Raw genomic sequence first — 110,085 nt, 5'->3', positions numbered from 1 at the left:
GGCGTGTGGAGCCCGCGCCTGCCGGAGCTTCCCGGCCTGCCCCCGAATCCCCAGGTGGCCGAGATCTACCTTGCCCTGGCCAAGGCCTTCCCCAAGGCCCAGATCGCCCAGTACACCACCCTTTTGGACGGCACCCAGATCTTCTTCTACGGGCTCATGAAAGGGGAAAGGACGCCCTCGGAGGCCACGGCCCAGGAGTGGGTGGAGGGAGCCATGAAGGCAATCCTGGCCCCAACCCAGGCGGAAAACTACACCTTCTACCTGGCCCCGGGGGGCCAGCACTGCATCCTGCCCCGGCCGGAGCTTTACTCCTTGAAGGTGGGGGAGGTTTCCTTCCTGGAGTGGCTTAGGAGCCTGGCGGAGGGGAAGGTGGCGCCCAGGGTACGCCCTTGAGGCCGAAGGCCGCAAACCACGCCTTAAGCTCTGGAACCTCTTCCAGCAGGATGGCGTGTCCCTTCTTCCGGTCCAGGGGGGCGGCCTCGAGGAAGGCCAGGAGGAGGCCGTCCCCCTTCCTTTCCAGGATTTCTTGGGACTTCAGGGTGAACTGGGCCTGGAACCATAGGGCGCTTTTCAAGTCCCCCCGCCTCCTTTCGTAGGCGGAGAGGCTTCGCCTTTCCGGTTCCAGGCGGCTCAGGTGGCGGCTAAAGGCCAGGAGGGCTTCCGCAAGGTCCGGCCTGGCCTTGGTGAGGCCCAGGAGGAAGAGGTGATTGGCGAAGAACTCGTCCAGCCACCTTGCCCCCGTCCTCAGGCGCCAGGCCACCTGCAGGGCGTGGGCGTACTCGTGGCCCAGATTTAGGTCCAAGAAGGCGGGGATTTCCATGGGAGGTGGCCCCAGGGGAAGCAGGACCTCCCGAAAACGGTGGAGGAGCCTTTCGGGATAGGTGAGGGGGGCAAAGAGGGAAAGCTTCCCTCCCTCGCTTCGCTGAAAGGGCAGGCCGTAGGGATAGGGCACGAGGGCCCGCCAGTCCCCCTCGGAAAGGAGGTAAAGGGTGACGGGGGGTACCGGGGCGTAGGCGGTGTAGGCTTCCCGCAGCTCCAGGAGGTAGCCTCGGAGGCCTTCGGCCCTCAGGACCCCTCCCTCGGAGGCGAAGGCGGGGATATGGGGGTGGGGCAGGGCCCTCATCCCGGCGCTTTCCACCTCCCCTGGGCGGCCTCCAAGAGTCCCTTCCCTTTCCCTGGCATACCTCTAGATGACCTCCCGGAAGCCGATGCGCTCCGCCTGGGCCCTAAGCTCCTCCTTAAGGGCCTGGTGCTGGGGTAGGGAAAGGTCGGGGTCGGTCTCCAGAATGCGTTTGGCCAGGGCCCGGGCCTGCTCGATGACCTCGGTGTCCTGGGAGAGGTCCCCCAGTTTCAGCTCCGGGTAGCCGGACTGCCGGGTACCCCTTAGCTCCCCAGGGCCCCTTAGCTTCAGGTCCATCTCGGCGATGTAGAAGCCGTCTCCCGATTCCTCCAGGACCTTAAGGCGCCTTAGGGTCTTCTGGCTGGTTTCCCCAGCGATGAGGATGGCGTAGCCTTCAAGCCCCCCTCGTCCCACCCGGCCCCTAAGCTGGTGGAGCTGGGCCAGGCCGAAGCGCTCGGCATTTTCCACGATGATCAGGCTGGCCTTGGGGATATCCACCCCCACCTCCACCACGGTGGTGGACACCAGGAGGTGGAACTCCCCCTTTCGGAAGGCTTCCATGATGCTATCCTTCTCCCGTGCGGGCATCCTGCCGTGGAGAAGGCCCATGCGCACCTCGGGGAGAAGGGCCTTAAGCTCCTCGTAGAGGGCGGTGGCCGCCTTTAGGTCCAGCTCCTCGGATTCCTCGATGGCCGGGGCCACCACGAAGACCTGATGCCCCTTTCTCACCTCCTCCCGGGCGAAGGCGTAGGCCTGGAGGCGGAGGCGGTGGGGCAGGACCTTGGTCTTAACCGGCTTCCTCCCCGGGGGCATCTCGTCCAGGAGGCTGACCTCGAGGTCCCCGTAGAGGGTTAGGGCCAAGGAGCGGGGGATGGGGGTGGCGGACATCACCAGGACATCGGGGGGAAGCTTGGCCAGCTTCAGGAGGGCCCGCCGTTGCAACACCCCGAAGCGGTGTTCCTCGTCCACCACCGCCAGGCCCAGGTCCTTAAACCCCACTCCCTCCTGGATGAGGGCGTGGGTGCCCACCGCCACCTGGGCCTCCCCGGAAAGAAGCCTCTCGATAGCCCCCTCCCGCTCCCTGGGGGTCATGGAGCCCAAGAGGAGCTCCACCCTAATCCCCAAGGGGAAAAGGTACTGGGTGAGGTTCTGGTAGTGCTGTTTGGCCAGGATCTCCGTGGGGGCCATGAGGGCCCCCTGGGCCCCGTTCATGGCGGCCAGGTAGAGGGCATAGGCGGCCACCACGGTTTTGCCCGAGCCCACGTCCCCCTGCAGGAGGCGGGCCATCTGCCTGGGGCTTTGCATGTCCTGGGCGATCTCCGCCATGACCCTTTCCTGGGCCCGGGTCAGGGGGAAGGGAAGGGATTTCTTGAAGGTTTCCGTCCAGGTTGCCTCCACCTTAAAGCTCCGCCCTAGGACCATGCCCCCGGCGTCCAGGAGGGCCTTTAGCTCCAAGAGGAGGTACTCGTCAAACTTTAAGCGGAGGAGGGCCTTTCGCAGGGCCTCCTCGTCCTCGGGGAAGTGGATCTGGCGAAGGGCCTCGGTATAGGGAAGAAGGCGGTGCTCCTCCCGGTAGGGCTCGAGGGGGTCGGGGAGGGGGAGGGCGGCCTCCAGGGCCCGGTGGACGGTGCGGCGCAAAAAGGCCTGTCCGATCCCCTCCTTGGCGGGGTAGATGGGTACGATCCGGCCCGTGGAGAGGGACTCGGTGCCCTCGTTCTCAAAGTGCTCCACGTAAAGTTGCACCCCGTTTCGCCGCTGCACCCTCCCCGTGACGATGAGGGTCTCCCCCTCCTGGATCTGGGAGAGGACCCAGGTCTGGTTGAACCAGACCAGGGTGATGCGGAAGCCCCAGGCGTCCTGGGCCCGCACCTGCACCAGCTGCATCCCCTTCTTGGGGGTTTTCACCAGCTCCTTGCTCAGCACCCTCACGGAAAGGGTGGCCTTCTGGCCGTCCTCCAGGAAGCGTACCCCGGGGAGGGTCCTGCGGTCCTCGTAGCGGCGGGGATAGTAGTGGAGGAGGTCCCGCACGGTGTGGAGGGAAAGCTCGGAAAGCTTCTTCCGGCTTTGCGGGGGCACCAGGAGGTGGGCGGGGTCCTGGGGGGCGAGGCGGCGGGACGGGGAGGGGATGGAGGCCGCCTGGGCCCTGGGGGGAGGGGCCGTCAGGCCGTCTTTGAGGAAGCGGATGGCCTCCAGGAGGATCTCCCTTCGTTCCGCCGGGGTCTTTCCCCCGTATCCCTGGAAAAGGCTCTGGAGCCTGGGGAAGGGTTTGGCCAGGTTCTGGATGAGGTTTTCCAGGCCCCCCACCACCACCTGGTCCCTGGCCCCATCCTTCAGCTCCCGCAGGATGGGCCTGAGGAGCCTTTCCCGAAGTTCCCCTTCCCTCACGCCCTCCATGATACCCTTAGGCCTGTGAGCCGCGTGGAGCGACTGCCGAATGGTCTCCTTCTGGCCCTCGAGGAGCGGGACTACCCCGGGGTGGCCTTCCAGCTTCTGGTGCCCGCCGGGGCGGTGAACGAGCCCGAGGGGCTACTGGGGGCCAGCGCCCTCATAGAGGGCTGGCTTTGGAAGGGGGCGGGGGAGCTGGATGCCCGGGGCCTGGCCCAGGCCCTGGACGCCTTGGGGGTCAGGCGGCAAAGCGGGGTGGGGCTGGAGTACACCCTCTTTTCCGCGGCCTTTTTGCCGGAGGTGCTGGAGGAGGTCTTCCGGCTCTATGCCCTTCTGCTCCTTAGGCCATGGCTTCCCCAGGAGGGCTTTGAGGCGGTGAGAAGCGTGGCCCTACAGGCCCTCCTCTCCCAGGAGGACCAGCCTGCCAGGAAGCTTTTCTCCGAGCTCCGGAAAAGGGTCTTCCTCTCCCCCCACGGCCGGGACCCCTTGGGGGAGGAGGAGGGCCTGAAGGGGGCCACCCCTGAGGCGGTGCGGGAGGACTATGGGCGCCGCTACACCCCTAAGGGGGCGATCCTGGCGGTGGCGGGAGGGGTTTCCTGGGAGAGGCTTTTAGGGGCGGTGGAGCCCCTTTTGGCCTGGGAGGGGGAGGAGGCCTTTTACCCACCCCCCCTTCTTTCGGAGCCCCATTCCTTTACCCACAAGCGCCCCACGGCCCAGGTGCAGATCGGCCTGGCCTACCCCGATGTGGGGCCGGAGGACCCCTGGTTTTACGCGGCCAGGCTGGCCTTGGAGGTGCTTTCGGGAGGCATGAGCAGCCGCCTCTTCACCGAGGTGCGGGAGAAAAGGGGCCTGGTCTACGTGGTGAGCGCCTTTCCCGCCGGGGTTAAGGGCCAGGGCCTCCTCATGGCCTACGGGGGAACCACCAAGGAGAGGGCCAGGGAAACCCTGAGGGTCATGTTGGCGGAGATGGAACGCCTGGCGGAGGGGGTCACGGAGGAGGAGCTTTCCCGGGCCAAGGTGGGCCTGAGGACCGCCTTGGTGATGGCGGATGAGCCCATCCGGAGCCGGGCGGCTTCCATGGTCCGGGACCTTTACATGCTGGGGCGGATCCGGCCCCTTTCCGAGATCGAAGGGGCCATAGAGGCCACGGGTCTTGACGCGGTGAACGCCTTCTTGCGGGCGCATCCTTACCGCAACCCCTGGGTGGGGCTTTTGGGCGAGGTGGACGATGTTTCGTGAGGCTGAGCTGAGGAATGGCCTGAGGGTCATCGCTGAGGTGCTTCCTGAGGCCCGCAGCGTGGCCTTGGGCTATTTCGTAAGGACCGGGGCCCGGGACGAGGCCCTCGAGGAGAGCGGGGTCAGCCATTTTCTGGAACACATGGTCTTCAAGGGCCCCGAGGGAATGGACGCCCTTTCGGTGAACCTGGCCTTTGACCGCATGGGGGCCCAGTACAACGCCTTCACCTCCGAGGAGGCCACGGTCTTCTACGGGGCCGTGTTGCCGGAGTTCGCCTTTCCCCTTCTGGAGCTCTTCTCCAGGCTCATGCGCCCCGCCTTGCGCCAGGAGGACTTTGACACCGAGAAGAAGGTGATCCTGGAGGAGATCGCCCGCTACCAGGACCGGCCCGGCTTCATGGCCTACGACTGGGCCCGGGCCCGGTTCTTCCAGGGCCACCCCTTGGGGAATAGCGTCTTGGGGACGGTGGAAAGCATCACGGCCCTCACCCGGGACCAGATGGCCCGGTACCACGGGAGGCGCTACCTTCCGGGAAACATGGTCCTGGCGGCCACGGGGAAGGTGGATTTTGAGGGCCTGGTGGCCGAGGCGGAGCGGCTTACAGAGGGTTGGCCTGTGGGGGAGGCGGGGAGGGCCTACCCGCCCTTAAGCCCCGCCCAGGGGGTGGAGGAGCACCCCTACGAGAAGGCCCGGGCCCTGTATCTGGTGGGCCTTTTCCCCGGGGTGGGCTACCAGGAGGAGGAACGCTTTGCCGCCCAGGTGCTGGCCCATCTCCTGGGGGAGGAGGGCTCGGGGCGGCTCCACTTCGCCCTGGTGGACACGGGCCTCGCCGAGGCGGCCTCCTTTGGCCACGAGGAGGCGGACCGGGCGGGCTTCTTTCACGCCTACGTGCAGGCGGACCCGGCCAACAAGGAGGCGGTGCTGGCCGTCCTCAGGGAGGAGCTTGGCCGGATCGTCCTCGAGGGGGTGCGGGAGGAGGAGGTGGAGAAGGCCAAGACGCCCCTGGCCACGGCCCTGGTCTTCGCCGGGGAAACCCCCATGGGGAGGCTTTTCCACCTGGGGATGGAGTACCTGTACACGGGCCGCTACCTTTCCCTTTCCGCCATCAAGGAGCGGGTGGGCAGGGTGGGGGCTGAGGAGGTAAACGCCCTTTTGGAGAGGGGTTTCTTGCGCCAAGGCCTTTACTACCTGGTGGGTCCTCATGGAACCTAGGGCCCTGGCCGCCGCCCTCCTCACCATCCTCTTCTGGGCCAGCGCCTTCGCGGGCATCCGCGCGGGGTTACAGGGCCTGGGTCCAGGCCACCTGGTCCTCCTGCGCTTTCTGGTGGCCAGCGCCCTCCTCCTCCTCTACGCCCGGCTTCAGGGCCTCCCTCCCCCCAGAAGGGAGGACCTTCCCCGGCTTTTCCTCCTGGGGTTTTTGGGCATCACCGTGTACCACACCGCCTTGGTCTACGGGGAGCTTACGGTGAGCGCCGGGGCGGCGAGCCTCCTCATCGCTACGGGGCCGGTGTTTACCGCACTGCTTTCCTACTTCCTCCTGGGGGAACGGCTTCGGCCCATGGGGCTTGGGGGATTTCTCCTGGCCTTCTTGGGCTCCTCCTTCATCGCCTTTGGCGAGGGGGGAGGGGTGTCCCTGAGCCCGGGGGCTTTCTTGATCCTGCTGTCCGCCCTTTCCACCTCCTTGTACTTCGTTTGGCAGAAACCCCTTTTTGCCCGCTACGGCAGCCGGGAGATGACGGTGTACACCCTGGTCTTGGGTACCCTGCCCCTTTTGGTGTTTCTACCGGGCATGGGGGAGGCCCTGGTCACCGCCCCACGCCCAGCCCTTTTCAGCGCCCTTTACCTGGGGATCTTCCCTGGGGCCCTGGCCTACCTCACCTGGACCTATGCCCTTTCCCGCACCCCGGCCTCCCGCCTGTCCAGCCTTTTGTACCTTTCCCCGGTGCTGGCCATCCTCATTGCCTACCTTTGGCTGGGCGAGGTGCCTTCCCCCTTGTCCCTTCTGGGGGGGGCCTTGGCCCTTCTGGGCGTCCTCTTGGTGAACCTTAGGGGCGTAAAATAGCCCCCGAGGTGCCGGTATGGAGGTAAAGCGGATCGGCGTGGTGGGCGCAGGGCAGATGGGAAGCGGCATCGCCCAGGTGGCGGCCCAGGCGGGTTTTGAGGTGGTGCTGGTGGACGTGGCCGAAGCGTTCCTGGAAAGGGGCCTAAAGGCCATCGGGCGTTCCCTAAGCAAGCTGGTGGAGAAGGGTCGCATTCCCCCACAGGACCTCGAGGCCACCTTGGGGCGGATCCGCACCACCGTGGTCCTGGGGGACCTGGCGGAGGCGGACCTCATCGTGGAGGCCATCGTGGAGGACGAAGGGGAAAAGCGCCGCCTCTTTGAGCGCCTGGGAAGCCTGGTGAAGCCCGAGGCCATCCTGGCCAGCAACACCTCCTCCATCCCCATCACCGCCTTGGCCCGCTATTCGGGGAGGCCCGAGCGCTTCATCGGCATGCACTTCTTCAACCCCGTGCCCCTCATGGGGCTAGTGGAGGTGATCCGGGGGGAGCTCACCGCGGAGGAAACCCGGGATGTGGTGGTGGAGGTGGCGAGGCGGATGGGCAAGACCCCCCTCGAGGTGCAGGACTACCCCGGCTTCGTTTCCAACCGCCTCCTCATGCCCATGATCAACGAGGCCATAGAGGCCCTTAGGGAAGGGGTGGCTACCAAGGAGGCCATCGACGGGGTCATGCGCCTGGGGATGAACCACCCCATGGGGCCGCTGGAGCTTGCCGACCTCATCGGCCTGGACACCTGTTTGGCCATCATGGAGGTGTTGCACCGGGGCTTTGGCGACGACAAGTACCGGCCCTCCCCCCTTCTTCGCCGCATGGTGCAGGCGGGGCTTCTGGGCCGCAAGACGGGCCGAGGGTTTTACACCTACGACGAGAAGGGGAACCGGGTGGGCTAGGCCGGCTCCCCAGGGCCTGGCGGGCCTAGGCTCCGGTAGGCCCTGGAAGGGTTTCCAAACCTGGGGTAAACTGGGCCCATGGAGCTTCCTCGCGCCTACGGCCTACTTCTGCACCCCACGAGCCTCCCTGGCCCTTACGGGATCGGGGTCCTGGGGGAGGAGGCCTTCGCCTTCCTTCGGTTCCTGGGGGAGTTCGGGGCCCGCTACTGGCAGGTTCTGCCCTTGGGGCCCACGGGATACGGGGACTCCCCCTACCAGGCCTTCAGCGCCTTTGCCGGGAACCCCTACCTCATAGACCTCCGCCCCTTGGCGGAGGTGGGGTACCTCCGCCTCGAGGACCCGGGTTTCCCCCAGGGTCGGGTGGACTACGGCTGGCTTTACGCCTGGAAGTGGCCGGCCCTCAGGGAGGCCTTCCGGGGTTTCCAGGAACGGGCTGGCCGGGAGGAAAAGGAGGCCTTCCAGGCCTTTTGGGACCGGGAAAGGGGCTGGTTGGACGACTACGCCCTTTTCATGGCCCTGAAGGCCCATCACCGGGGCCTTCCCTGGAACCAATGGCCCATGCCCCTGCGCCTGCGGGAGGAAAGGGCGTTACGGGAGGCGGCGTCGGCCCTTTCCCAGGAGGTGGCCTTCCACGCCTGGACCCAATGGCTTTTCTTCCGGCAGTGGCAGGCCCTTAGGGAGGAGGCGGAGGCCCTGGGCCTCTCCTTGATTGGGGACATGCCCATCTTCGTGGCCGAGGACTCCGCGGAGGTCTGGGCCCACCCTGAGTGGTTCCACCTGGATGGGGAAGGGAGGCCCACGGTGGTGGCGGGGGTGCCCCCGGATTACTTTTCGGAAACGGGCCAGCGTTGGGGGAACCCCCTGTACCGCTGGGAGGTGCTGGAAAGGGAAGGATTCTCCTTCTGGATAGAGCGCCTTAGGAAGGCCCTGGAGCTTTTCCACCTGGTGCGCATCGATCACTTTCGCGGCTTTGAAGCCTACTGGGAGATCCCCGCCTCCTGCCCCACGGCGGTGGAGGGGCGTTGGGTGAAGGCCTCGGGGGAAAAGCTCTTCCAGAGGATTGGGGAAACCTTTGGCCGCGTGCCCATCCTGGCGGAGGACCTGGGGGTGATCACCCCGGAGGTGGAGGCCCTAAGGGACCGGTTTGGCCTTCCGGGGATGAAGGTCTTGCAATTCGCCTTTGACGGGGGGATGGAAAACCCCTTTCTGCCCCACAACTACCCCCCCCACGGCCGGGTGGTGGTCTACACCGGCACCCACGACAACGACACCACCTTGGGTTGGTACCGCACCGCCACCCCCCACGAGAGGGCTTTCCTTGCCCGCTACCTGGCGGAATGGGGGATCGGTTTCCACGGGGAAGAGGAGATCCCCTGGGCCCTCATGCACCTGGGGATGAAGTCGGTGGCCAGGCTTGCCCTTTACCCGGTGCAGGATGTGTTGGCCCTGGGAAGCGAGGCCCGGATGAACTATCCCGGGCGCCCCTCGGGCAACTGGGTCTGGCGGCTTCGCCCGGGGGAGCTGAGGCCGGAGCACGGGGAGCGGCTTCTTTGGATGGCTAAGGCCACGGATAGGGTGTAAAGGCAGCCCACCCTGGCTGGGCCAGGGTGGGGGCCTCGTGGGCCTTTAGCCCAAGGCCTTCTTCACCAGCTCCACGATCTCGTCAATGGTGTCGGCCACGGGGATGCCGGCTTCGGCGAAGGCCTTCAGCTTGGACTCGGGGGTGCCCACGTTTCCCATGATGATGGCCCCGGCGTGGCCCATGCGCTTGCCCTTGGGGGCGCTACGGCCGCCGATAAAGCCCACCACGGGCTTCTTCATGTTCTCCTTGATCCAGGCCGCGGCCTCCTCCTCGTCGGACCCCCCGATCTCCCCGATGAGGACCACGGCCTCGGTCTCAGGATCCTCTTGGAAGAGGGGGAGGAGGTCCTTGAAGGTGGTGCCGATCACCGGGTCACCCCCTATCCCCACCGTGGTGGTGGTGCCCAGTCCTGCCTGGGAGAGGGCGGCGGCGGCCTCGTAGGTGAGGGTGCCGGAGCGGCTGATAAGCCCCACCCTGCCCCGCTTGAACACGTGGCCCGGCATGATGCCGATCTTGCTCTCCTCGGCGCTGATGATGCCCGGGCAGTTGCCCCCGATGAGGCGGCTTCCCAGGGCCTTGATCTCCGCCACCGCCTTCACCATGTCCAGGGTGGGGATGCCCTCGGTGATGAGGACGATGAGGGGGATGCCGGCGTAGGCCGCCTCGAGGGCCGCGTCCGCCGCGGCCGGCGCCGGCACGAAGATGATGGAGGCGTCAATAGGGTGCTGGGCCACGGCCTCTTTAACCGTGTCGTAAACGGGAAGGCCTAAGACCTCGGTTCCTCCCTTCCCCGGGGTGACCCCGGCCACCACCCGGGTGCCGTAGTCCAACATCTGTTGGGTGTGAAACTGTCCCTCCCGGCCGGTGATCCCCTGAACCAGGACGCGGGTTTCGCGGTTAATCAGGATCACGCCGCACCTCCCACCATGGCCACGATGGCCTTGGCCGCTTCCATGGACGTGGGGTACATGTAGATGGGCTTGCCCTCCAGAAGCCTCTTGGCCTCCTCCTCGGCGGTTCCCGCCACCCGCATGACCACGGGCTTGGTGAGAAGCCCCTCCTCCAGGGCCCGGATCACCCCCTTGGCCACCTCGTCCGCGCGGGTGATGCCACCGAAGATGTTGATGAACACCCCCTTCACGTCGGGGTCCTTGAGGACCACCTTGAGGGCGTTGTAGACCACCTCCGCCTTGGCCCCGCCCCCGATGTCCAGGAAGTTGGCGGGCCTGCCGCCCACCCGGTTCACCAGGTCCAGGGTGTACATGACCAGGCCGGCCCCGTTGCCGATGACGCCGATGTTCCCCTGAAGCTTCACGTAGGCGAAGCCGTAGTTGCTGGCCTCCACCTCCAGGGGGTGCTCGGCCTCGATCTCCCGTAGCTCCATCAGCTCGGGGTGCCGGAAGAGGGCATTGTCGTCCAGGACGATCTTGGCGTCGGCGGCTATGATCTGGCCGTCGGTGGTGACCACCAGGGGGTTGATCTCGGCGATGGAGGCGTCCACCCCCTCGTAGGCTTGGTAGAGGGCCACCAGCACCTGGGCCAGCCTGTTGAGGTTGCCCTCGAGGCCCGCCCGCTTCACCATCTCCCGGGCCTCAAAGGCCCGGAAGCCCTTATGGGGGTCAATCCAGAACTTGTGGATGGCCTCGGGGCGTTCCGCCGCCACCTCCTCGATGTCCACCCCCCCTTCCTTGGAGAGCATGAGGACCACCCGCTTTTGGGAGCGGTCCAGGATGAGGCCAGCGTAGTACTCCTTGGCGATGTCCACCGCCTCGGCCACCAGGACCTTCTTCACCGTGAGGCCCTTGATGTTCATCCCCAGGATGGCTTGGGCCTTTTCGTAGGCTTCCTGGGGGGTGTCCGCCAGCTTCACCCCCCCGGCCTTGCCTCTCCCGCCCACGTGCACCTGGGCCTTGATCACCACCCGCTTGCCCAGCTCCTCCGCGATCCTTTTGGCCTCGTCGGGGGTGTAGGCCACCTTGCCGGGGGGCACCGGTACCCCATAACGGGCCAGGATCTCCTTGGCTTGATACTCGTGCAGGTTCAAGCTTTCCACCTCCTTGGCCGGCCAAGGCCGTTAGGCATTATAAGCCCCTGGTCCCTCAGCCATTAGCTTTGGGCCTCCGCGGCAGGCTGGGCGAAGAAGAGGCGGCCCACCTGGGTCTGGATGGCCTGGGTGATGACCACCTCCACCTCCTGCCCCCGGTAGCGGATCCCCCCATCCACCACCACCATGGAGCCATCCTCCAGGTAGCCCACCCCCTGGTGGGGCTCCTTGCCCTCCTTGAGGATGAGGAGCCTAAGGGTATCCCCCACCTTGAGCTGGGGGCGGAGGGCCTGGGCCAGGGCCTGGACGGAAAGGGCCTTGACCCCGTAGATCCTGGCCATCTGCAGAAGGGCGAGGTCGTTGCTCACCAGGGCAGCACCCAGGTCCCGGGCCAGGAAGAGGAGCTTTTCGTCCACGCTTTCCCCCTTGGGGGTGTCCTCCAGCACCTCCAGGTGGGCTACCTCCTTAAGCCTTTCCAGGGTCTCCAGCCCCCGCCTCCCCTTGGCCCGCCTGAGGGGGTCGGGGCTGTCGGCGAAGTGCTGGAGTTCCTTCAGCACAAAGTGGGGTACGTAAAGCGGGCCTTCCAGGAAACCCGTGGCCGCCACCTCCGCTACCCTTCCGTCCACCAGGACGCTGGTGTCCAGCACCTTGCCCCCTTGGGGGCGGTGGGGGGTTTGGGGAAGGCGCAGATAGTCCTTGTAGCCCAAGGCCAGATAGGCGAAAAGCCCCACCAGGAAAAGGGCTAAGAAGAGGCTATGGTAAGGGGAAAACCCGGGGATTTGCGAAAGGAGGCTGGTGAGGAGAACGGTAAAGAGGAGGCCCAGGGTGGCCCCTAGGGTCAGGGCCACGGGCACCTCCGGGGGAAGCTCCCGCAACCGTTGCAGGCGTTTTTCCAGGAGGGCCTCGAGGCGGGGTGCCAAAAGAACCCCGGTGAGGAAGCCCGCCAGGGTCAGGTAAAGGCGGTTCAGGGAAAGGAGGCCCGCCGACCGGGGAAGAAGCCCCAGGTTCTCCAGGCCCACCGCCAGCTGGTAGCCCAAAAGGGCGAAGAGCAGATAAAAAAGAAGTGGGGAACTCATCCCAAATACCGCTCCACCGCTTCCTTGAGGGCCTTGGTGTTGCCCGGGTGCAGGATGCGGGAAAACCCCGCCCGTTCCCCTTCCCTAAGCCGCCTTTCCAGTCCCATCACGCTCCGCACCTCGCCCAGAAGGCCCACCTCCCCCACCATCGCCAGGTCCGGGGGCAGGGCCTTGCCCACCACCGCAGAATACACCGCCAGCGCCACGGCCAGGTCCAGACCGGGGTCCAGCACCCTTAACCCCCCGGCCAGGTTCACGTAGATGTCTAAGGCTCCAAGGGGCAGGCCAAGCCGCCTTTCCAGAACCGCCAGCGCCATGTCCACCCGCCTTGGGTCCAACCCCTGGACCACGCGCCTGGGGGCGGGGAAGGGGGTTTTGGCGGCCAGGGCCTGGACCTCGAGGGCCAAGGCCCTTTCCCCTGCCAGGGCCAGCGCCACGGCGCTTCCCGGAACCCCTAAAGGCCTTTCCAGGAGGAAGGCCTCGGAGGGGTTTGGCACCTCCTTAAGGCCCTCCTCCTCCATGCGGAAAACCCCCAGTTCCCCCACCGGACCGAAACGGTTCTTGGCGCTCCTTAGGACCCGGTAAACCCCAGCGGTTTCCAGGTAAAGGGTGGCGTCCACCGCATGCTCCATGCTCTTGGGCCCCGCCACCACCCCCTCCTTGGTCACGTGGCCCACCAAAACCGTGGTGATGCCTTCCTCCTTGGCCAGGCGTACGAAGGCATGGGTGGCCTCCCGCACCGCCACCAGGCTCCCCGGGCTTCCCCCGGCCTCAATGGTCTGGATGGAATCCACAAAGAGCACCTCGGGCGGCTCCCTCCCCAAAAGGGTTAGGAGGGGCTCCAGGCGGGTTTCCTTGAGGAGAAGCAGCTCCTTTACCCCCAGCCTTCTGGCCCTCAGCTTGATCTGGGCGGGGGATTCCTCCCCCGCCAGGTAGTACACCCGTTTCTCCAGGCGCTTGGCCAGTTCCAGGAGGAGGGTGCTCTTGCCCACCCCCGGTTCGCCCCCCAGGAGGACCACCTCCCCCGGCACGAACCCCCCGCCCAGCACCCGGTCCACCTCGGAAAGACCCGAGGAGAAGCGTTTCTCCTCGGCCTCCTTCACCTGGGACAAGGCCACCAGGGAGGGGGTTTCTGGGTCCGGCTTCCTCCCCCTTGGGGCCGGGGAAGGGGCCACCTCTTGAAAGCTTCCCCAGGCCCCGCAGGAGGGGCAACGGCCCAGGGGCTTGGGGGTTCGGTAGCCGCACTCCACGCAGGTATAGGAGGTCTTGGCCATGGGCTTAGGCCTCGAGGAACCCAAGAAAAAGCCGCCCCCTCGGAAGGAGGAGGCCGGGCCTAAGGGTTCCGGGGGGCATCTAGACCAAAAGCTCCTCGCCCTCCACCTCGTGGAAGGCCAGGTGCCCTTCCTCCACGTTCACGTAGAGGTGGCCGGTGGGCTTTTTGAGGAGGGCCAGGGAAAGGGGGTCCTCGATGCGCTCGCGGATGATGCTCCGAATGGCCCGGGCGCTTCCTGTCTTGGGGGCCTGTTCCACCACGAAGCGGGCCACCTCGGGGGCGAAGCGCACGGTGATGTCCCGGGACTGGAGCTCCTTCTGGATCTCCTCCAGCATCATCCGGGCCACCTGGACCAGCTCCTCCTCGGTGAGGGGGCGGAAGCGGATTACCTCGTCCAGCCGGTCCAGGAACTCGGGGGTGAAGAGGGCCTTGAGGGGGGACTCGGTGTCCACCTCCTTGCTGGTGAAGCCGATGGCCGGGCCCACGTTATAGCCGGTGTTGGAGGTCATGATGAGGATCACCCGGCGGAAGTCCACGGTGCGCCCCATCCCGTCCGTGAGGCGGCCCTCGTCCAGCACCTGCAGGAAGGTGTTGTACACGTCGGGGTGGGCCTTCTCGATCTCGTCCAGGAGCACCACGCTGAAGGGCTGGCGGCGCACCGCCTCCGTGAGCCGGCCCCCTTGCTCGTAGCCCACGTAGCCGGGAGGGGCCCCGATCAGCTTGGAGATGGAATGGGGCTCCTGGAACTCGGACATGTCAAAGCGGATGAGGGCCCGCTCCGAACCGAAGAGCACCTCCGCCAGGGCCTTGGCCAGCTGGGTCTTGCCCACGCCGCTTTGCCCCACGAAGAGGAAGCTGGCCGCCACCCGGGTCCGGCCCCCCAGGCCCACCCGGGCCCTCCTCAAGGCGCTGGCCAGGGCGCGGATGGCCTCCTCCTGGCCCACTACCCGCTTCCTTAGCTCCTCCTCGAGGCGCATGAGCTTCTCGTCGTCCTTGTCGTCCACGTAGATCCCGCCCCAGGAGTCCACCACCGCCTCGATGTCCTCCCGGGTTACCATGGGGGTCCCGTCCTCCTCCTCGGCCACGGGGAGGCCCAGGGAGGCGTTCAGGCGAACCCGGCTCGCCGCCTCGTCAATCAGGTCGATGGCCTTGTCGGGGAAGTTGCGGCCAGGGAGGGAACGGATCCCGATCCTCACCGCAAGGTCCAGGATCTCGTCGGGGATGATGACCCCGTGGTGGGCCTCGTAGCGGGGACGGAGGCCCTTCAGGATCTCCAGGGTTTCCTCCGGGGAAGGCTCCAGGACGATCACCGGCTGGAAGCGCCTTTCTAGGGCAGCGTCCTTTTCGATGTAGCGGTGGTACTCCCCGGTGGTGGTGGCCCCGATCACCTGGATCTCCCCCCGGGCCAGGGCGGGTTTCAGGATGTTGGCGGCGTCCAGGGTGCCCTCGGCCCCACCGGCCCCGATCAGGGTGTGGAGCTCGTCGATGAAGGCGATGACCTTGGCGTTTTTGAGCTCCTCGATGATCTGGCGGAGGCGCTCCTCAAACTCCCCCCGGTACTTGGTGCCCGCCACCACCCCCGCCAGGTCCAGGGCCACCACCCGGGCACCCTTGAGGATGGGGGGCACCCGGCCCTCCACGATGGCCTGGGCCAGCCCCTCCACGATGGCGGTCTTGCCCACCCCAGGATCCCCGATGAGGACGGGGTTATTCTTGGTGCGCCGGGCCAGGATCTGGATCACCCGGTTGATCTCCTCCTGCCGGCCGATCACGGGGTCCAGCTTGCCCTCCCGGGCTTCCTTGGTGAGGTCGCGGCCGTACTCATCCAGGAAGGGGGTGTTCACCGGCTTTTCCCGTTCCCGGCCCTCCGCCATGGAGAGGATGCGCCAGCGGATGGCGTCCACATCCTTGGCGAAGTGGGAGAGGATGCGGTAGGCGATCCCGTCACCCTCTCGGATGATGCCCAGGAGGATGTGCTCGGTGCCGATCACCGGGGCCCCCATGTTGCGGGCCTCGGCGCTGGCCAGCTCCATGACCCGCCTGGCCCTGGGCGTAATGGCAGGGGGTTCTCCGGTGCGGCTCCCCTCGCCGCGGCCCACCAGCTCCTCCACCATGCGGCGCATGGCCTCGAGGCTCGCCCCGTACTCCTGGAGGATGCGGGCCGCCGTACCCCCCTCGCGCATCAGGCCCAGGAGGAGGTGCTCTGGGCCGATCATGGAGTGGCCTAAGCGGCTCCCCTCCTCCCTTGCGTAGTGGAAAACCAGCCTGGCGCGATCGTCGTACCTGTTCATGCTCCCCTCAACCCACATTCTAGCCTAAAGGAGGCCGGTGCGGGGGTTTGCGCCCGGGATTACCTTGGCCCAGGGGGAGGCTCTTGATGGGAGCAAAAGGGCCCGGCATCCGGTAAGATGCCCTGTAACCGGGGGCTAGGCCCCCTTTCGGGAGGGACGATGCCGGCGACTAGCCTTGACGAACTGGTGGCGCTTTGCAAACGGAGGGGGTTCATCTTCCAGGGTTCCGAGATCTACGGGGGCCTCCAGGGGACCTACGACTACGGTCCTTTGGGGGTGGAGCTCAAGAACAACCTGAAGCAGGCCTGGTGGCGAAGGAATGTCTACGAGCGGGACGACATGGAGGGGTTGGATGCCAGCGTCCTCACCCACCGCTTGGTCCTGTACTATTCCGGGCACGAGGCCACCTTCGCGGATCCCATGGTGGATAACCGCATCAGCAAGAAGCGCTACCGCTTGGACCACCTCCTCAAGGAACAGCCCGAGGAGGTGCTGGGGAGGCTTTACCGGGCCATGGAGGTGGAGGAGGGTAACCTCCACGGCCTGGTCCAGGCCATGATGCAGGCCCCGGAGAGGGCCGGGGGGGCCATGACCGCCGCCGGGGTGTTGGACCCTGCCACCTCGGAGCCTGGGGACTGGACCCCACCCCGTTACTTCAACATGATGTTCAAGACCCACGTGGGCCCGGTGGAGGACGAGGCCTCCTTGGCCTACCTGCGCCCGGAGACCGCCCAGGGCATCTTCGTGAACTTCAAGAACGTCCTGGACAGCACGAGCCGGAAGCTTCCCTTCGGGATCGCCCAGATCGGCAAGGCCTTCCGCAACGAGATCACCCCCCGGAACTTCATCTTCCGGGTGCGGGAGTTTGAGCAGATGGAGATCGAGTACTTCGTCCGCCCGGGGGAGGACGAGTACTGGCACCGCTACTGGGTGGAGGAAAGGCTTCGGTGGTGGCAGGAGATGGGCCTAAGCCGGGAGAACCTGGTGCCCTACCAGCAGCCCCCCGAGGAGCTGGCCCACTACGCCAAGGCCACGGTGGACATCCTCTACCGCTTCCCCCATGGCCTCGAGGAGCTGGAGGGGATCGCCAACCGCACGGACTTTGACCTGGGAAGCCACACCAAGGACCAGGAGGAGCTTGGCATCACCGCCCGGGTGCTTAGGAACGAGCACTCCATTGCCCGCCTAGCCTACCGCGATCCCGACACCGGCAAGTGGTTTGTCCCCTACGTGATCGAGCCCTCTGCCGGGGTGGACCGGGGGGTCTTGGCCCTCTTGGCGGAGGCCTTCACCCGGGAGGAGCTTCCCCATGGGGAGGAGCGCATTGTCCTAAAGCTAAAGCCCCAGCTTGCCCCCATCAAGGCGGCGGTCATCCCCCTGGTTAAGAACCGCCCGGAGATCACCGAGTACGCCAAAGGCCTTAAGGCCAGGCTCCAGGCCCTGGGCTTGGGCCGGATCCTCTACGAGGACACCGGCAACATCGGCAAAGCCTACCGCCGCCACGACGAGGTGGGGACTCCCTTCGCCATCACCGTGGACTACGACACCATCGGGCAGAGCAAGGATGGGACCACCAGGTGGAAGGATACGGTCACCGTGCGGGACCGGGACACCATGGAGCAGATCCGGCTTCACGTGGACGAGCTGGAGGGGTTTTTGCGGGAAAAGCTCAGGTGGTAGGGGAGGCCACCGGTGGGCTCGAGCCCCGGAAAGAGGAGCGCCTGCCTTTCGGGCTTTTGGGGAGGGGAGGTCCTGGCCCCCGAGGGGCCGGTTTTCCCGCAAAGCGTTTGCTATCGTGGGAGGAGAGGGTACCTTTTGCCTGGGGCCCGCTACCCCTGGAGGGAGAGATGAACCGCGAGCCCTGGGGAGAGGGAGGTAAGGTGGGTTTGTGGGTAGGAGGTAAGGAGGAGAGAGGATGAGGGTAGCCGTGGTGGGGGCCACGGGGGCCGTGGGGCAGGAGATCCTGAAGGTCCTCGAGGCCCGGAACTTTCCCCTAACCGAGCTAAGGCTCTACGCTTCCCCCCGCTCCTTGGGCAAGGCCATGTCCTTCCGGGGGGAGGCCATCTCGGTGGAACCCCTTCCCGAGGGGCCATTGCCCGTGGACCTGGTGCTGGCCAGCGCCGGGGGGTCCCTCTCCAAGGCCCTGGCCCCTGTTTGGGCCCAAGGGGGGGCCTTGGTGATCGATAACTCCAGCGCCTGGCGCTACGAGCCCCAGGTGCCCCTGGTGGTGCCGGAGGTGAACCGGGAAAGGATCTTCCAGCACCAGGGCATCATCGCTAACCCTAACTGCACCACGGCCATCCTGGCCATGGCCCTTTGGCCCCTGCACCGGGCGTTTCGGGCCAAGCGGGTCATCGTGGCCACCTACCAGGCGGCCAGCGGGGCTGGGGCCAAGGGTATGGAGGAGCTCCTCCGGGAAACCCACCGCTCCTTGCATGGGGAAGCCCCTGTGGCCGAGGTCTTCGCCCACCCCCTGCCCTTCAACGTCATCCCCCACATCGACGCCTTCCAGGAAAACGGCTACACCCGCGAGGAGATGAAGGTGGTGTGGGAAACCCACAAGATCTTCGGGGACAACTCCATCCGCATTGGCGCCACCGCGGTGCGGGTCCCCACCTTAAGGGCCCATGCCGAGGCGGTGAGCGTGGAGTTTGAAAGGCCCGTCACCCCGGAGGCGGCCCGGGAGGTGCTGGCCCAGGCCCCCGGGGTGGAGGTGGTGGACGAGCCCCAGGCCAAGCGCTACCCCATGCCCCTCACGGCCAGCGGCAAGTGGGACGTGGAGGTGGGCAGGATCCGCAAGAGCCTGGCCTTTGACAACGGCCTGGACTTTTTCGTGGTGGGGGATCAGCTCCTAAAGGGAGCCGCCCTGAACGCCGTGCAGATCGCTGAGGAGTGGCTTAAGGGGCCTTAAGCCAAAGCCAAAACTCCCGGTTTCCCTCCTTCCCCGGCAAGGGGCTTTCCCTTTCCCCCAGAACCTGAAAGCCCAGCTCCCGGGCCTTCTCCCGCACCCGGGCCAGGGCCCTTTGCCGCTGGATCTCCTCCCGCACCACCCCCTTGTGCACCCCAGGGCCCAGCTCAAACTGGGGCTTGACCAGGACGAGGGCCTCGCCTCCCGGCCTAAGGAGTTCCCTCACCTTGGGCAAAAGCAGGGTGGAGGAGATGAAGGACACGTCCATGGCCACCAGGTCCACGGGTTCGGGAAGGACCAGGGTGCGGGCGTCTTGGCCTTCCAGGCTCACCACCCGGGAATCCTCCCTTAGGCGGGGGTGGAGCTGATCCCTGCCCACGTCCACCGCATAGACCCGCCGGGCCCCCCTTTCCAGGAGCACCTGTGTGAACCCCCCGGCGCTGGCCCCGATGTCCGCGGCCACCTTGTCCCTCACCTCGATGGGGAAGGCCTCGAGGGCCCCCAGGAGCTTGTAGGCCCCCCGGCCCACGTACCGCTCCGGGGAGAGGACCTCCACCTGGGCCCCTTGGGGCACCCTGTGGGCGGGCTTGGTCACCACCTGCCCGGCCACCTTCACCTGGCCGGATTGGATGAGCCGTTGGGCCTTCTCCCGGCTTTCCGCCAGGCCCTGTTCCACCAGGTAGCGGTCCAGCCTCACCAGGGGTATTATGCCGGGGGATGGAGCTCTCGGGGCCCTGGTACATCCTGGAGGGGGAGCCTGGGGAGCATTTGGTTCTGGAGGTGCTGGGCCAGAGGCTTTCCGGCATCTGGACCACCGAGGCCTTGGCCCAGGCCTTCCTGGCCCGCCATCCGGAGCTGGGGATGCGGGTGAGCGCCCTGGAGACCCGTTCCCTAAAGGAGGCCTTCCTCAGGGCCCTGGGGATGCTCCAGGTGGATGGGATCCTGGTGGATTACGAACCCGGGGCCCACCGGGCGCGGATGGCCCGGGTGGAGGCGCTTTTGGAGGAGGTTCGGCATGCGTAGGTGGCTGGTGGCGGCTTTGTTGGTTTCGGCTTTGGGTCTGGCCCAGCGGGCCGAGGTGAGCCTGGGAAGCCCCTTTGGGGTGCAGGGGGGGTTGCGTTTTCCCCTGTTGCCCCTCCTGCTGGACGGGCGGGTGTATGGGGGCATGGGCCTCGAGGCCCTGGGCGGTGGGGCGGACCTGCTTCTTAAGCTTCCCCTCACCGATCTCTACCTGGGCCTCGGGGGGTTTTACGGCACGGGGCCGGCCCTCACCCTGCCCCAGGATGCCCGGGGCCAGGGGGGTCTACGGGCGGTCTTGGGCACCTGGTTGAACCTGCCTTTGCCCCTTGTCGGGGTCTATGTGGAGGTGCACCCCACCCTTTACCTGGTTCCCAACGCGGGCTTCGGGGTGGGGGCAGCGGTGGGGGTGAGCCTGGGGCTTTAGCCCCCCTCCTGGGGCCGGTAGCCCTCCTTGAGGGGCACGATGCGGTTCATCACCAGCCGCCCTGGGCGGGAGTCCACCGGGTCCTGCCAGAAGTAACCCAGCCTTTCCAGTTGGTAGCGGGTCTCCGGTGGGTCCTGGGCCACGCTGGGTTCCATGAAGCCCTGCTTGACCTCGAGGGCCTTTGGATTCAGGTTCTTCAGGAAATCCCCGCCCTCCTCGGGGTCTTCGGTCAGGAAAAGCCTGCCGTAAAGCCTGAACTCCGCGGGCAGGGCGTGCCGGGCGGAAACCCAGTGGATGACCCCTTTGGGCTTGATGCCGTCTAGGGGGTTGGCTCCCAGGGTGCCGGGGACGACCCGGGCTTTGAGGAGCTTCACCTCCCCGTTTTCCTCCACCACGTCTTCCAGCTCCACCACGTAGGCGTGCCTTAGGCGCACCCTTTGCCCCGGGGCAAAGCGCTTCCAGCCCTTGGGGGGGTTGAGGCTGAAGTCCGAGCGCTCGATGAAGAGCTCCGGGGAGAAGGGCAGGGGCCTGGTGCCCTCCTTGCCGATATCCCTGGGCCAGTAAGGGGCTTCCAGCCACTCCTCCCCCTGGTAGTTGGTGAGGACCACCCTTAGGGGTTCCAAAACCCCCAAGACCCTGGGGGCGATGGGGTTCAGGTCATCCCGCACCACCTCCTCAAAGAGCTCCATCTCGATGCGGGCCTCGTGGCGGGAGATGCCCGTGCGCCGCACGAACTCCCTTATGGCCTCGGGGCGCACCCCCCGCCGCCTCAAGGCCCTTAGGGTGGGAAGCCTGGGGTCGTCCCAGCCCGTGACCAAGCCTCCCTCCACCATCCGGATGAGCTTTCGCTTGGAGAGCACCGTGTGGGTGAGGTCCAGGCGGGCGAACTCGTACTGGTAGGGCCTTGGGGACTCGGACAGGCCGCACTTCCCCTTCAGGTTCTCGATCACCCAGTCGTAGATGGCCCGGTTGTTCTCGAACTCCAGGGTGCAAAGGGAGTGGCTGACGCCTTCGATGAGGTCCTCGAGGGGATGGGCGTAATCGTAAAGGGGATAGATGACCCAGCGGTTCCCCGCATGGTAATGCGGGGCATGGACGACGCGGTAGAGCACGGGGTCCCGGAGCTTGAAGTTGGGGTGGGCGGGGTCGATCTTAGCCCTTAAGACCCGGCTCCCCGTGGGGAACTCCCCCCGGCGCATCCTCTCAAAGAGCTCCAGGTTTTCCTCCACGCTCCGGTTCCGGTAAGGGCTTGGCTTTCCCTGGGCCCTGAGCTCGCTCATCTCCTCTTCCGAGAGATCGTCCACGTAGGCCTTGCCCTCCTGGATGAGCTCCAGGGCGCACCGGTACATGATTTCGAAGTAATCGGAGGCGTATAGGACCCTATCTGGGGTGAAGCCCAGCCAGCGCACGTCCTCCTCTATGGCCCGGGCGTACTCCTCCTTTTCCGTTTCCGGATTTGTGTCATCGTAGCGCAGGTTGCACTCGCCTCCGTAGTCCAGGGCCAGGCCAAAGTTCAACACGATGCTTCGGGCATGGCCGATGTGCAGATAGCCGTTGGGTTCCGGGGGGAAGCGGGTAAGGAGCTTTTTGTACTTCCCTTCCCGCAGGTCCTTCTCCACGATCTCGGTGATGAAACAGGGGGGAACAAGGCCCATATAGGGGAGTATAGCCCTTGCCTGGCCCTCAGAGTCTGGTCCCAAGGTGGCCCTTTTCAAAACCTGGGTGGCCGCTTCTCAAAGAAGGCCCGGATGCCCTCCCTTAGGTCCCCGGTCTCCCGGATCCAGGCGTTGGCCAAGGCGGCCAGGCGGAAGCCATCCTCGAGGCCCATCCCCGGCAGGGCGAGGAGGAGCTCCTTGGTGAGGCGCAAGGAGGTGGGGGCATTCTTGGCCAGCTCCTCCGCCAGGCCTAAGGCCTCCTCCAGGGCTTTGCCGGGCTTGGCGATGCGGTTGGCCAAGCCCAGGGCCTTGGCCTCCTCCGCCCCCACCAGGCGGCCCGTGAGGAGGAGGTCCTTGGCCACCTTCTCCCCCACGGCCCGCACCAGGATCACGGAGACCAGGGCGGCCACAAAGCCGATCTTCACTTCGGTGTAGCCCAGCCTGGCCTCCTGGTCCATGACCAACAGGTCGCAGGCGGTGGCCAAACCCGCCCCGCCCGCCACCGCCGGGCCGTTCACCGCGGCCACCGTGGGCTTGGGGAAGGTGTAAAGGCGGTGGAAGAGGCGCATCAGGGAGAGGGAGTGGCGGTAGTTTTCCTCAGCGCCAAGCTCTGTCACCTTCTCCAGGAAGGCCAGGTCGGCCCCGGCGCTGAAGGCGCTTCCCCGGCCGGAAAGGACCAGGACCCGGGCCTCGGGGTCTTGCTCCGCCTCCTCGAGGGCCTGCAAAAGCCCTTCCACCATCTGGGGGGAAAGGGGGTTTCTGCGGTCGGGATCGTTGAGGAAGATCCGATAGATCCGGCCTCTCTCCACCTGGACCATGCCCCCATTGTAGGCGCCCGCCTTTTCCTGCTACACTCCCCTTAGCCCGCAAGCCATGCAGGGAGAGCCCGCGGGCTAGGAGGTGGTGTAGATAAAGGAGTACCTGGTTAACGAACGTATCCGCGCACGGCAGGTGCGGGTGATCGGAGCCGATGGGCAGCAGCTGGGCATCATGGACACCCGGGAGGCCTTGCGCCTGGCCCAGGAGCAGGACCTGGACCTGGTGCTGGTGGGCCCCACCGCCGACCCTCCCGTGGCCCGCATCATGGACTACTCCAAGTGGCGCTACGAGCAGCAGGTGGCGGAGAAGGAGGCCCGCAAAAAGGCCAAGCGCACCGAGGTGAAGTCCATCAAGTTCCGGGTCAAGATCGACGACCACGACTATCAGACCAAGCTGAACCATATCAAGCGCTTTCTGGCCGAAGGCCACAAGGTCAAGGTCACCATCATGTTCCGCGGACGGGAGATGAGCCATCCCGAGCTGGGCGAAAGGCTTCTGGAACGGGTGGCCGAGGACCTAAAGGGCCTGGCCGTGGTGGAGATGAAGCCCGAGCTCTTAGGCCGGGATATGAACATGCTCTTGGCCCCGGCCAAGGTCTCAGCCTAAAGCGGTCCCCTGTCTGGACCTTTTCACCCGCCTCTGGTATAGTGTGAGGGCTTTGGGGAGCTTGCAAGTCCCCGGTCCGGGGCGCTTCCCAGGGCTTGGAGGAAGGATATGCCGAAGATGAAGACCCATAAGGGCGCCAAGAAGCGGGTGAAGGTGACCGCTTCGGGCGAGGTGGTGGCCATGAAGACCGGAAAGCGGCACCTCAACTGGCACAAGTCTGGGAAGACCATCCGCCAGAAGGGGCGGAAGTTTGCCCTGGCCCAGGTGGAGGCGGAGCGGATCAAGCTCCTGCTGCCCTACGAGTAAGGAGGTAGAGGATGCCGCGCGCCAAAACCGGTGTCGTTCGCCGCAGGAAGCACAAGAAGATCCTCAAGCTGGCCAAGGGGTATTGGGGCCTCCGCTCCAAAAGCGTCCGCAAGGCCCGGGAAACCCTCTTCGCTGCAGGTAACTACGCCTATGCCCACCGCAAGCGCAAGAAGCGGGATTTCCGCAAGCTCTGGATCGTGCGCATCAACGCCGCCTGCCGCCAGCATGGCCTAAACTACTCCAGCTTTATCCACGGCCTGAAGAAGGCGGGGGTGGAGCTGGACCGCAAGGTGCTGGCCGATTTGGCGGTGCGGGAGCCCCAGGCCTTTGCTGAGCTGGTGGAGAAGGCCAAGGCCGCTCGCGCCTAAAGCATTCTTTCCCGTGACCCGCCGTCGGGATCCCGCTTTGATCTGGCGGCGGGTTTCCCCTTGCGAGGATGCCTCCTGAGCTGTACGTGATCCTGGTGGCTGCCCTGCCGGTGGTGGAGCTAAGGGGAGCCATTCCCTTGGGGGTGGCCCTGGGGCTTTCCCCGGAGGAGGCCTTCCTGCTGGCCCTCTTGGGCAACCTGCTGGTGGCCCCGGTGGCCCTCTTCCTCCTTCCCTGGGGGGTGGCCCTTTTGACCCGGGTTCCCCTCCTGGCCAGGCTCTGGGCGGCCCTCGAGGCCCGGGTGCGCCTGAGGGGAGAGGAGCAGGTGCAGCGCCTAGGGGCCTTGGGCCTTTTCCTCTTCGTGGCCGTGCCCTTCCCGGGCACTGGGGCCTGGAGCGGGGCGGTGCTTTCCGTGGTCTTGGGTCTGAAAAGGCGTTACGCCCTCCTGGCCATCTCCCTGGGGGTGCTGGCGGCTGGGCTCATCGTCCTCCTCCTTACGGGTGGGGCGGTGGCCGGGCTAAACTACCTGCGATGATCCTCGTCCTCCTACCCCTTTCCTATGCCCTGGGTGCCTTGCCCTTGGGGTACTGGCTGGCCAGGCGGCGGGGGGTGGACCTGCGCACGGCAAGCCCCTATACCCTGGGTTTGGAGACGGCCTTGAGGCGGCTGGGGCCGGGCCTTACCCTTTTGGCCTTCCTCCTGGACTTCGCCAAGGGGTATCTGCCCCTGGCGTTGGGGAGGGGCTTGGGGCTTGGGGTAGAGGAGCTTTTGGCCCTGGGGGTGGCGGTCTACCTGGGCCACCTGTATCCCCTTTTTTTCCAGGATCCCTGGCCCCTTCGGGCCAAGGGGGCAGGGGTTCTCTTGGGGGTGCTGGCGGGGCTACCCCTGGAGCCTGTCCTGGCCATGGTCCCGGTGGCCTTGGGCCTTGCCCTCTACGCCCTCACGGGCTATGCCTCCTTGGGGGCCCTGGGGCTTCCCCTAGGCCTCTTTGGCGCCCTCTTTCTCGGCGGGTTTACCCCCATGGCTAAGGCCCTTGGGGGCTTGCTTTTCCTCCTGGCCCTTTGGCGCTACAAGGAAAACCTGGGCCGTATCCTGGAAGGCACCGAGCCCAGGCTGGGTAACCCCCTGCCTCTGCCCTCGGATAGGCAGGTGGTTTGCGCCTTCCTCATCCATCCCCTCACGCTGGAGGATTTCTGGCAAAGCCCCCGCTTCCGCTGGGCGAGGCCCCTGGTGCGCCTGGGGCTTTTAAAGCAGGCCTGGATAGAGCGTTTGGCGGAGCTCTTCCGTCCCATGAAGGTGGGGGAGGTAAGGGGGGTGAGGACAGCGGATGGCAGGGAGGTCCTATGCCACCTCATCTCCGCCCCCCTCCTGCCCCACCAGATCAAGGCCAGGCCGGAGCTGGCGGTAAGGCGGGCCATCCAGGGGGCTCGGCTCGCCAAGGAGCTTGGGGCCACGGTGGTGGGCCTAGGGGCCTTTTGGAGCGTGGTGGGGGAAAAGGGCAAGAAGGTCCAGGAGGCGGTGCCCGATATTGAGGTGACCAACGGGGGAGCCTATACCGCAGGCACCGTCAAGGCGGCTATTCCCGGCATCCTGGCCCACTTCGCCCAAAGCGGAAAGGATCTGAGGGACACCACGGCGGCGGTGGTGGGGGCGAATGGGGTGGTGGCCTTCGGCATCGCCCGGCAGATCGCCCCCTTGGTGGGGCGGCTCATCCTGGTGGGCAGGGACCGGGAGCGCCTGGAAAGGTCGGCGGAAAGCCTTCGGAAGAACCTGGAGCGGAAGGGGCAAGCCCCCGAGATCCTGGTGGCCACCGAGGTGGCCGCCATCCGGGAGGCGGACCTGGTTTTCACCGCCACCAGCGATCCCAATCCGGTGATCCACCCTGAGCACGTGAAGCCGGGGGCCTGGATCTACGACGAGGGCGTGCCCCCCGACGTGCATCCCTCGGTTAAGGAGGTGCCCGGGGTGAGGGTCATCCCTGGGGGTGTGGTGCGGCTTCCCGGGAGGGCCAAGGCCACCTTAGACCTTCACTTCGGTGCCCCCGACCAGGTCCCCGCCTGCCTGGCGGAGACCATGATCCTGGCGGCGGAGGAGGCCTTTGACCGCAAGAGCCTGGGGGGCGAGGTGAAGGCGGAGAACATCCAGTTCTTCGTGGAGCGGGCGGAGGCCTTGGGGTTTAAGGTGGTGGAGTGATGTGGTTGCTCCTCTCCCCCACGGCCCTCGAGGCGCCCTTCCTCCGGGGTGAACCCTTCTCCTTCCTGGGAAGGAAGGGGCTTAGGGGTGAGGGCTTCGTTTACCTGGAAACCGGCATCGGCAAGGTGAACGCCGCCCTCACCCTGGCCGCCTGGACCAGCCAAAACCCCGTGGAGAAGGCCTTGCTGTTCGGCATTGCCGGGGCTTACCCGGGCTCGGGCCTCCTCCCTGGGGATGTGGTCCTGGTGGGGGAGGAGGTGGAGGCGGACCTGGGTACCCAAGAGGGCCTGGAACCCTTGGGCTTTCCCGCCTTGGAGGTGGAGGGAAAGGCCTACCACAACCGCTTCCCCCTGGATCCAGGCCTCACCCGGGCTTTGGCCCGGGCCTTGGGCCTCCGGGTGGTGGTGGGGCTCACCCGGGACCGGGTCTCGGAGACCCCAGGGGAGGCGGAGGCCCTGGCCTGGCGCTGGGGGGCCTGGGTGGAGAGCATGGAGGGGGCTGCCTTTGCCCGGGCATGCCTGGCCTTGGGGATCCCCGGGGCGGAGCTTAGGGCCGTCTCCAACCCCGCAGGGGTGCGGGACAAAGGAGCGTGGAGGGTACCCTTGGCGGTGAAGGCCTTGGAGGGGGCTTTGGCCCCTGTCCTTGCCGGAGCCTTCCTTAGGGGGTTTCCGGGATAATCCCCCTTTGGCCGCGGGATTTCCCTTGGCGAGGCCCGGCCTGGCCTTTTAGCAAGTAGGCTCCCCCCACCCCGCGGCCCGGGCCCACGCCGGGGGTGGCATGGGGAACCCCCCCTTGAGAGGCCTCTTTGGGGGTTAGGCTCCCCTTAACCCTTCTGGAAGAAGGCTTCCGCCTTGTCCCAGTTCAGCACGTTCCAGATGGCCTCGAGGTATTCGGCCCGGCGGTTTTGGTACTTGAGGTAGTAGGCGTGCTCCCACACGTCGATGCCCACGATGGGAGTAAAGCCTTCCATCACGGGGTTGTCCTGGTTGGCGGTGGAGAGCACGTGAAGCTTCCCGAAGGGGTCCTTCACCAGCCAGGCCCAGCCGGAGCCGAAGCGGGCCATGGCCGCTTGGGTGAGCTTTTCCTTCAGGGCAGCGAAGCTCCCAAGCTGCTCATCGATGGCCTTTTTGAGTTCCCCTACAGGCTCCTTGGCTCCTCCTGGGGTGAGGAGCTCCCAGAAAAGGCTGTGGTTCAAGTGCCCGCCCCCATTGTTGCGCACCGCGGTCTGGATGTCCGCGGGCAAGGCGGCCAGGTGGCGTAGGAGCACCTCCACCTCAACCCCCTGCAGGTAAGGGTACTTCTCCAAGGCGGCGTTCAGGTTGTTCACGTAGGCCCCATGGTGCTTCTGGTGGTGGATCTCCATGGTCTTGGCGTCGATGTGGGGCTCGAGGGCCTCGTACGGGTAACCCAGTTCCGGTAGCCTAAAGGGATACGGCATACCTCACCTCCCAAGCCTCACTATAACGGTGCCCACCCCTAAGGGGGGTGGGCGTTCTCACAAAGGCACCTCAGGCCTCGTGGGGTTTGGCCAGCCTCATGGGGACCACGATGCGGTCAAACTCCTCCTCCGTGAGGTACCCCAGCTCCAGGGCAGCCTGCTTCAGGGCCTTCTTTTCCCTGATGGCCTTCTTCACGATCTCCGCCGCCTTGTCGTAGCCGATGGCCTTGTTCAAGGCGGTGGCCAGCATGGGGTTTTTCTGCAGGTGTTCCTCTATCCGCTCCAGGTTGGGCTCGATTCCCTGGGCCAGGTGCTCGTTGAAGGACTCCATGGCGTCCGCCAGGAGCTTGGTGGACTCGAGGACGGCGTCCACCATCACCGGCTTGAAAACGTTGAGCTGGAAGTTGCCCTGGCTTCCGGCAAAGGCCACCGCGTGGTCATTGCCAAAGACCCGCACCACCACCATGGTGAGGGCCTCCACCTGGGTGGGGTTCACCTTGCCGGGCATGATGGAGGACCCAGGCTCGTTGGCGGGGATGAAGATCTCCCCGATGCCCCCATAGGGCCCGGAGGCCAGCCAGCGGATGTCGTTGCCGATTTTCATCAGGGCCCCGGCCAGGGTGCGCAAGGACCCCATCACCTGCACCAGCTCGTCGTGGGCGGCCAAGGCGGCAAAGCGGTTCTCCGCCACCTTGAAGGGAAGCCCGGTTTCCTCGGCCAGGTAATGGGCCACCCGTTCCCCGAACCGGGGGTGGGCGTTTAGGCCCGTGCCCACCGCCGTGCCCCCGATGGCCAGGTTATAGAGCCCTTTCTCCGCCTCCCTGACCATGGCCAGGGTGTTCCTTAGCTGGGCGGCCCAGCTTCCCACCTCCTGTCCCAGGGTGATGGGTACGGCGTCCATCAGGTGGGTGCGGCCCACCTTCACGATGGGGTCAAAGGCCTTGGCCTTTTCCTCAAAGGTGGCGATGAGGGCCTCCGCCGCCGGGTAAAGCCTGTCGTGGAGGGCTAGGGCCACGGCCACGTACATGGCGGTGGGGAAGGTGTCGTTGCTGCTCTGGCCCCGGTTCACGTGGTCGTTGGGGTGGACGTACTTGGAGCCCAGGGGTTTCCCCAAAAGCTCCGAGGCCCGGTTGGCGATGACCTCGTTCACGTTCATGTTGGTCTGGGTGCCGCTACCCGTCTGGAAGACCACCAGGGGGAAGTGGTCGTCCAGCTTTCCCGCCATCACCTCCTCCGCCGCCTGGATGATGGCCCGGGCGATCTCCTCGGGAAGCTCGCCCAGCTCCAGGTTGGCTCTGGCCGCGGCTTTCTTCAGCATGCCGTAGGCGCGGATCACCTCCAGGGGCATGCGGAAGCGCCAGGCGCCGATTTTGAAGTGCTCGAGGGAGCGCTGGGTCTGGGCGCCCCAGTAGCGGTCCGCCGGTACCTTGACCTCGCCCATGGTGTCCCGTTCCGTCCGGTACTCCATACCGCACCTCCAGCCCGATTTTACGCCTCCTCCTCGTAGGGCTCGCGGAGCTTGACCGGTTTCCCCCTAAGCCCGGCGCGGAGGTTAAGCCACTCCACCAGCACGGCAAAGCCCATGGCAAAGTACACGTACCCTTTGGGGATGTGTACCCCCGTGCCCTCGGCCACCAGGGTGAAGCCCACCAAAAGCAGGAAGGAAAGGGCCAGCATCTTCACCGTGGGGTGCTGGTTCACGAAGGCGTAGATCCCCTTGGAGGCCAACAGCATGATGGCCACGGAGAGGAGGATGGCTGCCACCATCACCGGCACGAAGCGGGTGAGGCCCACGGCGGTGATGACCGAGTCGATGGAGAACACGATGTCCAGAAGGAGGACCTGCCCGATCACCGAGGCGAAGGAGGGAGCCACCCTTTTCACCGCATGGCCGGGCTCCCCTTCCAGCTTCTCGTGGATTTCCTTCACCGATTTGTAGATGAGGAATAGCCCCCCGGCCATCAGGACCAGGTCCTTGCCCGTCACCTCGTGGCCCCAGAGGGCGAAGAGGGGTTTTTTCAAGGCCATGATCCAGGCGATGGTGAGCAGGAAGAGGATGCGGGTGACCGCAGCCAAGGAGATGCCCACCACGCGGGCCCGGTCCTGCTCTTCCCTGGGCAGCTTGGAGGCCAGGATGCTGATGAAGATGACGTTGTCCACGCCGAGTACCACTTCCAGCACGGTTAGGGTGATGAGGGCGATCCACACCTCGGGGTTGGTGAGCCACTCCATGGGAAGGAGTCTACAGGGCGGCGTAGACTGGGGGGCATGGTGGATGTGCTCGTGGTGGGGGCCGGGCCCGTGGGTCTAGCGGCGGCCCTCGAGGCTAAGCGCCGTGGCCTAAGCCACCTGATCCTGGAGAGGGGCACGGTGGCGGAAACCATTTACCGCTTTCCCCGGCAGATGGTCTTCTTCTCCGAGTCCAAGAACATTGAGATCGGGGGCCACCCCCTGGTGTCCCAGGGTCCCAAGCCCACCCGCCTCGAGGCCCTCCTCTACTACCAGAGGGTGGCGGAAAGGGAAGGGCTTAGGGTTCTCACCTACACGGAGGCGGTGGCCATAGAGGGCGGGGAGGGAGCCTTCCGGGTGCTGGCCAAGGACCGCTTTGGGCAAAAGGCCTTTCCCGCCCGGTATGTGGTGGTGGCCACGGGCTACTTCGGCAACCCCAACCGCCTGGGGGTGCCGGGGGAGGACCTGCCCCACGTCTTCCACCGCTACGAGGAAGCGGCCCCCTTCTTCGGCAGAAGGGTGGCGGTGGTGGGGGGGAGTAACTCCGCGGTGGAGGTGGCCTTGGACCTGTACCGGGGTGGGGCGGAGGTGGCCCTGGTGCACCGGGGGAAGTGGGTGCGCCCCAGCGTGAAGTACTGGCTCCTCCCCGATTTTGAGAACCGGGTGAAGGAGGGAAGCATAAGGGCGGTGATGGAAACCCGGGTCAAGGCCATCACCCCGGAGGGTCTGGTCCTGGAAGGGCCCCAAGGGGAGGAGTTCTTGCAGGCCGATTTCGTCCTGGTCCAGATCGGTTACCATGCGGAGGACCGCCTTCTCAGGGAGGCTTTGGTGAACTACGAGGGGGGTAAGCCCCGCCTTTCCCCGGGGTGGGAGACCTCCCGCAAGGGGCTCTTCGCCATCGGCTCCAGCGCCTTTGGCCCGGACACCCGCTCCGTCTTCATCGAAAACGGCCGGGAGCACGCCAGGGTGGCCATAGCCGCCATCGCCCGTCACCTGGGCTCTTGACACCCTTCACAAAGGGGGCTAGGATAGAGCCCAAGATGCGCTTTGGCCTCGTCCTATCCCTAGGCCTGGTCCTAATCGTAGGGCCAGCGGGGGGTAGGGTGTAGCGTTTTAGGGCGCATCCAAAACCCCCCGGAAAACGGGGGGTTTTGGTTTAGGAGGGGGCGATGAAGGGATCAGAAGCACTCTTGAAGGCGTTGGAGAAGGAAGGGGTGGAGGTCATCTTTGGCCACCCGGGTGGGGCCATCATGCCGGTCTACGATGCCCTTTACGACAGCCCTATCCGCCACATCCTGGTGCGGCACGAGCAAGGGGGCGTTCATGCCGCCACCGCCTACGCCCGGGCTTCGGGCCGGGTGGGGGTGGTCATGGCCACCAGCGGCCCTGGGGCCCTGAACCTGGTGACGGGCCTGGCGGATGCCTACATGGACTCCACCCCGGTGGTGGCCATCACTGGGAACGTGCCCCGGACCCTGATCGGCACCGACGCCTTCCAGGAGGCGGACGTCACCGGGGTCACCATGCCCATCACCAAGCACAACTACCTGGTGCAGGAGGTGAACGACATCCCCCGGGTGGTGCGGGAGGCCTTCCACATCGCCTCCACTGGGAGGCCAGGCCCGGTGCTCATCGACCTGCCCAAGGACGTGCAGCTTTCCGAGTTCACGGGTAGCTTCGACGTGGAGCTAGACCTTCCCGGCTATAAGCCCACCACCAAGGGCCATCCCAAGCAGATAGAGCGGGCCCTGGATGCCCTGGAGCAGGCGGAAAGGCCCATCCTCATGGTGGGAGGCGGAGCCCAACACGCCCACGGGGAGCTTCTGGCCTTTGCCGAGCGGACGGGAATCCCCGTGATCACCACCCTGATGGGCCTGGGGGCTTTCCCGGGGAACCACCCCCTTTGGCTGGGGATGCCGGGAATGCACGGCACCGTGGCCGCCAACCGGGCCATCCACCATGCGGACGTGATCCTGGCCATCGGCCTCCGCTTTGACGACCGGGTCACGGGGAAGGTTTCCCGCTTCGCCCCCCATGCCCACACCATCATCCACGTGGACATCGACCCCGCGGAGATCGGTAAGCTGGTGCGCACCCACATTCCCATCGTGGGGGATGCCCGGCTGGTCCTTAAGGAGATGCTGAAGGGGGCCAAGCCCCTTAGGCTTGCCTCCTGGTGGCGGGAGCTGGAGGAGTGGCGCACCCGCTACCCCTTGCGCTGGAAGCCCCGGCCCCACCTTCAGGCCCCGGAGGTGATCCGGGCCTTCGCCGAGGCCACGGGGGGGCATGCCATTGTGACCACGGGGGTGGGGCAGCACCAGATGTTCGCTGCCCAGTACTTCCCCGTGGCCCGGCCGCGAAGCTTCATCACCTCCGGGGGCCTGGGCGCGATGGGGGTGGGCCTTCCCTTCGCCATCGGGGCCAAGGTGGCCCGGCCGGAGGAGCTGGTCATCGACTTCGACGGGGACGGCTCCTTCCAGATGACCCTCCAGGAGCTGGCCACCTTGGTCAAGTACAGGCTGGACGTGAAGGTGGTGATCCTCAACAACGGCTACCTGGGCATGGTGCGCCAGTGGCAGGACCTCTTCCATGCCAAGCGCTACTCCGAGGTGTACCTGGCGGACTCCAACCCCGACTTCGCCCGCCTGGCGGAGGCCTATGGCCTCAAGGGGATCAGGGTGGAACGCAAGGAGGACCTGATGAAGGGGGTGGAGGCGGTGCTTTCCGCCGATGGCCCGGTGGTGGCGGAGTTTAAGGTCTACCACGAGGAGGGAGTCTTCCCCATGATCCCCGCGGGTGGGGCGGCGGAGGACATGATCCTCGAGCACCCCGCGGAAAGGGAGGAGGTGGAGGCGTGAGGCACGTGATCTCCGTCCTGGTGCAGGACCATCCCCGGGTCTTGAACCGCATCACGGGCCTCTTCGCCCGCCGGGGCTTCAACCTGGAGAGCCTGGCGGTGGGGACCACCCATGTGCCGGGGCTTTCCCGCATCAGCCTGGTGGTCTCTGGGGACGACCGCACCTTGGAGCAGGTGGAGAAGCAGCTGAACCGGCTGATCGAGGTCTTGAAGGTCACCGACCACTCCGAGCCCCACGTGGAGCGGGAGCTGGCCCTGGTGAAGGTCCACGTGGCCGGGGTGGAGGAGAGATTGGCGGTGAAGGACATCCAGGAGGCCTTCCGGGCCCGGGTGGTGGATGTGGCCCAGAAGAGCCTGATCCTGGAGCTCACCGGGGATTCCAAGAAGATAGACTCCTTCATCGAGGCCCTTAGGCCTTACGGGATCCTCGAGGTCATGCGCACCGGGGCGGTGGCCATGAGCCGAGGGGAGCGCACCCTTAAGGTCAGGGAAAAACGGGAGGCGGTATGAAGATCTACTACGAGCACGACGCAGACCTAGGCTTCATTCAAGGCAAGAAGGTGGCGGTACTGGGCTTTGGCTCCCAGGGGCACGCCCACGCCCTGAACCTTAAGGACTCGGGGGTGGACGTGCGGGTGGGGCTTAGGCCCGGGTCTAAAAGCGCCGCCAAGGCGGAGGCCATGGGCCTTAGGGTCCTCTCCGTGGCCGAGGCGGTGCGGGAGGCGGATGTGGTGATGGTTCTCCTGCCCGACGAGACCCAGGGCCGGGTTTACCGGGAGGAGATCGAGCCCAACCTGAGGGAGGGGGCGGCCTTGGCCTTCGCCCACGGCTTCAACATCCACTTTGGCCAGATCAAGCCCAGGCGGGACCTGGACGTCTGGATGGTGGCCCCCAAGGGCCCCGGCCACCTGGTGCGGAGCGAGTACACCAAAGGAAGCGGGGTGCCGGCTCTGGTGGCCGTGTACCAGGACGCCTCGGGCGCGGCCTTCCCCACCGCCTTGGCCTACGCCAAGGCCATCGGGGCGGCCCGGGCGGGCGTGATCCCCACCACCTTCAAGGACGAAACGGAAACCGACCTCTTTGGGGAGCAGGCGGTGCTCTGCGGGGGGCTTACCCGGCTCATCCAGGCGGGGTTTGAAACCCTGGTGGAGGCGGGCTACCCTCCGGAGATGGCCTACTTTGAGACCGTGCACGAGGTGAAGCTCATCGTGGACCTCATCTACGAGGCGGGTTTCGCCGGCATGCGCTACTCCATCTCCAACACCGCGGAGTACGGGGACTACACCCGGGGGGAGGTGGCGGTACCGGTGGAGGAAACCAAAAGGCGCATGCGGGAGATCCTCCGCCAGATCCAGGCCGGGGAGTTTGCCCGGGAGTGGATGCTGGAGAACCAGGTGGGCCAGCCGGTCTTGGAGGCGAACCGCAAGCGCTGGAAGGAGCACCCCATTGAGGAGGTGGGGGCAAGGCTCAGGGCCATGATGCCCTTCCTGCGGGCAAGGGTATTGGAAGAGGTAGGCTAGGTGGGTTCCAATGGCCCCCCACCTGGGGGGCCTGGTGCGTTTTTGGGGAGGGAGAAGATGGAAAGGCACATCCGCATCTTTGACACCACGCTTAGGGATGGGGAACAGAGCCCAGGGGTGGCCCTTTCCCTGGACCAGAAGCTGGAGATCGCCCACGCCTTGGCCCGGCTCAACGTGGACATCATTGAGGCGGGTTTCCCCGTATCCGGGCCTTTGGAGTTTGAGGCGGTAAGGCGGATCGCTGAGGAGGTAAGGGGCCCCATCATCGCCGCCTTGGCCCGCACCCACACCCTGGACATCGACCAGGCGGCCAAGGCCCTGGAGAAGGCGGAAAAGCCTCGGATCCACGTATTCACCTCGGCTTCCAAGATCCACCTCCAGTACATGCTGAAGAAGACGGAGGAGGAGGTCTTGGAGATGGCGGACAAGATGGTGCGTTACGCCAGGAGGTACGTGGACGACGTGGAGTTTTCCGCCCAGGACGTGATGCGGGCGGAGTGGGAGTTCGTAAAGCGCCTCTACGAGGTGGCCATTGAGGCTGGGGCCACCACCATCAACATTCCCGACACCACCGGCTACGGTACACCCAATGAGTACGGGGCCTTGATCCGCCGCATCCGGGACGAGGTGGTGCGGGGCCGGGACGTGATCATCTCCACCCACACCCACGACGACCTGGGCCTGGCCACCGCCAACGCCCTGGCGGGCATAGAGAACGGGGCGGGCCAGGTGGAGTGCACCATCAACGGCATTGGGGAGCGGGCGGGCAACACCGCCTTGGAGGAGGTGGTCATGGCCCTTTACGTGCGCCGGGACTGGTACAAGGCCAAGACCCAGATCAACACCCGGGAGATCTACCGGGTCTCCCGCCTGGTGGAGCGTTACACCGGCATGCCCGTGCCCCCCAACAAGGCCATCGTGGGGGACAACGCCTTTGCCCACGAGTCGGGGATCCACCAGGATGGCGTCCTGAAGCACCGCTCCACCTACGAGATCATGGACGCCGAGCTTATTGGGAGGCGCCCCGCGGTGATCGTGCTGGGTAAGCATTCCGGGCGGGCTGCCTTCAAGAAGGCCCTCGAGGACCTGGGCTACAAGGACCTTTCCGAGGATCAGCTCAAGGTGCTCTTCTCCCGCTTCAAGGAGATCGCCGAGAAGAAAGGCCCCCTGTCGGCCGAGGAGCTTCAGGCCCTGGTGGAGAGCGAACGGGAGCCGGCGTCCCAGTTCTTTACCCTGGAGCATGTCCAGTTCTTCTCCGGCTCCGGCCTCTTGCCCACGGCCACGGTGAAGGTGAAGACCCCGGATGGGGAAAGGGTGGCCACGCACACCGGGGATGGGCCCGGGGGCGCCGTGTACAAGGCCATTCAGGAGGCCATCGGCCTCAGGCCCGGGCTGGAGCTTTACCGGGTGGAGGCGGTTACCGGATCCACCGAGGCCTTGGGCCAGGTGACGGTGAGGCTTCGCCTGGGGGAGCTCCAGGCGGTGGGGGTGGGGGTTTCCCCGGACATCATCGAGGCCAGCGCCCTGGCCTTCCTGGATGCGGCCGGCAAGCTGGCCAGCGGCCGCGCCACCCGCCACCCGCCCTCCATCGAGGAGGTTCAGCGCGGGGTTTAGGGAAAGCCCACCCTGGATCGGCCAGGGTGGGACCCCCGCGGAGGGGGGAAGAAGCCATGGTGGAGATCCTAGACACCACCCTAAGGGACGGAACGCAAGGGGAAGGCATCAGCCTTTCCGTGGACGACAAGGTGGCCATTGCCAGACGCCTGGCGGCCTTTGGGGTACACCTCATCGAGGGGGGCTGGCCGGGGTCCAACCCCAAGGACGCCGAGTTTTTCCAGCGCATGAAGGGGGTGGACCTGGGGGAGACCAAGCTGGCTGCCTTTGGGGCCACCCGTAGAAAGGGGCTGGCTCCCGAGGAGGACCCCTCGGTTCTGGCCCTGCTGGAGGCGGAGACTCCCGTGGTGGTCCTCTTCGGCAAGAGCTGGACCCTACATGTCCTCGAGGCCTTGGAGACCAGCCTGGAGGAAAACCTCCGCATGATCCAGGACACCGTGGCCTTCTTCGCCGGGCGGGGAAGGCGGGTGGTCTACGACGCGGAGCACTTCTTTGACGGGTATAAGGAGGACCCCGGCTACGCCCTGGCCACCTTGGAGGCGGCGGTGGAGGGGGGAGCGGACACCCTGGTGCTTTGCGACACCAACGGGGGGGCCCTGCCGGAGGAGGTTTACGCCATCACCAAAGCGGTGGTGGAGCGCTTTCCCCGCTTACGCATCGGCATCCATCCCCACAACGACGCCGAGCTGGCGGTGGCCAACGCCTTGGCGGCGGTGAGGGCGGGGGCCACCCACGCCCAGGGCACCATCAACGGCTACGGGGAGCGGTGCGGCAACCTGAACCTCACCAGCTTCCTGCCCACCCTGGCCTTCAAGTACGGCATTCCCTCCATCCCTGCGGAAAGGCTTAGGGGACTTAAGGAGCTCTCCCACTTCGTGGACGAGAGGGCCAACCAGTCCCCCAACCGCCGGGCCCCTTACGTGGGGGAGTCGGCCTTCGCCCACAAGGCGGGGGTGCACGTCTCCGCGGTCCTTAAGAACCCCCGCACCTACGAGCACATCCCCCCCGAGTGGGTGGGGAATAGCCGGCGGTTCCTGGTCTCCGATGTCTCGGGCCGCTCCAACCTTCTGGCCAAGCTCCAGGAGCTGGGGGTGGACCTTTCCAAGGAGGAGGCCAAGCGCCTTCTGGAGGAGGTGAAGGCCCTGGAGTACGAGGGCTACGCCTTCGAGGGAGCGGAGGCCAGCTTCTACCTCCTGGCCCACCGCCTGAAAGGGGGGAGCCTCCCCTTCAGCGTGGAGGGGTTTTCCGTCTTTGTCCACGGGAGTGGCCTGGACACCGCCTGGGCCGAGGCCACGGTGCGGGTTAGGGTGGGGGAAAGCCTGCAACACACGGCGGCGGAAAGCCCCTTTGGCCCGGTTTCCGCCCTGGACAGGGCCTTCCGCAAGGCGGTGTTGCAGTTTTACCCGGAGCTAGCCGACGTGGAGCTCGCCGACTACAAGGTGCGCATCCTCTCCGGCCAGGAGGCGGGGACCAACTCCGGGGTGCGGGTGATGATCGAGATGAAGCGGGGCGAGGAGCGCTTTGCCACCGTGGGGGCCAGCGAGAACATCCTCGAGGCCTCCCTGAAGGCCCTCACCGACGGGTACGCCTACGCCCTCCTGTACCCGAGCCTTAAGGAGACGGTGCCCAAGGCAGGCTGATCTCGGGGAAGGCCAAGGGGGTTGCGGGCTCGGAGGGGGAGAGGAGGCGGATGGAGCGGTAGCGCCCCTCCCTGGGCTCCCGGTAGACCTCCAGGAGGTTCTCCTTGAGGTTCACCAGCCACACCTCGGGGATCCCGGCCTCGGCGTAGAGGGGAAGCTTCTCCTCCCGGTCAAACTCCAAGGAGGTGTCGGCTACCTCTATGAGGAGAAGGACATCCGGGGGTTCTGGGTGGCGGTCCCGATAGCGGTCCAAGGGTGGGACGAGGACCAACAGATCGGGTTCAGGTTCCGAGTCAGGAGGTATACGCAAGGGGTTTTGCGCCATAACCACAGCCTTACCCCGTAGGGCCTCATGCAAGAGGTCGTCCAGCCGGGCCACCATGAAGGCATGTTTCGGTCCGATTGGGCTCATCTGGTATACCTCTCCCCTGAGGAGTTCCACCCGGGGTACGTCCCGGAAGGCCCGCTCAAACTCCTCCACGCGGAAGCGGTAGCGGGTGGCCATGCCCCTATTATGCTCCGTGGCCGGAGTAGTGCCTAAGCCCAAGCCACCAGAGAAGCCGCCAAAGGAGAAGGAGGGTTCCACCCCAGAAGAGCATGACAAAGACCCCCGGGAGGAGGTCCACCTCCTGCCCGGCCAGGAGGGCAGCGGGCAGGTAGACCAGGTAGGGGAAGGGGGTGAGGAGGGCCAGATTTCTCAGGGGTTCGGGGAAGACCTCGAGGGGAGCGATGGTTCCCGAGAGGAAGAGGTAGAGGAGGAAGAAGACCTCCTCCACGGAAACTGCCCGTTCCGTGAAGAAGGTGAGCATGGCGGTGGTGTACTGCATCAGGTAGCGGAGGAAAAAGGCCAGAAGGGTGAAGAGAAGCCCCAGGAGGACGGGGCCGGGCTCCGGCCTAAAGCGGGCCTCGGGGAAGATAAAGAAGAAGAGGAGGGTGAGGAGCACCACGAAGGGAAGCCGGGCCAGGCGCTCGGCCACGTGGGCTGCCAGGTGGTCGAAAAAGGGATCCAGGGGCCTCAGGAGCCGGAAGGAAAGCCGCCCTTCCACCACGTCCCGCTCGAACTCCCACACCACCCAGACCACCGTGGCCTGGCGTACCAGGAAGACCATGAGGAAGTAACGGGCGAACTCCCCAGGGGACAGGGCAAACTCCCCGCCCCTGGCCGCCTCGGTCCAGACCCCTAGGAGGATCAAGGGCAAAACCCCGGCCAGGGCCCAGAGGAAGAGTTCCGCCCGGTACTCCAACATGTAGGCCAGGTAGACGGTTAAGAGGGTCTTGGCCTTCCTCATGCCTCCTCCAGGGCGGGGCTTTGGGGCTCACCCAGGGGGGCTATCCGGTAAACCCGGGCGATGACCTCCTCCAGGGGGGGTTCCCGCACCTCCAGGTCCTCCACGGGAAGCCTTTTCAGGATTTCCGCCACCTTCTCCGTTAGCCCTTCCCGGGGAAGAAGAAGCCGGGCCTTTAGGCCCTCGAGGTCCCTAACCTCCCCGAAGGCCAGTAAGGCTTCCCTGGGCAGGGGGCGGGCCAGGGTGAGCGCCACCTCCCGGTAGGGGGCGAAGCGTTCCAATAGCCCTGCCAGGGGTCCATCGTAGAGGAGCCTTCCCTGGTGGATCACCAGGACCCGCTCCGCCAGGGCGGCGATGTCCGCCATGTAGTGGCTGGTGAGGAGGACCGTGGCCCCATAGCGCCGGTTGTACTCCCGGATGAATTCCCGCACCGCCACCTGGGCGTTCACATCTAGGCCCAGGGTGGGTTCGTCCAGAAAGAGCACCTCCGGGCGGTGGAGAAGGGCCGCTAGAAGCTCGGCCTTCATCCTTTCCCCCAGGGAGAGCTTGCGCACGGGCTGGTGGAGCTTACTCGTTAGGGAAAGCATCTCCGCAAGCTCCCATACCCGCTTCCGGAACTCCCCTTCGGGGATGTCGTAGATGGCAGCGTTGAGGCGGAAGGTGTCCAGGGGAGGCAGGTCCCAGATGAGCTGCTGCTTGTTGCCCATCACCAGGGTGATCTTTTTCAAAAAGGCCTTTTCCCGTCGCCAGGGAATGTGCCCCGCCACCACCGCCTTGCCCCGGGTGGGGTGGATTAGGCCGGTGAGCATCTTCAGGGTGGTGGTCTTACCCGCCCCGTTGGGGCCTAGAAACCCCACCACCTCGCCCCTTGCTATTTGGAATTCCACCCCCTCCACCGCCTTCACCGTGCGGTACTGGCGCAAGAGGAAGTGGCGCAGGGTGGCGAGGAGGCTTTCCTCCTTCAGGGCCACCCGATAGTGCTTGGTGAGGTCCTGGGCAAGGACAATGGCCTCTGCCGACACCCCTATAGTCTACCCTGTGGTCTAATGTTTCCCGTGCGCTACCTGAGGGTTTTCCTCCTTTTCCTGCGCCTCAGCCTGGCGGCGGAGATGGAGTACCGGCTTAACTTCCTCCTGGGGCTTCTCTCCTCGGCCCTGACCCTTCTTGGGGCCCTTTTGGGCCTGGTGCTCCTCTACCAAGGGGGGTACCAGCCCGGAGGGTGGGCCTGGGAGGAGGCCCTTTTGGTCCTGGCGGCCTTCACCCTCCTCCAGGGCCTGGCCAGCACCCTTTTGGCCCCAAACCTCAACAAGATCGTGGAACACGTGCAGCAGGGCACCCTGGACTTCGTCCTCCTAAAGCCCTTGGATCCCCAGTTCTGGCTTTCCTTAAGGGTCTTTTCCCCTTGGGGCCTGGGGGATTTTCTCCTGGGGTTCGGCCTTCTTCTCTATGCAGGGGTGCGCCTGGGGCTTGGGGCTTGGGACTACCTGGTCTTCGCCGGGTACTGGGTGCTGGGAGCCTTGATGCTCTATAGCCTCTGGTTCCTCCTGGCCACCACCAGCATCTGGTTTGTGAAGATTTACAACGTCACCGAGGTGCTTAGGGGGCTACTGGAGGCGGGCCGGTTTCCCGTGGGGGCCTACCCGGCCTTGTACCGGGTGTTCTTCACCTTTGTGGTGCCTGTGGCCTTTCTCACCACCGTGCCCGCCCAGGCCGCCTTGGAAAAGGAGGGGGTTCCCCTTTTCGCCTCGGCCTTGGCCCTTTCCCTCTTCCTCCTGGCCCGGGGGTTTTTCCGCTTCGCCTTGAGGGGCTACACCTCCGCGAGCAGTTAAAATCCCCCCTATGGGGTCGGCGCTTTTGGCTCTGGTGGTGGCCTACCTCTTCGGCTCCATTCCCGCCGGGGTTCTGGTGGCCAAAACCTACGGGGTGGATATCCGCAAGGTGGGTTCGGGCAACATCGGGGCCACCAATGTCCTGAGGGCCTTGGGTCCAGGGCCCGCCTTGGTGGTGGCCTTCTTCGACGTCTTCAAGGGGGGAATTGCCGTCTTGATGGCGCGGGCGGTGGGGATAGAGGGGCCCCTTCTGGGCGGGGTGGCCTTGGCGGCGGTGCTGGGACATAACTACTCCCTGTTTTTGGGGTTTAAGGGGGGTAAGGGGGTGGCCACCAGCTTTGGCACCCTCATTTTTCTGGATCCCGTCCTGGCCCTGTGGACTTTCCCGATCGGGGTAACGGTGATGCTCCTTACCCGGTATGTGTCCGCGGGGAGCATGACCGGGGGGGTGGCGGCCACGGTCTTGGCCCTGGCCCTGGCCCGCCCCCTTTGGGAGGTGGTCACCGTGGGCCTCATGGCCCTTCTCATCCTCTGGACCCACCGGGAAAACCTAAAGCGCCTCCAGGCGGGAACGGAAAGGCGCCTGGGGGAGAAGGAGGGAGGCCGTGCTTGACCTGCTGGTCCTCGCCCCCCATCCCGACGATGGGGAGCTGGGGTGCGGGGGTACCCTGGCCCGGGCCAAGGCCGAGGGGCTCAGCACGGGGATTCTGGACCTCACCCGGGGGGAGATGGGCTCCAAGGGTACCCCCGAGGAAAGGGCGAGGGAGGTGGAGGAGGCCAGCCGCATCCTGGGCTTGGACTATAGGGGCAACCTAGGCCTGCCGGATGGGGGGCTTTGGGATGTGCCCGAGCAGCGCCTTAAGCTGGCGGAGGCCTTAAGGGGGTTAAGGCCCCGCATCCTCCTCGCCCCCCTCGAGGCCGACCGCCACCCTGACCACACCGCGGCAAGCCGCCTGGCGGTGGCGGCGGTGCATCTGGCAGGCCTCAAGAAAGCCCCCATAGAGGGGGAGCCCCACCGGGTGGAGCGGCTTTTCTTCTACCCTGGGAACCATCCCTTTACCCCCAGCTTCCTGGTGAAGATCTCCGCCTTCATAGACCAGTGGGAGCAGGCGGTGCTGGCCTACAGGAGCCAGTTTTCCGGGGAAGGGGTGAGCGAGACCGTGGGGCCAAAAGGGGTGGAGGCCAGGAAGGCCATGCGCCGCCACTTCGGCAACTACCTGGGGGTGGACTACGCCGAGCCCTTCGTGAGCCCCCTGCCCATCCTCTATACCCCCTGGAGCCGGGCCTAGAAGAGGGGCTCCTGGCTCACCGCCCTCACCTGGCGGCCCTCCTTGGGGGGCAGGGTGTCCAGGGCCCGCTTAACCTCCTGGATGTCCAGCCAGGTGAGGTGCTTGGGGCTTCCCGGGGTACGGCTGGGGTTTCGCAGGAGGTAGGCGGGGTGGAACATGGGAAAAACCCGGATCCCGTGCCACTCAAACCACTGCCCCCGCACCTTGGTGATGGAAACCTTCTCCCCCAGGAAGAACTCCGCCGCCACCGCCCCCAAGGGGACGATGATCTGGGGGGCGATCAGCTCAATCTGCTTGAGGAGCCATTTGTCGGTGCAGATCTTGGCCTCGTCGGGTAGGGGGGCGCGGTTATTTGGGGGGCGGCACTTGACGATGTTGGTGATATAGACCGATTCCCGGGGGATGCCGGCGGCCTCGAGGATCCTGCTCAGAAGCTGCCCCGCTTTCCCCACGAAGGGGCGCCCCGTCTTGTCCTCCTCCTCCCCGGGGCCTTCCCCCACGATCATGAGCTGGGCGTCGGGGTTTCCCTCCCCGAAGACCACCTGGGTGCGGCCTTCCGCCAGGCGGCAGGCGGCACAGGCTTTGGCCTGGGCTTGTAGCAGTTCCAGGGTCATTGCAAGGGTTTCCGGGCCTTCCGGGCCTCCCGCCGGGTCTTGGGATCCAGGCCAATCATGAGGAAGAAGTTCTCTAAGGCGTTTTCCTGACCCTTGATCTCGGGGTACTGGTCCTCCGGGGTGCCGGTGACGAAGGGCAGGGACTTGTAAAGCTCCAGGGCGTACTGCACCACGGCCTCCGGCCCCTCAGCCTCCGCCACCTCGGCCAGCTTGGCGTAGACCTCGCGCCGGGCCTCCGCATGGCGACGAAAGACCTCCGGGTTGGGCGTTTCCGGCGCCCGGAGGACGTCTTGCTTGGCGATGCGGCGGTAATGCTTCAAGCCCCGAACGATCTCCTCCGTGGTCAGCGTGATCTTGAACTCCATCCCCGCTCCTTTCCGGCCTAAGGGCCCTACCTTTGGGAGATTATATAGCCGGGGAAGGGGGAGGGGTTTGCAAAGAAGGGACCTCTGTGCAGCCTTCTCCTAGGCGCAGCAGGAGAGCATGCCCACCTGGGTGTCCAGGGCCTGGGCCACCAGCCGGATGCCCTCGGCCAGGGTCAGGTAGGGGTGGAAGGTGTCCATCAGGTCCCGGTAGTGGAGGCCGAACCTCACCGCCAGCACCGCCTCCTGTAGGGCGTCGCCAGCCTCGGGGGCCAGGATGGAAAGCCCCAGCACCGTCCCCTGGGCATCCACTACCAGCTTGAATAGGCCGCGGGGATCGTGTTGCACCAGGGCCTTGGGGAGCTGGTCCAGGGGAAGCCGGGATACCCGGATGCCGGGGCCGTGGTGCTGGCGGGCTTCCTCCTCGGTAAGCCCCACTGTGGCCAAGGCGGGATCGGTGAAGGTAACCCGGGGTACGGCCTTAAGCTCCAGCGCCTCCCTTTCTCCAACTCCAAGGGCATTCCGTGCGGCCACACGCCCGGACTGGGCCGCCACGTAGACGAACTGAGGTAGGCCCGCCACGTCGCCAGCGGCGAAGATACGGGGGTTAGTGCTTCTTAGGTGCTCGTCCACTGCTACCTCGCCCCGGGGGCCCAGCCTTACCCGGGCGGCCTCGAGGTTAAGCCCCTGGGTGCGGGGCCTGCGCCCGGTGGCCACCAAAAGGCGCTGGGCCCGGTAGGTTTCCCTCTCCGTGAGCACCACGAAGGCTTCCCCTTGGCGTTCCACTCCTTGCACCCTGGTCCCCGTTTGGATTGCTAGGCCCTCTTCCTCCAGGTAACCCCTGAGAAGGCTGCTGAGCTCGGGATCCTCGGCGGGGAGGAGGTAGGGGGTGGCCTCCAGCACCGTCACCCGGGTGCCCAGCCGGGCGTAGATCTGGGCGATCTCCAACCCGATGGGGCCCCCGCCGATGACCAGAAGGCTTTCAGGGTGGGTATCCGGGGCGAGGGCCTCCAGGTAGGTCCAGGGCTGGCTTTCGGCCAGGCCGGGGATGGGGGGAAGGGTCGGGAGGGCCCCGGTGGCCAGTACATAGCGCTCGGCCTGGTAAACCCGGCCGTTCACCTCAAGGGTTTCCTCATCCCGGAACCGGGCCTCGCCCTGGATGAGGGAGATCCCTGCAGCTTCTAGCACCTCGGCGTACTTATCCCGGCGTAGCCCTTCTACCAGCACCTCTTTTTGCCGGATAACCGCCGGGAGTTCTACCTTCACCGTCCGAGTGTGGATACCCTGGAAGGGGTGGTGCCCGGCCTTGTGGAAAGCCTCGGCGGCGCGCAACAGGGCCTTGGAGGGTATGCACCCCACGTTGACGCAGGTCCCGCCCAGGACCCCGCCCTCCACGACCGCAACCCGGGCTCCCCTCGAGGTGGCCTCCAAGGCCGCGGCCGCCCCAGCCGAGCCCGAACCAACGATAAGAAGATCGTAGGTCATAGCTCTTCCTCCCGAACCGCCAGGGTAGGATGGCCCCCAGCCCCTAGGGGCTGGAGCCAAGCTTCAGGGAGGGCCTTTCCCACCGCCTTGGCTTCCTTCCACAGGTGGTCCACCCTTACCTGTTCCGTGCCAGGTGCCCACTTGGTCAGCCCCGAAGGGGCTGTCTTGAGGGCGGCCTCCACCGGGCTGCGGAGCATCCCCGGAACCCTTTGCTGGTACTGGCGTATCCCCCTCATGCCGCCAGGTTAAACCTTGGAGCATGCTCCAAGGTCAAGCCCTAAGGGAAGCGGCAAGGGGTGTAAAGGGGTTTACAGCGGTTGCCTTGTCGCCCGTCTAGGCTGAAAAGCCGGAGGTGGCCAATGATGTGGAGGCTAAAGGCAGTACTGGGGGTTTTAGCGATCGGCGGGTCCATTCTGGCCTTGGCCCAGGCTGTAGATCAGGATAAGGCCTTTGCCCAAAGGCTCTGGCGGCTTATGGCCGGGGCTTCCGGGGAGGATTACCGGCTTAGCTGGCACTATATTCCGGGGAAGCCCATGGGCTTTTACCGGGGGACAGAGCCCCACGGGTCCCTGCTTCGCACCTTCGTGAACAGCATCGCCTTTGATGCCATCAATGCCAAGGTGGGGGAATACCCGGTGGGTTCGGTCATCGTCAAGGATAACCACATGCCGGATGGGAAGCTGGACGGGGTTACCGCCATGGTGAAGCAGGCCAAGGGGTACGATCCCAATAACGGGGACTGGTTCTGGGTAAAGTACACCCCCACCGGGAAGGTAGAGTTGGCGGGGAAGGTCCGGATGTGCTCCTCCTGTCACGCCCAGGCCCGGGGTCAGGATTACGTGTTTAGCACGGCCATTCGCTAAGAGGATTCCCAAGCTTCCAGCAATTTTTCCATGCGGTCCGGGTACAGTAGGTACCCGGACCCTTCTTTTTCCATAATGCCTTCCGCACGGAAGAGGTGGAAGGCCTGGGCTACGGTGACCCGGGTGACCCCGCAAAAAGTGGCCAGCTCCTCTTGGGATAAACCCAGGTCTAGCCGTATTCCCCTTCCCTTTTTCTGCCCAAAGCGCTGCCCCAGGCTGAGAAGAAGCCTACCCACCCGCACGGGGGCAGGCAAGGTTCCTTGGGCCATTTCTTCCGTGAGTTGCCCTATTCTTTCTGCTAGTAGAGCGGCAAAGGCCAAGGCCACCTCGGGTAGGGTCCGGGCGATTTCAAGAAACTGCTCACGGGAAATGGGGCAGACCACCGCTTCTGGGCTCTGGACTGAGGCGGTGGTGGCCTGCATAGGCTTTCCGGTAAGGAAGGACTCGCCGAAGATATCCCCATCGCCTAAAAGGGCCACGGTTCTTTCCCCTTTGGCCGTGGGTAGGATGAGGCGGACCCGCCCCTCCACCAGGATAAAGAAACCCGTGGCGGGATCTCCCTGGAGGAAGATGGCGTCTCCCCTGCGGTAGCGTCTTGGAGGACAGATGGCTTCCACCCCTGCCATCGCCTCCGGGGAGATGCGCTGGTGCCAAGAGGCTTCGGGAAGAAAGAAGGGTTGGGGAGGGCCTCCTTTGGATCGGAAAAGGGCGCGCAGCCAATCCACTCTCTTGATAGTATTGGGCTTAAGGGTAACCTTGTAAAGTCCTATACAGCGCGCCCTTCACCCCGGCCTTAGGCTTCTGACGAGGTGATGGGCATGCGAAAAGTGGCTGTGCTGGTTTTGGCGGGTACGGAAACCCATGAGGGTCTTGGGCGGCTTGTGAATGCCCTGATGTTGGCCCAGGAGTTGAAGGAAGCTGGGGACGAGGTGCGCCTCCTCTTTGATGGGGCGGGTACCCAGGGGCTTGCTGCCTTGGCCGTCCCCAGCCACAAGGCCCACAAGCTTCTTTTGGCGGTACGGGACCGTATACAAGGTGCCTGCGCCTACTGTGCCCGGGCCTTCGGGGCCAGAGAGGCCCTCGAGGCTGCGGGCTTCCCCTTCCTTGGGGACTACAGGGACCACCCTAGCCTGAGGGGTCTCCTGGAGGAGGGATATACCCTCATCACGTTTTAGCAAGGAGGGGTTTGGCGGGGAAGACCAGCGGTTTTCCATAGGGATTTATCCTGCTTGGGTAGGGTCTAGGTAGACGCAGTGGTCCTGGCCATCGCAGGCAGGGTCAGGGTGGGCCTCGGCCCACTTCAGCCTCTCGGCTAGGGCGTTGCGCAACGCGGCGAGTTCGGCGATGCGCCTCTCCAGCAGAGCTACCTTTTGGCGCAACATCCGGCGCACGTCGGCGCAGGGAGGGCGGCCCTCCTCCATGACCTCGAGCACCGCCCGGATTTCCTCTAGGGTCAGGCCCAGGGACTGGGCCTGCTTGATGAAGTTGAGGCGGCGAATGGCCTCCACCCCGTACAGGCGATAACCTCCCTCGTTGCGGGCTACGGGGTGTACCAGGCCTATGCGCTCGTAAAAGCGCAAGGTGTCAGGGCTTACCCCGGTTTGCCTGGCGAGCTCGCCGATGCGGTACACGCTTCAGTATAGAGCGGGTTGTACCGGAGGGCCTGTAGGGCCGAACTGGCTATACTTGTGGGGATGGAGGTTCTTGGCAAGTATTGGTTGCGGCGCATTCTTGTCCGTATTGCTTCCGTTGTTGTTTACGAGGGCCAGGATACCCACACCGGGATGCCGGTGATGGTGCTCAAGGGGGCCCAAGGGGTGCCGGCTTTGGGGGAGGGGGTACTTCCCCTGTTGGAGGAGACCCCCGAGGCCTGGGTGGTGGAATGGCCCATCGGGGCGGTTCCCTTAAGCCAGTACCTGGGGGTAGCGGATCTGGAGCGGCTGGAGCACTGGGTGAGGGAGATGGCCCGAATCCTGGTGGGTTTGAAGGCCCAGGAGGTGTCTCATGCCCCCATCCCGGAGCTTTGCCTGGTCAAGGGCAAGCGGGTGTGGTTGGCCGGGGTGGGGCTTAAGGAGGTTTCCGGGGAACCGGAAAAGGCCCTTGCCGTTTTGGTTCGGGCCTTGGCCGGGGATCGCTATCCCGAGTTTCCCCTAAGGGAAGCCTTGGAAAGGATCAAGGCCAAGGAGGAACCCCTGGAGATTCTCTTTGCCGAGCCCGCCCGTGCCGCGCAGGAGGCCGAGCCCCTACCCTCGGAAACCCCTTACCGGGAAGGGGGGCCCCTTGAACCCTCCAAGCCCGAGGAGGAGCCGGCCAGGCCCTCTTCCTCCAGAAAGGTGCTGAGCGTGGACCCCGTTCCCGGACCCACGGATGACGGGGAGGCCACGCCGGCCAAGGAGGCCTTGACCCCTGAGGGTAAGACCCCAAGCCGTCCCCGGGTCATCCGCATCGAGGAGCCTGAGGAGCCCTCCTTTACCGTGGTGGAACCTCCGCGGCCCAGGAAGCGGGCCTGGCTTCTGGGGCTTCTGGGTGTCCTGGTGCTTTTGGGTTTGGCCCTTTTCCTCCTTCGCCCTTCCTCCCCTTCCGGGGGGGGCTACACCATGGAGTTCCGCACCGACCCCCCCACGGAGCGGGCAGAGGTGTTCCTCCTCGAGGTGCCCGAAGGTTCCAAGATGGCCCCCGGCCAGCTTCTCCTCACCGCCCCAGGCCGGGCGGAGTTCGACCAGAAAGGGGTTTACCGCCTGCGCATCCGGGTGGCGGGCCGCGATCCCGTGGACTACCTCTTGGAGGTGCCAGGGCCACCCCTGGTCATCAAGGTACGCTAAGGCCATGACCGAGCGCCCCGCCGTTTACGTGTACCGCTACTTCTTCGCCGGGGAGGAGGCGGGGGAGGGAAGGCTGGAGGTGCGCCCAGAGCCCCCGGGGGCGAAGGCCACCCTCACCGCCGAGGTGAACCTTCCCCTGCCCAAGACCCGCCAGCGCTGGCAGACGGAAACGGATGCCGAAGGCTTCTCCCTGTACTTCGCCGAACGGGTGGAGGGGCGGGAAAGCCGGGTCTTCACCGTGGAAAGGTTGGAGGAGGAAGGGGTGGTGTTGGTCAGCCAAGGCAAGGAGAGCGTGGCCCTGCCCCTCGTGGCCCCCTACCACGACCCCCTTTCCCTCCTCCTGGCCCTGCCCCGCCTGGTCCTGGAGCCGGGGGAAGTGGCCCGTTTTCCCATGCCCGGGGGCCGGGTGTATGTGGAGAGGCTTGCGGACCTGGAGGTGAAGGGGCGCATGCGCCGGCACTACCGCCTTCGCCCGGGGCTTACCCTGGTGGAGCTGGAGGAGGGGCTTCCCGTGAGGATGGCCCAGCAGGTACAGGACCACGTGTTTGAGGCGGTGCTCCAGGGGGTGGAGGAGGTGAAAAGGCGCCGCCGCTGGGTATAGTGGAGGCATGATCTACCTAGCGGAGGAGGTGAGGGAGCGCTTCGCCCGCCGGGGCCTTTCCTTTGACCCCACGGTGGAGGAGATCGTGCGGGGTATCCTGGCCGCGGTGCGGGAGGAAGGGGATGCGGCCTTAGACCGCTTCAGCCTGGACCTGGACGGCCACCCCGTGGAGGAGATTCCCAAAAAGGCCTGGCGCCAGGCCTACGAAGACCTGGACGAGGAGCTCAGGGACGCCCTGGAGACCGCCAAGGAACGCATAGAGGCCTTCTATCGGGAGGAGGCCAGGGGTGGCTTTTTGAGGGCGGACGCCAGCGGCCTTCTGGGCCAGCTGGTCCGCCCCCTTTCCCGGGTGGGGGTGTATGTGCCTGGGGGGAGCGCCCCCCTTCTTTCCAGCCTCCTCATGAGCGTGGTGCCCGCCAAGGTGGCGGGGGTGGCGGAGGTGATCGTGGCCAGTCCCCCAAGGGTCCACCCGGGGGTGCTGGCCGCCGCCTGGGTGGCCGGGGCGGACCGGCTTTTCGCCATGGGCGGGGCCCAGGCCATCGCCGCCATGGCCTACGGCACCGAGCGGGTTCCCCGGGTGGACAAGATCGTGGGGCCGGGCAACGCCTACGTGGTGGCGGCCAAGCGGCAGGTGTTCGGCACCGTGGGGCTGGATGGTCTGGCGGGCCCCACGGAGACCCTCATCGTGGCCGATGGCTCGGCCTCGCCCAGGCTTCTCGCCGCCGACCTCTTAGCCCAGGCGGAGCACGGCCCTGACTCCGAGCCCTGGCTCCTCTCTCCCGACCGGGCCCTCTTGGAGAGGGTGGAAGCGGAGCTTTCCCGCCAGCTTCAGGACCTGCCCCGGGCGGAGATCGCCAAACGGGCTTTAGAGCGGGGAGGCCTGGTGCTCACCCAGGACCTCGAGGAGGCCTTTGCCCTGGCCAACCTCTACGCTCCCGAACACCTTTGCCTGGCCCTGGCGGACCCCTTGCCCTGGCTGGGAAAGGTGCAGAACGCCGGGGGGGTCTTCCTGGGGGAGGGTAGCCCCGAGGCCCTGGGGGACTATATCGCCGGGCCCAGCCACGTGATGCCCACCTCGGGCACCGCCCGCTTCCAAGGAGGGCTTGCGGTGCGGGACTTCCTGAAGGTGATCCCGGTGATGGGCCTGGCGGAGGGGGCGGTGAGGGACCTGGCCCAGAAGGGGGCGCTTCTTGCCCGGGCCGAGGGCCTCGAGGCCCACGCCCGCTCCCTGGACCTTAGGCGATGAGGCTCTTCCACGAACTCCTGGGTCCTTTGGAGCTCCCCGATCGCCTGGAGCGCATCGTCAGCCTGGCCCCCAACGTGACCGATGCCCTTTTTGCCCTGGGGGTGGGGGAAAGGGTTTTGGGCCGAAGCGCCTTCTGCCACCGGCCGGCGGAGGTCCTGTCCTTGCCGGTCCTGGCCTCCTACACCAAGGCCCGCACCGAGCTGCTTCGGAGCCTTAGGCCCGATGTGGTCTTCCTTTCCACCGGGGTGCAACGGGACCAGGCCCTGCGGCTTAAGGAGGAGGGCTTTCCCGTCTATGCCCTCCCCTTGCCCTTAAGCCCCTACGGCATCCTGGAAAACCTGTCTACCCTGGGGCATCTTCTGGATCGGGAGGAAAGGGCTTCCGAGCTCGCCCACCAGCTGGCCGAGCGCTATGGCCGCCTCAAGGGGCGGTTTGACCTGAGGGTCTACTTTGAGATGGACCTGGGGGGGCCCATCACCGTGGGCCGGGGAAGCTACATCGCCCAGGCCCTCTTGCACCTGGGGCTTAGGCCCATCTTCCTGGATCTGCCCCAGGCGTATTTCCCGCCGGACCTCGAGGAGGTAAAGCGCCGCAAGCCGGACCTGTTCCTTTACGAGCCCAAGCCCTGGGGCCGGAACCCCCTGGAGAAGGCCCGGGCCCTGGCCAGGGAGAGGGGCTGGAACCTCCCCGTGGTGGCCACGGATGGGGACGAGTTGGCCCACTACGGGCCCATGTTCTTCGCCTTCCTGGAGAAGCTGGCGGACCGGGTGGCGCAAACCTTAGGGCAAGGTTAAGGGAATTCTTTCTTGGGGGATATAGAGTAAAGGGCATGAAGCGGGTTCTTTTCCTGGCACTTCTTACGGCCACGACCCTTTTGCTCACGGCGTGCCCCCAGACGCCTCCTCCGCCACCGGTTAACCCCTCGGAATGCCCAGTGGGACCCCTACAGGTCCAGGCGGAGGAACCCCTGAGGCTTCAGGGCTTGGGGCGGTTTGAGGGGGAGTATGTCCCCGGCGAGCTCCTGGTGTTGCCCCGGCCTGGCGTGGGCGTAGGGACCCTTAGGGCTCAGGGCGTAGAGCCCCAGGAATCCCTTCCCCAAGGCCTTTTGCGGGTGAAGGTGCCGCCAGGGCAGGAGAAGGTCCGGGCAGAGGCGTTGTTACGGGCGGGCGCCCAGTATGTGCAACCCAACTACGTGTACCGTCCCCTGCTCGTGCCCAACGACCCCCTTTACCCCTCTGGCCAAAGGGCCTACCTGAACGGGCTGGTGGGCCTCGAGGCCGCCTGGGACAGAAGCACTGGTCGGGATAAGCCACCCCTTGTCGCGGTTTTGGACACGGGAACGCTTCCCCATGGCGATGTCCAGGCTAGCTTTTATCTTCCCCCAGGGGTGAAGCTGGATGTGGCCGACGATGACACCGACCCCACCGACCGGACCACGGGGTCCAGTTTCGGACACGGCCTTAGGGTGGCCAGCATCCTTGGGGCGGAGACCGATAACGCTCTCGGGATGGCTGGGGTGACCTGGGGCAAGTATGTGGTTCCCATCAAGGTATTTAAGGACGGGAGTTCAGAGGCCACCACTGGGGATATTGCCAAGGGGATGGACTTGGCTAGGGCCCTTGGGGCTAGGGTGGCCAACCTTTCCCTGGGTGGGGCAAATGTCTCAGATCCCGTTCTGGAGAACGCCATCTCCCAGGCCCGGGCCGCTGGCCTTGTGGTGGTGGGGGCCGCAGGAAACGCTGGAACCTATGGGGTATTTTTTCCGGCAAGCCTGCCAAGCGTGATTGCGGTAGGGGCGGTGGACCCCGCGAAACAGCGGGCCAGTTTTTCCAACTGTGGCCCCGGGTTGGACTTAGTAGCCCCAGGGGTCAGCGTCCTGGTGGCTAAGCCAGGCGGAGATTACGAATTGGGTAGCGGCACCTCCTTTGCTAGCCCCGTGGTGGCCGGGGTGGTGGCCCTTTACATGAGCAAGTACGCCAGCGAGCGCAAGGCATGGCCAAACCCGGATCGGGTCTATCAATGCTTGATCGGGACAGCTGAGGACCTAGGTCCCTCCGGTCGAGACGACGAATACGGCTTTGGCCTCGTCCGCGCGGACCGGGTGATGTCGGACACCACCTATTGCTTCCCTTAATCCGCCTCACCTTGGGGGCTGTATGCTAAGCCCCCGTGCGGCGGTTTCTCCTCCTTCTGCTTTTGGCCCTGTTGGTGGCCCTGGGGATATGGGCCTACCCGTTGTTGGGACCCGTGGTGCGGCATGGGGCCCTGCCCGCCCCCGAGGGGCTTAAGGCCCCCCTCACGGTGCTGGTCTATGGCTCCAGTCCCGAGTACTCCGGCTACCACCGAAGGGCACCGGAGCGCTTCCGGGGCCTGGCAGATACGATTTTGCTGGTGCGCCTGGATCCCGGGGCCAACCGGATGGTGGTCCTGTCCATCCCCCGGGATGTCTGGGTGAACCTTCCCGGGTATGGCTGGCACAAGGTGAATGCGGCGAGCCCCTTGGGGGGTCCGGACCTCATGAAGGAGGCCGTGGCCCGCATCACCGGGATACAGGCCGACCGTTACCTGGTGGTGAGCTTGGAAGCCCTCCGCCGGGGGATAGACGCCTTGGGGGGGGTTAGGGTCTGCGTGGAAAAGCCCATGCGCTACCGGGATACCGCCGCGGGGCTGGACATCCACCTGGAGCCCGGCTGCCAGGTGCTGGACGGGAAGGGAGCGGAGGGGTATTTGCGCTTTCGCAAGGATGCCCTGGGGGATATTGGGCGCATCCAGCGCCAGCAGGCCTTCTTCCACGCCCTGAAGGAGCAGGTGCTATCCCCTGCCGGGTTGCTCCGCCTGCCCCGGGCGGTGGCGGCGGTGGAGCCCTACTTCCAGACCGACCTTTCCCGGGAGGAAAAGGGGGCCATCCTGGGCTTCGCCATGAGGCGGCCCCATCTGGTAAGCCTTCTTTTGCCGGGGAGCTTCGGGGGAGGGGGTTGGACCGTGGACCAGGAGGCCCTGAGGCGGCTTCTGGCGGTTTACTTCCAGGGGGAGGCGCCTGGGGAGAAGGGGGACCTTGCGGGACGGTTGGTGGCCTTAGTCTATGGACCGGGGCAGGAGGCCCAGGTGGAGAAAGCCCGTTCAAGATTGAGGGAGTTGGGCCTAAGGGTGATCCTCCACCCCGTGGACCTGGCCCCTTCCCGCACGGAGGTGCTGGAAAACGGGCCCGGGCTTTGGGCCCAGGCCTTGGGGGAGGCCTTGGGGGTGCCCTACCGCATCTCCGGGGAGGCGGTCTTGGGGGCTGACCTCACCCTGCGCCTTGGCGCTGAGGCCCCCTTTTTGTAGTATGGAAGGCGCCCGCCGGGGTGGCGGAACGGTAGACGCTGCGGACTTAAAATCCGCTGGGGGGTTACCCCCGTACGGGTTCGAGTCCCGTCCCCGGCACCATGGGGCCCCGGGTTTCCCGGGGCCAAACCTTTTTCCCTTGGTATGCTTAGGTGCGTGGGCGTTCTTACCCGCTATTTGGAAAAGTCCATGGCCCAGGCGCGGTATGACCTCCTGGGCCCTGGCCGTTTCGTGGCCGAGCTTCCTGAGCTGGGCCTGCGCGTGGAGGCTCCCCACCTCGAGGCCGCCCGGGAGAGCCTTCAGGAAGCCCTGGAGGCCTGGCTTTTGGATACCCTGCGCTCGGGCCTTACCCCGCCGGGTCTGGAGGGAGCCGAGGATCCCGTGCGCACCCGTTTCCTGGCCCTGACCCGGGAGATCTGGCGTCTTTTCCGGGAGCCCGGGGGGGCGGAGGCGGCTTTGGCCTCGCCCAGCCGGGTGCCGGAGCCCTCGAGGGGGAAAAGGGCGGCCTCGCTGGAGGAATGGCTGAAGGGTCTGGGCATCCAGGTGGTGAAGAAGCCGCAGGAGGAGGAGGAAAAGGAGAAGGTGTTGACCCGGCTGGCCCTCTTCCTGGGGGACCGCTATTCCAGCCTGGAGAAGCTTTACGAGCGCCTCAAGCAAAGCCTTTCCACCAAGCGGCAGTTTGAGCTCTCCCTTTCCGAGGCCACCCAGGAGGAGATCGCCAACTCCACCCAGTTCTGCACCATGCTCAAGCAGTATGCCCTCCTCACCTCCTACCACTACAAGAGCGAGGAACGGCGCATCCGGGCCAAGGCCAGCACGGAGGGGTGGGTGCAGAACTTCCTCACCGGGGGTTGGCTGGAGCGTTACGTGGCGGAAAGGCTTCGCAAGTTCCTGCGCTCCAAGAACCTGCCTCACGAGGTGGCGGTGGGCTACCAGGTCACCCTGCCCAACGGGGACAGCATGGAGCTGGATGTGCTCCTCAGGGTAGGGGAGCGGTTTTTCTGGTTTGAGGCTAAAACGGGGGATTTCCAGGCCCACATCGCCAAGTACGCGGGGCTGAAGAAGGTGCTGGGGCTATCCGCCAGGGAGAGCTTTTTGGTGCTTTTGGGCATGGACAAGGCCCGCGCCAAGGAGCTTTCCGCCCTCCACGGCCTCACGGTGGTCAACCAGGCGAACTTTTTGGAAATATTCCAGGAGGTGCTGGAAGGGAATGCTGCGTAAGGTCCTCCTGGTCATGGGGGGTACCTTGGCCTCGAGGGTCTTGGGCCTGGTGCGCCAGGCGGTCTTCAACGCCCTCTACCCCGACGCCCTGAAGGATGCCTTCAACGTGGCCTACCGGGTGCCCAACCTCCTCCGGGAGCTACTGGCGGAGGGGGCGGTGCAGAACGCCCTCATCCCCCTTCTAAAGGGCCTGCCCCCGGAGGAGGCCCGGGCCTTTGCCCGCCGCTTTGGAGCTTTCCTGTTGGGGGTTAACCTCCTGGTTTTGGGCCTGGGGTATCTCCTGGCCCCTTGGGTGGTGGGGCTTTTGGTGGCTGGGGAAAGCCACCTGCGGGAGGACGGGGGCTTGGCCCAGGTGGTCTACCTCACCCGGCTTCTCCTACCCTTTCTCCTGGGCATCTCCATGGCGGCGCTTTTCTCCGCCCTTCTTCAGGCGGAGGAACGCTTTCTCCCCTACGCCTTGGGTCCAGTGGCCTTCAACCTGGTGGCCATCGGCCTCATGGCCCTATTCCCGGGAGACCCCACTTTCCTAGGGCTTTCCGTGGCCCTGGGAGGGCTGGTCCAGGCCTTGGTCCAGCTGCCTTTCCTTAGGGGTTATGTCCTGGAGTGGCGCTGGCACCAGGCCTTCCTCCCAGCCTTGGGGCGGATGGGGCCCTTTGCCTTCACCACCTCCTTGCGCCAGTTCTTAAACCTGGTCCTGACCCATATCCTCACCCGCTACCCCCCGGCGGCGGTCACGGGGTTCTACAACGCCGAGGTGGTCTTCCAGATGGTCCTGGGGCTTTTTGCCACCTCGCCGGCCATCGCCTTGTTCCCCAGGATGAGCGCCCTGAGGGGCGAGGCCCTCGCCCGTTTCCTCCTGGGTCCTTTGCGCCGGCTTACCCTTCTCCTGGCCCTCCTGGGGGGGGTTCTCACCGGTCTAGCCCCCTTTGTGGTGGTGGTGCTCTTCGGGCTCTTTGGCCCTCTAACCCCGGAGAACCGGGCCTACAGCGCCCAGGTTCTGGCGGCCCTGGGTTTTGCCGTGTTGCCCTGGGGGGTGAACACCCTGCTCCTAAGGGGGCTTTACGCCCTGGGGCGGATCCGGGAGGCGGTTTCCGCTAGCGCCACCGTGTTTCTGACCAACACCCTGGGGTACTGGTTTCTCCGGGATGCCGGGCTTTTTCCCCTGAACCTGGCCACCGCCTTGGCAGGGTATCTGGGGCTTTTCCTTTACCTGCGCCTTCTGGCCCGGGAGGGAGTGGGGCTTTGGGGGTTCCCGCCCTTTCTCCTCCGGGCCCTATTGGCAGGGCTCTTGGCCGCCTTGCCCGGCTTGGTCTTGGCCCAGGTGTTTCCCACTCGAAGCGCCACGGAGGCCCTCCTACCCCTCGTGGTGGGCGGGGGGCTAGGCCTGGGGCTTTTCCTTTTGGGGGCCATAGCCCTGCGCCTGCCCCTCAAGGCCCTCCTCGCCAGAGCTCCTGAAGGCGGAAGTAGAGGGGTTTAAGCCTTAGGGTGAAGGCGGGTTCCTCCCAGGTGGGCCAGGAAAAGCGGACGGGTGGGGCCCCTGGGAGGAGGAGGCGGATGCCGTCTATGGGGATAGGCCCAGGAGCGTACCAGGCCAGGCGCTGGCTGGGGTCCGTGATGAGGAGCATGCCCCAGGGAATGCGGAGTTCCACTAGCCCCTCCTTTCCCAGGGCGTAGTCCGCCGTGGGGTCCCGGGCTCCTTCGGGGTCCTGGCCCCGCTGGAGCTTCCCCAGCTCGTAGACGATGCGGGGGTAGTCGGTGCCGTCCCGACCGGTGCGCCGGCGGTTGGGCTCGAGGAGGAAGGGTACAAAGGGTCCTGACCCCGGCCGCGTGGCCCCCCGGAAGTGGAGGTATTCTGTTCCGGGCAGGCCATGGTCCAGCTCTTGAAAGGGGTAATACCCCTTCTCCGCCAGAAGCCTTCCCCCCTCGGCGTTCACCTCCAGGAGGAACTCCGCTCCAAACCCCTCGGTCACCGGAACCCCGCCGGGCACGGTGTCCAGGCAAAGCCTTAAGGGTAAGGGCCCTAGGTAGAGGAGCCAAAGGTACTCGGGGTCCGCATGGGCCTTGAGGAGGCGCCCTTCTTCCCGGAGGAGGAAGGGTATGGCCTCCCATTCCTGCCCCTGGCCATCCAGCCGGAAGGTTTCCTTAGCGGTGGCGGCGATGAGGCCATAGTTCTCCTCGGGGTCCAGGAGGTTGTGCCAGAAGGGGTCGCGTGGGGTGGGAAGCTCAAAGGGGGCCACGAGCCAGTTTCTCTTGAACCATTCGTCCATGAGGGCAAAAACCATCCCTCCGGCCAGGTCCAAGCTAGCAATGTCCTGCCAAAGGGCCAGGACCTTTTCCGCTTGCTCGGGTTCGGAATGCCCCCCGTGGTGGAGGCCTTCGGGGTGAAGGTGGGCGATGCCCCGGCTACTGGGCAGGCCAAACTCGGCGATGAGGAGGGGCATCTCCCCGTGGTGGGCCTTTAGGCGGGACAGGTAGGCCCGGAAGCGGTTTGGGGACAGTTCCGGTTCATTGACCAGGAAATCGGGGTAGTAGGGGTAGACGTGGTAGGTGGCGAAGAGGGTTACGGGGCTACCCGGCGTAGGTTTCAGGTGGGTGGGGTCTAGGGTAACGGTATCCTCCTCGTGGACAGGTCCTGGACGGGGTGGTTCCACCTTTTCCCCACGGGCGCGGCGCAGCTCATACTCTTCCCGCAAACCCGCCTCGCTTGGCCAGCTTAGGGGGTCCAGGGTGGGCCAGTTGACGAAGCTTAGGGGGCGCGCCGTTCCATAGGCCTCCCACTCGTAGGTGGCCAGGCGGTCCAGGACCTCGGCCAAGTAGGCCTCGAAGGGGCTGGCCTCTGGGGAGGCCTCGAGGAACCTACCCCAGTAGGTGCGGCCTAGATGGCGCCGGTTGTAGGCTTCCACCGAGTAGGGCTCGAACTCCCGGCCCACCAAGAGGCCCATAACCCAAGGGGAGACATCGGCGGCGTACTCCCCATGGGCATGGCCCGGGCGGGGTGGGCGGCTGAGGTTTCCGTGGAGGGCGTCCAAGACCTCTCGGCCCTCAAGGAGGAACCTATCCAAGAAAGGCCCCTCCCAGTCCTCGAGGCCCTCCTCCTCCGGGAGCTCGGTCCATACCCCCTGGAAAAGGTAAAGGGGCCGGTCCCGGTGGAGGCGGTTGTGGCCCCAAAGGGCCCGGTAGAAGGCGGGGGGTAAGAGGGTGTAGGTACGCACCGTGTTGGCCCCCATGGCGGAAAGGAGCTCCAGCCAGGCCCGGTAGAGGGCTTCCTCCTCCGGGAACTCCGCGGGAAAGCGCCCGGGCAAGGCCACCCCCAGGTTGACCCCGCGCACCTGGAAGGGCTTGTCCCCGATCCAAAGCCTTCCCTTCTCCGCACGGAAAGGAGGCGGGGCCTTGCGGGCCTTGGGGGCTAAGGAAGGAGGCGGGGGAAGGCTATCCAGGATGCCTTCTGCCTCCCGGTAACCCTGCCTTAGGGCCCAGTCCAGGGCGGCTCTCGCCCCTTCCGGGTCCCCCAAGGCCCTTAAGGTTAGGCCGAATCCGTAAAGGGCCTCGCTACCCCCTTTCAAGGTGCCCACCAGCCGGCTGAAGGTGAAAAGGGCTTCCTCCAGGCGTCCTAAGCGGTACTGGGCGAAGCCCGCAAGGAGCAAGGCCTCCTCCGGAGGGTCGTAGCCCTGGAGAAGAGGGCCAAGGCGGGCCAAGACCCCGGCCATCTCCCCTTGGGCATAGAGTTCCCGCGCCTCCTCCAACGGGGTGGCCAGGGCAAGGCCCAGGAGGAGAAGAAGGCTTAGGGTGCGCACGGGCTAGCTTTCCTGGGAGGCCTGGCGGATGGCCTCCACCGCCTCGGGGTTTTCCAGGGCAGAGAGATCCCCCGGGTCCTGGCCCAGGTAGACCGCCCGCACCACCCGGCGCATGACTTTGGCGTTGCGGGTTTTGGGGAGGTCGGGCACGAAGACCACTTTTTCCGGCTTTAAGGGTTTGCCCAGGGCCTCCGCCACCCGGTCGGCCACCGCCTGGGCCAGCTCGGGGCTTGGGGAGAAGCCGGGCTTTAGCACGGCAAAGAGCACGATGGCCTCTCCCTTCACCGGATGGGGTACCCCGATGGCGGCGCACTCCTTCAGGGCGGGATGGGCGATGGCGGCGGTTTCCACCTCGGCTGGGCCCACCCGCTTCCCCGCCACCTTTAGGGTGTCGTCGCTCCGGCCCAGGATGAAGAAGTGGCCTTCCTCGTCCTGAAGGGCCAGATCCCCGTGAACCCAAACCCCGGGGACGCGGGAGAAATAGGTGTCCAGGTAGCGGGCCTCGTCCTGCCAGAAGCCCTTGGTCATGCCGGGCCAGGGCTTGAGCACCGCCAGCTCCCCCACCTGGCCCACCAGGGGTCTCCCCTCCGGGTCCAGTACCGCCGCGGCCATCCCGGGCACGGCGGTGTTGAAGCCCATGGGCTTGATGGGTTTGACCAGGACGTTGCCCAGGATGCCCCCGGAGACCTCCGTCCCGCCGGAGTAGTTCACGATGGGCCTCCTTTCCTCTCCCACCGTGCGGAAGAACCAGAGGTAGGGCTCGAGGTTCCAGGGTTCCCCGGTGGAGCCGAGAACCCGGAGGGAGCTAAGGTCGTGGGCCCTTATGGGCTCCTCCCCCAAGGGGATCAGGCCCCGCACCAGGGTGGGGGAGAGGCCCAGGTGGGTGAGGCGGTGGACCTCCACCATCCGCCAAAGCCTTTCCGGCCCCGGGTAGTCGGGGGCCCCGTCGTAGAGGAACACCGTGGCTCCCAGAATCAACCCCCCCAGGATGGCCCAGGGCCCCATCATCCAGCCCAGGTCCGTGAACCAGAAAAGCCGGTCCCCCTCCCTCAGGTCAAAGAGAAGGGCCAGGTCCAAGGCGGCCTTGAGGGGGAAGCCCGCGTGGTAGTGAACGGTTCCCTTGGGGCGGCCGGTGGTGCCCGAGGTGTAGATGAGCATGAAGGGGTCCATGCTTTCCATCTCCTCTGGGGGGGAGGGCTCGCCCCTTAGGGATGCGTAGTCCGCTTCCCCGGCTTCCCGGGGCAGGCCCAGCCGGCGCACCGCCAAAAGATGGGGGGTTTCCGCCAGGGCCTGGGCCTTGCGGGCCTCCGGGAGGAGCTCCACCCTTCTTCCCCGCCGGTGGAAGCCGTCCTGCACCGCCAGGAGCTTGGCCTTGGCGTCCTTAAGCCGCACCGCCGCCGCCTCGGCGGCGTAGCCGGAGAAGATGGGGATGGCGATGGCCCCCAGCCAGGCGGTGGCCAGGAGGAGGATGGCCGCCTCGAGGCCCATGGGGAACCACAAGCCCACCCGGTCCCCTCGCTCCACCCCCAAGGCGCGAAGCCCCGCCGCCACCCTTTCCACTTCCTGAAACAGCTCCCCGTAGGTGAGGGTGCGCACCCCACCCTCCTCGGTTTCGTGGACGAGGGCTAGGGCGGCGGGTTCGTGGCTGAGGGCGGCCTCCACCAGGTTGAGCCGGCCCCCCGGGAAAAACTGGGGGAGGGGGAAGGTGCCGGAGACCACCCGCTCATAGGGCCTGCGCCAGGGTATCCCAAGATGGGTGAAAAACTGCCCGTAAAAGTCCTCTAGCTCCTCCACGCTGTACCGGTAAAAGGCCTCGTAGTCTTGAAAGCCCAGGGCCTCCATGATCCGGAAAAGCCTGGTGGCCCGGGCCTCCTCGGGCTTTGGGTACCAGATGGGTTCCATCTACTTCCTCCAGAAGGGAAACCCCTTGCGCTTGGGCGGGGTTTCCTCGGCTTTGGGGGCCTGGGGGCTCTTCAGGACCTCCAGGAAGGCCTTGAGGTCAAGCCGTTCCTCCGGGTTCTTGGCCAAAAGGCGCCGTAAGGCCTTGTCCAGCCTGGGGGAAAGGGAGGTGGGAGGGGGAGGGAGAAGGAGATGGGCGTTTCTGAGCTCCTCGAGGGTTTCCCCGCGAAAGGGCCGCCTTCCCGTGAGGAGCTCATAGGCCATCACCCCAAAGCTGTAGGCATCGCTTTTGGGGCTAGGTTTGCCCCCCAGGAACAGCTCGGGAGCCAGGTAGTGGGGGCTTCCCGCATACTCCGAGAAGGCCTCCGTCAGGGGGCGCACAGTTCCCAGGTCCCCCAGCTTGTAAACCCCTTCCCCCACGAACACGTTGGCGGGCTTCACGTCTTGATGGAGGAAACCCCTTTGGTGCAGGAAAAGCAGGGCGTCTCCCACCTGCAAAAGTGCCCGCACGGCCTCTTCCTGGGGAAGGGGGCCCTTGAGGAGCTCTGCCTCCAGGGTTCCCCTCTCCAGGTACTCCAGGGCCAAAAAGGCCTCCTCGCCGAAGGGTATCCCGTAAAGCCCCTGGACCAGGTGGGGGTGCTTCAGGGAAAGGCTGAGGGAAACCTCCCGGGCGAAGCGCTCGGCCAGCTTGGGGTCCTGCCTGACCTCCTTGCGGGGAAGCTTAAGGGCTACCTTCTCCCCACCGGGGGCCTCCGCCAGGTAGACCTGGGCGGTCTGCCCCAGGCCCAGGAGCATCTGCAGGCGGAAGTCCTTGCGCCTCAGGCTAGTCAAGGACCAGTACCCCTCCCGGTTTTAGGGCATGGCCCTCCACGCCCTTTTCCTTGGCCCTCTCGGCAAAGGCGTCCCCGTCCTGACGGATGGGGGGGAAGGTGTTGTAGTGGATGGGCACCACCCGCTTGGGTTTAAGGAGCTCTAAAGCCTTTAGGGCGTCTTCCGGCCCCATGGTGAAGTGGTCGCCGATGGGCAGGAAGGCCAGGTCCAGGCCCAGCTCCCCGATGAGGCGCATATCGGAGAATAAGGCGGTGTCCCCGGCATGGTAGATGCGCTTGCCACCCAGCTCCACCACCACCCCCATGGGCATACCCCCATAGGTGCCGTCGGGGAAGCTGGAGGAGTGCCAGGCGGGGAACCACTGGAGCCAGCCCCCGGCGAAGCGGTAGGTGCCCCCGATGTTCATGGGCACCGCCTTGGCCCCGTGCTTCTCCGCATAGGTGGCGATCTCAAAGGTGGAAACCACCGTGCCCCCCTTCTTGGAAAGGGCCACGGCGTCGCCGAAGTGGTCCCCGTGGGCGTGGGTGACCAGGATGAGGTCCGCCTGCACCTCCCCCACCCCCACCGGGGCCAGGGGGTTGCCGGTGAGGAAGGGATCGATGACCACCTTGGTCTTGCCGTCGGAAAGCCAGACCGCCGAGTGGCCTAGGTACCGGATCTCCAGCATGGACACCTCCTTTATAGGGCACTATACCGGAGAAAGGACCACCTGGGGAAGGGAGCGCTCCAGGCTTTTGTAGAAGACGAGTTCCAGGATACGGGTGAAGGCCCGTTCCCCCCAGGTCCGGCCCTCGGGGAGGATCAGGCTTAGCTCCAGCTCCAGCTCCAGACCCTTGGTGCCCGGCAGCACCCGACCCTCCACCTTTAGGGAAGGTGGAGGGAGGGGCAAGGCCTTTAGGTGCTCCCCTGTAAGCCTCGAGGCGAAGGGAAGGGCCACCTCCCCCAGCACGGGGTTTGCCTGCCGGAAGACTCCCTGCACCTCCCCCCCTTCCCAGCGGAGTTCCAGGGGTAGACCCTGGGAGGGATGGCCGCTCAGGACGAGGTACAGCCTGGCCTTCATCCTTCCACCCACTCCACCCGCACCCGGCCTTCCTTGGCCAGGCGGGCCACCTCGGCGTCCGGGATATTTAGGAGCCTGGGCAGCTCCCGGAAGCGGGGTGTGGCCGAGGCCAGGCCCACCCGCACCACCAGGACCTCTTCCTCCTCGGCCCGGCCGATGCGCCAGACCAGGTGCTGGCCCAGGGCTTCCAACAGGTCCTTCTCCACCCCTTTAGTCTATCCCGGGGTGGCCTTGGGGGATAATGGATGGGGATGCTCCTCGAGGTGGGTTTTGCTGGCCTCTCCCCCTGGGTCTTCTGGGCGGGGTTGGCGGTTACGGCTTTTTCCCCACCACCTTAGCCTCCATCCCCCCTTGGGGCTTGGCGCCGGATTCCCTGGGAGGAGGTACGGGAGGTGGGGGTGGGGACTCCTCGCCCGGGAAGGGATATCCCTTCCCGGGCCCGATCCTGAGGGCCTGGCGGCCCGGATCAAAGAACCTCTAGGAGGGCGAACTTCAGGTAGTGGGTTTCGGGATGGTTGAGGAGGATGGGATGGTCCCACCCCTGCCTCCGTTTCTCCACCACCCTTAGGCTGCGGTGGGCGTCCTGGGCCGCCTCGGTGAGCATTTGGTAGAAGAGGGGCTCGGTTAGGTGGTGGCTGCAGCTGCTGGTGGCCAGGAGGCCCCCTTCCTTGAGGAGCTTGATGGCCCGGAGGTTCACCTCCTTGTAGGCCCTGTAGGCCCTTTCCAGATCCTTTTTCCCCTTGGCGAAGGCGGGCGGGTCCAGCACCACCAGGTCAAACCGTTCCCCCGCCTTTTCCAGGGCCCTTAGGTAGTCGAAGGCGTTGGCCTCCACCGTCTTGAGGGAGAGCCCATTCAGCCTGGCGTTCTCCTCCGCTTGCCTTAGGGCCTCGAGGGAACTGTCCACGCTGATCACCTCCTTGAAGCCCAGGGCCAGGTGGAGGCCAAAGCTTCCCGCATAGCTGAACACGTCCAAGGCCCTTTCGCCGCGGAACCTTTCCATTAGAATCCGGTTGTCCCTTTGGTCCAGGTAGGCGCCCGTCTTCTGGCCCCCGGTGAGGTCCACCCGGTAGCGGATCTGGCCTTCCTTCACCGTAGCTTCCGGAGGCACCTGGCCAAAAAGGGGCCGGACGTAGAGGGGTAGGCCCTCCAGCTCCCGGGCCCTGGGGTCGTTTTTGGCTAGGAGGCTTTGGCCTAGGGGTTTAAGGCGTTCTGCCACCTGGGGCAGAAGGCCTTCCCAGGCGTGGGCCGTGGCCTGGAGGACCATGTGGCCCGCGTAGTAGTCCACCACCAGTCCCGGCAGGAAGTCCCCTTCCGCATGGACCAGGCGATAGCCCCCTTCGGGCTCCCCTTCCAAGGCGGGGAGGCGTCGGGCCAAGGCCTTATCCAGGTTGTCCAAAAGCGCCTCCACCGGATCCCTTGCCGGGCGGAAGCGGTAGGCCCGCAGGCTGAGGTCGCTATTGGGGTTGAAGAGGGCCAGGGCAAGAAAGCGCTTGCCCCAGTAAACGGGGTAAAGGCCGGGCTCCTCGGGACCCGAGAGCACATCGCGGCGGAAGACCCAAAGGTGCCGGGCCAGGAGGCGCTGGGCCCCTTTTTCGTTGACGAGAATCCGCATCGCTTAAGTATACTTAAGCGGGGTTGGTTGACGTTTGCCCCAAAGGCCGGTATCCTATCCGGCAGGCGCAGTTTGCGCATCTTTTCACGAAGGGAGGGGCGATGGGAGGCCTGGGACTTATCAAGAGCCTGGCGGAAAAGGAACGGGAGCTATTGGCCCGCCTCGAGGCCGCGAGGAAGGAAGCCGAGGCCCTGGTGGAGCAGGCTGAGGCGGAGGCCAGGGCCCTCCTGGCGGAGGCCGAGGCCAAGGCTAAGGCCCTGGAGGCCGAGTACCGGGAACGGGAGGCCAAGGAAACCGAGGCCGTCCTGGCCCGCTTTCGGTCCCAGGCGGAGGCCGAGGCCAAGGCGGTGAGGGAAAAGGCAGAGGCCCGGTTGGAGGAGGCGGTGGCCCTGGTTCTGAAGGAGGTTTTGCCGTGATTGCCCCCATGGAGAAGCTGGTCCTGGCCGGGCCCAAGGCCAAGGCCCAGGAGCTTCTCCACAGCCTGCAGCAGGCGGGGGTGGTCCACCTGGAGACCCTCCGGGTGGAGGAGCTTGCCGAGTACAAGCTTTCCCAGGAGGAGCGGGAGGAGCTCAGGCGCTGGGAAGGGGTGGCGGCGGGAGCCGAGCACACCCTGGCCCTCCTGGGCCGGGAGATGGAGCCCACAAGGCCCTTCCCCGACAGGCTGGAGGCGGCGGAAAAGGCCCTTTCCCCCATCCAGGCGCACGCGGAGGGCCTGGCCCGGCAGAGGCAGGAGCTGGAAGAGGAGCTTTCCCTGGCCCAGGCTTACCTGGAGCCCCTGGAGAAACTGGCCGCCATGGCCCAGGGCCTGGACCGAAGCGCTCGCCTCCGGGTGGTGCCCTTTTTGATCACGGAGAAGGAGCTTCCCCTGGTGGAGGAGGCCTTGAAAAAGGCCCTGGAGGACCGGTTCATCCTGGCCAGCGAGCCCTACTCCAAGGGGGTGGCCGGGCTTCTCGTGGTGCACCGGAAGGACCTCGAGGCGGCCAAGGCGGCCCTTTCCCGGGCCGGGGTGGCGGAGCTCCGCCTGCCCGGTGCCTATGGCGACCTCCCCCTAAGCGAGGCCACCCGCCGGCTGAGGGAGCGGGCCGAGGCTGCCCCCAAGGAGCTTTCCGAGGTACGCCAGGCCCTTTACCGGCTGGCCCAGGACGCGGCCTCCACCCTGCAGAGCCTCTGGACCAGGGCCAAGGACGAGGCGGCCCGGCTCAAGGCCCTGGAGGAGCTGGCCTCCGGCCGGTTTGGCTTCGCCCTTTTGGGCTACGTGCCGGTGAAGGCCAAGGGCCGGGTGGAGGAGGCCCTGGCCCGCCACAAGGAGAGCGCGGTCTACGCCTTTGAGCCCGTGGACGAGCACCACGAGGCGGACCGGGTGCCCGTGGCCCTGGACAACCCTCCTTGGGCTAAGCCCTTTGAGCTTTTGGTGAGCTTCCTCAACACCCCCAAGTACGGCTCCCTGGACCCCACCCCGGTGGTGCCCATCTTCTTCCCCTTCTGGTTTGGCATGATCGTGGGGGACATTGGGTATGCCCTCCTTTTCCTGTTCCTCGGGCGCTGGCTTTCCGGGTTCGTGAAGCGGAACGAGCCTTTGGTCATCGACCTTTTCGCCCTCAGGCTCAAACCTGCGGTCATCGGGAAGCTGGTCTACATCCTTAACTGGATGGTTTTCTGGACGGTGGTCTGGGGCTTCATCTATGGGGAGTTCTTCGGCACCTTCCTGGAGCACCTGGGGGTGTTTGGCACCCCCGAGCACCCGGGCCTCATCCCCATCCTCATTCCCCGCATCGATACGGCCAAGACCGCCAACCTCCTTATCCTCCTTTCCGTGGCCTTCGGGGTGGTTATGGTCTTCTGGGGCCTGGCCTTGAGGGCCTACCTGGGTCTTAAGCACCGGCACATGGGCCACTTCTGGGAGGGCGTGGGGTATCTGGGAGGCCTTTTGGGGATCCTAGCCCTGGCGGCGGGGTATCTGGGGAACCTGCAGGCCGGGTGGCTTTCCTTGGTCATGTACCTGGGCTTTGGCGTCTTCTTGCTGGCGGTTCTCATGAGCCGGATGTGGCTCATGGTCCCGGAGATCTTCACCCAGGCGGGGCATATCCTCTCCCACATCCGTATCTATGCGGTGGGGGCTGCTGGGGGGATTCTGGCAGGCCTTCTCACCGATGTGGGCTTCGCCCTGGCGGAGCGGATCGGGCTTCTGGGCGTGCTTCTGGGCATCGGGGTGGCGGCAGTGTTGCATCTTCTCATCCTGTTTCTCACCACCTTGGGCCACATGCTCCAGCCCATCCGTCTTATCTGGGTGGAGTTCTTCACCAAGTTCGGCTTCTACGAGGAGAACGGCAGGCCTTACCGGCCGTTCAAGAGCGTCCGCGAGACGCTTTAGGGAGGGAAAGAGATGAAGAAGCTTCTGGTTACGGTTCTGGTGGCGGTTTTTGGCGCTCTGGCTTTTGCGGCGGAGGAGGCGGCGGCCTCCGGGGGCTTGGACCGAGGCCTTATCGCCGTGGGCATGGGCTTGGCGGTGGGCCTGGCGGCTTTGGGCACCGGCGTGGCCCAGGCCCGCATCGGTGCGGCGGGCGTGGGGGCCATTGCCGAGGACCGGAGCAACTTCGGTACCGCCTTGATCTTCCTCCTCTTGCCCGAGACGCTGGTGATCTTCGGCCTTCTCATCGCCTTCATCCTGAACGGCAAGCTGTAAGGGGTTTTTAGGGCCCTGCCCCCTTCGGGGTGGGGCCTGTTTCCAAGGAGGGCAGATGTCCAAACTGGAAGCCATTCTGAGCCAGGAGGTGGAGGCGGAGATCCAGGCCGTTTTGCAGGAGGCCAAGGCCAAGGCGGAGCGCCTGACCTCCGAGGCCAAGGCCAAGGCCGAGGGGATGCTTTCCGCCAAGAAGCGGGCCCTCGAGGCCAGCCTGCAGGCCGCCATCCGCCGGGCGGAAAGCGCCGGGGAGCTCCTCCAGGCTACAGCCCGTACCGAGGCCAAGGGGGAGGTACTGGCCCGGGTGAGGGAAAAGGTGCAGGAGGCCCTTATGGCCCTACCGGGTAGCCCCGATTGGCCAGGGATTTTGCGGAAGCTGGCCGAGGAGGCCCTTGCGGCCTTGGGCGAGCCCGAGGCCTTGGCTTCCCATCCCGAAAACCTTCCCCACCTCGAGGGTCTGGCGCGGGAGCGGGGCCTGGAGCTTAGGGCCGACCCTGCCTTGCGCCTTGGGGTAAGGGCCATCGGCAAGGGGGGCAGGACCCAGGTGGAAAACGCCCTGCTAAGCCGTTTGCAACGGGCCTGGGATGCCCTTTCCTCCAAGGTGGCCCAGGTGGTGTGGGGCTAGGACATGGCGGACGACTTCGGCTACCTAAACGCCCGGGTACGGGCCAGGAGGAGCACCTTTCTCAAGGAGAGCTTCTTCCAGGAGGCCTTGGACCTTTCCTATCCCGATTTCCTGCGCCTACTTTCCGAGAGCGTCTACGGCGAGGACCTGGCTGGCCAGGGCCTTCCCGAGGTGGACCGGGCCATCGCCCTCACCCAGGCCCGGTTGGTGGGGGATCTGGCGGGCTTGGTCACGGGGGAGGCCCGGGAGGCGGTCCGGCTTCTCCTTCTCAGGAATGACCTTACTAACCTGCAGGCCCTCCTCCGGGCCAAGGCCACGGGCAGGCCCTTTGAGGAGGTGGTCCTTCTCCCGGGCACCCTGAAGGAGGCCCTTTGGCGGCAGGCCTATGAGGCCCAGGATGCGGCGGGGATGGCCCAGGTGCTTTCCCTGCCCGGCCATCCCCTGGCCCGGGCCTTGAGGGCGGTTTTGCGGGAAACCCAGGACCTGGGGCGCGTCGAGGCCCTTTTGGCCAAGCGCTTCTTTGAAGGGGTGGCCAAGGCCTCCAAGGCCCTGGAGGAGGCGGCCCTCAGGGAGTACCTGGCCCTCGAGGTGGATGCGGAGAACCTGCGCACCGCCTTCAAGCTCCAGGGGCAGGATGTGCCGGTGGAAGCCGTCTTCATACGGGGTGGGCGGTTCGTGAACAGGGTGGGCTTCGCCCGGCTTCTGGAGGGGGATTACGCCGTCTTGGACGAGCTTTCGGGTACTCCCTTTGCCCCCTTGGCGGGCGTGCGGGACCTGAGGGCCTTGGAAAGGCGGCTTCGGTGCCTTCTCCTGAAGGAGGCCCGGAAGGGGGCCAGCGACCCCCTGGGGGTGGGGCTGGTGCTGGCCTATGTCAAGGAGCGGGAGTGGGAGGCCGTGCGGCTTAGGCTCCTGGCCCGGCGGGCTTACTTCGGGCTTCCCCGGACCCAGGTGGAGGAGGAGGTGGTCTGCCCATGAGGATCGCCGTGATCGCCGATCCCGAGGCGGCGCAGGGGTTTAGGTTGGCGGGCCTCGAGGCCTATGCCGCCACCTCGGCGGAGGAGGCCCGGTCCCGGCTGGAAGACCTGGTCCAGAGGGGGGGGTACGCCCTGGTGGCCGTGGACCAGGGGCTTTTGCCGGAGCCGGAAAAGGCGGTGGAGCGGCTCATGCGGGGCAAGGACCTTCCCGTGCTTCTGCCCATCGCCGGGTTGAGGGAGGCCTTCCAGAACCCCGATGTGGAGGGGTACATGCGGGAGCTGGTCCGCAGGACCATAGGCTTTGACATCAAGCTGTAGAATGGAGGGAAGATGATCCAGGGCGTGATCCAGAAGATTGCGGGCCCGGCGGTGATTGCCAAGGGCATGACCGGGGCCCGCATGTACGACATCTGCAAGGTGGGCCACGAGGGCCTGGTGGGGGAGATCATCCGCCTGGACGGGGATACCGCCTTCGTCCAGGTTTACGAGGATACCTCGGGGCTTAAGGTGGGGGAGCCGGTGGTGTCCACGGGCCTTCCCCTGGCGGTGGAGCTGGGCCCAGGGATGCTGAACGGCATCTACGACGGCATCCAGCGCCCTCTGGAGCGCATCCAGGAACGGACCGGAATCTACATCACCCGGGGGGTGGTGGTGCATCCCCTGGACCGGGAGAAGCGGTGGGCCTGGACCCCGAGGGTCAAGCCGGGGGATGAGGTGAAGGGGGGCATGGTCCTGGGCACGGTGCCGGAGTTCAACTTCACCCACAAGATCCTGGTGCCCCCGGATGTGAAGGGCCGGGTCAAGGAGGTGAAGCCCGCCGGGGAGTACACGGTGGAGGACGTGGTGGTGGTCCTCGAGGACGGCACCGAGCTCAAGATGTACCACACTTGGCCGGTGCGCCGGGCCCGGCCTGTCCAGCGCAAGCTGGACCCCAACACCCCCTTCCTCACGGGGATGCGCATCCTGGATGTCCTCTTCCCCGTGGCCATGGGGGGTACCGCAGCCATCCCCGGGCCCTTTGGTAGCGGCAAGACCGTGACCCAGCAGGCCCTGGCCAAGTGGTCCAACGCGGACGTGGTGGTCTACGTGGGCTGCGGGGAGCGGGGCAACGAGATGACCGACGTCTTGGTGGAGTTCCCCGAGCTCACCGACCCCAAGACGGGCGGGCCCCTTATGCACCGCACGGTGCTCATCGCCAACACCTCCAACATGCCCGTGGCCGCCCGCGAGGCCAGCATCTACGTGGGGGTCACCATCGCGGAGTACTTCCGCGACCAGGGCTTCTCCGTGGCCCTCATGGCGGACTCCACCAGCCGCTGGGCCGAGGCCTTGCGGGAGATCTCCAGCCGCCTCGAGGAGATGCCCGCGGAAGAGGGCTACCCCCCTTACCTGGCTGCCCGCCTGGCCGCCTTCTACGAGCGCTCCGGCAAGGTGATCACCTTGGGGGGAGAGGAGGGGGCCATCACCATCGTGGGGGCGGTTTCCCCTCCGGGGGGCGACATGTCCGAGCCCGTGACCCAGTCCACCCTGCGCATCGTGGGGGCCTTCTGGCGGCTGGATGCCTCCTTGGCCTTCCGGCGCCACTTCCCGGCCATCAACTGGAATGGGTCCTACTCCCTCTTCACCCCGGCCCTGGACCCCTGGTACCGCCAGCACGTGGCCCCTGACTACCCGGAGCTTCGCGACGCCATCTCCGAGCTGCTCCAGCGGGAAGCCGGCCTGCAGGAGATCGTGCAGCTGGTGGGTCCCGATGCCCTTCAGGATGCTGAGCGCCTGGTCATCGAGGTGGGGCGGATCATCCGCGAGGACTTCCTGCAACAGAACGCCTTCCACGAGATCGACGCCTACTGTTCCATGCAGAAGGCCTACGGCATCATGAAGATGATCCTTAGCCTCTACAAGGAGGCGGAGGCGGCCATACGGCGGGGGGTTACCGTGGACGAGATCCTGCAGCTCCCGGTGATCGAGCGCATCGGCCGGGCCCGCTACGTGAGCGAGCAGGACTTCCCCCGCTACTTTGAGGAGGCCATGCAGGAGATCGAGGTGGCCTTCAAGGCCTTGGCCTAGGGGAGGGAAGTATGGATCTTCTTAAGAAGGAGTACACGGGCGTCACCTACATCTCGGGACCTCTCCTCTTCGTGGAGAACGCCAAGGACCTGGCCTACGGCGCCATCGTGGACATCAAGGACGGCACGGGCCGGGTGCGCGGCGGTCAGGTGATCGAGGTCTCGGAGGAGTACGCGGTCATCCAGGTGTTTGAGGAGACCACGGGGCTGGACCTGGCCACCACCAGCGTGAGCCTGGTGGAGGATGTGGCCCGGCTTGGGGTTTCCAAGGAGATGCTGGGCCGGCGCTTCAACGGGATCGGCAAGCCCATTGACGGCCTTCCCCCCATTACCCCGGAGAAGCGGCTTCCCATCGTGGGCCTGCCCCTGAACCCCGTGGCCCGCAGGAAGCCCGAGGAGTTCATCCAGACGGGGATCTCCACCATCGACGTGATGAACACCCTGGTGAGGGGGCAGAAGCTTCCCATCTTCTCGGGCTCGGGCCTTCCCGCCAACGAGATCGCCGCCCAGATCGCCCGCCAGGCCACGGTGCGCCCCGACCTTTCGGGGGAGGGGGAGAAGGAGGAGCCCTTCGCCGTGGTCTTCGCCGCCATGGGCATCACCCAGCGGGAGCTCTCCTACTTCATCCAGGAGTTTGAGCGCACCGGGGCCCTAAGCCGCTCCGTGCTCTTCCTGAACAAGGCGGACGACCCCACCATTGAGCGCATCCTCACCCCCCGCATGGCCCTCACCGTGGCCGAGTACCTGGCCTTTGAGCACGACTACCACGTGCTGGTCATCCTCACGGACATGACCAACTACTGTGAGGCCCTGCGGGAGATCGGGGCGAGCCGTGAGGAGATCCCGGGCCGGCGGGGCTACCCCGGCTACATGTACACCGACCTGGCCACCATCTACGAGCGGGCCGGGGTGGTGGTGGGCAAGAAGGGCTCCGTGACCCAGATCCCCATCCTCTCCATGCCCGACGACGACCGCACCCACCCCATTCCCGACCTCACCGGCTACATCACCGAGGGGCAGATCCAGCTTTCCCGGGAGCTCCACCGCAAAGGTATCTACCCGCCCATCGACCCCTTGCCCTCCCTTTCCCGGCTCATGAACAACGGCGTGGGCAAGGGCAAGACCCGGGAGGACCACAAGCAGGTGTCCGACCAGCTCTACTCCGCCTACGCCAACGGGGTGGACATCCGCAAGCTGGTGGCCATCATCGGCGAGGACGCCCTCACGGAGAACGACCGGCGCTACCTGCAGTTCGCCGACGCCTTTGAGAAGCACTTCATCAACCAGGGGCAGCAGAACCGCTCCATTGAGGAGAGCCTGCAGATCGCTTGGGCCCTGCTTTCCATGTTGCCCCAGGGGGAGCTGAAGCGGATTTCCCGCGACCACATCGGCAAGTACTACGGCCAGAAGCTGGAGGAGATCTGGGGTGCTCCCCAGGCCCTGGACTAAGGAGGCCCCATGAGCCAGGTCAGTCCCACCCGCATGAACCTTCTGCAGCGGCGCGGCCAGATGCGCCTGGCGCAGAAGGGGGTGGACCTCCTCAAGAAGAAGCGGGATGCCTTGGTGGCGGAGTTCTTCGGCCTGGTGCGGGAGGCCCTAATGGCCCGCAAGGCCCTGAACCAGGCGGCGCAGGAGGCCTACGGGGCCTTGCTCCTGGCCCAGGCCTTTGATGGGCCAGAAAGCGTATCCGCTGCGGCCTTGGGGGTGAGGGCCCTCGAGGAGGTGGAGGCGGAGGTGGAAAACGTCTGGGGGAGCAAGGTGCCCAGGCTTAGGGTAACCTTTCCCGATGGGGCCGTGCTCTCCCCGGTGGGCACCCCCGCCTACACCTTGGAAGCTGCCCGCGCCTTCCGCCGCTATGCCGAGGCGCTTGTCCAGGTGGCCAACACGGAAACCCGCCTGAAGAAGATCGGGGAAGAGATCAAGAAGACCACCCGTCGGGTGAACGCCCTGGAGCAGGTGGTGATCCCTGGGATCCGCTCCCAGATCCGCTTCATCCAGCAGGTCCTGGAGCAGCGGGAGCGGGAGGATACCTTCCGGCTCAAGCGCATCAAGGGCAAGATCGAGGCCCGGGAGGCGGAGGCGGAGGGAGGCCGTCCCAATCCCCACCTGGAGATCGGCGCCGGGCTTTAGCCTGTCCTAGAAGGGTGCAAGAAGGCCCCGGGGCTATGCCCCGGGGCCTTAGGGCTTCCCTACTGGGCCTTGACCTCCTTCAGCATGTTGAGGAGCACGGTCTGCAGGATGCCGCCATTCCGGTAATAGTCCACCTCCACCGGGGTGTCCAGGCGGGCGATGGCCTGGAAGCGAACCTCCGTGCCGTCTTCCCTTCTCGCCACCACCTCCACCTTTTTGCGGGGGGTTAGGTCCTGAAGGCCTATGATGTCGTAGACCTCGTACCCGGTGAGGCCTAGGGTTTCCCGGTTCTCCCCCGGCAGGAACTCCAGGGGCAGGACCCCCATCCCCACCAGGTTGGAGCGGTGGATCCTTTCAAAGCTTTCCGCCAGCACCGCCTTGATACCCAGGAGGAAGGTGCCCTTGGCGGCCCAGTCGCGGCTACTGCCCGTGCCGTACTCCTTACCGGCGATCACCAAAAGGGGGGTGCCCTCCTCCTGGTAGCGCATGGCCACGTTATAGACGAAATCCACCTCGCCTTCGGGAAGCTTCTTCGCATAGCCCCCTTCCACCCCATCCAGCATCAGGTTCTTGATGCGGATGTTGGCGAAGGTGCCCCGCATCATCACCTCGTGGTTGCCGCGCCGGGAGCCGTAGGAGTTGAAGTCCTCGGGCCTAACCCCCTTGGAGATCAGATACTGGCCCGCCGGGCTCTTCACCGGGATGGCCCCGGCGGGGGAGATGTGGTCGGTGGTCACGGAGTCCCCCAGGACCAGGAGTACCCGGGCTCCCCGGATGTCCCCCACGCGGTGCTGGCCCAGGTTCTGGAAGAAGGGAGGCTTCTGGATGTAGGTGCTCTCGGGATCCCAGCCGAAGAGCTCCCCCGTGGGGGCGGGGAGGGCCTGCCAGCGCTCGTCCCCCTGGAAGACCCGGGCGTACTCCTTCTTGAAGAGCTCGGGGTCCAGGGTCTTGGCCATGGCCTGGCGGATCTCCTCCATGGAGGGCCAGATGTCCTTGAGGTAGACGGGCTTGCCGTTGGGGTCGTAGCCCAGGGGCTCCGTGGTGAAGTCGATGTCCATGCGGCCCGCCAGGGCGTAGGCCACCACCAGCATGGGGCTCGCCAGGTAGTTGGCCTTCACGTGGGGGTTGATGCGCCCTTCAAAGTTGCGGTTGCCGGAGAGGACGGCGGCCACCACCAGGTTCCCCTCCTCCACCGCCCGCGCGATGTCCTCGGGCAGGGGGCCGGAGTTACCGATGCAGGTGGTGCACCCGTAGCCCACCACGTGGAAGCGCAGGGCCTCGAGGAAGGGAAGGAGCCCGCTCGCCTCCAGGTAGTCGGTCACTACCTTGGAGCCCGGGGCCAGGGAGCTCTTCACCCAGGGCTTGGTGTCCAGGCCCGCCTCCACCGCCTTCTTGGCCAAAAGCCCGGCTCCCAGCATGACCGTGGGGTTAGAGGTGTTGGTGCAGCTGGTGATGGCGGCGATGACCACGGAGCCGTGGGCGAGCTCAAACTCCTCGTCCTGGCGCTTGACCAGCACCCTCTTGTCCAGCTGGTCCGGGCTAAGCCCGAAGCCCCTTTCCTTCACCGGCTTGGTGAGGTGGGCCAGGAAGCTTCCCTTCACCTCCTTGAGGGCCACCCGATCCTGGGGCCTCTTGGGGCCCGCCAGGGAGGGCTCCACCGTGGAGAGGTCCAGCTCCAGGTACTCGGAGTAGCGCACCTGCTCCTCCGCCTCTGGGGTGCGGAAAAGCCCCACTGCCTTGGTGTAGGCCTCCACCAGGGCGAGGAGCTCCTCTGGGCGGCCCGTGAGCCTCAGGTAGTTCAGGGTTTCCTCGTCCACGGGGAAGAAGCCCATGGTGGCCCCGTACTCGGGGGCCATGTTGGCGATGGTGGCCCGGTCCGCCAAGGAGAGCTTGGCCACCCCGGGGCCGTAGAACTCCACGAACTTGCCCACCACCCCGTGTTTGCGCAGGATCTCGGTGATGGTGAGGACTAAGTCGGTGGCCGTGGCCCCTTCGGGAAGCTCCCCGTAAAGCTTAAAGCCCACCACCTTGGGGGCCAGCATGTAGTAGGGCTGGCCCAGCATGACCGCCTCGGCCTCGATACCCCCCACGCCCCAGCCCAGAACCCCCAGGCCGTTCACCATGGTGGTGTGGCTGTCGGTGCCCACTAGGCTGTCGGGGAAGGCCAGGGTGAGGCCCTTTTCCTCCTTGGTCATCACCACCTTGGCCAGGTACTCCAGGTTCACCTGGTGGACGATGCCGGTGCCGGGGGGGACCACCCGGAAGTTCTCCAGGGCTCCCTGGGCCCACTTGAGGAGGAGGTAGCGCTCCCGGTTCCGCTCGTATTCCTTTTCCACGTTGTAGAAGAAGGCGTAGGCGGTGCCGAAGGCGTCCACCTGCACCGAGTGGTCGATGACCAGGTCGGCGGGCACCACGGGGTTGATGCGCTTGGGGTCCCCGCCCCGCTCGGCCACAGCGTCCCGCATGGCGGCCAGATCCACCACCGCCGGGACCCCGGTGAAGTCCTGAAGGATGACCCGGGCCAGCTTCAGGGGCACGTTGATCTCCCCCGGCTCCGGGGCCCAGCGGGCCAGGGCCTCAATGTCCTCCCGGGTTACCTGGTAGCCGTCCTCGTTTCTGAGGAGGCTTTCCAGCATGATGCGGATGGAGAAGGGGAGCCGGCTTACCTCGGCAATCCCCTTCCTTTCCAGTTCCGTGAGGTCAAAGTAGGCGTAGGTGCCGCTTGGGGTGTTGAGGGTCTTAAGGGTTTGGAAACTATCCTTCATGGCCGCTCCTTTCCCTTCCCCCTCTTGCCCAGACTAAAGGCTACCCTGACGTGGGCAGGGCCGGGCTAGGGGTGAGTTTTAGGGGGAAGTGTTCCGAGGGGGGGCGCCCGCCCCGGCTCTTACCACTATACCACCTGGGTCCTCAGCGGTGGGCCTGGGGCGGGGGAGGGGCGTCTAAGCCCAGGCCTTCCAAAAAGAAGAGGACTTCCTCCTGGATCTCCCGCCACAGGGCCTCCCGGGGCCTCCTGGCGGGCCGGTCCCCCTTCTGGGGGCCGTAGGCGCCAAAGCCCGCGTGGTTCAGCCCCTCCACGAAGACCACCCGGGCGTTTTTGGGAAGGAGCCGGGCCTTTTCCCGGGCTTTATCCGGGGGTAGAAGGCCGTCTTCCGTGCCGAAAAGGGCTAGGGTGGGGAAGGTTTCCCCGCTCAGGTCCCCTTCGGGGTAGCTGGCGAAGAGGATGAGGGGAAGCTTCTCCCGGGCGGCCAGCCCCGCGGCGGCCACCCCGCCCAGGCTGTGCCCCCCCACCACCAGGGGAAGCTGGGGGTGCGCCCTTTTCGCCTCCAAAGCCCTTTCCTTTCCCAGGAGGGCGATGCCCGAGGGGACCTTGAGGAGGACCACCAGATACCCTGCCTTCGCCACCGGGGCCAGGAGGGGGGCGTAGGCCAAGGGTTCCACCCGGGCCCCGGGGTAGAAGGCCAAAAGGGCCTTGGGGGCTTTGGGGATAAGCTCTAGGCCATGGGAAACCTCCCGCACCTCGAGGCCTCCTCGCCCTAGGGCTTCCCGGGCCAGGGCTTCCGCCTTCAGCGGCCTCAGAAAGTAATGGGCCACGCCCACCACGCCCAGGGCCAGGAGGAAGGCGGCGGCCAGGAAGAGGAGAAGGATCCTTTTGGCGTCCATAGCTTACCTCAGGACGGTTTCCCGGGCCCTCCGCCCCTCAAAGGCGTAGAAGGCGGCGGGGACCACGAAGAGGGTGAGGAGGGTGGAGGAAAGGAGCCCTCCCAGGATGATCACCCCTAAGGGTCTACGGTACTCGGCGCCCTCGCCGGTGCCCAGGAGCAAGGGCAAGCTAATGATGAGCACGGTGAGGCTGGTCATGAGGATGGGCCTTAAGCGGAGCCGGGCTGCCTCCACCAGGGCTTCCCTTAAGGGCTTTTCCCGCATGCGCCTTGCAGCGAAGTCCAGGAGGAGGATGGCGTTTTTGGTGACCAGGCCGATGAGCATCACCACCCCCAGGACGCTGATCACATCCAGGCCGGTTCCCAAAAGGTAGGTGAGCCAGAAGGCCCCCACCAGGGCCAAGGGCACGGGGAGGAGGAGGTAAAGGGGGTAGCGCCAGGCGTTGAACTGGCTGGCGATGACCAGGTAGTTGAGGACCAGGGCTAGGGCGAAGGCCAGGGGGGCCAGCCGGGATAGCTCCCCGGTGAAGCTACCCAGGCCCGTGGCCAGAAGCTCCACCCCATCCCCCAAAAGCCCCTTCTCCTTAAGCTCTGCCTCCAGCTCCCTTTGTATCTGGAAGGTGCCGGGAGCGTCCGGCTTCAGGTTGATGTTGATGCCCGCGGCGTAGGCCTGGTTCCGCCTGGAGATCAAGGTGGGTCCAGGCTGCTCCACAAACCGCCCCAGGCTTCCCAGGGGCAGGAAGGCTCCCAGGGCAGGGGCGTAGATGGGCAGGGAGAGGAGGTCGGATTCACCCCCCAGGCGCAAGGGGTCCACCTGGACCACCACGGCCAGTTCCTCGCCGCCCCGTCTGGCGGTGGCCGCCTGGGTGCCCGAGAGGTAAAGGCGCAGGGCCTGGGCCACGTCCAGGGGGGTGAGGCCGGTTCCCGAAAGGCGGGCAGGGTCCGGCACGAAGACCCGTTCCCGCTGGGTGGCCTCGAGGGTGTTCTTCACGTTGAGGACATAGGGTTTTTCCGCGATCAACCGGGTGATCTCCATCACCCGCGTTTCCAAAAGGGCCCGGTCGGGGCTGGTGACGAAGAACTGCAGGTCCGCATCCCCAGCCTCGGGGCCGGTCTGGGCCAACACCCGGAGGTCGGCCCCGGGAAAGTCCTTCAGAAGGGCCCTCCCCTCCCGGTTGAAGGCCTCAGTGAGGGAGAAGATATCCTGCCGTTCCCCTTTGGGCTTGAGGACGATCTGGAGCTGGACCCGGCTTGGGTCTCCCACCTGGGCTCCGCCGGTGGCGCTGGCCCCCACGGTGGTGACCACCCGCTTCACCGCGGGGTGGGCGAGGAAGTAGGCCTCCAGGGCCCTCGCCGCCCGGTCGGAGACCGCCAGGGGGGTGTCCTTGGGCAAAAGCAGGGTGGCGGTGAGGACCCCGGTGTCGGAGCGGGGGGTGAAGTTGAAGGGGATCCTGGGCAGGATGGGGAAGAGGGAGAGGAAGGCCAAACCGGCCAGGCCCAGGACCAGCCAGGGCCTTCTCAGGACCTGGCCGAGGCTTCGGGCGTAGGCCTCGGTGAGGCGGCGCAATAGGGCTTCGGCGGCGGTGTGGAGGAGGTGGGTGAGGGCTCCCGCCACGTCCAGGAAAAGGCGGCCCAGGTAGCGCCCAAGGGCAAGGAGGGTGGGGTATAGGGGAAGGAGGAGGAGCCAGGTGGGGCCCATCCGGTACAGGAGGAGGGCGGAAAGGGCCCCGAGGAGAAGGCCCATGGGGGTGCGGAAGCCCCTTTGGTAGGCGTATCGGAGGTCCTTGGGCAGGAGGCGTAGCGCCCGAAGGGCTTCCCTCGGGTTTGGGGGCTCGGGGTCCGGGAAGTAGGCCAGGCGCACGGTGAGGAAAAGGAGGGCCTCCAACCAGCTCACGGCGATGGCGGCGGCCATGCCTAGGCCGAACTGCTGGAAAATCTGGCCGATGATGCCTGGGAGGAAGCTGATGGGGAGGAATACCGCCAAAAGGCTCAAGGTGGCGGCGGCCACCGCCACGGAGACCTCGCTGGCCCCCTTAAGCACCGCTTCCTTGAGGCTGTACCCCATGCGGCGGTAGCGGTCGATGTTCTCCGCCACCACGATGGAGTCGTCCACCACGATGCCCACCGCCACGGTGAGGGCCAGGAGGCTGATCAGGTTGTAGGTGAAGCCCAAAAGGCCAAAGAGGAGGATGGCCCCCGAGAGGGTGATGGGGATGGCCAGGATCACGGAGAAGACGGAGTTCAGCTTTCCCAAGAAGACCAGCACCACCAAGGACACCGCCAAGGCGGCCAGGAAGGCTTCCCGCACCGTGTCCAAGACGGCGGCTCGGATAAAGCGGGTGGAGTCTAGGGCGATCTCCGCCCGGTAGCCTGGGGGGAGCTGGGTCTCGGCCAGGGCCCTTTTGACCCCGTCGGCCACGGCCACGGCGTTGGAATCGGGGGTTTTCACCACCGCCAGGAGGACGGCGGGGCGGCCATTCAGGCGGTTTAGGGTGGTGGGCTCCTCCGCCCGCTCCTCCACCCGGGCCACGTCCCGGACCCTGAGGCCCCGGGAGGGGTCCAGGAGCAGGTCCGCCACCTCCATGGCGGTGGCGGGGGTGTTGCGCAGGGTGTAGACCAGGCGCTTTTCCCCCTCCGTGAGGTTACCCAGGGGCAGGTTCAGGGCCGAGGCGGAAAGGGCCTGCACCACCTGGCCAGGGGCTACCCCCAAGGCCTCGAGGCGGTCGGGGTCCAGGTAAACCTGGATGGCCCTCTTGGGAGCCCCGGTGAGGCGGATATCCGCCACCCCAGGAACCAGCTGCAGGCGGGGCTTTAGGGTTCTCTCCGCGTAGCGCAACACCCGGGAGAGGTCCTCCCCGGGCGCCTCGAGGGCCACGTAGAGGATGGGGCTTGCCGAGGGGTCGAACTTCTGCACCACGGGGGGCGAGGCGTCCTTGGGTAGCTGGGCGCGGGCGGCGGCCACCTTTTGGCTCACCTCCACCGCCACCCGGTCCACGTCCACCCCCTGCTGGAACTGGACGAAGACCAGGCTGAAGCCCTCGGTGGAGCTACTTCCGATGGTATCCACCCCGCTCAGGGTGGAGAGGGCATCCTCCAGGGGCTTGGACACCTGCTCCGCTACCTCCTCGGGACCGGCCCCGGGGTAGCCCGTGGAAACCGCCACCACGGGCACGCTAAAGCGGGGGAGGAGCTCCACCCCAAGCCCAAGCCCCAGCAGCAAGCCCACCAGGACCAGGCCCACGAAGATGGCAGTGGCGAAGACGAAGCGCTCCACGAAGAAGGCCACCAGGGGGTTTTCCCTCACCGCACCACCTCCACGGGATCCCCGTCCTTAAGGCCCACGGGCACAGGGTGGATGATCTCTTTCCCTTCCGCAAGGCCTTCCACTGCCACTTGCCCGCCCTCCTGGGCCAGGAGGCGCACGGTCACCTTCCTGGCCCTTCCCCCCTCTACCTGGAAGACCCGGGCCTCCCCTTCTTGGACCTGGAGGCTGGTGGCGGGGATGAGGAAGCCTTCGGCCAGCTTCACCCGGTAGCGCACCTCAGCAGGGCCCGGGAGGAGGGTGCCTTCCGGCCTCAAGACCACCTCCACCAGGCGGGTTTGGCCCGGGAGATCCGTCTTGCGCAGGAGGCGCGCCCGCACCTCCTGGCCGTTTTGCCTCAGGAGGAAGGGGGTTTCGGGGGTAAGGGCCGCGGCCTGGTCTGGGGGGAGGTAGAGCTTGGCCAGGAGGCGGTCCGTGGCCGCCAGACGGAAGGCCCGGCTTCCTGCTCCCACGAACTCCCCTTCCCGCACGAAAACCTCCACCACCTCCCCGGCGAAGGGAGCCCGGACCACGCTTTCCCTTAGGTTTCTCTCCGCCTGGCGCACCTGGAGCCTTGCGGCCTCCACCTGGAGCTCAAGAAGCCGGAGGTCCTCCCCCCGCTCCAGGCGGGAGAGGGCCTCGAGGGCGTTTTGGTAGGCGCTTTCCGCCTGGCGGTACTGGGCCTCGAGGGCCTTGAGGTCCAAGGGGGCCAAGGCCCCCAGCGAAAGCAGGGCCTGGCCCTCCTCATACCGCCTTTTGGCCGCCTGGAGCTGGGCCTCCGCTGCCTGGAGCTGGGCCTTGAGGGCGGCCTGGTTCCCCGAAAGCTGGTTTCGGCCGCGCTCCAGGTTGGCCTCGGCCTGCTTGAGGTTCAGTCTCGCGGCCTCCAGGGCCTCCTGGAAGGGGGCGGGGTCCAAAAAGACCACCCCCTCCCCCGCCTGTACCCGGGTGCCGGGGGGAAGGGTTCTTAGGACCCTTCCCGAGGCGCCTGCCGCCACCAGGCTATCCCTTTCCGCCTGCAAGGTGGCGGAGGCCCGGACCTCCCGCTCCAGAAGGCCCCTTTGGGCGGGAACCGTGCGAACCTCCAGGGCCTGGGGTTTCCCTGGGGCCTGGGAAGGGGTCTCCCTCTTGGGGGCGCAGGCGCCCAGGAGGAAGAGGGTGAGGCCTAGGGCAAGGGGGAAGATACGGGCGTTGGGCATCCCATCCTCCTTAACGGCTGGCAAGAAGGCCGTAATAGGCCTTGAGGTAGGCGTGCTTGGCCTGTTCCCAGGACAGTTGGGCTTGCCTTAGGGAAAGCTCCTGCTGCAACAGGCCAAGCCGGCTGGTGAGCCCTGCCTGGAAACGCTTTTCCTCGGCCTGGTAGCGCTCCTGGGCCGCCCGGTAAGCCTCCTCCGCCGCCTTCACCCCCTGGAGGAGGGGGGATAGCTGGCGGTACCTGGCCTCCAGGCCCACCCTCAGGGTGCGTTCCAGGTTGGCCAGGTTGGTTTCCAGGGTTCGGATCTGGTCCTCGAGGGCCTCTATCTCCTTCCTCGGAACGAAGCTTTCGTCCATAAGCCCCCTTTGGAAGCGGAGAAGCTCTAGGGACTGCCTAAGCTGGAGGAGGTCTGCCTGCTCTCCAAGGAGGGTTTCCACCACCTCCGGGCCGGGCAGAGAGGGGAGCTCGCCCACGCTTTGGGGTTTCCATTCCCCCACCAGGTTGGCCAGGGCGGCCAAGGCGCTATCCCGCCCCCTTTGGGCCAACTCCAGGTTCTTCCTGGCCTCCAGAAGCCGGTTTTGCGCCTCCAGGAGGTCTAGGCTGGTGGCCCCGCCTCCTTTGAGGCGGATCTCCGTGGCCTTTAGCCCCAGCTCGGCCACCTCCACCGCCTTTTCCGCCAGGCCCACCTGCAGGAGGGCCTCGTAGGCCTGGGTGTAGGCGGAGACGATCTCGCTTTCCGCCTGGGCCAAAGCCCTCTTGAGCCTGGCCTCCGCCAAGTCCCTGGCCTGGCGGGCTTGCAACTCGGCCAGGGCGGTGCGCAGGGGGTCTTGCAGGGTCCGGTCCAGATCCTTCTGCTTGGCTTGGTATTCCAGCCGGGCTGTGACCACCGCGGCCATCTCCGGGGCCTTTTTGAGGGCATGGGGAAGGGGTTGGGCCAGGCCTGGGGCCAGGAGGAGAAGGAGGGTTAGGGCGCCTTTTCTCATGGGGTTACCTCCGGTAGCAGTTCGCCATAAAACTGGTAAAGTTCCATCCGCTTGCCTCTCAGATCGTTTTCCGTCTGGGCCAGGGCCAGTTCCGCCTGGAGAAGGGATAGCTCCGCCTGCAACAGGGCCAAGGGGCTTTCCAGGCCCAGTTCTAGGCGCTTTCGCGTTTCCGCCAGGGCCCTTGACTGGGCCTCGAGGCGGAGTCGGGCCAGCTCCAAGGCCGCCCCCAAGGTTCTAAGGGAGTTTTCCAGGGTTTCCCCCTGGAGCCGGGCCTGCATCTCAGCCCCCCTTAGGGCTTCCTCTGCTCCCCGCACCTGGGCCTCGGTGGCCTCCAGGGCGGCGAGGAGGCCGGGGGAGAGGGTGAGGGAGAGGGAGAGCCTCATCTCCTCCAGGACGCGGTAGCTGCCCCCTCCGGGGAGGCTGGTGGGCCTTTGCGCCGGGTCTTGCCGGGTGTAGGCCAGGGTGGGTTGCAGGCTCCGGCTGGAAAGGCTTAGGGCCAGGGTGTCGTTCCCGCTCGGGTAGAGGAGGTAGCTGGCCTTGAGCTCGGGGAGGAGGGAGCGGAGGGCGGTGGCGTGGGCGATCCTAGCCTCCTCCAGGCTCAGGCGGGCTTCCTCCAGGGAAAGGGGCGTGGCACCTTGGGGAGGAGGGATCTCGGGAAGGGGCTGGGTGAGGTCCACCAGCCCTTCCGCCCCCTTCCTGGCCAGCTCCACGCCCCTTTGGGCCTCCAGGAGGCGGTTTTCCGCCTCCTTTAGGGCGAGCTCCGCCTCCCGCAGTTCCCTGGGGTTGGCCTGGCGCTTCCTGGCCGCCTCCAGGGCCTCCCTGGCCAGCTCCACTCCCTTGTGCGCCAGCTTTTCCCCCAAGAGGGCCAGCTGGTAGCGGCCGTGGGCGGCCACCGCCTGGGCCTGCAGGGCGGCGAGGGTCTTGCGGTAGGCAAGCTCGGCCCTTCGGTAAGCGATGCGGGCCCGGTTCAGCCCGTCCTCCACCTCCCCGAAGGGGAAGGGGGTCAGGACCAGGGCCAGGGTGAGGCTTCCCCCCGTGGCGGGCAGGCTTGGGCATAGGGAGGAAGGGGTGCACTCGTAGCCCAGCCGGGCGTAGTTCCCCTGCACGTTCAGGGCCCAGGGGGAGGATTGGGCCTCGAGGGCCTTGGCGGCGGCCTGCAAAAGGGCCTTGGCCTGCTGGGCCAAGGGGTGGTCCTTAAGGGGGCTTAGCGCCCCCTGGGCCAGTGCGGGGAGGAGGAAGAGGAAAAGGGCGAGGGCCCTAGCCACCTTCCACCTCCGTGAGCTTGCGCAAGAGATCACGGAAGAGGAGGAGCTCCTTCGGGCTGAGCCGGGCCAGGTGCTGGCCGTAGGCCTGGAGCCAGGCTTCCTGTAGGCGCTGCTGCACGGCCTCCCCCTGGGGGGTGAGGCGGAGGAGGACCCTGCGGCGGTCCTGGGGGTCGGGATGGCGGGTGAGGAGGCCGGCCTCCTCCAGGGAGGCCAGGAGGTGGGAGACCTGGGAGGGAAGGACTTCCAGGTGCTCGGCCAGGCGGGAGGGTAGGTCTACGCCCCCCCTCACCAGCCGCAACACCTCTGCCTGCATGAGGGAAAGCCCTTCTTGGGCGAAGACCTCCTTGGCCCGGGCAAGGAGAAGGCGCATCAGGCTGTAGCCCAGCCGGGAGAGCTCTTCCACCAGAGGGGTGGGCGGACCGTTCATACCCTTCAACTATACATGCGCGTAAAGGAAAAACACGAGCCCACCCTACACTTCCCCATGGTGTAGAATGGCGGAAGGTGATATGGACAGACCTCCCAGTCGGTGGCTCTTCTTCCTGCCCTTCGGTTCCCTAGCCCTGGCCCAGTCCCAAGCCCCAAGTCCTGGGGACCTTTTTCTTTTGGTCTCCCTCTTGGCCCTTTCCGCCTTCTTTTCCGCCAGCGAGACCGCCCTCACCACCCTCTACCCCTGGAAGGTGAGGGAGCTTGCGGAAACCCAAGGGGGGCCCTTCCGGCTCCTCTCCCAGGACATCACCCGTTTCCTCACCACCATTCTGGTGGGGAATAACCTGGTGAACATCGCCGCCACCGCCTTGGTGACGGACCTTGCTACCCGGGCCTTCGGTTCCCTGGGGGTGGGCTTGGCCACGGGGCTCATGACCTTTCTCGTCCTGTTCTTCGGGGAGATCACCCCCAAGTCCATCGCCGTGCACCACGCGGTGCCCTTGGCCCGGGTGGCCGCGTGGCCCATCTACCTCTTCTCCATCCTCCTCTACCCCGTGGGCCGTTTCTTCAGCCTGGTTTCGGGTTTCTTCTTGAGGGTGCTGGGCCTCGAGCCCCGGGATACCCCCTTGGTCTCCGAGCGCGAGCTCAAGCTCATCCTGGCGGGGGCGGAGGAGTCTGGAACCATAGAGGCCCAGGAGGAGGAGATGATCCACTCCATCCTGGAGCTGGAGGAAACCCCCGTGCGGGAGATCATGACCCCACGGGTGGAGATGGTGGCCATCGAGGCCGAGGCCAGCCTGGAGGACTTTCTGCACCTTTTCCGCGAGCACCGCTACAGCCGGGTTCCCGTTTACCGGGAAAGCGTGGACCACATCGTGGGGGTGGCCTACGCCAAGGACTTGTTGGACTACTACTGCGAGGAGGACCTCAAGGGGCGCACCGTGGCCTCCATTGCCCATCCCCCTTACTTCGTACCCGAGAACATGGACGCCTGGTCCCTCCTACGGGAGTTGCGCCGGCGGAAGGTGCACATGGCCATCGTGGTGGACGAGTTTGGGGGCACCGCGGGCTTGGTCACCCTGGAGGACGTGATGGAGGAGATCGTGGGGGAGATCTACGACGAGACCGACGAACCGGAGGACCTAGCCATCCGCAGGCTTCCCGACGGTTCCTTCTCCATCCAGGCCCAGACCCCCGTGGACGAGGTCTCCGAGGCCCTGGGGGTGGAGCTTCCCGAAGGGGAGTACGACACCCTTTCCGGTTTCCTCTACGAGCAGTTTGGCCGTATTCCCAGCGTGGGGGAGAGCGTGGAGTGGCAGGGATTCCGCTTCGTGGTGGAGAGCGCCGACCAGCGCCGGATAGAACGGGTGCGGGTGGAGAGGTTGGTGGAGCATGGAGAGGGTTAGGGCCGTCCTTAAGGCCCATGTGGGGCGGGCTTACGCCCCTTACTCCGGCTTTCCCGTGGTGGCCCTGGTGGAGGCGGAGGGGGAGGAGTTTTTGGGGGTCAACGTGGAAAACGCTTCCTTTCCCCTTTCCCAGTGTGCGGAGCGCAATGCGGTGGCCGCCATGGTCCTGGCGGGGAAGAGGCGGATAGACCGGGTGCACATCTATAGCCCCAAGGGCCCCATCCCCCCTTGCGGGGGGTGCCGCCAGGTGCTCCTGGAGTTCGCTGCCCCCGGGGCCGAAGTGGTCATGCACGGGCCCGAGGGGTACGTGGTGAGAACCCTGGAGGAGCTCTTGCCCTTGGGCTTTAGGCTTTAGAGGGCCAGGACCAGGCTTTGGCGGAAAAAGCCCGGGACCTCGAGGGTGAGCTCCAACCTCCCTGTGCCCCGTTCCAGGCCAGGCCGGAAGCCCACCACCTGAAGCCGGCCCTCGCCCCGGGCGGGTAGATCCACCTGCACCCGGAAGCTCTGGCCCAGGAGAACCAGGCTCCCTTCCACCTTGAGGGGGAAGGGGTTAGGGTTTTCCAGGAAGAAGTTCACTCCTACCCGGCGCACCCTTGGTGGCTCCAGGGGAAAGGCCAGCCGGGTGCGGAAGAAGGTGAGGCTTTGGCCCAGGGTGCGGCCTTCCAAGGCCACCTCCACCCCCTCCCGGGAAAGGAGGGCTTGAGCGGTGGAGAGGGCCCCCTTGGGGGTAAGCCGCACCAAGAGGACCTCCTCCTTGTTTCCCGGGGGGAGGGTGAGGTCCAAGGGCACCGCCACCTCTCCCACCCGCAGCCGGGTGCCGAAGGTGGAAAGGGGCAAGGGGAAGGGGTTGGGGTTTTGGAAACCCACCCTGATTCCCAGGAGGAGGGCTGGCTCCGGGCTTAGCTCAAAACCCCGGATCTCCGCCCCCAGGAAACGGGCTTCTGGGGTGAGGGTTTGCGGGGCGCAGGCGGCCAGAAAACCTAGCGTCATGACTAGCAGGGCGACCTTTCTCATAGAATCCATCCCTCCTCCTTCAGCTTATCCAAAACCGGAAGGAACCTGGGCCAAAGGGGGCTTTCCGGGGGATAGGGGGGCCTGGGATACCCGGCAGGCAGCCCCAGGTGGCGGAGGGCTTGCTTGAGGAGGGGTACCCCGCCCTGGGCGAGGAGGCTCCCCAAGGGGAAGAGCCTCCTTTGCAGGGCCTGGGCCTCCGCCAGGCGCCCGGCCCGGAAGGTTTCCAGGAGGGTGCGGTAGGCCCTGGGGGCCAGGTTGGCCGCCGCCAGGATGCCCCCTTCCGCCCCCAGGGCCAAAGCCCCCAGGAGGGTGGGGGCGTGGCCGGTGAAGACCCGGAAATCCCTTAGATGGGCTTGGTAAAAGGCCAGGCGGGAAAGGTCGCCGCTGGAGTCCTTGATTCCCATGATCCTGGGGTGTTGGGCCAGGGCTTCCACCGCAGAAAGGGGGAGGTCCACCTTGGTGTTCTGGGGCACGTGGTAAAGGAACACGGGCATCCTCTCCGCCAGGGCCTGGTAGTAGGCCACCAGCCCCTCGCCCAGGCTGGCGTGGTGGTACCGGGGAGGCGTGACCAGGGAGGCCATGGCGCCTGCCTCTTGGGCCTCGAGGAGGGCCCCCTCCGCCTGGGGTAGGGTTTCCTCCATGAGGCCCACCAGGAAAGGCTTCCGGGGTTTTAAGGCCCGAAGCCCCCTGGCCCGCTCCTCGGGGGTGAGGTGCACGCCTTCCCCGCCTGAGCCGTAGATGAGAAGCCCGTCCACCAGGGGTTCCAGGGCTTCCGCCAGTTCCCGAAAGGCCCCCACGTCCAGGCGACCTTCCCGGTCGAAGGGGGTGGGGATGGGAGGGAGGATCATCTGGGCCTCCTCAGGCTAAGGACCAGCACCAGGAGGTGGAGCCCGTAGGCCAGGATCAGGAAGGTGGGTGTCTTGCCCTCCAGCACGGCAAAAAGCCCGTAGGCGAAAAGGAGGAGGAGGACGAGGCCTAGCCCCGAGGAGAACCCCAGGCTTCCCGGCACCAGAAGGCGCACCCCCAGGGCCCAGGAGGGGGGGACCGGGGTCCTGCGCCGGGGTAAGAGGAAGGTGAGGAGGTGGTAGAGGAGAAGGAGCCAGAATCCGGCGAAGGCCCAGGGCCTCACCCCTTCAGGAAGGGGAATGCCCAGGCGCAGGAATCCCCGGAAGGGATCCTCTTGGAGGCGCTTGAGCTCCACCTGGAGGAGGGCCAGGTAAAGGCTTCGCAAGCTGGGGCCTGGCTCCCTGGCTCCCCAGGGGTCCTGGCCCAGCCCCAAGGCGGTGCGGATGGGGCCCTCGTGGGGAGCTCGGCGGTAGGCTTGGGCCAAGGAGGCCTCGTCCCCCCTGAGGGCCAAGGCGAAGGGCAAGGAGGCTTCCTTCAGGAGGCCCAGGGCCTCCTTGGGGGCCTCCGAAAGGAGGGCGTAGCCCAGAAGGGCCTTGGCCTCAGGGGTGGAGGGCAGGGTGCGCAGCCAGTCCTGGGCTTTTTGGGTGCGGAGGGTCCCCTGGTCCAAGGGGGGGGTGAAAAGCTCCCCCCGCACCCGGGCGTCCAATCCCTGGAGGAGGAGGCCCAGGCCGAGGGCTAGGAAGAGGGCCAGGGCCAGGACCCGTTCCCCCAGGCTGGCGTAGGCCAGGTGGAGGTGCCTGAAGCGCAGGAGTGGGTGCTTCCAGAATCCGCCCAAGTAGCCGCCAAGGGGCTTCAGGTCCTTTAGCTGGGCGGGCAGGTAGAAGAGGAAGAGGTAGAGCATGAGGGTCAGGTAGGCCAGGCCCAGGGTCCAAAGGGCAGGGGGAAGCAGGGTAAGCTGCGGGGGAAGCCAGGCCCTTAGGAGTTTCTCTGCTTCGCGGAAGCGCAAGGCTTGGGCAGGGTACCCGTGGGCCTCGAGGTACAGGGCCGTTTCCCTAAAAAAGGCCAACGAACCGGGGAAAAGGGGAGTGTAGCGGAGAAGGGTCTGGGCCAGGAGAAGGGCCTTTTCGGGATCCTTCTGCCGCAGGGAGCTGGAGGCCTCCGCCATGCGGGCCACCTCCGCCTGGCCGAAGAAGAGTTCCGGCCTGTGTCCCCGGGCCAGGAGGTCCTGGCCGTAGGCCATGAGGTCCTCCGGGGTCAGGGTGGCGGGGTCTTGGGTCCAGTAGGCGAAGTAAGGCCAGGGCTTCGGGGGCTTCAGAGCTTCCAAGAGGGAGCCCAGGACCTCTAAATCCTCCTCCTTCCCCTCAAAGGGCACCCGGGGGAAGGGGATGGGCAGGACCCAGTCCCCCTGTAGGAGGGCCTCGGGGCCTGGGCGGAGGGCCAGGATGCGGGCGGGGGCGAAGTGAAAGGACAGGGTTTCCCCCTTGAGGCTGGTTTCCACCACCAAAATCCCCTGGGCCACGAACACCTTATCCCCCTGGACCAAAGGGCCCAACCAGTCCCCCGGGGGCAGGGCCAGGAGGCCCCAGGGGAGCTTAAGGCCCTCCTGGGTTAGCTCGGGGGTGGTGGGGGCAAGGGCGGTGAAGCGGGCTTCCAAGGCACCGGCGGGAAGGGAAAGTCGGATGCGGTACTCCCCGGGGGCCTTGGGGCTTAGCTCCAGCTGGAACCTTCCCTTCTGGACCTCCACCTCCAGGGTCTGCTGACCTTCCGGCCCCTCCAGCACCAGGGGGAAGCGCCCCTCGGGCAGGTCCCTACCCTCCAAAACCACGGACCGCCCCACCTGGACCTCCTTCGGGACCACCAGGCTTTGGCCCAGAACCGGGAGTCCCATGGCCAAGAGGAGGCCGATGGCCCGGGTCAGGAACGTGCGCATGGGGTTATTCTACAGGCATGGGTCTTTTGGACATGATCGGCCCGGTGATGGTGGGGCCTTCCTCCAGCCACACCGCCGGGGCCTGCCGCCTGGCCCTTTTGGCCCGCCACCTTTTGGGGGAGAGACCCAAGCGGGTGGAGTTTGGCCTGCATGGTTCCTTTGCCAAAACGGGAAAGGGCCACGGCACCCACCTGGCCCTGGTGGCAGGGGTCTTGGGCTTCAAGCCCGACGACGAGCGGCTTAAGGAGAGCCTCTCTCTGGCGGAAAGGGAGGGCCTCGAGGTGGTCTTCAAGGCGGTGGAGCTAGGGGATGTGCACCCCAACACCGTGCGCATGGTCCTGGAGGGGGAGCAGGAGCGCATCACCGTTACGGGTAGCTCCCTGGGAGGGGGGTTGGTGCGCATCTTTGACCTGGATGGCTTTGAGGTGCGCATCACTGGGGCCGCTCCCACCTTGGTGATCCGCAACGTGGATACCCCGGGCGTGGTGGCCCGGGTGGCCCGGATCCTGGCCGATGACGAGGTCAACATCGCCTACCTCACGGTAAGCCGCAAGAAGCGGGGTGGGGAGGCCATGATGAGCCTGGAGGTGGACCGGCCCCTTTCCGAGGTTCCCCTGAGGTACCTGGAGCACCTCTCCTACATCCTCTGGGTGCGGCAGATCCCCCCGGTGATGGACTAAAGCTCCTTGCCCGAGGGGAGCTCCAGGCGCAAACACGCCCCGCCCAAGGGGCCCTTGCAGGAAAGAAGCCTTCCCCCGTGGGCCTCGGCCACCCGCTTGGCGGTGTAGAGGCCGAGCCCCGAGCTTCCCCGGTTCCCATGGCCCTGGCGGAAGGGCTGGGCCAGGGCCTCGAGGGGCAGGGGAAGCCCATCCCCGTCGTCCTCCACCTGCAAGGCTCCCTCCTCCACCCAGATGCGCACCTGGGTCTTGGCGTGCCGGAGGGCGTTATCCAGAAGGTTGGCCAGGGCCCTTTCCAAAAGGGGCCGCTCCCCCCGGGCCAGGCCTGCTCCCTCCACCGCAAGGCCGAGCCCCCGCCTTGCCGCCTCCTCCTGGTAGCGCAGGAGGAGATCCTCGGCCAGGGCCCGGAGGTTCAGGGTTTTCCACTGGGGGGTGCGGGCCTCGAGGCGGGAGAGGGCCAGGAGGTTTTCCACCAGGAGGTGGGCCTCTAAAAGCTCCCGCCTCAAGGCCCAAAGGAGTTCCACCCGCTTCTCCCTTCCCAGGTGGTCGGCCTTCTCCAGGTACTCCAGGGCCCGGATGGCGGAAAGCAGGGGGGTTTTCAGGTCGTGGGCTAGGGCCCCGTAGAAGGCTTCCCGGGCCTCCATGAGGCGCTGGAGGCGTTGAAGAAGCTCCCCAAAGCGGGCGCGGAGCAGGGCGATCTCCCTGGGGGGAGGCTCCTTGGGGCTGGGGAGCTTGAGCTGGTCCACCGGGCCCTCCTTTAAGGAGAGGTAGGCCAGGGCGCGGGTGAGCTCCTCGAGGGGCCTAAGGAGGCTCCGGGCCAGAAAATATCCCACCGCCCCGGAGACCAAGGCGATGAGGAGAAGCCAAAGCGCCAGGGGCAGCCAGGGACCCTCCCCCATGAGGCCCAGGGTGAGGGCCAGGACCAGGTTGGGCAGGAAAGCCAGGAGGGCGATAACCAGGGCCAGCCTTGCCCTAAGGCTCATCCCGCCCCGCCGAGAGCACCGCCAGGAAGGCCTCCTGGGGCACCTCCACCTTGCCGATGGCCTTGAGCCGCTTCTTCCCCTCTTTTTGCTTCTCCAGAAGCTTCTTCTTCCGGGTCACGTCCCCGCCGTAGCACTTGGCCAGCACATCCTTGCGCAGGGCCTTCACCGTGGCCCGGGCGATGATCTTTCCCCCGATGGCGGCCTGGATGGGCACCTCAAAGAGCTGCCGGGGGATGACCTCCGCCAGCTTGTCCACCATGGCCCGGGCCAGGGCGTAGGCCTTGTCCCGGTGGGCGATGAAGGTGAGGGCGTCCACGGGTTCCCCGTGCACCAGCACGTTCACCTTGACCAGGTCCCCGGGCTGGTAGCCCACCTGCTCGTAGTCCATGGAGGCGTAACCCCGGGAGAGGCTTTTCAGGCGGTCGTGGAAGTCGTAGAGGATCTCGGCAAAGGGTACCTCATAGACCAGCTCCACCCTCTTGGTTTCCCCGGGAAGATAGGTCATGTTCACCAAGCGACCCCGTTTTTCTTGGACAAGTTGCATGATTGCCCCCACGTATTCCTCGGGGGTGAAGACGGTGAGCTTCACATAGGGCTCGAGGATCTCCTCGATCTTCGTGGGATCAGGGAGGTCGGCGGGGTTTAAGACCTCCACCTCCCCTCCGCCCTTCAGGCGCACCTTGTAGACCACGCTGGGGGCGGTGGCGATGAGCTCCAGGCCGAACTCCCGCTCCAAGCGCTCCTGAACGATTTCCGCGTGGAGAAGTCCCAGGAAGCCACAGCGGAAACCGAAGCCCAAGGCGGTGGAGGTTTCCGGCTCAAAGGACAGGGCGGCGTCGTTGAGCTTGAGCTTTTCCAGGGCGTCCCTAAGCCTTCCGTAGTCCCCGGAGTCCACGGGGTAGAGGCCGGCGAAGACCACGGGTTTGGCCGGGCGGAAGCCGGGGTAGGGGGTGTCGGTGGGCCTATGGGCGTGGGTGATGGTATCCCCCACCTGCACGTCGTGGATGTCCCGGATGGCGGCCACCAGCCAGCCCACCTCCCCGGCGGTGAGCTCCTCCACGGGGATGAGCCCCTGGGGGGTAAAGATCCCCACCTTGTCCACGGTGAACTCCTTGCCGGTGGAGTAGATGCGGATCCGGTCCCCCGGGCGCACCCGGCCCTCAAAGAGGCGGAGGTAGGGGATGACCCCCTGGTAGGCGTCGTAAAGGGAGTCGAAGATGAGGGCCTTAAGGGGGGCCTCTGGGTCTCCCTTAGGGGGTGGGATGCGCCTTACGATGGCCTCGAGGATCTCCTCCACGCCTTCCCCCGTCTTCCCGGAGGCGAAGATGGCCTCGTCGGCGGCAAGCCCCAGGACCTCCTCCACCTCAAAGGCCACTTCCAGGGGCCTGGCGTTGGGAAGGTCGATCTTGTTGATGACGGGGATCATCACATGGCCGTGCTCCAGGGCCATGTAGAACTTGGCCAGGGTCTCGGCCTCCACCCCCTGGCTGGCATCCACCACCAGAAGGACCCCTTCCACCGCCGCCAGGGCCCGGGAGACCTCGTAGGTGAAGTCCACGTGGCCCGGGGTATCGATCAGGTTGAAGATGTAGGTTTCCCCGTCCTTGGCCCGGTACTCCACCCGCACGGCGCTGGCCTTGATGGTGATGCCCCGCTCGCGCTCTAGCTCCAGGGAGTCCAGAAACTGTTCCCGCATCTCCCGTTCGCTCACCGCATGGGTCAGCTGGAGGATGCGGTCCGCCAGGGTGGACTTCCCGTGGTCCACATGGGCGATGATGGAGAAGTTGCGGATGCGCCTGCCATCCATCCTTCTCATCGTCCAGGGTGGAGGGGGCAAAGTCAAGCTGGCCTCCCGTTCCCGTGGGCGGTACGGGTAGAATGCGGCATGTCCCCTGAGATCTGGCCGGGGCTGGTCCGCCTCTACTGGCGACTGGCCCTGATCCCTGTGGTGTGGATCCCGGTGGTGGTGCTGTATGGGGACCGGGTGATGTACGGGGCCACGCTCCTTTACTGGTTAAGCCTTCCGGCGGCCTACATCCTGGGCAGGGTGACGGGCTTGGGGCGCCTGGCCGTGGCCCTGCACCTGGGGGTGGCCCTTTTCACCGCCCTAATGAGCCTGGTGGCCCCGCCGGAGGCGGTGGTCACAGGTCTTTCCGGGGAGGATTGGCGGCTTGGGGTCATGGCCTTTTTCACCGTGGGCGCGTATGCCTTTGCCGCCTTTGCTGGCTGGCCTGGGCTTTGGCTGGTCTTGGCCTATGTGGTTCTTGCCCCTTGGCCCATGGCGGAGACTCGCTTTTTGGTGGCGGCGGGGGGACTTTTGGCCAGCATAGCCGGCCTCAGCGTGGCGGCCATGATCCGGCGCCTTCAAGCTTTGCAAAGCCTCATCCAGAGCGAGGCCCTCACCGACCCCCTCACGGGTCTGGGCAACCGCCGCTCCCTGGAGCGGGACTTTCCCCGGCTTCAGGCCCTAGCCGCCCGGGAGGGGCTTTCCCTGGTCCTTTCCCTCTGGGACCTGGACGACCTCAAGGCGGTGAATGACCGGGAGGGGCATAGGGCGGGGGATGCCCAGCTGGTCCGCTTCGCTACCCTCCTGCGGGAGGAGGCCCGGGAGGGGGACGCCCTTTACCGAGTGGGTGGGGACGAGTTTGTGGGCCTGCACCTGGGCTTAGGGGACGGAGCCTCCTTGGAGGCGCGGATCCATGCCCGCTTCCCCTCGGTTTCCGTGGGGTTCAGCCCGGCGGAGGGGAGGGAGCTCTTGCGGGCCCTCGAGGAGGCCGATGGGCTTATGTACCGTAAGAAGGGGAGATGAGGGCCCTTGCCCCAGAGTTTTGAACCGGGTAAACTTTTCTCGGGGGGTTTCCTTGGAACTGGAGAAATCCATCCAGGATCTGGCCCGGTGCTTTGCCCGGGAGCGCATCCTGCCCCAGGCCAAGCACCTGGACCAGGAGGCCCGGTTTCCCTGGCCCCTGTTTCGGGAGGCGGCAGGGCTTGGTTTTCCTGTTCTGGTGGTCCCGGAGGAGCTGGGCGGAGCCGGCCTTGGGCCCAGGAGCCTGGTCCTGGTGGCGGAGGAGCTGGCCTACGCCTGCACCGGGGTAGCGGCGGCCTTGCTTCTCAACAACCTGGTGGCGGATGCCCTTCTCCTCTCGGGAAGCCCCCATGCCCGAGGCTTTCTGCCCCGGCTTAGGGAGGAGGTGGCCTCCTATGCCCTCACCGAGCCCCACGCGGGGTCGGATGTGGCCGCCATCCGTACCTGGGCAGAAAGGGTGGCGGGAGGGTACCGCCTTTACGGGCGGAAAACCTGGATCAGCCACGCCCCAGAAGCTTCCTTTTTCGTGGTCTTCGCCAAGGTAGCGGAGGGCCGGGAGGGGATCGCCGCCTTCCTGGTGGAGCGGGGGAAGGGGGTGGAGGTGGGGCCTCCTTTGCCTAAGCTGGGACAGAAGGCTTCCCCGGCGGCGGAGGTGTATCTGGATGGGGTTTTTGTACCGGAGAAGGGCCTGATCGCCCGGGAGGGGTTTGCCCTGGCCATGCGGGTGTTCAACCGCTCCCGCCCCATGGTGGCGGCTTTGGCGGTGGGGCTTTTGCGGAGGGCGCTGGAGGAGGCCCTGGCCTACGCCGCCCTGCGGGAGGCTTTCGGCAAGCCCCTTTTGCAGCATGAGGGGGTGGGGTTTAAACTGGCGGAGATCCACATGGACCTGGAGGCCGCCCGCCTCCTTACCTTGAAGGCCGCCGATCTGGCGGAGCGAGGCGAGGAGAACGCCTTGGAGGCGGCCACGGCCAAGGCCTTTGCTGCCGACGCTGCCGTGCGGGGGGTGTCGGAGGCCCTCCAGGTATTTGGCGGAAACGGTTACAGCGAGGAGTATCCCTTAGCCAAGCTGTACCGCGACGCCAAGGTGCTCCAGATCTACGAGGGAACCTCCGAAATCCAAAGGCTCATTGTCCTGCGGGAGCTGGCAAGGAGGCGGATATGGGAGAGCCGGTGATCCTCGAGGCGGTACGTACCCCCATCGGCAAGAGGAATGGCGCCTTGCGGGAGTGGCGGCCCGATGCCCTTTACGCCCAGGTCTTGGACGCCCTTCTGGAGCGCACTGGGATTGACCCCGGCCTCATCGGGGATGTGGTCACGGGCTGCGTGACCCAAGCTGGGGAGCAGGGAGCCAATATCGGGCGGCTTGCCGTTCTCCTTTCCCGCCTCCCCAAAGAGGTTCCGGCGGTCTCCTTAAACCGCATGTGCGGCTCGGGCCAACAGGCAGTGCATTTTGCTGCCCAAGCCATCGCCGCTGGCGACCTGGACTTCGCCATCGCTGGCGGGGTAGAGAGCATGACCCGGGCCCCCATGTTCTCCGACATCGGGGGAGGCTTCCACACCTTAAACCCGGCCCTTTTCCAGCGTTACGAGCTCGTCCACCAGGGGGAGAGCGCCGAACGCATCGCCAGGAAGTACGGCCTTTGCCGAGAGGAGCTGGACGAGTGGGGCTATCTCTCCCACAAACGGGCAGCCCGGGCCATTCATGAAGGCCGCTTCCGGACCCAGATCCTCCCCCTGGAGGGGGTGGATGGGGAGGGCAGGCCCTTCCTGTTGGACCGCGATGAAGGGGTGCGCTTTGACGTGGACTACGAGAGGATGCTGGCCTTGAAACCCGTCTTCCGGGAGGACGGGGTGGTGACCGCCGGCAACTCCAGTCAGATCTCCGACGGGGCGGCGGCCCTCCTCCTGGGGGACCGGGAAAAGGCCTTGGCCTTGGGCCTTCGTCCCCGGGCCCGTTTCCTGGCCCGGGTGGTGGTGGCTGGGGATCCCACCCTGCAGCTTTTGGAGGTGATCCCCGCCACAAAAAGGGCCTTGGAGAAAGCGGGGCTTTCCCTTAGGGACCTGGACGTCATCGAGATCAACGAGGCCTTTGCCAGCGTGGTCCTGGCCTTCCTGCGGGAGTTCCACCCTGACCCCGAGAAGGTGAACCCCAACGGCGGGGCCATCGCCCATGGCCATCCCTTAGGGGCCACAGGGGCCATCCTTATGACCAAGCTCCTTTACGAGCTGGAGCGCACCGGGGGGGAGTTTGGCCTGCAGGTGATGTGCATCGGCCATGGGCAGGCCACGGCCACCATCATCCAAAGGATTTAGGGGTAGGTTATGGAACGAAGCGCCTTGGTGACAGGGGGAGCCTCGGGGCTTGGGAGGGCTGCGGCCCTGGCCCTAAGGGATAGGGGCTACAAGGTGGTGGTCTTGGACCTCACGCGGGGGGAGGATCCGGGCCTTGTTTACCTGAAGGGGGATGTGACCCGGGAGGAGGATGCCGGGCGGGCGGTGGAGCTCGCGGCCTCCCAGGCTCCCCTTTTCGCGGTGGTGAATGTGGCGGGAATCGGTTTGGTCCGCAAGGTTTTGGGTCGGGAAGGCCCCCATGACCTGGAAGGCTTCCGCAAGGTGGTGGAGGTGAACCTCATCGGCACCTTTAACGTCTTGCGCCTGGCGGCTTGGGCCATGCGGGAGAACCCTCCCGACGCCGAGGGGCAACGGGGGGTGGTGGTGAACACCGCCAGCGTGGCCGCCTTTGAAGGCCAGGTGGGCCAGGTGGCCTACGCGGCCAGCAAGGGGGGTGTGGTGGGCCTCACCCTTCCCGCGGCCCGGGAGCTTGCGGACTGGGGAATCCGGGTGGTGACGGTGGCCCCTGGCCTCTTCGATACCCCCCTCCTCCAGGGTCTTCCGGAAAAGGCCAAGGCTTCCTTGGCGGAACAGGTGCCTTTTCCTAAGCGGCTGGGCAGGCCGGAGGAGTACGCTCTACTGGTCCTCCACATTTTGGAAAACCCCATGCTGAACGGGGAGGTGATCCGCCTGGATGGCGCCTTGCGCATGGCCCCCAGGTAGGATTCTGGACCTTACCCGGCTTCTCCCCGGGCCCTTGGCGGGGAAGCTTCTGAGGGATTTGGGTTTTCCCGTCCTCAAGGTAGACCCCCCGCAAGGGGATCCCCTAAGGGACTGGGCCCCGGAAACCTACGCCTTCCTGAACGGCAACAAAGAGGTTGTGACCCTGGACCTGAAGGGTAAGGAAGGCCGGGAAAGGTTTCTCTCTTTGCTGCCGGAGGCCGTCATCCTCCTGGAGTCCAACCGCCCCGGGGTTATGGAGGGCTTGGGCCTGGGGCCAGAGGTGCTCCTTGGGATCCATCCCCGCCTGGCCTACGTCCGGCTTCGGGGCTACCCCGATTCCCCGGACCCGGGCCACGACCTTACCTACCTGGCGGAAGCGGGGCTTCTGGGGCGCTTTCCCTGGCAGTCCTTCCAGTTTGCCGACCTGGCCAGTGCCTACGCTCTGGCCCTGGCGGCGCTCAAGGGGCTCCTCCTAGGGGGCGGGGTATACGAGGTGGCCCTTTCTGAGGCGGTCAAGGCCATGGCCTATCCCCCCATTCCCTTTTTGGACGGTTCCGCCCTCTGCTATGGGGTCTACCCTGTCCGGGAGGGAAAGGTGGCCCTAGCGGCCTTGGAGCCCCATTTCTGGGCCCGGTTTTGCGAGGCAGCGGGGTTGCCTGAGCTCCTTCCCTTGGCCTTTAGTCCGGCGGAACCGGGCGACCCGGGTTACCAACGGCTACGGGCCTTCTTCCAGGGGAAGGCCGCCTGGGAGTGGGAGGCCTGGGCCAGGGAGAAGGGGCTTCCCCTCCGGGCGGTGCGGGGCTAGCGGGCGGTCCATCCCAAGTCGATGGGAAAGACGGCCCCGGTGATGGCGGAGGCCTTTTCCGAGGCTAGGAAAAGGGCCAGTTCGGCTATCTCTTCCGGTTCAATGAGGCGTTTGATGGCCGCCTGGGCCAGGAAGACCTTTTCCACCACCTCGCTTTCGGGGATGGCCAGGGTGCGGGCCTGGTCGGCGATCTGGTTCTCCACCAAGGGGGTGCGCACGTAAGCGGGGGCGATGGCGTTCACGGTGATGCCAAAGGGACCCGCCTCGAGGGCCACGGTCTTCGTGAGGCCCAAAAGCCCGTGCTTGGCGGAGATGTAGGCGGACTTGTAGGGGCTTGCCACCAGGCCGTGGACGCTGGCGATGTTGAGGATCCGCCCCCAGCCCTTGGCCTTCATCCCCGGAAGCAGAGCCTTGATGAGCTGGAAGGGGGCGGTGAGCATCACCTGGAGCATCTTTTGCCAGATTTCCAAAGGGAAGTCTTCCACGGGGTCAATGTGCTGGAAGCCCGCGTTGTTGACCAGGATGTCCACCCCATGCCGGGCGGCTTCCCTCCCCAGCTCCTCTACCGCGTGAGGGTTGGCTAGATCTGCCTGAAGGAATATCCCGCCTAGCTCCTCCGCCAAGGCGGAGGCGTCCTTTAGGTCGTGTACCAATACCAAGGCCCCTTCCCGGGCGAAGGTCCTGGCGATGGCTAGGCCGATGCCGCTTCCGGCACCGGTGATCAGAATCCTCTTACCCCGAAACCCCTCCATCTTTTTCCTCCTGGGCCAGGGCCCGTAAACGGAAGCGCTGAATCTTGCCCGTGGGAGTAAGGGGAAGTTCCTCCACAAAGCGAACTTCCCGGGGGTAGGCGTGGTGGCCCAACCTGGTTCTGACCAGGGCCTTGAGCTCCTCAGCGAGGACTGGCCTAGGTGAGTAGCCTGGGCGTAACTTTACGAAGGCCGCCACCCTTTCTCCCCTTTCTGGATCAGGTAACCCCACAACCCCCACCATGGCCACCGCTGGGTGGGTTAAGAGCACCTCCTCCACCTCAAAGGGGCTTATCCGGTACCCCGCCGACTTGATGAGGTCGTCCTTGCGGCCCTTAAACCATAGGTATCCCTCATCGTCCTTGGCGGCCAGGTCTCCTGTGAGAAGGTAAGGGCCCAGGAACTTCGCCTGGGTGGCCTCAGGGTTTTGCCAATAGCCGAGAAAGGCTACGGGGTCTGGGGTTTTTAGCCCAATTTCCCCCACCTCTCCGGGTTCCGCTTGGCTTCCGTCCTCCCGTAAGACCACCACCTCATGGCCAGGATAGGGCAAACCCATGGACCCGGGGCGGATGGGGTAGATGAGGAAGGAGTTGCCCACCAATAGGTTGGCTTCAGTCTGGCCGTAGAACTCATTCACAGGCAACCCAAGGTTCTCCTGTGCCCAAGTTTGGAGCTCCTCCCCAAGGGGTTCACCCCCGGAATGCACGCTCTTTAGACGTAGCCGCTTTTTCTTGAGGGGGCCTAGGCTCCGCAAGATTTTCAGGGCCGTAGGGAAGAGGAAGGTGTGGGTGACCCCAAAGCGTTCCATGATCCACAGGGCTTCCTCTGGGTCAAAGCGCCTGGCCCTGTAGGCGATCACCGTGAAGCCGTAATACAGGGCTGGGAAGAGAACGTCCATGAGGCCGCCCATCCAGGCCCAGTCAGCTGGGGACCAGTAGACGGCAGGACGCCGAGGGAAGTTGGAGTAAAGATAGAAACCGGGTAAGTGGCCGATCAAGGTGCCATGGGGTAGCAAAGCCCCTTTGGGCTTGCCCGTGGTGCCCGAGGTGTAGATCAGAAGGGCGGGGTCATTGGGCCGGGTGGGGTGGGGCTTGGGGTCCGGCGTCACCCTCTCGGCCATGGCCCAGAGGGCCTCCTTAGGGACGACCTTGACGCCTTCGGGAATCGCATTCTCCAGCGCTTCCAGGACCTCCATATCCGCCAAGACCACCTTGGCCATCCCATGCTCCAGCCGATAACGGATGGCTTCGCTACCAAATAGGACCGAAAGGGGGAGGGCGATGGCCCCGATCCGGTAGGTGGCCAGGTAGGCCAAGGCGGCCTCTAGGCTCTGGGGGAGTAGGATGGCCACCCGGTCCCCGGGAGCGACCCCATAAGCCTTAAGGACCATAGCCCACTTCGCGGAGAGGAGGCTCAACTGGGCATAGGTGGCCTTCCGTCCCCCGGGTTCCAGCAAGGCGGTGCCCCTGGGGTTAGCCCTGGCCCAGCGGTCCACTGTGTCCGCGGCCAGGTTGAAGCGGCGGGGGGTAGGCCAGCGAAACCTTGCCAGGAGTTGGTTTCTGTTTTCCTTCCTAAGCCGGAGCCGCTCCATCTTGGACCTCCCCGGCGGCTATCCCCACAACCCCAAGGCCTTGGGTAACCAGAGGACGATCTGGGGGAAAAGGCCGATGAGGATAACCCCGATAAGCTGGAGGAGAATAAAGGGGACCACGCCCCGGTAGATATCCCAGGTGGTGACCTCTGGGGGGGCAATGCCCTTTAGGTAGAAGATGGTGTAGGCAAAGGGTGGGGTCAGGAAGGAGGTTTGCATGGTAACGATGAGGAGCATGGAGAACCAGAGGAGGTCCAGTCCCAAGGTTGTGGCAATGGGAATGAATAGGGGTACGGTGATCATGACAATGCCGATCCAATCCACGAACATGCCCAAAATGAAGACGATGAACAGCATTACAAGGAGTACAGCCCACACGGGAATGTCTAGACCCGCCACCAAGTGGGCTACCGCATCCCCTCCCCGAAGGCGGACGAAAATAGCGCTTAAGAACCCTGCTCCGATCAGAACCATATAGACCATGGCGCTGATCCGCACAGCGCGGTAAGCAGCCTCAAACAGGCTTCTTAAGGTGAGCTTTTTGTAGGCTAGGGCCAGGAGAAGGGAGCCAAAAGCCCCGAGGGCCGCCGCTTCCGTGGGGGCAGCTAGCCCGAAGAAGATGGAGCCCAAGACAGCAAGGATCAGAAGTCCTACAGGAAGGATAGAAACCGCGGCATCCGCTATCTTTTTCCTCCAGGGAATGGGCTCACCTTTATAGGCAGGTCCCTCCTCAGGGCGAAGGCGGCATAGGAGGGCAACGTAGAGCACGTACAAGCCGGAAAGAAGGAGGCCCGCGGGTATCGCTGCCAGGAACAAGGCTCCAATGGATATACCGGCAGTGGGTCCATAGACCACCAGCATGATGCTAGGGGGAATGAGAATACCTAGGGCTCCCCCAGCGCAGACAACCCCCGTGGTCAGGGGCTTGCTGTAACCGTATTTAAGCATCTGTGGCAAAGCCAAGATGCCGATGGCCACCACCGAGGCCCCCACCACTCCCGTGGCGGCGGCAAAGATGGTGGCCGCGAGCACCGTGGCAATAGCCAGGCCCCCTCGGATGTGGCCCACCCACTCCAGGACTGTCCGGTACAGTTGGCTAGCGAGCCCTGTCTGCTCGATCACTACTCCCATGAACACGAATAAGGGGATGGCGATGAGGATGTAGTCCTGGAGCACTTGGAACAGCCTTAGCATGAAGATGTTTCCCACAAATGGACCGATTAGGGCAAGGCCGTAAAGGGTGGCGACGCCCGCTAAAGCGAAGGCGATGGGGAAACCGAGGATTACGGCCCCGATTACGGAGAGGAGCATGAGCCCCACCAAGGCTTCAGAGGTTAGATCAGCCCCTCGAAGCCAGGCGATGGCGGGGCCCAACAACACCAGGACCAGGAGGAAAAGGGTGAGCCCAAGGGGCAAGGATAGGGATCTTTCCTGGGCCGGGCTCATACCTTTTCCCCCTTAAGGGCCAGGATCAGGGCCCGAAGGAATTGGGCAAGGGATTGGAGGGCCAGCAGCCACATACCCACCATGACCCAGGTTTTGAAGGGGTAGATGGGAGGGAGCCAGGTCCCGGCGGTGTAGCGCTCGCCTATCCGCCAGGAGTTAAGCACATGCCCCGGCATTGGGGCAAGGAGGACATAGAGGAAGGGAAAGAGAAGGACCAGAAAGAGGAAAGCCTCGAGGGCCGCAGCCCAGCGCGGGGGCAAGTAATGGGAGAACAAGTCCACACGTACGTGCTCGTTGCGCTGCAGAACGTGGCCCATGGATAGGACCATGAAGAGGCTGGTAAGCATGTAGCTCATGTCGTAGCTCCAAAGGGTGGGGCTTTTAAAGAGGTAGCGCATCCCTACCTCGTACGTTAGGGTAAGCCCAAGAAGGACCATGAAGACGGAGGAGAAACGGCTAAGGCTGGCGTTGATGAGGTCTATGGTTCTAAGAAGTGCAGCCATGGCCATCCCTTCCCCTTCCTTGCCAACAGGCTATATCACCCTATAGGGTTGGGGCACGCGGTGCGCTTCCCGGACGGGGATGGGGGTCATCAGTTCGTCGTAAGCGGCGTAGCGGCGGTGGTAGCTTAAGGCCGAGTCCAGCACCTGCTTGAAGAAGGGATTGGCCTCGGCCTGTTTCTTAAGGTACTCCATGGCCACTTTGTAAATCTCCCATTGGGTTTGCCTTTCTACCGATACTTGTTGGTTGCCCCGCCGCTTGAACAAGTCTATGTACTCCATGCTCTTGTCCAAGTCGTAGACCAGGCTCCAAAGCGTGGTTGCCCTAGCGGCTTCCTCTACGATCACTTTGAGATCGCTCGGCAACCGATCCCAGGCAGTCTTATTGATCACAAGCTCAAAGAGCACTGTGGGCTGGTGCATGCCTGGTCCGGTGAAGTAGCGGGCCACCTCGTGGAACCGGAGGAGGTAGTCGGTGTAAGGGGTGTTGAACTCTGTGGCATCTATGACGCGGCGCTCCATGGCGGTGTAGAGCTCAGCGGCCGGTAAGGTTACCACGGCCACTCCCAACCCCCGGAGAATCTCGCCCCAAATCCCGGGTGCCCGGTATTTCAGACTCCGCCAGTCCTCTAGCCGGCGCAAGGGTTTATGGGACCAGGCCACTATTTCCGCATGGGTGATGCCACAGGGAAGTACCTTTACGTTGAGCCTTAGATCATCGTAGATCTTCTGCCAGAACTGGAGGCCCCCTCCTTCGTAAACCCAGGCTAGGTGGGAAAGGGGAGCGAAAAGGAAGGGGACTGAGGCGAAGAATGCGGCGGCGGGGTTCCGGCCTATCCAGTAGGCGCTCCAGCTGTGCATGGCTTGGACGACCCCGGAGTGGGCAGCATCCAGAACCTCAAAGGCTCCCACGATGGCGCCGCTCGGTTGGACGTCCACCACCATCCGGCCCCCGCTCATCTCCTCCACCTTCTTGGCCCAGAACTGGGCCATGTGATGCAGGTGAATGGTGGCAGGCCAGGAGGTGGCCATGGTCCAGCGCACCTCGGGGCGCCTTTGGGCCACCGCTTGGCCGCTTAGGGTTGCGGCGCCCAGGGTGATGCCCGCTTTCAGGAAAGTCCGCCGATCTGTACGAAACCGCTTGGATGCCTTCTGAGCTGCCACCTGCTTTTTCACGTTCCACCTCCCATCAACACCACCGCCCGGCCTACAATTTCCCCCTTATCCAGGTGCCGGTAGGCCAGGTCGGCTTCCTCCAAAGCGAAGCGGTCGCTAACCCCTGCACCCACCCCCACGATGCCCGCTTGCGCCAGTTTAAGGAGGATGGGCATGTCCTTCCGGGGCTTGGCCCCGTAGGAGCCTAGGATCCTAAGCTTGCGCCGGACCAACCGGGTGATCTCCACCCCGGCCTCCACCCCTTGGGGGGCGATGCCCACGGGTACCATCCTTCCCCCGTCCCGGAGGAGGTTTAGGGCCAAACGGAAGGTTTCCGGTTTCCCTAAGGCCTCGAAGGCCACGTCCACGCCTCGCCCGCCCGTCAGGTCTTGGACCGCTTGGGGGGCTTCCGCCGGGACAAAGGTGTGGGTGGCGCCAAGGGCCTTGGCCTTAGCCAGTTTTTCGGGCCGTAGATCTATCGCCACCACGGGGTGAGCCCCAAACGCCCGGGCGATCTGGACGATCCCTAGGCCCACCCCGCCGGTGGCCACCACGGCCACCGATTCCCCACCCTCGAGGCCAGCGGTCTTCACCGCACCGTAGGCGGTGAAGAGGGCGCACCCCAGGACGGCGGCTTCCTCTAGGGGGATCCCTTCGGGTAAGGGAAAGACGTCTGTGGCCGGGACCACCGCATACTCTGCTAAGCCGCCCATGGAGTACATCCATAGGGGAGTCCCGTCCTTGCGGAAGAGCCGGGTGGTGCCGTCGTAGAGCACACCCTTTAGGCGGTTATAGCTGAAGAAGCGCTCGCAGAGGTCTTCTTCTCCTCTGAGGCAGTAGTAGCACTGCCCGCAGGGCATGATGAAGCTGGAGACCACCTTTGCGCCCACCTTTAGGCCCTCCACTCCCGGGCCTAAGGCGGCCACCGTGCCCGAGATCTCGTGTCCTAGCACGCAAGGGGTAGGGAAGGCTACTTCTCCTTTGATCACATGGAGATCCGTGTGGCATACCCCGCAGGCCGCCACCCGCACCAGGACCTCTCCGGCCTTGGGTTCGGGGATAGGAACCTCCTCTACCCTCAAGGGTTCCCCCACCCGCTCCAGGACCGCTGCCCGCATCACCACCTTTCCACCACCACCTTCCTTTGGGTGTAGAAGAGGAAGGCATCGGGGCCATGGGGGTGGAGGTCGCCGAAGAAGGAGTTGCGCCATCCGGAGAAGGGGTAGAAGGCAAAGGGCTGGGCCACACCCACGTTGATCCCCACCATGCCTGCCTGGACCCTTTCCCTAAACTCCCGGGCCGCCCGGCCGCTTTGGGTGAAGAGGGTGGCCATGTTGCCGTAGGGCACGGCGTTGGCCTGGGCGATGGCCTCCTCCAGGTCCTTCGCATAGGAGACGGAGAGCACCGGGCCGAAGATCTCCTCCCGCCCCACCGCCATCCGGGGGGAGACCCGGTCCAGCACCGTGGGCCCCAGGAAGAAGCCTTGGCCCTCGATGCCCCGCCCGTCCAGGGCCAGCCTGGCCCCCTCCTCCAGGCCCTTCTGGATGTACCCCACCACCCGCCTCCGGTGCTCCTCCCGGATCAAGGGGCCCACCTGCACCCCCTCCTCCCATCCCGGACCCACCCTGAGCCTACGGGCGCTCTCCACAATCCTCTCCAGGAGCTCGGACCCGATCCCCCCCACCTCCACGGCCACGCTCCCCGCCAGGCACCTCTCCCCGGCGTTGCCAAAGGCGGAGTTGAGGATGGCGGGGATGGCCTGGTCCAGGTCGGCGTCCGGCATCACCACCAGGTGGTTCTTGGCCCCCCCGGCCGCCGAGACCCTCTTGCCGTGCTGGGCGGCCAGCTGGTAGACCCTCCGGGCCACAGGCTCGGAGCCCACGAACTGCACCGCCCTCACCTCCGGGTGGCTCACCAGGGCCTCCGCCGCCTCCTGGGCCCCATGGACCAGGTTCAGGACCCCCTCGGGGAAGCCCGCCTCCAGGAAGAGCTCCGCCAGGCGCACCGCCCCCAGGGGGGTTCTCTCCGAGGGCTTGAGCACGAAGGTATTCCCCGCCACCACCGCGATGGGGAACATCCACAAGGGGATCATCACCGGGAAGTTGAAGGGGGGGATCCCGGCCACCACCCCCAAGGGGTAGTGGAAGAGGTTCTGGTCCACCCCGCCCGTGACCTCCCGCAGGGTGCGGCCCTGGAGAAGGGTGGGGGCCCCGCAGGCGAAGTCCACCACCTCGATGCCCCGGCGCACCTCCCCCCGGGCCTCCTCCAGGGTCTTGCCGTGGTGGAGGGTGACCAGGCGGGCCAGGTCCTCAAAGTGCTTCTCCAAAAGCTCCTTGAAACGGAACATGAGGCGGACCCGCTCCATGAGGGGGGTGCGGCTCCACCCCTCAAAGGCTCTCCTGGCCGCAGCCACCGCCTGGTCCACCTCCTCCTTCCCCGAGAGGGGAACCTCCTCGATCACCTCCCCGGTGGCGGGGTTGTACACGGGCAGCGTGGGGCGGGAAACCTCCTGCCACTGGGCTCCGATCAGGTTCTTGACCATCCTTCCTCCTAGGCGTGAGCTCTTTTGTGTGCAAGTGTAGAGGCGCGGTTTGCGGCTGTCCACTGTGATCTCACCCCAAGCGAAGCCCTAGGAGTTTGTGCTAGACCCCAAGGTGCCTACCCTTGCTATACTGGGAAGACGCCGAGGAGGGGAAGGCATGGGTGCCCTTCAACGGACCTTTTGGTCTTGGGCTGAGACCATGGCCTGGCACTACGCCCGGGAAATCCCTGATTATGCTCGGCTGGATACACGCATCCTCGAGCGGGATGTGGCTGTGGTTTCCTTTGAGTACTTGCGGGCCCTTGAGGGGGGGGATGAGGTGGAAAGCCTGGCCCTAGCGGTGGGCCAGCGCCGGCGGAGCCAGGGTGTCTCCCTCCCGGCCCTGCTCCGGGCTTACCGTTTATGGGCAAAGGATGCCCTCGAGGCCTTAAGGGCCTCCACGCCAAGCCGGATGGTGGAGCTGGCGCCTCGGGTGCTGGAGCTCCTGGACCGGGTGAGCGAAGCCTCGACCCGGGGCTATCACCAGGCCCTGGAGGGGAGGCTTCCCCGGGGACCGCTGGTGGGGGTCGGGGTGGGGTTTGCCGATGCCGGGGCTGTGGCCTTAGCCCCACGCCACCTGAGCCTCCCTCCTGAGGCGATGTTCTACGAACAGAGCCCCTTTGGCGCCCTTCTCTTCCTGGCGGCACCGCTGTCCGAGGTGGAGCGGGAGCTTAAGGGCCTGGCCCGGCAATCCGGAGCCGTGCTTTGGGTGGAGGAAGGGATGGATGCCCCAAAAACCAGGGCAGGTTTGGAGGAAGCCCTGGTCCTTGGGAAGCATCTGCACCTGCCCCCGGGGCTTTACCCCACCCGCTTGCTGTGGCCTTTGGCCATTGCCCTGGACTCCTCCAAGGGGAGGGAGCGGCTTTTAGGGCTCCTGGCTCCCCTGGAATCCCACCCGGAGCTTTTGGCGACCTTGGAGGCTTATCTGCAGTCCGGGTTTTCCCTCAAGAGGGCGGCCCATCGCCTGGGACTCCATTCCAACACGGTTCTTTATCGGCTTCACCGGGTTGAGGATCTGACGGGTCTTCGCCTAAGCCGGGTGGAGGATTTATGCCTCGTAAGCATGGCCCTATACCTCTATCGTGCGGTGGGGGATGGCTTGTAGCCTGCCGGCTTCTAGAGGCTCAGATAGGCCTCTCTTACCCTGGGATCCTCGAGGACCGCAGGGGCGGTACCTTGGAGCACGATGCGGCCGTGCTCCATCACATAGGCCCTGGCGGCTACCTCTAGGGAAAGTGCCGCGTTTTGCTCCACCAGCAACACCCCCACCCCTTCCTCCGCCACCCGCTTAAGGGTACGGAGCACCTCCTCCGCCAGGCGGGGAGCGAGTCCTAAGGAGGGCTCATCCACCAGAAGAATTTTGGGAAAGCCCATAAGGGCCCGGGCGATGGCCAGCATTTGTTGTTCCCCGCCGGAGAGGGTGCCGGCAAGCTGTCCCTTTCGTTCCGCAAGCCGGGGAAAGAGGGTGTAGACCCGTTCAAAACCCTCTTTTTCCCGGCCAGGGGCCAGGAAAGCCGCCCCTAGGCGGAGGTTTTCCTCCACGGTCATCAGAGGAAAGAGCTGCCTGCCCTCGGGCACGTGGCCCAGCCCTAGCCTGGCTCTCTTAGCGGGGGAAAGGCCTGCGAGGTCCTGTCCATCCCACAGGATCCTGCCCCGCCAGGGACGGATTAGGCCGGAAATGGTCCGGAGCAGGGTGGTCTTGCCCGCTCCATTGGCCCCGAGGAGGGCCACTAGCTCCCCTTCGCGCACCTCGAGGTCCATGCCGAAGAGCACCTGGGCCTTGCCATAGCCGGTTTCCAGGTCCTCTATCCTTAGCCTCATGCTCCCCTCCCCAGGTAGGCCTCCCGTACCCTCTGGTCCAGGGCTACCTTCTGGTAGGTTCCCTCGGCGATCACCTCGCCGTAGTCCAGAACCACCACCCGGTCGGCCAAGGCGCGCACCACCGGCATGAGGTGTTCGATGAACAGGATGGATACGCCAGCCTCGCGGATCCGCCGCACCAGGGCCACCGCCTCCTCCGCCTCCTTGGGGCGAAGGCCGGCCATCACCTCGTCCAGGAGAAGAACCCTGGGCCGGGTGGCCAGGGCACGGGCGAGTTCTAGGCGCTTGTCCTCCAAAAGGGTGAGATCCCCGGCCAAAGCCCCCGCCCGAGTCTCTAATCCCGTCAGACGCAGCACCTCCTCCACCCAGGCCTCCGCCTCCTTCTGCCGCACCTTGGGTTTGCCAAAGCACGCCCCCACCAGCAGGTTCTCCCGCACGGTGAGCTCGGTGAAGGGCTGCACGATCTGGAAGGCCCGTCCAAGGCCCAAGTGGGTACGGACTTCCGGGGGAAGGTGGGTGATCTCTTTCCCTTGAAATAGGATCCGGCCCGAGTCAGGCCTTAGGAGGCCTGAGAGAAGGTTCAAGAGGGTGCTTTTTCCGGCCCCGTTGGGACCGATGACCGCCAGGATCTCCCCTTCCTCCAGCTGAAGGCTCACCTCCTTAAGGGCCTGTAGCCCTAGGAAGCGTTTGCTCACCCCTATAACTTCCAGGACCTTACCCACGGCGCCTCCCCAGAATGCCCACCAGGCCGCGGGGCAGGAAGAGGATGACCAGGATGAGAATGGCCCCGTAGACCACCAGGTATCCCTCCTTGATCCAAAGCCTAAGGGCGTGCTCGAGGCTTACCAGCACCACGCCACCCATCAGGGGTCCCAAGGTGGTGTAGAGGCCGCCGAAGATGGGGATTACCAAGGCTTCCACAGCCCTGCCCAGGCTGAAGGCATCGTAGGGGGAGAGGAAGAGGGTCTTCATCCCGTAGACACCGCCCGCAAGCCCGGCAACCAGGCTCCCCAGGAGCAAGGACCAGAGCTTCACCCGAACCACCTGCACGCCCAATACCCGCGCCACCGCCTCCGATTGCCGGGTAGCTGCCTGGGCGAGGCGGAACGGGCTCCTTTCCGCCCAGAGGCTTAGGGCTGTGGCCAAGAAGAGGACGCTGAAGCTCAGGTAGTAAGCGGCCAAAGGCCAACTCCCCCCAAAGGGGGGCGGGACCGGAAGGCCGATGGGTCCGCCGGTAAAAGGCAGTTTCAGGGCGATGGTACGGAGCACCTCGCTGAAGGCCAGGCTGGCCATGGCGAAGTACAGACCGTGGAGGCGTAAGGTTATCCACCCCAGGACCAGGGCCCCGGCCCCCGCTCCCAAGGCTCCCAGGAACAAGGCGGGGAGTGTGCCCACCTGGGGGGCCAGGAGCCCAGCGCCATACGCTCCCAAGCCGAAGAAGGCCCCATGGGCCAAGGAAAGCTGGCCGGTCCGGGCCACCAGGTCCCAGGAGAGGGCCAAAGCGGTAAAAAGAAGGACGAAAAAACCCACGTCCAGGAGGAAGTCCCGCCAGATCCCCAAGGGAAGGTAGGGCAGCAAGGCGAAAAAGAGCAGGCAGAGAAGGATCAGGGTGAGGTGGCCGAAACCCCTCATGCCTCCCTCCAGGCCCGGCCCACCAGGGCGAGGAAGAGCACCAAAAAGAAGACTGCCTCCACAAGCCCTCCGCCTCCCGGTAGGTAGGTGCTCACCAAGGCCTCGGCCAAGGCCAGGACAAAGGCGGCGGGCACCACCCCCTTGAGGTTTCCAAGCCCGGCCAGGGCCACGATGGCGAAGGATTTGAGGGTGAAGGCAAAGCCCACGGTGGGGCTGGCGTACAGCATCACCGAGAGCATGACCCCAGCAACCCCGGCCAAAGCGGCGGCCAGACCGAAGGCCAGGAGGTAGACCCTCTCCGCTTCGATGCCCAGAAGCCCGGGGGCCTGGCGGTTTTGGGCCACGGCCCGCATGGCCAGGCCTAGCCGGCTTCGAGAGAGGAAGACCTGGAGCAGCAAGAGGGTGGCGAGGGAGAGCAGAAAGGCCCCCAGGGGTACGGCTCCCAGGAAAAAGGGGCCCAGGGCAAGGGTGGTCGCTTGGTAGGGTGGGGCCACCACCCGGGTGTCGGCGCCGAAAAGGAGGAGGGCTAGGTTTTGTAGGAGGATGGCAAGCCCGAAGGTAAGGAGCATCTGGTTGAGTTCCGGGGCCTTTAACACCGGCCGGATCAGCCCTTGGTACGTCAGGCCTCCCACCAAAAAGGCAGCCAGGAAGGCCAGGCCCAAGGAGAGGAGAGGATCCAGTCCCCGGAAGGCGAAGAGAAGGTAGGAGAGGAAGGCCCCCATCATCAAAAACTCCCCGTGGGCGAAGTTAACGATCCCCACCACCCCTAAGGAAAGGGCTAACCCCGTGGCTACCAAGGCGTAGACCCCGCTCAGGAGGAGGCCATTTAGGAGGGTTTGCAGCAGGAGCTCCATGGTCTTCCTAAGGGTTTCCTATCTTAGGTAGTATTCTCCGGGGTAGCGCAAGGGCCTTGTGGCCACTTCCTTGGGGAAGACAGGCCGACGGCTTCCCTGGAGATATTGGAACTGGAACCAGATCTCAGGACCAAACCCCTGGTACTTGGTGCGGCCCGTGTCCGAGGGCTTAAAGGACAAGGGGCCAAGGGGCGTGGGCATCTTGAGACCGGCTAGGGCCTCGGCGATGCGGTTTTTGTCAGTGCCGCCTGCCTTTTCCGCTGCCAGGGCCAGGCTCTTGACGATGGTGTAGCCCATGGGGGCCATGTATTCCTCGGTGACCTCCCCATACTTTTTGCGGTAGGCTTCCACGAAACGGCGGGACTCGGCGTTGGCCACCGTGGGCAACCAGGCGGTCATGCCGACGATGTCATTGGAAAGGGGGTTCTTCTCGAAGCCGATGGGCCAGGAAGGCGGGGCACCGTAGATGAGCTTGGGCCTAAGACCCACCTGCCTTGCCTGGGTGGCGATGGGCAAAGCATCCACGTCGTACCCGATCCAATACAGGATATCCGGGGCGAAGGCCCGGAAGCGGGTGAGGATGGCGGTGAACTGCCCGCTTCCGGCCTTGAAGGGTTCCGCCTGGACCTGGTAGCCCAGTTTTTCCAGCTGCTGTTTGTAGACCCCAATGCCTGCGGAGCCGAAGGGCCCATCTTCATAAAGGATGGCCACCCTCTTGGCCCCGTGTTCCCGGCTCAGGTACTGGAAGAACTGCAAGGCGGCGGCCACGTTATGGTAGTCCCAGGGATGGTAGTGGAAAAATAGGGGATAACCTTCAAAGGCCTGCTCCACCACAGAGCTGGCGGCCCCGATGGCCAGGAAGAGGGGCCCGTACTGCTTCACGGGGCCGGAAAGGGCGAAGGTAACCCCGCTGGCCAGGCCGCCGATCACGATGTCCACCTTGTCCACAGTCATGAGCTTGGTGAAGGCGGGAACCGCCTTGGCGGGGTCGGTTCCGTCGTCCACCACCACCAGCTCCAGCCTTACCTTGCCGGCAGTGTTTACCTCGTCGGCAGCCAGCTGGATGCCGTTCAGCGCCGCCTTACCCGAAACCGCAGAAGCCCCGGAGAGGGGGAGGATGACCCCTACCTTGAGGGGGACCTGGGCCCAGGCCAGACCCGCTAGGAGAACCAGAAATCCCGCTCAGTACACGTCAAAACGTGGGACCACCCCTTTAGGATGGACCTGCGCCCACGTGGA

Annotated in this window: 106 protein-coding genes and 1 tRNA gene (1 of these 107 only partly in view); 54 read left to right on the top strand and 53 right to left on the bottom strand. The window is 65.6% G+C overall.

Annotated features, from left to right (window positions below):
* Nucleotides 1–393, top strand: partial view of a pectinacetylesterase family protein gene (locus L0C59_RS02510; RefSeq protein ID WP_243089643.1) — the final stretch only. The gene continues 597 nt to the left of window position 1, outside the view; the window shows 393 of its 990 coding nt (coding positions 598–990); its start codon lies off the left edge, out of view; the stop codon is at nucleotides 391–393.
* On the opposite strand, the gene L0C59_RS02505 is transcribed toward L0C59_RS02510, so the two are convergent.
* Both L0C59_RS02505 and recG read right to left on the bottom strand, forming a co-directional pair.
* On the bottom strand, nucleotides 347–1,123 hold the full coding sequence (locus L0C59_RS02505) for a hypothetical protein (protein ID WP_243089642.1): 777 nt from the start codon (nucleotides 1,121–1,123) through the stop codon (nucleotides 347–349). The genes L0C59_RS02510 and L0C59_RS02505 overlap by 47 nt on opposite strands.
* 63 nt (nucleotides 1,124–1,186) lie before the next feature.
* On the bottom strand, nucleotides 1,187–3,514 hold the full coding sequence (recG, locus tag L0C59_RS02500; protein ID WP_243089641.1) for an ATP-dependent DNA helicase RecG: 2,328 nt from the start codon (nucleotides 3,512–3,514) through the stop codon (nucleotides 1,187–1,189).
* 15 nt (nucleotides 3,515–3,529) lie between these two features.
* Here recG and L0C59_RS02495 point away from each other — a divergent pair, with 15 nt between their 5' ends.
* The 5 genes from L0C59_RS02495 to malQ all read left to right on the top strand — a co-directional run bounded on the left by L0C59_RS02495 (nucleotide 3,530) and on the right by malQ (nucleotide 9,274).
* Entirely contained in the window at nucleotides 3,530–4,744 is a 1,215-nt protein-coding gene (locus L0C59_RS02495; protein ID WP_243089640.1) for a M16 family metallopeptidase, read from the top strand.
* Nucleotides 4,734–5,954: a M16 family metallopeptidase gene (locus L0C59_RS02490; protein WP_243089639.1), complete on the top strand. Its 1,221-nt coding sequence runs from the start codon at nucleotides 4,734–4,736 to the stop codon at nucleotides 5,952–5,954. The genes L0C59_RS02495 and L0C59_RS02490 overlap by 11 nt, the downstream gene beginning before the upstream one ends.
* Nucleotides 5,944–6,804 carry a DMT family transporter gene (locus tag L0C59_RS02485; RefSeq protein WP_243089638.1) on the top strand — a complete coding sequence of 287 codons (861 nt, stop codon included), beginning with the start codon at nucleotides 5,944–5,946 and terminating at the stop codon, nucleotides 6,802–6,804. Before L0C59_RS02490 ends, L0C59_RS02485 begins: the two co-directional genes overlap by 11 nt.
* Before the next feature lie 16 nt (nucleotides 6,805–6,820).
* Complete coding sequence (locus L0C59_RS02480) at nucleotides 6,821–7,693, top strand: 3-hydroxybutyryl-CoA dehydrogenase (RefSeq protein WP_243089637.1); 873 nt, start codon at nucleotides 6,821–6,823, stop codon at nucleotides 7,691–7,693.
* Between the two features lie 78 nt (nucleotides 7,694–7,771).
* Nucleotides 7,772–9,274: a 4-alpha-glucanotransferase gene (gene malQ / locus L0C59_RS02475; protein ID WP_243089636.1), complete on the top strand. Its 1,503-nt coding sequence runs from the start codon at nucleotides 7,772–7,774 to the stop codon at nucleotides 9,272–9,274.
* 45 nt (nucleotides 9,275–9,319) lie between these two features.
* On the opposite strand, the gene sucD is transcribed toward malQ, so the two are convergent.
* The 5 genes from sucD to L0C59_RS02450 all read right to left on the bottom strand — a co-directional run bounded on the left by sucD (nucleotide 9,320) and on the right by L0C59_RS02450 (nucleotide 15,959).
* Entirely contained in the window at nucleotides 9,320–10,186 is an 867-nt protein-coding gene (gene sucD / locus L0C59_RS02470) for a succinate--CoA ligase subunit alpha (RefSeq protein ID WP_243089635.1), read from the bottom strand.
* On the bottom strand, nucleotides 10,183–11,319 hold the full coding sequence (sucC, locus tag L0C59_RS02465; protein WP_243089634.1) for an ADP-forming succinate--CoA ligase subunit beta: 1,137 nt from the start codon (nucleotides 11,317–11,319) through the stop codon (nucleotides 10,183–10,185). The genes sucD and sucC overlap by 4 nt, the downstream gene beginning before the upstream one ends.
* 62 nt (nucleotides 11,320–11,381) lie before the next feature.
* Nucleotides 11,382–12,395, bottom strand: coding sequence for a PIN/TRAM domain-containing protein (locus tag L0C59_RS02460; protein ID WP_243089633.1), 1,014 nt, complete (start codon nucleotides 12,393–12,395; stop codon nucleotides 11,382–11,384).
* The gene (gene radA / locus L0C59_RS02455; RefSeq protein ID WP_243089632.1) at nucleotides 12,392–13,669 is read right to left on the bottom strand and encodes a DNA repair protein RadA; all 1,278 of its coding nucleotides are present in this window, start codon (nucleotides 13,667–13,669) and stop codon (nucleotides 12,392–12,394) included. Before radA ends, L0C59_RS02460 begins: the two co-directional genes overlap by 4 nt.
* Before the next feature lie 79 nt (nucleotides 13,670–13,748).
* Nucleotides 13,749–15,959: an ATP-dependent Clp protease ATP-binding subunit gene (locus L0C59_RS02450; RefSeq protein ID WP_243089631.1), complete on the bottom strand. Its 2,211-nt coding sequence runs from the start codon at nucleotides 15,957–15,959 to the stop codon at nucleotides 13,749–13,751.
* Between the two features lie 159 nt (nucleotides 15,960–16,118).
* On the opposite strand from L0C59_RS02450, the gene L0C59_RS02445 reads away from it, so the two are divergent.
* Nucleotides 16,119–17,639 carry a glycine--tRNA ligase gene (locus tag L0C59_RS02445; RefSeq protein ID WP_243089630.1) on the top strand — a complete coding sequence of 507 codons (1,521 nt, stop codon included), beginning with the start codon at nucleotides 16,119–16,121 and terminating at the stop codon, nucleotides 17,637–17,639.
* A gap of 235 nt (nucleotides 17,640–17,874) precedes the next feature.
* A complete protein-coding gene (locus tag L0C59_RS02440) occupies nucleotides 17,875–18,870 on the top strand; it encodes an aspartate-semialdehyde dehydrogenase (RefSeq protein WP_243089629.1) in 996 nt (331 codons plus the stop codon).
* Here the strand turns inward: L0C59_RS02440 and L0C59_RS02435 are convergent.
* Complete coding sequence (locus tag L0C59_RS02435; protein WP_243089628.1) at nucleotides 18,857–19,564, bottom strand: TlyA family RNA methyltransferase; 708 nt, start codon at nucleotides 19,562–19,564, stop codon at nucleotides 18,857–18,859. The genes L0C59_RS02440 and L0C59_RS02435 overlap by 14 nt on opposite strands.
* A gap of 20 nt (nucleotides 19,565–19,584) precedes the next feature.
* On the opposite strand from L0C59_RS02435, the gene L0C59_RS02430 reads away from it, so the two are divergent.
* Together L0C59_RS02430 and L0C59_RS02425 are read left to right on the top strand one after the other, a co-directional pair.
* Entirely contained in the window at nucleotides 19,585–19,890 is a 306-nt protein-coding gene (locus L0C59_RS02430) for a DUF3234 domain-containing protein (protein ID WP_243089627.1), read from the top strand.
* Entirely contained in the window at nucleotides 19,883–20,311 is a 429-nt protein-coding gene (locus L0C59_RS02425; protein WP_243089626.1) for a hypothetical protein, read from the top strand. The genes L0C59_RS02430 and L0C59_RS02425 overlap by 8 nt, the downstream gene beginning before the upstream one ends.
* Here the strand turns inward: L0C59_RS02425 and L0C59_RS02420 are convergent.
* Entirely contained in the window at nucleotides 20,308–21,966 is a 1,659-nt protein-coding gene (locus L0C59_RS02420; RefSeq protein ID WP_243089625.1) for a glutamine--tRNA ligase/YqeY domain fusion protein, read from the bottom strand. The genes L0C59_RS02425 and L0C59_RS02420 overlap by 4 nt on opposite strands.
* 56 nt (nucleotides 21,967–22,022) lie before the next feature.
* Nucleotides 22,023–22,784 (bottom strand): enoyl-CoA hydratase/isomerase family protein, encoded by a 762-nt coding sequence (locus tag L0C59_RS02415; protein ID WP_243089624.1) that lies wholly within the window; start codon nucleotides 22,782–22,784, stop codon nucleotides 22,023–22,025.
* Nucleotides 22,785–22,875: 91 nt separating this feature from the next.
* Between L0C59_RS02415 and infC the strand changes: the two genes are divergently transcribed.
* The 6 genes from infC (at nucleotide 22,876) to mqnB (ending at nucleotide 26,933) form a co-directional block, all read left to right on the top strand.
* The gene (gene infC, locus L0C59_RS02410) at nucleotides 22,876–23,391 is read left to right on the top strand and encodes a translation initiation factor IF-3 (protein WP_081454909.1); all 516 of its coding nucleotides are present in this window, start codon (nucleotides 22,876–22,878) and stop codon (nucleotides 23,389–23,391) included.
* 108 nt (nucleotides 23,392–23,499) lie between these two features.
* A complete protein-coding gene (gene rpmI, locus L0C59_RS02405; protein ID WP_243089623.1) occupies nucleotides 23,500–23,697 on the top strand; it encodes a 50S ribosomal protein L35 in 198 nt (65 codons plus the stop codon).
* A gap of 11 nt (nucleotides 23,698–23,708) precedes the next feature.
* Nucleotides 23,709–24,065 (top strand): 50S ribosomal protein L20, encoded by a 357-nt coding sequence (rplT, locus tag L0C59_RS02400; RefSeq protein ID WP_015716736.1) that lies wholly within the window; start codon nucleotides 23,709–23,711, stop codon nucleotides 24,063–24,065.
* Nucleotides 24,066–24,133: 68 nt separating this feature from the next.
* Entirely contained in the window at nucleotides 24,134–24,598 is a 465-nt protein-coding gene (locus L0C59_RS02395; protein WP_243089622.1) for a COG2426 family protein, read from the top strand.
* Nucleotides 24,595–26,256, top strand: coding sequence for a glycerol-3-phosphate acyltransferase (locus L0C59_RS02390; RefSeq protein ID WP_243089621.1), 1,662 nt, complete (start codon nucleotides 24,595–24,597; stop codon nucleotides 26,254–26,256). The genes L0C59_RS02395 and L0C59_RS02390 overlap by 4 nt, the downstream gene beginning before the upstream one ends.
* A complete protein-coding gene (gene mqnB, locus L0C59_RS02385) occupies nucleotides 26,256–26,933 on the top strand; it encodes a futalosine hydrolase (protein ID WP_243089620.1) in 678 nt (225 codons plus the stop codon). Before L0C59_RS02390 ends, mqnB begins: the two co-directional genes overlap by 1 nt.
* A 146-nt stretch (nucleotides 26,934–27,079) precedes the next feature.
* Here the strand turns inward: mqnB and L0C59_RS02380 are convergent, their stop codons facing one another.
* The 3 genes from L0C59_RS02380 to L0C59_RS02370 all read right to left on the bottom strand — a co-directional run bounded on the left by L0C59_RS02380 (nucleotide 27,080) and on the right by L0C59_RS02370 (nucleotide 29,926).
* Nucleotides 27,080–27,694, bottom strand: a complete 615-nt coding sequence (locus tag L0C59_RS02380; protein ID WP_243089619.1) for a superoxide dismutase — start codon at nucleotides 27,692–27,694, stop codon at nucleotides 27,080–27,082.
* Nucleotides 27,695–27,764: 70 nt separating this feature from the next.
* The gene (fumC, locus tag L0C59_RS02375; protein ID WP_243089618.1) at nucleotides 27,765–29,162 is read right to left on the bottom strand and encodes a class II fumarate hydratase; all 1,398 of its coding nucleotides are present in this window, start codon (nucleotides 29,160–29,162) and stop codon (nucleotides 27,765–27,767) included.
* 20 nt (nucleotides 29,163–29,182) lie between these two features.
* On the bottom strand, nucleotides 29,183–29,926 hold the full coding sequence (locus L0C59_RS02370; RefSeq protein WP_243089617.1) for a TerC family protein: 744 nt from the start codon (nucleotides 29,924–29,926) through the stop codon (nucleotides 29,183–29,185).
* 36 nt (nucleotides 29,927–29,962) lie between these two features.
* Between L0C59_RS02370 and L0C59_RS02365 the strand changes: the two genes are divergently transcribed.
* The 6 genes from L0C59_RS02365 (at nucleotide 29,963) to cimA (ending at nucleotide 37,554) form a co-directional block, all read left to right on the top strand.
* Nucleotides 29,963–30,928 carry a YpdA family putative bacillithiol disulfide reductase gene (locus L0C59_RS02365; RefSeq protein WP_243089616.1) on the top strand — a complete coding sequence of 322 codons (966 nt, stop codon included), beginning with the start codon at nucleotides 29,963–29,965 and terminating at the stop codon, nucleotides 30,926–30,928.
* A gap of 164 nt (nucleotides 30,929–31,092) precedes the next feature.
* Nucleotides 31,093–32,781, top strand: coding sequence for a biosynthetic-type acetolactate synthase large subunit (gene ilvB, locus L0C59_RS02360; protein ID WP_243089615.1), 1,689 nt, complete (start codon nucleotides 31,093–31,095; stop codon nucleotides 32,779–32,781).
* Nucleotides 32,778–33,290, top strand: coding sequence for an acetolactate synthase small subunit (gene ilvN / locus L0C59_RS02355; protein ID WP_243089614.1), 513 nt, complete (start codon nucleotides 32,778–32,780; stop codon nucleotides 33,288–33,290). Before ilvB ends, ilvN begins: the two co-directional genes overlap by 4 nt.
* Complete coding sequence (gene ilvC / locus L0C59_RS02350) at nucleotides 33,287–34,300, top strand: ketol-acid reductoisomerase (RefSeq protein ID WP_243089613.1); 1,014 nt, start codon at nucleotides 33,287–33,289, stop codon at nucleotides 34,298–34,300. The genes ilvN and ilvC overlap by 4 nt, the downstream gene beginning before the upstream one ends.
* 57 nt (nucleotides 34,301–34,357) lie before the next feature.
* Nucleotides 34,358–35,914: a 2-isopropylmalate synthase gene (locus tag L0C59_RS02345; protein WP_243089612.1), complete on the top strand. Its 1,557-nt coding sequence runs from the start codon at nucleotides 34,358–34,360 to the stop codon at nucleotides 35,912–35,914.
* 56 nt (nucleotides 35,915–35,970) lie between these two features.
* Nucleotides 35,971–37,554, top strand: coding sequence for a citramalate synthase (gene cimA, locus L0C59_RS02340; RefSeq protein WP_243089611.1), 1,584 nt, complete (start codon nucleotides 35,971–35,973; stop codon nucleotides 37,552–37,554).
* Here cimA and L0C59_RS02335 read toward each other — a convergent pair.
* From L0C59_RS02335 to L0C59_RS02325, 3 genes are read right to left on the bottom strand one after another with little or no spacing between them, the layout of a single operon-like run.
* Nucleotides 37,526–38,059, bottom strand: a complete 534-nt coding sequence (locus L0C59_RS02335; RefSeq protein WP_243089610.1) for a Uma2 family endonuclease — start codon at nucleotides 38,057–38,059, stop codon at nucleotides 37,526–37,528. The two genes, cimA and L0C59_RS02335, sit on opposite strands and share 29 nt — an antisense overlap.
* A gap of 7 nt (nucleotides 38,060–38,066) precedes the next feature.
* Entirely contained in the window at nucleotides 38,067–38,843 is a 777-nt protein-coding gene (locus tag L0C59_RS02330) for an ABC transporter permease (RefSeq protein ID WP_243089609.1), read from the bottom strand.
* Entirely contained in the window at nucleotides 38,840–39,862 is a 1,023-nt protein-coding gene (locus L0C59_RS02325; RefSeq protein ID WP_243089608.1) for an ABC transporter ATP-binding protein, read from the bottom strand. The genes L0C59_RS02330 and L0C59_RS02325 overlap by 4 nt, the downstream gene beginning before the upstream one ends.
* Before the next feature lie 24 nt (nucleotides 39,863–39,886).
* On the opposite strand from L0C59_RS02325, the gene L0C59_RS02320 reads away from it, so the two are divergent.
* Genes L0C59_RS02320 through bshB1 form a run of 3 tightly spaced genes read left to right on the top strand, consistent with a single transcriptional unit; the run spans nucleotide 39,887 to nucleotide 41,958 of the window.
* A complete protein-coding gene (locus L0C59_RS02320) occupies nucleotides 39,887–40,669 on the top strand; it encodes an ABC transporter permease (protein ID WP_243089607.1) in 783 nt (260 codons plus the stop codon).
* 10 nt (nucleotides 40,670–40,679) lie between these two features.
* A complete protein-coding gene (gene plsY, locus L0C59_RS02315; RefSeq protein WP_243089606.1) occupies nucleotides 40,680–41,282 on the top strand; it encodes a glycerol-3-phosphate 1-O-acyltransferase PlsY in 603 nt (200 codons plus the stop codon).
* On the top strand, nucleotides 41,275–41,958 hold the full coding sequence (gene bshB1 / locus L0C59_RS02310; protein WP_243089605.1) for a bacillithiol biosynthesis deacetylase BshB1: 684 nt from the start codon (nucleotides 41,275–41,277) through the stop codon (nucleotides 41,956–41,958). Before plsY ends, bshB1 begins: the two co-directional genes overlap by 8 nt.
* Here the strand turns inward: bshB1 and L0C59_RS02305 are convergent.
* From L0C59_RS02305 to L0C59_RS02290, 4 genes are all read right to left on the bottom strand, one after another.
* On the bottom strand, nucleotides 41,955–42,572 hold the full coding sequence (locus L0C59_RS02305; RefSeq protein WP_243089604.1) for a uracil-DNA glycosylase: 618 nt from the start codon (nucleotides 42,570–42,572) through the stop codon (nucleotides 41,955–41,957). The genes bshB1 and L0C59_RS02305 overlap by 4 nt on opposite strands.
* Nucleotides 42,569–42,937 (bottom strand): hypothetical protein, encoded by a 369-nt coding sequence (locus tag L0C59_RS02300; RefSeq protein ID WP_003044617.1) that lies wholly within the window; start codon nucleotides 42,935–42,937, stop codon nucleotides 42,569–42,571. Before L0C59_RS02300 ends, L0C59_RS02305 begins: the two co-directional genes overlap by 4 nt.
* A gap of 99 nt (nucleotides 42,938–43,036) precedes the next feature.
* Nucleotides 43,037–44,419, bottom strand: coding sequence for a mercury(II) reductase (merA, locus tag L0C59_RS02295; RefSeq protein ID WP_243089603.1), 1,383 nt, complete (start codon nucleotides 44,417–44,419; stop codon nucleotides 43,037–43,039).
* Nucleotides 44,416–44,655: a hypothetical protein gene (locus L0C59_RS02290; protein ID WP_243089602.1), complete on the bottom strand. Its 240-nt coding sequence runs from the start codon at nucleotides 44,653–44,655 to the stop codon at nucleotides 44,416–44,418. The genes merA and L0C59_RS02290 overlap by 4 nt, the downstream gene beginning before the upstream one ends.
* A 123-nt stretch (nucleotides 44,656–44,778) precedes the next feature.
* Here L0C59_RS02290 and L0C59_RS02285 point away from each other — a divergent pair, with 123 nt between their 5' ends.
* Complete coding sequence (locus L0C59_RS02285; RefSeq protein WP_243089601.1) at nucleotides 44,779–45,282, top strand: cytochrome P460 family protein; 504 nt, start codon at nucleotides 44,779–44,781, stop codon at nucleotides 45,280–45,282.
* Here L0C59_RS02285 and L0C59_RS02280 read toward each other — a convergent pair.
* Nucleotides 45,279–45,908, bottom strand: a complete 630-nt coding sequence (locus L0C59_RS02280) for a Crp/Fnr family transcriptional regulator (protein WP_243089600.1) — start codon at nucleotides 45,906–45,908, stop codon at nucleotides 45,279–45,281. The genes L0C59_RS02285 and L0C59_RS02280 overlap by 4 nt on opposite strands.
* Before the next feature lie 192 nt (nucleotides 45,909–46,100).
* Here L0C59_RS02280 and L0C59_RS02275 point away from each other — a divergent pair, with 192 nt between their 5' ends.
* Nucleotides 46,101–46,457 carry a hypothetical protein gene (locus L0C59_RS02275; protein ID WP_243089599.1) on the top strand — a complete coding sequence of 119 codons (357 nt, stop codon included), beginning with the start codon at nucleotides 46,101–46,103 and terminating at the stop codon, nucleotides 46,455–46,457.
* Between the two features lie 45 nt (nucleotides 46,458–46,502).
* On the opposite strand, the gene L0C59_RS02270 is transcribed toward L0C59_RS02275, so the two are convergent.
* Nucleotides 46,503–46,913: a heavy metal-responsive transcriptional regulator gene (locus tag L0C59_RS02270; protein ID WP_243089598.1), complete on the bottom strand. Its 411-nt coding sequence runs from the start codon at nucleotides 46,911–46,913 to the stop codon at nucleotides 46,503–46,505.
* A 63-nt stretch (nucleotides 46,914–46,976) separates the two neighbouring features.
* On the opposite strand from L0C59_RS02270, the gene L0C59_RS02265 reads away from it, so the two are divergent.
* The 9 genes from L0C59_RS02265 to murJ all read left to right on the top strand — a co-directional run bounded on the left by L0C59_RS02265 (nucleotide 46,977) and on the right by murJ (nucleotide 55,973).
* The gene (locus L0C59_RS02265; RefSeq protein WP_243089597.1) at nucleotides 46,977–48,104 is read left to right on the top strand and encodes a hypothetical protein; all 1,128 of its coding nucleotides are present in this window, start codon (nucleotides 46,977–46,979) and stop codon (nucleotides 48,102–48,104) included.
* Between the two features lie 4 nt (nucleotides 48,105–48,108).
* Nucleotides 48,109–48,705 carry a DUF3108 domain-containing protein gene (locus L0C59_RS02260; RefSeq protein WP_243089596.1) on the top strand — a complete coding sequence of 199 codons (597 nt, stop codon included), beginning with the start codon at nucleotides 48,109–48,111 and terminating at the stop codon, nucleotides 48,703–48,705.
* 7 nt (nucleotides 48,706–48,712) lie between these two features.
* Nucleotides 48,713–49,951, top strand: coding sequence for a histidinol dehydrogenase (gene hisD / locus L0C59_RS02255; RefSeq protein WP_243089593.1), 1,239 nt, complete (start codon nucleotides 48,713–48,715; stop codon nucleotides 49,949–49,951).
* Nucleotides 49,948–50,745 carry an ABC transporter substrate-binding protein gene (locus L0C59_RS02250; protein ID WP_243089591.1) on the top strand — a complete coding sequence of 266 codons (798 nt, stop codon included), beginning with the start codon at nucleotides 49,948–49,950 and terminating at the stop codon, nucleotides 50,743–50,745. Before hisD ends, L0C59_RS02250 begins: the two co-directional genes overlap by 4 nt.
* A 35-nt stretch (nucleotides 50,746–50,780) precedes the next feature.
* Nucleotides 50,781–52,085 (top strand): S8 family peptidase, encoded by a 1,305-nt coding sequence (locus tag L0C59_RS02245; protein ID WP_243089590.1) that lies wholly within the window; start codon nucleotides 50,781–50,783, stop codon nucleotides 52,083–52,085.
* Nucleotides 52,086–52,120: 35 nt separating this feature from the next.
* Nucleotides 52,121–53,275, top strand: coding sequence for an LCP family protein (locus L0C59_RS02240; RefSeq protein WP_243089588.1), 1,155 nt, complete (start codon nucleotides 52,121–52,123; stop codon nucleotides 53,273–53,275).
* Nucleotides 53,276–53,289: 14 nt separating this feature from the next.
* Nucleotides 53,290–53,377, top strand: a tRNA-Leu gene (locus L0C59_RS02235).
* Nucleotides 53,378–53,419: 42 nt separating this feature from the next.
* Nucleotides 53,420–54,496, top strand: a complete 1,077-nt coding sequence (locus L0C59_RS02230) for a PDDEXK family nuclease (protein ID WP_243089586.1) — start codon at nucleotides 53,420–53,422, stop codon at nucleotides 54,494–54,496.
* Nucleotides 54,486–55,973 (top strand): murein biosynthesis integral membrane protein MurJ, encoded by a 1,488-nt coding sequence (murJ, locus tag L0C59_RS02225; RefSeq protein ID WP_243089585.1) that lies wholly within the window; start codon nucleotides 54,486–54,488, stop codon nucleotides 55,971–55,973. Before L0C59_RS02230 ends, murJ begins: the two co-directional genes overlap by 11 nt.
* Here the strand turns inward: murJ and L0C59_RS02220 are convergent.
* The 7 genes from L0C59_RS02220 to L0C59_RS02190 form a co-directional block, all read right to left on the bottom strand.
* Nucleotides 55,924–58,290, bottom strand: a complete 2,367-nt coding sequence (locus L0C59_RS02220) for a hypothetical protein (protein WP_243089583.1) — start codon at nucleotides 58,288–58,290, stop codon at nucleotides 55,924–55,926. The genes murJ and L0C59_RS02220 overlap by 50 nt on opposite strands.
* Nucleotides 58,291–58,293: 3 nt before the next feature.
* Nucleotides 58,294–60,192 carry an AMP-binding protein gene (locus L0C59_RS02215; protein ID WP_243089581.1) on the bottom strand — a complete coding sequence of 633 codons (1,899 nt, stop codon included), beginning with the start codon at nucleotides 60,190–60,192 and terminating at the stop codon, nucleotides 58,294–58,296.
* Nucleotides 60,193–61,020, bottom strand: a complete 828-nt coding sequence (locus L0C59_RS02210) for a serine/threonine-protein kinase (RefSeq protein WP_243089579.1) — start codon at nucleotides 61,018–61,020, stop codon at nucleotides 60,193–60,195.
* Complete coding sequence (locus L0C59_RS02205; RefSeq protein WP_243089577.1) at nucleotides 61,013–61,687, bottom strand: metal-dependent hydrolase; 675 nt, start codon at nucleotides 61,685–61,687, stop codon at nucleotides 61,013–61,015. Before L0C59_RS02205 ends, L0C59_RS02210 begins: the two co-directional genes overlap by 8 nt.
* Before the next feature lie 21 nt (nucleotides 61,688–61,708).
* Entirely contained in the window at nucleotides 61,709–62,080 is a 372-nt protein-coding gene (locus L0C59_RS02200) for a DUF3809 family protein (RefSeq protein WP_243089576.1), read from the bottom strand.
* Entirely contained in the window at nucleotides 62,077–62,286 is a 210-nt protein-coding gene (locus L0C59_RS02195) for a DUF3248 domain-containing protein (RefSeq protein WP_015716772.1), read from the bottom strand. Before L0C59_RS02195 ends, L0C59_RS02200 begins: the two co-directional genes overlap by 4 nt.
* Nucleotides 62,287–62,546: 260 nt before the next feature.
* Nucleotides 62,547–63,692, bottom strand: coding sequence for a 23S rRNA (cytosine(1962)-C(5))-methyltransferase (locus tag L0C59_RS02190; protein WP_243089575.1), 1,146 nt, complete (start codon nucleotides 63,690–63,692; stop codon nucleotides 62,547–62,549).
* Nucleotides 63,693–63,793: 101 nt separating this feature from the next.
* Here L0C59_RS02190 and L0C59_RS02185 point away from each other — a divergent pair, with 101 nt between their 5' ends.
* From L0C59_RS02185 to atpD, 9 genes are read left to right on the top strand one after another with little or no spacing between them, the layout of a single operon-like run.
* Entirely contained in the window at nucleotides 63,794–64,108 is a 315-nt protein-coding gene (locus L0C59_RS02185) for a V-type ATPase subunit subunit G family protein (RefSeq protein ID WP_243089573.1), read from the top strand.
* The gene (locus tag L0C59_RS02180) at nucleotides 64,105–66,063 is read left to right on the top strand and encodes a V-type ATP synthase subunit I (RefSeq protein ID WP_243089571.1); all 1,959 of its coding nucleotides are present in this window, start codon (nucleotides 64,105–64,107) and stop codon (nucleotides 66,061–66,063) included. Before L0C59_RS02185 ends, L0C59_RS02180 begins: the two co-directional genes overlap by 4 nt.
* A gap of 12 nt (nucleotides 66,064–66,075) precedes the next feature.
* A complete protein-coding gene (locus L0C59_RS02175) occupies nucleotides 66,076–66,375 on the top strand; it encodes an ATP synthase subunit K (protein ID WP_038029369.1) in 300 nt (99 codons plus the stop codon).
* 55 nt (nucleotides 66,376–66,430) lie between these two features.
* Nucleotides 66,431–66,997 (top strand): V-type ATP synthase subunit E, encoded by a 567-nt coding sequence (locus L0C59_RS02170; protein WP_243089570.1) that lies wholly within the window; start codon nucleotides 66,431–66,433, stop codon nucleotides 66,995–66,997.
* A 3-nt stretch (nucleotides 66,998–67,000) separates the two neighbouring features.
* Nucleotides 67,001–67,972 (top strand): V-type ATPase subunit, encoded by a 972-nt coding sequence (locus tag L0C59_RS02165; RefSeq protein ID WP_243089569.1) that lies wholly within the window; start codon nucleotides 67,001–67,003, stop codon nucleotides 67,970–67,972.
* 2 nt (nucleotides 67,973–67,974) lie between these two features.
* Nucleotides 67,975–68,289 carry a V-type ATP synthase subunit F gene (atpF, locus tag L0C59_RS02160; protein WP_243089774.1) on the top strand — a complete coding sequence of 105 codons (315 nt, stop codon included), beginning with the start codon at nucleotides 67,975–67,977 and terminating at the stop codon, nucleotides 68,287–68,289.
* 12 nt (nucleotides 68,290–68,301) lie between these two features.
* Nucleotides 68,302–70,038, top strand: a complete 1,737-nt coding sequence (locus L0C59_RS02155; RefSeq protein ID WP_243089568.1) for a V-type ATP synthase subunit A — start codon at nucleotides 68,302–68,304, stop codon at nucleotides 70,036–70,038.
* A gap of 11 nt (nucleotides 70,039–70,049) precedes the next feature.
* A complete protein-coding gene (locus L0C59_RS02150; protein WP_243089566.1) occupies nucleotides 70,050–71,486 on the top strand; it encodes a V-type ATP synthase subunit B in 1,437 nt (478 codons plus the stop codon).
* Nucleotides 71,487–71,495: 9 nt separating this feature from the next.
* Complete coding sequence (gene atpD / locus L0C59_RS02145) at nucleotides 71,496–72,167, top strand: V-type ATP synthase subunit D (RefSeq protein WP_243089565.1); 672 nt, start codon at nucleotides 71,496–71,498, stop codon at nucleotides 72,165–72,167.
* A gap of 59 nt (nucleotides 72,168–72,226) precedes the next feature.
* On the opposite strand, the gene acnA is transcribed toward atpD, so the two are convergent.
* The 7 genes from acnA to L0C59_RS02110 all read right to left on the bottom strand — a co-directional run bounded on the left by acnA (nucleotide 72,227) and on the right by L0C59_RS02110 (nucleotide 82,994).
* Nucleotides 72,227–74,932, bottom strand: coding sequence for an aconitate hydratase AcnA (acnA, locus tag L0C59_RS02140; protein ID WP_243089564.1), 2,706 nt, complete (start codon nucleotides 74,930–74,932; stop codon nucleotides 72,227–72,229).
* Between the two features lie 142 nt (nucleotides 74,933–75,074).
* The gene (locus tag L0C59_RS02135; protein WP_243089563.1) at nucleotides 75,075–75,827 is read right to left on the bottom strand and encodes an alpha/beta hydrolase; all 753 of its coding nucleotides are present in this window, start codon (nucleotides 75,825–75,827) and stop codon (nucleotides 75,075–75,077) included.
* A 3-nt stretch (nucleotides 75,828–75,830) separates the two neighbouring features.
* A complete protein-coding gene (locus L0C59_RS02130) occupies nucleotides 75,831–79,130 on the bottom strand; it encodes an efflux RND transporter permease subunit (RefSeq protein WP_243089562.1) in 3,300 nt (1,099 codons plus the stop codon).
* Nucleotides 79,127–80,323, bottom strand: a complete 1,197-nt coding sequence (locus tag L0C59_RS02125) for an efflux RND transporter periplasmic adaptor subunit (RefSeq protein ID WP_279232450.1) — start codon at nucleotides 80,321–80,323, stop codon at nucleotides 79,127–79,129. The genes L0C59_RS02130 and L0C59_RS02125 overlap by 4 nt, the downstream gene beginning before the upstream one ends.
* Before the next feature lie 10 nt (nucleotides 80,324–80,333).
* Nucleotides 80,334–81,302 (bottom strand): TolC family protein, encoded by a 969-nt coding sequence (locus tag L0C59_RS02120; RefSeq protein WP_243089561.1) that lies wholly within the window; start codon nucleotides 81,300–81,302, stop codon nucleotides 80,334–80,336.
* Nucleotides 81,299–82,567 (bottom strand): TolC family protein, encoded by a 1,269-nt coding sequence (locus tag L0C59_RS02115; protein ID WP_243089560.1) that lies wholly within the window; start codon nucleotides 82,565–82,567, stop codon nucleotides 81,299–81,301. The genes L0C59_RS02120 and L0C59_RS02115 overlap by 4 nt, the downstream gene beginning before the upstream one ends.
* Nucleotides 82,560–82,994: a MarR family winged helix-turn-helix transcriptional regulator gene (locus L0C59_RS02110; RefSeq protein ID WP_243089559.1), complete on the bottom strand. Its 435-nt coding sequence runs from the start codon at nucleotides 82,992–82,994 to the stop codon at nucleotides 82,560–82,562. The genes L0C59_RS02115 and L0C59_RS02110 overlap by 8 nt, the downstream gene beginning before the upstream one ends.
* Nucleotides 82,995–83,076: 82 nt before the next feature.
* Here L0C59_RS02110 and L0C59_RS02105 point away from each other — a divergent pair, with 82 nt between their 5' ends.
* Both L0C59_RS02105 and cdd read left to right on the top strand, forming a co-directional pair.
* Nucleotides 83,077–84,402 (top strand): hemolysin family protein, encoded by a 1,326-nt coding sequence (locus L0C59_RS02105; protein WP_243089556.1) that lies wholly within the window; start codon nucleotides 83,077–83,079, stop codon nucleotides 84,400–84,402.
* Nucleotides 84,389–84,757, top strand: coding sequence for a cytidine deaminase (gene cdd / locus L0C59_RS02100; RefSeq protein WP_243089555.1), 369 nt, complete (start codon nucleotides 84,389–84,391; stop codon nucleotides 84,755–84,757). The genes L0C59_RS02105 and cdd overlap by 14 nt, the downstream gene beginning before the upstream one ends.
* On the opposite strand, the gene L0C59_RS02095 is transcribed toward cdd, so the two are convergent.
* From L0C59_RS02095 to L0C59_RS02085, 3 genes are read right to left on the bottom strand one after another with little or no spacing between them, the layout of a single operon-like run.
* Nucleotides 84,754–85,416 carry a hypothetical protein gene (locus L0C59_RS02095; RefSeq protein WP_423247916.1) on the bottom strand — a complete coding sequence of 221 codons (663 nt, stop codon included), beginning with the start codon at nucleotides 85,414–85,416 and terminating at the stop codon, nucleotides 84,754–84,756. The two genes, cdd and L0C59_RS02095, sit on opposite strands and share 4 nt — an antisense overlap.
* Nucleotides 85,413–86,264 (bottom strand): dihydrodipicolinate synthase family protein, encoded by an 852-nt coding sequence (locus tag L0C59_RS02090; protein ID WP_243089551.1) that lies wholly within the window; start codon nucleotides 86,262–86,264, stop codon nucleotides 85,413–85,415. Before L0C59_RS02090 ends, L0C59_RS02095 begins: the two co-directional genes overlap by 4 nt.
* Nucleotides 86,261–88,192, bottom strand: a complete 1,932-nt coding sequence (locus tag L0C59_RS02085) for a hypothetical protein (RefSeq protein ID WP_243089550.1) — start codon at nucleotides 88,190–88,192, stop codon at nucleotides 86,261–86,263. Before L0C59_RS02085 ends, L0C59_RS02090 begins: the two co-directional genes overlap by 4 nt.
* A gap of 17 nt (nucleotides 88,193–88,209) precedes the next feature.
* On the opposite strand from L0C59_RS02085, the gene sdaAB reads away from it, so the two are divergent.
* Nucleotides 88,210–88,872, top strand: a complete 663-nt coding sequence (sdaAB, locus tag L0C59_RS02080) for an L-serine ammonia-lyase, iron-sulfur-dependent subunit beta (protein WP_243089549.1) — start codon at nucleotides 88,210–88,212, stop codon at nucleotides 88,870–88,872.
* On the opposite strand, the gene L0C59_RS02075 is transcribed toward sdaAB, so the two are convergent.
* Both L0C59_RS02075 and lepA read right to left on the bottom strand, forming a co-directional pair.
* Nucleotides 88,869–89,852, bottom strand: coding sequence for a sensor histidine kinase (locus L0C59_RS02075; protein ID WP_243089548.1), 984 nt, complete (start codon nucleotides 89,850–89,852; stop codon nucleotides 88,869–88,871). The genes sdaAB and L0C59_RS02075 overlap by 4 nt on opposite strands.
* Nucleotides 89,842–91,668, bottom strand: a complete 1,827-nt coding sequence (gene lepA / locus L0C59_RS02070; RefSeq protein WP_243089547.1) for a translation elongation factor 4 — start codon at nucleotides 91,666–91,668, stop codon at nucleotides 89,842–89,844. Before lepA ends, L0C59_RS02075 begins: the two co-directional genes overlap by 11 nt.
* A 69-nt stretch (nucleotides 91,669–91,737) precedes the next feature.
* Here lepA and L0C59_RS02065 point away from each other — a divergent pair, with 69 nt between their 5' ends.
* Genes L0C59_RS02065 through L0C59_RS02045 form a run of 5 tightly spaced genes read left to right on the top strand, consistent with a single transcriptional unit; the run spans nucleotide 91,738 to nucleotide 96,517 of the window.
* Nucleotides 91,738–92,661: a GGDEF domain-containing protein gene (locus L0C59_RS02065; RefSeq protein WP_243089546.1), complete on the top strand. Its 924-nt coding sequence runs from the start codon at nucleotides 91,738–91,740 to the stop codon at nucleotides 92,659–92,661.
* A 52-nt stretch (nucleotides 92,662–92,713) separates the two neighbouring features.
* A complete protein-coding gene (locus L0C59_RS02060) occupies nucleotides 92,714–93,832 on the top strand; it encodes an acyl-CoA dehydrogenase family protein (RefSeq protein ID WP_243089545.1) in 1,119 nt (372 codons plus the stop codon).
* Nucleotides 93,817–94,971: a thiolase family protein gene (locus L0C59_RS02055; RefSeq protein WP_243089544.1), complete on the top strand. Its 1,155-nt coding sequence runs from the start codon at nucleotides 93,817–93,819 to the stop codon at nucleotides 94,969–94,971. The genes L0C59_RS02060 and L0C59_RS02055 overlap by 16 nt, the downstream gene beginning before the upstream one ends.
* A 9-nt stretch (nucleotides 94,972–94,980) precedes the next feature.
* The gene (locus L0C59_RS02050) at nucleotides 94,981–95,712 is read left to right on the top strand and encodes a 3-hydroxyacyl-CoA dehydrogenase (protein WP_243089543.1); all 732 of its coding nucleotides are present in this window, start codon (nucleotides 94,981–94,983) and stop codon (nucleotides 95,710–95,712) included.
* Nucleotides 95,684–96,517, top strand: coding sequence for a CoA transferase (locus L0C59_RS02045; protein WP_243089542.1), 834 nt, complete (start codon nucleotides 95,684–95,686; stop codon nucleotides 96,515–96,517). The genes L0C59_RS02050 and L0C59_RS02045 overlap by 29 nt, the downstream gene beginning before the upstream one ends.
* On the opposite strand, the gene L0C59_RS02040 is transcribed toward L0C59_RS02045, so the two are convergent.
* The 7 genes from L0C59_RS02040 to L0C59_RS02010 are packed head-to-tail and all read right to left on the bottom strand — an operon-like array spanning nucleotide 96,514 to nucleotide 104,500.
* Nucleotides 96,514–97,269 (bottom strand): 3-hydroxybutyrate dehydrogenase, encoded by a 756-nt coding sequence (locus L0C59_RS02040; protein ID WP_243029429.1) that lies wholly within the window; start codon nucleotides 97,267–97,269, stop codon nucleotides 96,514–96,516. The two genes, L0C59_RS02045 and L0C59_RS02040, sit on opposite strands and share 4 nt — an antisense overlap.
* On the bottom strand, nucleotides 97,250–98,857 hold the full coding sequence (locus tag L0C59_RS02035; protein ID WP_243089541.1) for an AMP-binding protein: 1,608 nt from the start codon (nucleotides 98,855–98,857) through the stop codon (nucleotides 97,250–97,252). The genes L0C59_RS02040 and L0C59_RS02035 overlap by 20 nt, the downstream gene beginning before the upstream one ends.
* An 18-nt stretch (nucleotides 98,858–98,875) precedes the next feature.
* Entirely contained in the window at nucleotides 98,876–100,303 is a 1,428-nt protein-coding gene (locus L0C59_RS02030; protein ID WP_243089539.1) for a TRAP transporter large permease, read from the bottom strand.
* A complete protein-coding gene (locus tag L0C59_RS02025; RefSeq protein ID WP_243089538.1) occupies nucleotides 100,300–100,806 on the bottom strand; it encodes a TRAP transporter small permease subunit in 507 nt (168 codons plus the stop codon). Before L0C59_RS02025 ends, L0C59_RS02030 begins: the two co-directional genes overlap by 4 nt.
* A gap of 30 nt (nucleotides 100,807–100,836) precedes the next feature.
* Nucleotides 100,837–101,979: a TRAP transporter substrate-binding protein gene (locus L0C59_RS02020; RefSeq protein WP_243089536.1), complete on the bottom strand. Its 1,143-nt coding sequence runs from the start codon at nucleotides 101,977–101,979 to the stop codon at nucleotides 100,837–100,839.
* A complete protein-coding gene (locus L0C59_RS02015; protein ID WP_243089535.1) occupies nucleotides 101,976–103,076 on the bottom strand; it encodes a zinc-binding dehydrogenase in 1,101 nt (366 codons plus the stop codon). Before L0C59_RS02015 ends, L0C59_RS02020 begins: the two co-directional genes overlap by 4 nt.
* Complete coding sequence (locus L0C59_RS02010) at nucleotides 103,076–104,500, bottom strand: CoA-acylating methylmalonate-semialdehyde dehydrogenase (protein ID WP_243089533.1); 1,425 nt, start codon at nucleotides 104,498–104,500, stop codon at nucleotides 103,076–103,078. The genes L0C59_RS02015 and L0C59_RS02010 overlap by 1 nt, the downstream gene beginning before the upstream one ends.
* 199 nt (nucleotides 104,501–104,699) lie before the next feature.
* On the opposite strand from L0C59_RS02010, the gene L0C59_RS02005 reads away from it, so the two are divergent.
* The gene (locus L0C59_RS02005; RefSeq protein WP_243089532.1) at nucleotides 104,700–105,644 is read left to right on the top strand and encodes a helix-turn-helix domain-containing protein; all 945 of its coding nucleotides are present in this window, start codon (nucleotides 104,700–104,702) and stop codon (nucleotides 105,642–105,644) included.
* A gap of 11 nt (nucleotides 105,645–105,655) precedes the next feature.
* On the opposite strand, the gene L0C59_RS02000 is transcribed toward L0C59_RS02005, so the two are convergent.
* Genes L0C59_RS02000 through L0C59_RS01980 form a run of 5 tightly spaced genes read right to left on the bottom strand, consistent with a single transcriptional unit; the run spans nucleotide 105,656 to nucleotide 110,019 of the window.
* Nucleotides 105,656–106,360, bottom strand: a complete 705-nt coding sequence (locus L0C59_RS02000) for an ABC transporter ATP-binding protein (protein ID WP_243089531.1) — start codon at nucleotides 106,358–106,360, stop codon at nucleotides 105,656–105,658.
* Nucleotides 106,357–107,082: an ABC transporter ATP-binding protein gene (locus tag L0C59_RS01995; protein ID WP_243089529.1), complete on the bottom strand. Its 726-nt coding sequence runs from the start codon at nucleotides 107,080–107,082 to the stop codon at nucleotides 106,357–106,359. The genes L0C59_RS02000 and L0C59_RS01995 overlap by 4 nt, the downstream gene beginning before the upstream one ends.
* Nucleotides 107,075–107,992 carry a branched-chain amino acid ABC transporter permease gene (locus L0C59_RS01990; protein ID WP_243089528.1) on the bottom strand — a complete coding sequence of 306 codons (918 nt, stop codon included), beginning with the start codon at nucleotides 107,990–107,992 and terminating at the stop codon, nucleotides 107,075–107,077. Before L0C59_RS01990 ends, L0C59_RS01995 begins: the two co-directional genes overlap by 8 nt.
* Entirely contained in the window at nucleotides 107,989–108,846 is an 858-nt protein-coding gene (locus tag L0C59_RS01985) for a branched-chain amino acid ABC transporter permease (protein ID WP_243089526.1), read from the bottom strand. The genes L0C59_RS01990 and L0C59_RS01985 overlap by 4 nt, the downstream gene beginning before the upstream one ends.
* 18 nt (nucleotides 108,847–108,864) lie before the next feature.
* Nucleotides 108,865–110,019 (bottom strand): ABC transporter substrate-binding protein, encoded by a 1,155-nt coding sequence (locus tag L0C59_RS01980; RefSeq protein WP_243089772.1) that lies wholly within the window; start codon nucleotides 110,017–110,019, stop codon nucleotides 108,865–108,867.
* Nucleotides 110,020–110,085 lie beyond the last annotated feature (66 nt).

It is taken from the genome of Thermus neutrinimicus, assembly GCF_022760955.1.
GTDB lineage: Bacteria > Deinococcota > Deinococci > Deinococcales > Thermaceae > Thermus > Thermus neutrinimicus.
The sequence above is the reverse complement of the archived record's forward strand: the minus strand, read 5'-3'. Positions and strand labels throughout refer to the sequence as shown.

Coding starts and splice junctions, on each gene's coding strand:
- ilvC (WP_243089613.1), top strand. CDS start 33,287: ATGAAGATCTACTACGAGCACGACGCAGACCTAGGCTTCATTCAAGGC.
- L0C59_RS02175 (WP_038029369.1), top strand. CDS start 66,076: ATGAAGAAGCTTCTGGTTACGGTTCTGGTGGCGGTTTTTGGCGCTCTG.
- L0C59_RS02015 (WP_243089535.1), bottom strand. CDS start 103,076: ATGCGGGCAGCGGTCCTGGAGCGGGTGGGGGAACCCTTGAGGGTAGAG.
- L0C59_RS02490 (WP_243089639.1), top strand. CDS start 4,734: ATGTTTCGTGAGGCTGAGCTGAGGAATGGCCTGAGGGTCATCGCTGAG.
- L0C59_RS02045 (WP_243089542.1), top strand. CDS start 95,684: ATGGCGCCTTGCGCATGGCCCCCAGGTAGGATTCTGGACCTTACCCGG.
- L0C59_RS02035 (WP_243089541.1), bottom strand. CDS start 98,857: ATGGAGCGGCTCCGGCTTAGGAAGGAAAACAGAAACCAACTCCTGGCA.
- L0C59_RS02430 (WP_243089627.1), top strand. CDS start 19,585: ATGGAGCTCTCGGGGCCCTGGTACATCCTGGAGGGGGAGCCTGGGGAG.
- cimA (WP_243089611.1), top strand. CDS start 35,971: ATGGTGGAGATCCTAGACACCACCCTAAGGGACGGAACGCAAGGGGAA.
- L0C59_RS02230 (WP_243089586.1), top strand. CDS start 53,420: ATGCTTAGGTGCGTGGGCGTTCTTACCCGCTATTTGGAAAAGTCCATG.
- L0C59_RS02445 (WP_243089630.1), top strand. CDS start 16,119: ATGCCGGCGACTAGCCTTGACGAACTGGTGGCGCTTTGCAAACGGAGG.
- L0C59_RS02370 (WP_243089617.1), bottom strand. CDS start 29,926: ATGGAGTGGCTCACCAACCCCGAGGTGTGGATCGCCCTCATCACCCTA.
- L0C59_RS02245 (WP_243089590.1), top strand. CDS start 50,781: ATGAAGCGGGTTCTTTTCCTGGCACTTCTTACGGCCACGACCCTTTTG.
- rplT (WP_015716736.1), top strand. CDS start 23,709: ATGCCGCGCGCCAAAACCGGTGTCGTTCGCCGCAGGAAGCACAAGAAG.
- L0C59_RS02205 (WP_243089577.1), bottom strand. CDS start 61,687: ATGCTGGAGATCCGGTACCTAGGCCACTCGGCGGTCTGGCTTTCCGAC.
- L0C59_RS02185 (WP_243089573.1), top strand. CDS start 63,794: ATGGGAGGCCTGGGACTTATCAAGAGCCTGGCGGAAAAGGAACGGGAG.
- L0C59_RS02005 (WP_243089532.1), top strand. CDS start 104,700: ATGGCCTGGCACTACGCCCGGGAAATCCCTGATTATGCTCGGCTGGAT.
- murJ (WP_243089585.1), top strand. CDS start 54,486: ATGCTGCGTAAGGTCCTCCTGGTCATGGGGGGTACCTTGGCCTCGAGG.
- L0C59_RS02190 (WP_243089575.1), bottom strand. CDS start 63,692: ATGCGGATTCTCGTCAACGAAAAAGGGGCCCAGCGCCTCCTGGCCCGG.
- L0C59_RS02215 (WP_243089581.1), bottom strand. CDS start 60,192: ATGGAACCCATCTGGTACCCAAAGCCCGAGGAGGCCCGGGCCACCAGG.
- L0C59_RS02280 (WP_243089600.1), bottom strand. CDS start 45,908: ATGGCAGGGGTGGAAGCCATCTGTCCTCCAAGACGCTACCGCAGGGGA.
- L0C59_RS02170 (WP_243089570.1), top strand. CDS start 66,431: ATGTCCAAACTGGAAGCCATTCTGAGCCAGGAGGTGGAGGCGGAGATC.
- L0C59_RS02110 (WP_243089559.1), bottom strand. CDS start 82,994: ATGAACGGTCCGCCCACCCCTCTGGTGGAAGAGCTCTCCCGGCTGGGC.
- L0C59_RS02450 (WP_243089631.1), bottom strand. CDS start 15,959: ATGAACAGGTACGACGATCGCGCCAGGCTGGTTTTCCACTACGCAAGG.
- L0C59_RS01990 (WP_243089528.1), bottom strand. CDS start 107,992: ATGAGGGGTTTCGGCCACCTCACCCTGATCCTTCTCTGCCTGCTCTTT.
- L0C59_RS02075 (WP_243089548.1), bottom strand. CDS start 89,852: ATGAGCCTTAGGGCAAGGCTGGCCCTGGTTATCGCCCTCCTGGCTTTC.
- acnA (WP_243089564.1), bottom strand. CDS start 74,932: ATGAAGGATAGTTTCCAAACCCTTAAGACCCTCAACACCCCAAGCGGC.
- L0C59_RS02090 (WP_243089551.1), bottom strand. CDS start 86,264: ATGATCCTCCCTCCCATCCCCACCCCCTTCGACCGGGAAGGTCGCCTG.
- L0C59_RS02120 (WP_243089561.1), bottom strand. CDS start 81,302: ATGAGAAAAGGCGCCCTAACCCTCCTTCTCCTCCTGGCCCCAGGCCTG.
- L0C59_RS02485 (WP_243089638.1), top strand. CDS start 5,944: ATGGAACCTAGGGCCCTGGCCGCCGCCCTCCTCACCATCCTCTTCTGG.
- malQ (WP_243089636.1), top strand. CDS start 7,772: ATGGAGCTTCCTCGCGCCTACGGCCTACTTCTGCACCCCACGAGCCTC.
- L0C59_RS02065 (WP_243089546.1), top strand. CDS start 91,738: ATGTCCCCTGAGATCTGGCCGGGGCTGGTCCGCCTCTACTGGCGACTG.
- rpmI (WP_243089623.1), top strand. CDS start 23,500: ATGCCGAAGATGAAGACCCATAAGGGCGCCAAGAAGCGGGTGAAGGTG.
- L0C59_RS02425 (WP_243089626.1), top strand. CDS start 19,883: ATGCGTAGGTGGCTGGTGGCGGCTTTGTTGGTTTCGGCTTTGGGTCTG.
- L0C59_RS02050 (WP_243089543.1), top strand. CDS start 94,981: ATGGAACGAAGCGCCTTGGTGACAGGGGGAGCCTCGGGGCTTGGGAGG.
- L0C59_RS02260 (WP_243089596.1), top strand. CDS start 48,109: ATGACCGAGCGCCCCGCCGTTTACGTGTACCGCTACTTCTTCGCCGGG.
- L0C59_RS02055 (WP_243089544.1), top strand. CDS start 93,817: ATGGGAGAGCCGGTGATCCTCGAGGCGGTACGTACCCCCATCGGCAAG.
- radA (WP_243089632.1), bottom strand. CDS start 13,669: ATGGCCAAGACCTCCTATACCTGCGTGGAGTGCGGCTACCGAACCCCC.
- L0C59_RS02395 (WP_243089622.1), top strand. CDS start 24,134: ATGCCTCCTGAGCTGTACGTGATCCTGGTGGCTGCCCTGCCGGTGGTG.
- L0C59_RS02300 (WP_003044617.1), bottom strand. CDS start 42,937: ATGGAGTTCAAGATCACGCTGACCACGGAGGAGATCGTTCGGGGCTTG.
- ilvB (WP_243089615.1), top strand. CDS start 31,093: ATGAAGGGATCAGAAGCACTCTTGAAGGCGTTGGAGAAGGAAGGGGTG.
- plsY (WP_243089606.1), top strand. CDS start 40,680: ATGGGGTCGGCGCTTTTGGCTCTGGTGGTGGCCTACCTCTTCGGCTCC.
- L0C59_RS02335 (WP_243089610.1), bottom strand. CDS start 38,059: ATGGCCACCCGCTACCGCTTCCGCGTGGAGGAGTTTGAGCGGGCCTTC.
- merA (WP_243089603.1), bottom strand. CDS start 44,419: ATGACCTACGATCTTCTTATCGTTGGTTCGGGCTCGGCTGGGGCGGCC.
- L0C59_RS02125 (WP_279232450.1), bottom strand. CDS start 80,323: ATGCCCAACGCCCGTATCTTCCCCCTTGCCCTAGGCCTCACCCTCTTC.
- L0C59_RS02285 (WP_243089601.1), top strand. CDS start 44,779: ATGATGTGGAGGCTAAAGGCAGTACTGGGGGTTTTAGCGATCGGCGGG.
- L0C59_RS01985 (WP_243089526.1), bottom strand. CDS start 108,846: ATGGAGCTCCTGCTGCAAACCCTCCTAAATGGCCTCCTCCTGAGCGGG.
- L0C59_RS02000 (WP_243089531.1), bottom strand. CDS start 106,360: ATGAGGCTAAGGATAGAGGACCTGGAAACCGGCTATGGCAAGGCCCAG.
- lepA (WP_243089547.1), bottom strand. CDS start 91,668: ATGAGAAGGATGGATGGCAGGCGCATCCGCAACTTCTCCATCATCGCC.
- L0C59_RS02250 (WP_243089591.1), top strand. CDS start 49,948: ATGAGGCTCTTCCACGAACTCCTGGGTCCTTTGGAGCTCCCCGATCGC.
- L0C59_RS02415 (WP_243089624.1), bottom strand. CDS start 22,784: ATGGTCCAGGTGGAGAGAGGCCGGATCTATCGGATCTTCCTCAACGAT.
- L0C59_RS02305 (WP_243089604.1), bottom strand. CDS start 42,572: ATGACCCTGGAACTGCTACAAGCCCAGGCCAAAGCCTGTGCCGCCTGC.
- L0C59_RS02440 (WP_243089629.1), top strand. CDS start 17,875: ATGAGGGTAGCCGTGGTGGGGGCCACGGGGGCCGTGGGGCAGGAGATC.
- L0C59_RS02135 (WP_243089563.1), bottom strand. CDS start 75,827: ATGGACGCCAAAAGGATCCTTCTCCTCTTCCTGGCCGCCGCCTTCCTC.
- sdaAB (WP_243089549.1), top strand. CDS start 88,210: ATGGGTCTTTTGGACATGATCGGCCCGGTGATGGTGGGGCCTTCCTCC.
- cdd (WP_243089555.1), top strand. CDS start 84,389: ATGGAGAGGGTTAGGGCCGTCCTTAAGGCCCATGTGGGGCGGGCTTAC.
- L0C59_RS02330 (WP_243089609.1), bottom strand. CDS start 38,843: ATGAGGAAGGCCAAGACCCTCTTAACCGTCTACCTGGCCTACATGTTG.
- L0C59_RS02460 (WP_243089633.1), bottom strand. CDS start 12,395: ATGAGTTCCCCACTTCTTTTTTATCTGCTCTTCGCCCTTTTGGGCTAC.
- fumC (WP_243089618.1), bottom strand. CDS start 29,162: ATGGAGTACCGGACGGAACGGGACACCATGGGCGAGGTCAAGGTACCG.
- recG (WP_243089641.1), bottom strand. CDS start 3,514: ATGGAGGGCGTGAGGGAAGGGGAACTTCGGGAAAGGCTCCTCAGGCCC.
- mqnB (WP_243089620.1), top strand. CDS start 26,256: ATGTGGTTGCTCCTCTCCCCCACGGCCCTCGAGGCGCCCTTCCTCCGG.
- L0C59_RS02345 (WP_243089612.1), top strand. CDS start 34,358: ATGGAAAGGCACATCCGCATCTTTGACACCACGCTTAGGGATGGGGAA.
- hisD (WP_243089593.1), top strand. CDS start 48,713: ATGATCTACCTAGCGGAGGAGGTGAGGGAGCGCTTCGCCCGCCGGGGC.
- L0C59_RS02290 (WP_243089602.1), bottom strand. CDS start 44,655: ATGAGGGGGATACGCCAGTACCAGCAAAGGGTTCCGGGGATGCTCCGC.
- L0C59_RS02380 (WP_243089619.1), bottom strand. CDS start 27,694: ATGCCGTATCCCTTTAGGCTACCGGAACTGGGTTACCCGTACGAGGCC.
- L0C59_RS02030 (WP_243089539.1), bottom strand. CDS start 100,303: ATGAGCCCGGCCCAGGAAAGATCCCTATCCTTGCCCCTTGGGCTCACC.
- L0C59_RS02040 (WP_243029429.1), bottom strand. CDS start 97,269: ATGGAGGGGTTTCGGGGTAAGAGGATTCTGATCACCGGTGCCGGAAGC.
- L0C59_RS02105 (WP_243089556.1), top strand. CDS start 83,077: ATGGACAGACCTCCCAGTCGGTGGCTCTTCTTCCTGCCCTTCGGTTCC.
- L0C59_RS02010 (WP_243089533.1), bottom strand. CDS start 104,500: ATGGTCAAGAACCTGATCGGAGCCCAGTGGCAGGAGGTTTCCCGCCCC.
- L0C59_RS02275 (WP_243089599.1), top strand. CDS start 46,101: ATGCGAAAAGTGGCTGTGCTGGTTTTGGCGGGTACGGAAACCCATGAG.
- L0C59_RS02085 (WP_243089550.1), bottom strand. CDS start 88,192: ATGCGCACGTTCCTGACCCGGGCCATCGGCCTCCTCTTGGCCATGGGA.
- L0C59_RS02165 (WP_243089569.1), top strand. CDS start 67,001: ATGGCGGACGACTTCGGCTACCTAAACGCCCGGGTACGGGCCAGGAGG.
- L0C59_RS02480 (WP_243089637.1), top strand. CDS start 6,821: ATGGAGGTAAAGCGGATCGGCGTGGTGGGCGCAGGGCAGATGGGAAGC.
- L0C59_RS02505 (WP_243089642.1), bottom strand. CDS start 1,123: ATGAGGGCCCTGCCCCACCCCCATATCCCCGCCTTCGCCTCCGAGGGA.
- L0C59_RS02155 (WP_243089568.1), top strand. CDS start 68,302: ATGATCCAGGGCGTGATCCAGAAGATTGCGGGCCCGGCGGTGATTGCC.
- L0C59_RS02025 (WP_243089538.1), bottom strand. CDS start 100,806: ATGGCTGCACTTCTTAGAACCATAGACCTCATCAACGCCAGCCTTAGC.
- L0C59_RS02320 (WP_243089607.1), top strand. CDS start 39,887: ATGTTTCCCGTGCGCTACCTGAGGGTTTTCCTCCTTTTCCTGCGCCTC.
- L0C59_RS02265 (WP_243089597.1), top strand. CDS start 46,977: ATGGAGGTTCTTGGCAAGTATTGGTTGCGGCGCATTCTTGTCCGTATT.
- L0C59_RS02150 (WP_243089566.1), top strand. CDS start 70,050: ATGGATCTTCTTAAGAAGGAGTACACGGGCGTCACCTACATCTCGGGA.
- L0C59_RS02095 (WP_423247916.1), bottom strand. CDS start 85,416: ATGAGAAAGGTCGCCCTGCTAGTCATGACGCTAGGTTTTCTGGCCGCC.
- atpD (WP_243089565.1), top strand. CDS start 71,496: ATGAGCCAGGTCAGTCCCACCCGCATGAACCTTCTGCAGCGGCGCGGC.
- L0C59_RS02365 (WP_243089616.1), top strand. CDS start 29,963: ATGGTGGATGTGCTCGTGGTGGGGGCCGGGCCCGTGGGTCTAGCGGCG.
- L0C59_RS02200 (WP_243089576.1), bottom strand. CDS start 62,080: ATGAAGGCCAGGCTGTACCTCGTCCTGAGCGGCCATCCCTCCCAGGGT.
- L0C59_RS02390 (WP_243089621.1), top strand. CDS start 24,595: ATGATCCTCGTCCTCCTACCCCTTTCCTATGCCCTGGGTGCCTTGCCC.
- L0C59_RS02420 (WP_243089625.1), bottom strand. CDS start 21,966: ATGGGCCTTGTTCCCCCCTGTTTCATCACCGAGATCGTGGAGAAGGAC.